At 33.8% G+C, this 115,343-nt stretch carries 122 protein-coding genes and 2 tRNA genes (2 of these 124 cut by a window edge); 38 read left to right on the forward strand and 86 right to left on the reverse strand.

Features of this window, described 5'->3' with window-relative positions:
* A protein-coding gene (locus ACMV0E_RS02155) for a phospholipase D-like domain-containing protein (protein WP_416084734.1) crosses the window boundary here: on the forward strand, positions 1-1,013 show its 3' portion. The gene continues 31 nt to the left of window position 1, outside the view; only the last 1,013 of its 1,044 coding nucleotides appear in the window; the start codon falls outside the window, past its left edge; its stop codon occupies positions 1,011-1,013.
* A gap of 6 nt (positions 1,014-1,019) precedes the next feature.
* On the opposite strand, the gene malQ is transcribed toward ACMV0E_RS02155, so the two are convergent.
* From malQ to ACMV0E_RS02280, 25 genes are all read right to left on the reverse strand, one after another.
* Positions 1,020-2,507, reverse strand: coding sequence for a 4-alpha-glucanotransferase (gene malQ / locus ACMV0E_RS02160; protein ID WP_416084735.1), 1,488 nt, complete (start codon positions 2,505-2,507; stop codon positions 1,020-1,022).
* A gap of 309 nt (positions 2,508-2,816) precedes the next feature.
* Complete coding sequence (locus tag ACMV0E_RS02165; protein ID WP_416084736.1) at positions 2,817-3,047, reverse strand: hypothetical protein; 231 nt, start codon at positions 3,045-3,047, stop codon at positions 2,817-2,819.
* Positions 3,048-3,279: 232 nt separating this feature from the next.
* Positions 3,280-3,894, reverse strand: a complete 615-nt coding sequence (locus ACMV0E_RS02170; RefSeq protein ID WP_416084737.1) for an SDR family NAD(P)-dependent oxidoreductase — start codon at positions 3,892-3,894, stop codon at positions 3,280-3,282.
* Positions 3,895-4,121: 227 nt separating this feature from the next.
* A tRNA-Asn gene (locus ACMV0E_RS02175) sits at positions 4,122-4,197 on the reverse strand.
* 41 nt (positions 4,198-4,238) lie between these two features.
* The gene (locus ACMV0E_RS02180) at positions 4,239-4,655 is read right to left on the reverse strand and encodes a hypothetical protein (protein ID WP_416084738.1); all 417 of its coding nucleotides are present in this window, start codon (positions 4,653-4,655) and stop codon (positions 4,239-4,241) included.
* Positions 4,627-6,042: a TIGR03960 family B12-binding radical SAM protein gene (locus ACMV0E_RS02185; RefSeq protein WP_416084739.1), complete on the reverse strand. Its 1,416-nt coding sequence runs from the start codon at positions 6,040-6,042 to the stop codon at positions 4,627-4,629. Before ACMV0E_RS02185 ends, ACMV0E_RS02180 begins: the two co-directional genes overlap by 29 nt.
* Positions 6,039-7,040, reverse strand: coding sequence for an FtsW/RodA/SpoVE family cell cycle protein (locus ACMV0E_RS02190; RefSeq protein WP_416084740.1), 1,002 nt, complete (start codon positions 7,038-7,040; stop codon positions 6,039-6,041). The genes ACMV0E_RS02185 and ACMV0E_RS02190 overlap by 4 nt, the downstream gene beginning before the upstream one ends.
* A 53-nt stretch (positions 7,041-7,093) precedes the next feature.
* Complete coding sequence (gene minE, locus ACMV0E_RS02195) at positions 7,094-7,342, reverse strand: cell division topological specificity factor MinE (protein ID WP_416084741.1); 249 nt, start codon at positions 7,340-7,342, stop codon at positions 7,094-7,096.
* The gene (gene minD, locus ACMV0E_RS02200) at positions 7,339-8,127 is read right to left on the reverse strand and encodes a septum site-determining protein MinD (RefSeq protein ID WP_416084742.1); all 789 of its coding nucleotides are present in this window, start codon (positions 8,125-8,127) and stop codon (positions 7,339-7,341) included. The genes minE and minD overlap by 4 nt, the downstream gene beginning before the upstream one ends.
* Positions 8,120-8,740, reverse strand: a complete 621-nt coding sequence (locus ACMV0E_RS02205) for a septum site-determining protein MinC (RefSeq protein WP_416084743.1) — start codon at positions 8,738-8,740, stop codon at positions 8,120-8,122. Before ACMV0E_RS02205 ends, minD begins: the two co-directional genes overlap by 8 nt.
* A 24-nt stretch (positions 8,741-8,764) precedes the next feature.
* Complete coding sequence (gene mrdA, locus ACMV0E_RS02210; RefSeq protein WP_416084744.1) at positions 8,765-10,498, reverse strand: penicillin-binding protein 2; 1,734 nt, start codon at positions 10,496-10,498, stop codon at positions 8,765-8,767.
* A 389-nt stretch (positions 10,499-10,887) separates the two neighbouring features.
* Positions 10,888-11,682 (reverse strand): rod shape-determining protein MreC, encoded by a 795-nt coding sequence (gene mreC / locus ACMV0E_RS02215; RefSeq protein WP_416084745.1) that lies wholly within the window; start codon positions 11,680-11,682, stop codon positions 10,888-10,890.
* Between the two features lie 10 nt (positions 11,683-11,692).
* On the reverse strand, positions 11,693-12,697 hold the full coding sequence (locus ACMV0E_RS02220; protein WP_416084746.1) for a rod shape-determining protein: 1,005 nt from the start codon (positions 12,695-12,697) through the stop codon (positions 11,693-11,695).
* 1 nt (position 12,698) lies between these two features.
* Positions 12,699-13,256 carry a Maf family protein gene (locus ACMV0E_RS02225; protein WP_416084747.1) on the reverse strand — a complete coding sequence of 186 codons (558 nt, stop codon included), beginning with the start codon at positions 13,254-13,256 and terminating at the stop codon, positions 12,699-12,701.
* The gene (locus ACMV0E_RS02230; RefSeq protein WP_416084748.1) at positions 13,253-13,495 is read right to left on the reverse strand and encodes a DUF4321 domain-containing protein; all 243 of its coding nucleotides are present in this window, start codon (positions 13,493-13,495) and stop codon (positions 13,253-13,255) included. Before ACMV0E_RS02230 ends, ACMV0E_RS02225 begins: the two co-directional genes overlap by 4 nt.
* Positions 13,492-14,013 carry a Gx transporter family protein gene (locus tag ACMV0E_RS02235; RefSeq protein ID WP_416084749.1) on the reverse strand — a complete coding sequence of 174 codons (522 nt, stop codon included), beginning with the start codon at positions 14,011-14,013 and terminating at the stop codon, positions 13,492-13,494. Before ACMV0E_RS02235 ends, ACMV0E_RS02230 begins: the two co-directional genes overlap by 4 nt.
* A complete protein-coding gene (locus ACMV0E_RS02240) occupies positions 13,991-14,362 on the reverse strand; it encodes a NusG domain II-containing protein (RefSeq protein ID WP_416084750.1) in 372 nt (123 codons plus the stop codon). Before ACMV0E_RS02240 ends, ACMV0E_RS02235 begins: the two co-directional genes overlap by 23 nt.
* Entirely contained in the window at positions 14,349-15,335 is a 987-nt protein-coding gene (locus ACMV0E_RS02245; RefSeq protein ID WP_416084751.1) for an FAD:protein FMN transferase, read from the reverse strand. The genes ACMV0E_RS02240 and ACMV0E_RS02245 overlap by 14 nt, the downstream gene beginning before the upstream one ends.
* The gene (amrS, locus tag ACMV0E_RS02250; RefSeq protein ID WP_416084752.1) at positions 15,328-16,350 is read right to left on the reverse strand and encodes an AmmeMemoRadiSam system radical SAM enzyme; all 1,023 of its coding nucleotides are present in this window, start codon (positions 16,348-16,350) and stop codon (positions 15,328-15,330) included. The genes ACMV0E_RS02245 and amrS overlap by 8 nt, the downstream gene beginning before the upstream one ends.
* A 1-nt stretch (position 16,351) precedes the next feature.
* Complete coding sequence (gltA, locus tag ACMV0E_RS02255; protein WP_416084753.1) at positions 16,352-17,752, reverse strand: NADPH-dependent glutamate synthase; 1,401 nt, start codon at positions 17,750-17,752, stop codon at positions 16,352-16,354.
* A complete protein-coding gene (locus ACMV0E_RS02260) occupies positions 17,749-18,579 on the reverse strand; it encodes a sulfide/dihydroorotate dehydrogenase-like FAD/NAD-binding protein (protein ID WP_416084754.1) in 831 nt (276 codons plus the stop codon). Before ACMV0E_RS02260 ends, gltA begins: the two co-directional genes overlap by 4 nt.
* Positions 18,564-19,355, reverse strand: a complete 792-nt coding sequence (locus tag ACMV0E_RS02265) for a TatD family hydrolase (protein ID WP_416084755.1) — start codon at positions 19,353-19,355, stop codon at positions 18,564-18,566. The genes ACMV0E_RS02260 and ACMV0E_RS02265 overlap by 16 nt, the downstream gene beginning before the upstream one ends.
* Positions 19,355-21,259, reverse strand: a complete 1,905-nt coding sequence (metG, locus tag ACMV0E_RS02270) for a methionine--tRNA ligase (protein ID WP_416084756.1) — start codon at positions 21,257-21,259, stop codon at positions 19,355-19,357. Before metG ends, ACMV0E_RS02265 begins: the two co-directional genes overlap by 1 nt.
* Before the next feature lie 11 nt (positions 21,260-21,270).
* On the reverse strand, positions 21,271-21,615 hold the full coding sequence (locus ACMV0E_RS02275) for a roadblock/LC7 domain-containing protein (RefSeq protein WP_416084757.1): 345 nt from the start codon (positions 21,613-21,615) through the stop codon (positions 21,271-21,273).
* On the reverse strand, positions 21,615-21,974 hold the full coding sequence (locus tag ACMV0E_RS02280) for a roadblock/LC7 domain-containing protein (RefSeq protein ID WP_416084758.1): 360 nt from the start codon (positions 21,972-21,974) through the stop codon (positions 21,615-21,617). The genes ACMV0E_RS02275 and ACMV0E_RS02280 overlap by 1 nt, the downstream gene beginning before the upstream one ends.
* Before the next feature lie 69 nt (positions 21,975-22,043).
* On the opposite strand from ACMV0E_RS02280, the gene rsfS reads away from it, so the two are divergent.
* From rsfS to pdo, 3 genes are read left to right on the forward strand one after another with little or no spacing between them, the layout of a single operon-like run.
* On the forward strand, positions 22,044-22,403 hold the full coding sequence (gene rsfS / locus ACMV0E_RS02285) for a ribosome silencing factor (RefSeq protein ID WP_416084759.1): 360 nt from the start codon (positions 22,044-22,046) through the stop codon (positions 22,401-22,403).
* Positions 22,404-22,462: 59 nt separating this feature from the next.
* Positions 22,463-23,431 (forward strand): thioredoxin-disulfide reductase, encoded by a 969-nt coding sequence (trxB, locus tag ACMV0E_RS02290; RefSeq protein WP_416084760.1) that lies wholly within the window; start codon positions 22,463-22,465, stop codon positions 23,429-23,431.
* Between the two features lie 15 nt (positions 23,432-23,446).
* A complete protein-coding gene (pdo, locus tag ACMV0E_RS02295; protein WP_416084761.1) occupies positions 23,447-24,127 on the forward strand; it encodes a protein disulfide oxidoreductase in 681 nt (226 codons plus the stop codon).
* Between the two features lie 65 nt (positions 24,128-24,192).
* Here the strand turns inward: pdo and argF are convergent, their stop codons facing one another.
* From argF to ACMV0E_RS02315, 4 genes are read right to left on the reverse strand one after another with little or no spacing between them, the layout of a single operon-like run.
* Entirely contained in the window at positions 24,193-25,125 is a 933-nt protein-coding gene (argF, locus tag ACMV0E_RS02300) for an ornithine carbamoyltransferase (protein WP_416084762.1), read from the reverse strand.
* Between the two features lies 1 nt (position 25,126).
* The gene (locus tag ACMV0E_RS02305; RefSeq protein ID WP_416084763.1) at positions 25,127-26,446 is read right to left on the reverse strand and encodes a cyclic 2,3-diphosphoglycerate synthase; all 1,320 of its coding nucleotides are present in this window, start codon (positions 26,444-26,446) and stop codon (positions 25,127-25,129) included.
* A gap of 34 nt (positions 26,447-26,480) precedes the next feature.
* Positions 26,481-26,903: a hypothetical protein gene (locus ACMV0E_RS02310; protein ID WP_416084764.1), complete on the reverse strand. Its 423-nt coding sequence runs from the start codon at positions 26,901-26,903 to the stop codon at positions 26,481-26,483.
* 8 nt (positions 26,904-26,911) lie between these two features.
* Positions 26,912-28,393, reverse strand: coding sequence for an SDH family Clp fold serine proteinase (locus ACMV0E_RS02315; RefSeq protein ID WP_416084765.1), 1,482 nt, complete (start codon positions 28,391-28,393; stop codon positions 26,912-26,914).
* A 137-nt stretch (positions 28,394-28,530) separates the two neighbouring features.
* Between ACMV0E_RS02315 and amrB the strand changes: the two genes are divergently transcribed.
* Both amrB and amrA read left to right on the forward strand, forming a co-directional pair.
* Positions 28,531-29,325 (forward strand): AmmeMemoRadiSam system protein B, encoded by a 795-nt coding sequence (amrB, locus tag ACMV0E_RS02320; protein ID WP_416084766.1) that lies wholly within the window; start codon positions 28,531-28,533, stop codon positions 29,323-29,325.
* Positions 29,322-29,900 carry an AmmeMemoRadiSam system protein A gene (gene amrA, locus ACMV0E_RS02325; protein ID WP_416084767.1) on the forward strand — a complete coding sequence of 193 codons (579 nt, stop codon included), beginning with the start codon at positions 29,322-29,324 and terminating at the stop codon, positions 29,898-29,900. The genes amrB and amrA overlap by 4 nt, the downstream gene beginning before the upstream one ends.
* 19 nt (positions 29,901-29,919) lie before the next feature.
* Here amrA and ACMV0E_RS02330 read toward each other — a convergent pair whose 3' ends face one another.
* From ACMV0E_RS02330 to ACMV0E_RS02355, 6 genes are all read right to left on the reverse strand, one after another.
* Positions 29,920-31,122 (reverse strand): MFS transporter, encoded by a 1,203-nt coding sequence (locus ACMV0E_RS02330; protein WP_416084768.1) that lies wholly within the window; start codon positions 31,120-31,122, stop codon positions 29,920-29,922.
* Positions 31,123-31,295: 173 nt separating this feature from the next.
* Positions 31,296-33,014 (reverse strand): ABC transporter ATP-binding protein, encoded by a 1,719-nt coding sequence (locus tag ACMV0E_RS02335; RefSeq protein ID WP_416084769.1) that lies wholly within the window; start codon positions 33,012-33,014, stop codon positions 31,296-31,298.
* On the reverse strand, positions 33,011-34,720 hold the full coding sequence (locus ACMV0E_RS02340; RefSeq protein WP_416084770.1) for an ABC transporter ATP-binding protein: 1,710 nt from the start codon (positions 34,718-34,720) through the stop codon (positions 33,011-33,013). The genes ACMV0E_RS02335 and ACMV0E_RS02340 overlap by 4 nt, the downstream gene beginning before the upstream one ends.
* Positions 34,707-35,258 carry a DUF6580 family putative transport protein gene (locus ACMV0E_RS02345; RefSeq protein WP_416084771.1) on the reverse strand — a complete coding sequence of 184 codons (552 nt, stop codon included), beginning with the start codon at positions 35,256-35,258 and terminating at the stop codon, positions 34,707-34,709. Before ACMV0E_RS02345 ends, ACMV0E_RS02340 begins: the two co-directional genes overlap by 14 nt.
* A gap of 8 nt (positions 35,259-35,266) precedes the next feature.
* On the reverse strand, positions 35,267-36,382 hold the full coding sequence (locus tag ACMV0E_RS02350) for an FAD-dependent monooxygenase (RefSeq protein WP_416084772.1): 1,116 nt from the start codon (positions 36,380-36,382) through the stop codon (positions 35,267-35,269).
* Positions 36,383-36,389: 7 nt separating this feature from the next.
* Positions 36,390-36,479: transfer RNA gene (locus ACMV0E_RS02355), tRNA-Ser, on the reverse strand.
* A 54-nt stretch (positions 36,480-36,533) separates the two neighbouring features.
* Between ACMV0E_RS02355 and ACMV0E_RS02360 the strand changes: the two genes are divergently transcribed.
* Both ACMV0E_RS02360 and ACMV0E_RS02365 read left to right on the forward strand, forming a co-directional pair.
* Positions 36,534-37,481, forward strand: coding sequence for a hypothetical protein (locus tag ACMV0E_RS02360; RefSeq protein ID WP_416084773.1), 948 nt, complete (start codon positions 36,534-36,536; stop codon positions 37,479-37,481).
* 1 nt (position 37,482) lies between these two features.
* Complete coding sequence (locus ACMV0E_RS02365) at positions 37,483-37,908, forward strand: hypothetical protein (protein ID WP_416084774.1); 426 nt, start codon at positions 37,483-37,485, stop codon at positions 37,906-37,908.
* On the opposite strand, the gene mtnA is transcribed toward ACMV0E_RS02365, so the two are convergent.
* Together mtnA and rpmB are read right to left on the reverse strand one after the other, a co-directional pair.
* Positions 37,894-38,931 carry an S-methyl-5-thioribose-1-phosphate isomerase gene (mtnA, locus tag ACMV0E_RS02370; protein ID WP_416084775.1) on the reverse strand — a complete coding sequence of 346 codons (1,038 nt, stop codon included), beginning with the start codon at positions 38,929-38,931 and terminating at the stop codon, positions 37,894-37,896. The two genes, ACMV0E_RS02365 and mtnA, sit on opposite strands and share 15 nt — an antisense overlap.
* Before the next feature lie 7 nt (positions 38,932-38,938).
* Positions 38,939-39,118: a 50S ribosomal protein L28 gene (gene rpmB, locus ACMV0E_RS02375; RefSeq protein WP_416084776.1), complete on the reverse strand. Its 180-nt coding sequence runs from the start codon at positions 39,116-39,118 to the stop codon at positions 38,939-38,941.
* A 148-nt stretch (positions 39,119-39,266) separates the two neighbouring features.
* Here rpmB and ACMV0E_RS02380 point away from each other — a divergent pair, with 148 nt between their 5' ends.
* The 10 genes from ACMV0E_RS02380 (at position 39,267) to trxA (ending at position 50,539) form a co-directional block, all read left to right on the forward strand.
* Positions 39,267-39,602 (forward strand): Asp23/Gls24 family envelope stress response protein, encoded by a 336-nt coding sequence (locus tag ACMV0E_RS02380; protein WP_416084777.1) that lies wholly within the window; start codon positions 39,267-39,269, stop codon positions 39,600-39,602.
* On the forward strand, positions 39,602-41,212 hold the full coding sequence (locus ACMV0E_RS02385; protein ID WP_416084778.1) for a DAK2 domain-containing protein: 1,611 nt from the start codon (positions 39,602-39,604) through the stop codon (positions 41,210-41,212). Before ACMV0E_RS02380 ends, ACMV0E_RS02385 begins: the two co-directional genes overlap by 1 nt.
* Before the next feature lie 10 nt (positions 41,213-41,222).
* Complete coding sequence (locus tag ACMV0E_RS02390) at positions 41,223-42,014, forward strand: purine-nucleoside phosphorylase (protein WP_416084779.1); 792 nt, start codon at positions 41,223-41,225, stop codon at positions 42,012-42,014.
* A gap of 4 nt (positions 42,015-42,018) precedes the next feature.
* Positions 42,019-43,347 carry a pyrimidine-nucleoside phosphorylase gene (locus tag ACMV0E_RS02395; protein WP_416084780.1) on the forward strand — a complete coding sequence of 443 codons (1,329 nt, stop codon included), beginning with the start codon at positions 42,019-42,021 and terminating at the stop codon, positions 43,345-43,347.
* The gene (locus ACMV0E_RS02400) at positions 43,347-45,950 is read left to right on the forward strand and encodes a CBS domain-containing protein (protein ID WP_416084781.1); all 2,604 of its coding nucleotides are present in this window, start codon (positions 43,347-43,349) and stop codon (positions 45,948-45,950) included. The genes ACMV0E_RS02395 and ACMV0E_RS02400 overlap by 1 nt, the downstream gene beginning before the upstream one ends.
* Positions 45,941-46,861 carry an AAA family ATPase gene (locus ACMV0E_RS02405; protein WP_416084782.1) on the forward strand — a complete coding sequence of 307 codons (921 nt, stop codon included), beginning with the start codon at positions 45,941-45,943 and terminating at the stop codon, positions 46,859-46,861. The genes ACMV0E_RS02400 and ACMV0E_RS02405 overlap by 10 nt, the downstream gene beginning before the upstream one ends.
* Complete coding sequence (locus ACMV0E_RS02410) at positions 46,815-47,774, forward strand: DUF58 domain-containing protein (protein WP_416084783.1); 960 nt, start codon at positions 46,815-46,817, stop codon at positions 47,772-47,774. Before ACMV0E_RS02405 ends, ACMV0E_RS02410 begins: the two co-directional genes overlap by 47 nt.
* A gap of 82 nt (positions 47,775-47,856) precedes the next feature.
* Entirely contained in the window at positions 47,857-49,614 is a 1,758-nt protein-coding gene (locus ACMV0E_RS02415) for a transglutaminase TgpA family protein (RefSeq protein WP_416084784.1), read from the forward strand.
* Positions 49,615-49,660: 46 nt separating this feature from the next.
* Positions 49,661-50,209 (forward strand): peroxiredoxin family protein, encoded by a 549-nt coding sequence (locus tag ACMV0E_RS02420; RefSeq protein WP_416084785.1) that lies wholly within the window; start codon positions 49,661-49,663, stop codon positions 50,207-50,209.
* A gap of 9 nt (positions 50,210-50,218) precedes the next feature.
* A complete protein-coding gene (trxA, locus tag ACMV0E_RS02425; protein ID WP_416084786.1) occupies positions 50,219-50,539 on the forward strand; it encodes a thioredoxin in 321 nt (106 codons plus the stop codon).
* A gap of 31 nt (positions 50,540-50,570) precedes the next feature.
* Here the strand turns inward: trxA and rpe are convergent, their stop codons facing one another.
* Both rpe and ACMV0E_RS02435 read right to left on the reverse strand, forming a co-directional pair.
* Positions 50,571-51,221: a ribulose-phosphate 3-epimerase gene (gene rpe / locus ACMV0E_RS02430; protein WP_416084787.1), complete on the reverse strand. Its 651-nt coding sequence runs from the start codon at positions 51,219-51,221 to the stop codon at positions 50,571-50,573.
* Complete coding sequence (locus tag ACMV0E_RS02435; protein WP_416084788.1) at positions 51,218-51,904, reverse strand: PASTA domain-containing protein; 687 nt, start codon at positions 51,902-51,904, stop codon at positions 51,218-51,220. The genes rpe and ACMV0E_RS02435 overlap by 4 nt, the downstream gene beginning before the upstream one ends.
* 63 nt (positions 51,905-51,967) lie before the next feature.
* Between ACMV0E_RS02435 and coaD the strand changes: the two genes are divergently transcribed.
* The 5 genes from coaD to holA all read left to right on the forward strand — a co-directional run bounded on the left by coaD (position 51,968) and on the right by holA (position 55,705).
* Positions 51,968-52,450 carry a pantetheine-phosphate adenylyltransferase gene (coaD, locus tag ACMV0E_RS02440; RefSeq protein WP_416084789.1) on the forward strand — a complete coding sequence of 161 codons (483 nt, stop codon included), beginning with the start codon at positions 51,968-51,970 and terminating at the stop codon, positions 52,448-52,450.
* 3 nt (positions 52,451-52,453) lie between these two features.
* Positions 52,454-52,915 carry an SPFH domain-containing protein gene (locus ACMV0E_RS02445; protein WP_416084790.1) on the forward strand — a complete coding sequence of 154 codons (462 nt, stop codon included), beginning with the start codon at positions 52,454-52,456 and terminating at the stop codon, positions 52,913-52,915.
* On the forward strand, positions 52,896-53,318 hold the full coding sequence (locus ACMV0E_RS02450) for a YceD family protein (protein ID WP_416084791.1): 423 nt from the start codon (positions 52,896-52,898) through the stop codon (positions 53,316-53,318). Before ACMV0E_RS02445 ends, ACMV0E_RS02450 begins: the two co-directional genes overlap by 20 nt.
* A 108-nt stretch (positions 53,319-53,426) precedes the next feature.
* Positions 53,427-54,710, forward strand: coding sequence for an asparagine--tRNA ligase (asnS, locus tag ACMV0E_RS02455; RefSeq protein ID WP_416084792.1), 1,284 nt, complete (start codon positions 53,427-53,429; stop codon positions 54,708-54,710).
* Entirely contained in the window at positions 54,707-55,705 is a 999-nt protein-coding gene (gene holA / locus ACMV0E_RS02460) for a DNA polymerase III subunit delta (RefSeq protein WP_416084793.1), read from the forward strand. The genes asnS and holA overlap by 4 nt, the downstream gene beginning before the upstream one ends.
* 1 nt (position 55,706) lies before the next feature.
* Here the strand turns inward: holA and rpsT are convergent, their stop codons facing one another.
* The 4 genes from rpsT to ACMV0E_RS02480 all read right to left on the reverse strand — a co-directional run bounded on the left by rpsT (position 55,707) and on the right by ACMV0E_RS02480 (position 59,675).
* The gene (gene rpsT, locus ACMV0E_RS02465; protein WP_416084794.1) at positions 55,707-55,970 is read right to left on the reverse strand and encodes a 30S ribosomal protein S20; all 264 of its coding nucleotides are present in this window, start codon (positions 55,968-55,970) and stop codon (positions 55,707-55,709) included.
* A 73-nt stretch (positions 55,971-56,043) separates the two neighbouring features.
* Positions 56,044-57,753 carry a M3 family oligoendopeptidase gene (locus ACMV0E_RS02470; protein WP_416084795.1) on the reverse strand — a complete coding sequence of 570 codons (1,710 nt, stop codon included), beginning with the start codon at positions 57,751-57,753 and terminating at the stop codon, positions 56,044-56,046.
* 2 nt (positions 57,754-57,755) lie between these two features.
* Entirely contained in the window at positions 57,756-58,727 is a 972-nt protein-coding gene (locus ACMV0E_RS02475) for a DEAD/DEAH box helicase family protein (protein ID WP_416084796.1), read from the reverse strand.
* 9 nt (positions 58,728-58,736) lie between these two features.
* The gene (locus tag ACMV0E_RS02480) at positions 58,737-59,675 is read right to left on the reverse strand and encodes an ROK family protein (RefSeq protein ID WP_416084797.1); all 939 of its coding nucleotides are present in this window, start codon (positions 59,673-59,675) and stop codon (positions 58,737-58,739) included.
* 95 nt (positions 59,676-59,770) lie between these two features.
* On the opposite strand from ACMV0E_RS02480, the gene xerA reads away from it, so the two are divergent.
* Positions 59,771-60,625 (forward strand): site-specific tyrosine recombinase/integron integrase, encoded by an 855-nt coding sequence (gene xerA / locus ACMV0E_RS02485; RefSeq protein WP_416084798.1) that lies wholly within the window; start codon positions 59,771-59,773, stop codon positions 60,623-60,625.
* A gap of 40 nt (positions 60,626-60,665) precedes the next feature.
* On the forward strand, positions 60,666-62,240 hold the full coding sequence (locus ACMV0E_RS02490; RefSeq protein WP_416084799.1) for a nucleoside kinase: 1,575 nt from the start codon (positions 60,666-60,668) through the stop codon (positions 62,238-62,240).
* On the opposite strand, the gene ACMV0E_RS02495 is transcribed toward ACMV0E_RS02490, so the two are convergent.
* The 18 genes from ACMV0E_RS02495 to ACMV0E_RS02580 all read right to left on the reverse strand — a co-directional run bounded on the left by ACMV0E_RS02495 (position 62,230) and on the right by ACMV0E_RS02580 (position 82,347).
* Entirely contained in the window at positions 62,230-64,266 is a 2,037-nt protein-coding gene (locus ACMV0E_RS02495) for a 3'-5' exonuclease (RefSeq protein WP_416084800.1), read from the reverse strand. The two genes, ACMV0E_RS02490 and ACMV0E_RS02495, sit on opposite strands and share 11 nt — an antisense overlap.
* The gene (locus ACMV0E_RS02500; protein WP_416084801.1) at positions 64,263-66,611 is read right to left on the reverse strand and encodes an endonuclease MutS2; all 2,349 of its coding nucleotides are present in this window, start codon (positions 66,609-66,611) and stop codon (positions 64,263-64,265) included. Before ACMV0E_RS02500 ends, ACMV0E_RS02495 begins: the two co-directional genes overlap by 4 nt.
* Positions 66,593-68,257, reverse strand: coding sequence for a PHP domain-containing protein (locus ACMV0E_RS02505; protein WP_416084802.1), 1,665 nt, complete (start codon positions 68,255-68,257; stop codon positions 66,593-66,595). Before ACMV0E_RS02505 ends, ACMV0E_RS02500 begins: the two co-directional genes overlap by 19 nt.
* The gene (pheT, locus tag ACMV0E_RS02510) at positions 68,250-70,646 is read right to left on the reverse strand and encodes a phenylalanine--tRNA ligase subunit beta (RefSeq protein WP_416084803.1); all 2,397 of its coding nucleotides are present in this window, start codon (positions 70,644-70,646) and stop codon (positions 68,250-68,252) included. The genes ACMV0E_RS02505 and pheT overlap by 8 nt, the downstream gene beginning before the upstream one ends.
* A gap of 9 nt (positions 70,647-70,655) precedes the next feature.
* Entirely contained in the window at positions 70,656-71,672 is a 1,017-nt protein-coding gene (gene pheS, locus ACMV0E_RS02515; RefSeq protein ID WP_416084804.1) for a phenylalanine--tRNA ligase subunit alpha, read from the reverse strand.
* A gap of 100 nt (positions 71,673-71,772) precedes the next feature.
* The gene (locus tag ACMV0E_RS02520) at positions 71,773-73,299 is read right to left on the reverse strand and encodes an SLC13 family permease (RefSeq protein WP_416084805.1); all 1,527 of its coding nucleotides are present in this window, start codon (positions 73,297-73,299) and stop codon (positions 71,773-71,775) included.
* Positions 73,283-73,834, reverse strand: a complete 552-nt coding sequence (locus ACMV0E_RS02525; RefSeq protein ID WP_416084806.1) for a 2-oxoacid:acceptor oxidoreductase family protein — start codon at positions 73,832-73,834, stop codon at positions 73,283-73,285. The genes ACMV0E_RS02520 and ACMV0E_RS02525 overlap by 17 nt, the downstream gene beginning before the upstream one ends.
* Positions 73,818-74,636, reverse strand: coding sequence for a thiamine pyrophosphate-dependent enzyme (locus ACMV0E_RS02530; protein WP_416084807.1), 819 nt, complete (start codon positions 74,634-74,636; stop codon positions 73,818-73,820). The genes ACMV0E_RS02525 and ACMV0E_RS02530 overlap by 17 nt, the downstream gene beginning before the upstream one ends.
* The gene (locus ACMV0E_RS02535) at positions 74,615-75,724 is read right to left on the reverse strand and encodes a 2-oxoacid:acceptor oxidoreductase subunit alpha (RefSeq protein WP_416084808.1); all 1,110 of its coding nucleotides are present in this window, start codon (positions 75,722-75,724) and stop codon (positions 74,615-74,617) included. The genes ACMV0E_RS02530 and ACMV0E_RS02535 overlap by 22 nt, the downstream gene beginning before the upstream one ends.
* On the reverse strand, positions 75,721-75,924 hold the full coding sequence (locus ACMV0E_RS02540) for a 4Fe-4S binding protein (protein ID WP_416084809.1): 204 nt from the start codon (positions 75,922-75,924) through the stop codon (positions 75,721-75,723). The genes ACMV0E_RS02535 and ACMV0E_RS02540 overlap by 4 nt, the downstream gene beginning before the upstream one ends.
* Positions 75,911-76,792: a succinate--CoA ligase subunit alpha gene (sucD, locus tag ACMV0E_RS02545; protein ID WP_416084810.1), complete on the reverse strand. Its 882-nt coding sequence runs from the start codon at positions 76,790-76,792 to the stop codon at positions 75,911-75,913. Before sucD ends, ACMV0E_RS02540 begins: the two co-directional genes overlap by 14 nt.
* Positions 76,793-76,795: 3 nt before the next feature.
* A complete protein-coding gene (sucC, locus tag ACMV0E_RS02550) occupies positions 76,796-77,932 on the reverse strand; it encodes an ADP-forming succinate--CoA ligase subunit beta (RefSeq protein ID WP_416084811.1) in 1,137 nt (378 codons plus the stop codon).
* A complete protein-coding gene (locus ACMV0E_RS02555; protein ID WP_416084812.1) occupies positions 77,932-78,576 on the reverse strand; it encodes a helix-turn-helix transcriptional regulator in 645 nt (214 codons plus the stop codon). The genes sucC and ACMV0E_RS02555 overlap by 1 nt, the downstream gene beginning before the upstream one ends.
* A gap of 77 nt (positions 78,577-78,653) precedes the next feature.
* Positions 78,654-79,787 (reverse strand): NAD(P)/FAD-dependent oxidoreductase, encoded by a 1,134-nt coding sequence (locus ACMV0E_RS02560; protein ID WP_416084813.1) that lies wholly within the window; start codon positions 79,785-79,787, stop codon positions 78,654-78,656.
* A complete protein-coding gene (locus ACMV0E_RS02565; RefSeq protein ID WP_416084814.1) occupies positions 79,774-80,049 on the reverse strand; it encodes a (2Fe-2S)-binding protein in 276 nt (91 codons plus the stop codon). The genes ACMV0E_RS02560 and ACMV0E_RS02565 overlap by 14 nt, the downstream gene beginning before the upstream one ends.
* A complete protein-coding gene (locus ACMV0E_RS02570; RefSeq protein WP_416084815.1) occupies positions 80,042-80,533 on the reverse strand; it encodes a 4Fe-4S binding protein in 492 nt (163 codons plus the stop codon). The genes ACMV0E_RS02565 and ACMV0E_RS02570 overlap by 8 nt, the downstream gene beginning before the upstream one ends.
* Entirely contained in the window at positions 80,526-81,926 is a 1,401-nt protein-coding gene (locus ACMV0E_RS02575) for an FAD-dependent oxidoreductase (protein WP_416084816.1), read from the reverse strand. Before ACMV0E_RS02575 ends, ACMV0E_RS02570 begins: the two co-directional genes overlap by 8 nt.
* Positions 81,927-81,972: 46 nt before the next feature.
* On the reverse strand, positions 81,973-82,347 hold the full coding sequence (locus ACMV0E_RS02580) for a metallopeptidase family protein (RefSeq protein ID WP_416084817.1): 375 nt from the start codon (positions 82,345-82,347) through the stop codon (positions 81,973-81,975).
* Positions 82,348-82,366: 19 nt separating this feature from the next.
* Here ACMV0E_RS02580 and ACMV0E_RS02585 point away from each other — a divergent pair, with 19 nt between their 5' ends.
* Complete coding sequence (locus tag ACMV0E_RS02585; RefSeq protein ID WP_416084818.1) at positions 82,367-82,903, forward strand: GNAT family N-acetyltransferase; 537 nt, start codon at positions 82,367-82,369, stop codon at positions 82,901-82,903.
* On the opposite strand, the gene ACMV0E_RS02590 is transcribed toward ACMV0E_RS02585, so the two are convergent.
* Complete coding sequence (locus ACMV0E_RS02590) at positions 82,878-83,135, reverse strand: YgaP family membrane protein (protein WP_416084819.1); 258 nt, start codon at positions 83,133-83,135, stop codon at positions 82,878-82,880. The two genes, ACMV0E_RS02585 and ACMV0E_RS02590, sit on opposite strands and share 26 nt — an antisense overlap.
* Positions 83,132-84,004, reverse strand: a complete 873-nt coding sequence (locus ACMV0E_RS02595) for an SDH family Clp fold serine proteinase (protein WP_416084820.1) — start codon at positions 84,002-84,004, stop codon at positions 83,132-83,134. Before ACMV0E_RS02595 ends, ACMV0E_RS02590 begins: the two co-directional genes overlap by 4 nt.
* Before the next feature lie 146 nt (positions 84,005-84,150).
* On the opposite strand from ACMV0E_RS02595, the gene dinB reads away from it, so the two are divergent.
* Positions 84,151-85,359: a DNA polymerase IV gene (dinB, locus tag ACMV0E_RS02600; RefSeq protein ID WP_416084821.1), complete on the forward strand. Its 1,209-nt coding sequence runs from the start codon at positions 84,151-84,153 to the stop codon at positions 85,357-85,359.
* Positions 85,360-85,376: 17 nt separating this feature from the next.
* Here dinB and ACMV0E_RS02605 read toward each other — a convergent pair whose 3' ends face one another.
* The 5 genes from ACMV0E_RS02605 to ACMV0E_RS02625 form a co-directional block, all read right to left on the reverse strand.
* A complete protein-coding gene (locus tag ACMV0E_RS02605) occupies positions 85,377-86,495 on the reverse strand; it encodes a sodium ion-translocating decarboxylase subunit beta (protein ID WP_416084822.1) in 1,119 nt (372 codons plus the stop codon).
* Positions 86,496-86,497: 2 nt separating this feature from the next.
* Positions 86,498-86,926, reverse strand: coding sequence for a biotin/lipoyl-containing protein (locus tag ACMV0E_RS02610; protein ID WP_416084823.1), 429 nt, complete (start codon positions 86,924-86,926; stop codon positions 86,498-86,500).
* Positions 86,919-87,245: an OadG family protein gene (locus ACMV0E_RS02615; protein ID WP_416084824.1), complete on the reverse strand. Its 327-nt coding sequence runs from the start codon at positions 87,243-87,245 to the stop codon at positions 86,919-86,921. Before ACMV0E_RS02615 ends, ACMV0E_RS02610 begins: the two co-directional genes overlap by 8 nt.
* Positions 87,246-87,253: 8 nt before the next feature.
* Positions 87,254-88,798 carry an acyl-CoA carboxylase subunit beta gene (locus ACMV0E_RS02620; protein WP_416084825.1) on the reverse strand — a complete coding sequence of 515 codons (1,545 nt, stop codon included), beginning with the start codon at positions 88,796-88,798 and terminating at the stop codon, positions 87,254-87,256.
* A gap of 102 nt (positions 88,799-88,900) precedes the next feature.
* Complete coding sequence (locus tag ACMV0E_RS02625) at positions 88,901-89,590, reverse strand: biotin--[acetyl-CoA-carboxylase] ligase (RefSeq protein WP_416084826.1); 690 nt, start codon at positions 89,588-89,590, stop codon at positions 88,901-88,903.
* 45 nt (positions 89,591-89,635) lie between these two features.
* Here ACMV0E_RS02625 and ACMV0E_RS02630 point away from each other — a divergent pair, with 45 nt between their 5' ends.
* Genes ACMV0E_RS02630 through ACMV0E_RS02640 form a run of 3 tightly spaced genes read left to right on the forward strand, consistent with a single transcriptional unit; the run spans position 89,636 to position 91,659 of the window.
* A complete protein-coding gene (locus tag ACMV0E_RS02630) occupies positions 89,636-90,145 on the forward strand; it encodes a MogA/MoaB family molybdenum cofactor biosynthesis protein (protein WP_416084827.1) in 510 nt (169 codons plus the stop codon).
* Positions 90,126-90,476: a roadblock/LC7 domain-containing protein gene (locus ACMV0E_RS02635; RefSeq protein WP_416084828.1), complete on the forward strand. Its 351-nt coding sequence runs from the start codon at positions 90,126-90,128 to the stop codon at positions 90,474-90,476. Before ACMV0E_RS02630 ends, ACMV0E_RS02635 begins: the two co-directional genes overlap by 20 nt.
* Before the next feature lie 58 nt (positions 90,477-90,534).
* A complete protein-coding gene (locus tag ACMV0E_RS02640) occupies positions 90,535-91,659 on the forward strand; it encodes a S1C family serine protease (RefSeq protein WP_416084829.1) in 1,125 nt (374 codons plus the stop codon).
* On the opposite strand, the gene ACMV0E_RS02645 is transcribed toward ACMV0E_RS02640, so the two are convergent.
* The 4 genes from ACMV0E_RS02645 to ACMV0E_RS02660 are packed head-to-tail and all read right to left on the reverse strand — an operon-like array spanning position 91,660 to position 96,460.
* Positions 91,660-93,909, reverse strand: a complete 2,250-nt coding sequence (locus ACMV0E_RS02645; protein ID WP_416084830.1) for a primosomal protein N' family DNA-binding protein — start codon at positions 93,907-93,909, stop codon at positions 91,660-91,662.
* On the reverse strand, positions 93,909-95,096 hold the full coding sequence (gene metK, locus ACMV0E_RS02650; protein ID WP_416084831.1) for a methionine adenosyltransferase: 1,188 nt from the start codon (positions 95,094-95,096) through the stop codon (positions 93,909-93,911). Before metK ends, ACMV0E_RS02645 begins: the two co-directional genes overlap by 1 nt.
* 13 nt (positions 95,097-95,109) lie before the next feature.
* Positions 95,110-96,288 (reverse strand): bifunctional phosphopantothenoylcysteine decarboxylase/phosphopantothenate--cysteine ligase CoaBC, encoded by a 1,179-nt coding sequence (gene coaBC / locus ACMV0E_RS02655; RefSeq protein ID WP_416084883.1) that lies wholly within the window; start codon positions 96,286-96,288, stop codon positions 95,110-95,112.
* Positions 96,263-96,460, reverse strand: coding sequence for a hypothetical protein (locus ACMV0E_RS02660; RefSeq protein ID WP_416084832.1), 198 nt, complete (start codon positions 96,458-96,460; stop codon positions 96,263-96,265). The genes coaBC and ACMV0E_RS02660 overlap by 26 nt, the downstream gene beginning before the upstream one ends.
* A gap of 119 nt (positions 96,461-96,579) precedes the next feature.
* On the opposite strand from ACMV0E_RS02660, the gene ACMV0E_RS02665 reads away from it, so the two are divergent.
* Complete coding sequence (locus ACMV0E_RS02665; protein ID WP_416084833.1) at positions 96,580-97,317, forward strand: glycosyltransferase family 2 protein; 738 nt, start codon at positions 96,580-96,582, stop codon at positions 97,315-97,317.
* On the opposite strand, the gene ACMV0E_RS02670 is transcribed toward ACMV0E_RS02665, so the two are convergent.
* Genes ACMV0E_RS02670 through alr form a run of 8 tightly spaced genes read right to left on the reverse strand, consistent with a single transcriptional unit; the run spans position 97,318 to position 106,077 of the window.
* Positions 97,318-98,493: a murein hydrolase activator EnvC family protein gene (locus ACMV0E_RS02670; protein ID WP_416084834.1), complete on the reverse strand. Its 1,176-nt coding sequence runs from the start codon at positions 98,491-98,493 to the stop codon at positions 97,318-97,320.
* The gene (locus tag ACMV0E_RS02675; RefSeq protein WP_416084835.1) at positions 98,483-99,319 is read right to left on the reverse strand and encodes a cell division protein FtsX; all 837 of its coding nucleotides are present in this window, start codon (positions 99,317-99,319) and stop codon (positions 98,483-98,485) included. Before ACMV0E_RS02675 ends, ACMV0E_RS02670 begins: the two co-directional genes overlap by 11 nt.
* 34 nt (positions 99,320-99,353) lie before the next feature.
* The gene (locus ACMV0E_RS02680; protein ID WP_416084836.1) at positions 99,354-100,010 is read right to left on the reverse strand and encodes a cell division ATP-binding protein FtsE; all 657 of its coding nucleotides are present in this window, start codon (positions 100,008-100,010) and stop codon (positions 99,354-99,356) included.
* A complete protein-coding gene (locus tag ACMV0E_RS02685) occupies positions 100,007-100,897 on the reverse strand; it encodes a YitT family protein (RefSeq protein ID WP_416084837.1) in 891 nt (296 codons plus the stop codon). Before ACMV0E_RS02685 ends, ACMV0E_RS02680 begins: the two co-directional genes overlap by 4 nt.
* Positions 100,860-101,951: a peptide chain release factor 2 gene (gene prfB / locus ACMV0E_RS02690; RefSeq protein WP_416084838.1), complete on the reverse strand. Its 1,092-nt coding sequence runs from the start codon at positions 101,949-101,951 to the stop codon at positions 100,860-100,862. The genes ACMV0E_RS02685 and prfB overlap by 38 nt, the downstream gene beginning before the upstream one ends.
* Positions 101,948-104,377, reverse strand: a complete 2,430-nt coding sequence (secA, locus tag ACMV0E_RS02695) for a preprotein translocase subunit SecA (RefSeq protein ID WP_416084839.1) — start codon at positions 104,375-104,377, stop codon at positions 101,948-101,950. Before secA ends, prfB begins: the two co-directional genes overlap by 4 nt.
* Before the next feature lie 5 nt (positions 104,378-104,382).
* A complete protein-coding gene (gene hpf, locus ACMV0E_RS02700; protein WP_416084840.1) occupies positions 104,383-104,904 on the reverse strand; it encodes a ribosome hibernation-promoting factor, HPF/YfiA family in 522 nt (173 codons plus the stop codon).
* Between the two features lie 51 nt (positions 104,905-104,955).
* Positions 104,956-106,077: an alanine racemase gene (alr, locus tag ACMV0E_RS02705; RefSeq protein ID WP_416084841.1), complete on the reverse strand. Its 1,122-nt coding sequence runs from the start codon at positions 106,075-106,077 to the stop codon at positions 104,956-104,958.
* 53 nt (positions 106,078-106,130) lie between these two features.
* On the opposite strand from alr, the gene surE reads away from it, so the two are divergent.
* The gene (gene surE, locus ACMV0E_RS02710) at positions 106,131-106,886 is read left to right on the forward strand and encodes a 5'/3'-nucleotidase SurE (RefSeq protein WP_416084842.1); all 756 of its coding nucleotides are present in this window, start codon (positions 106,131-106,133) and stop codon (positions 106,884-106,886) included.
* Here the strand turns inward: surE and ACMV0E_RS02715 are convergent.
* Genes ACMV0E_RS02715 through ACMV0E_RS02740 form a run of 6 tightly spaced genes read right to left on the reverse strand, consistent with a single transcriptional unit; the run spans position 106,883 to position 111,305 of the window.
* Positions 106,883-107,935, reverse strand: coding sequence for a M24 family metallopeptidase (locus ACMV0E_RS02715; RefSeq protein ID WP_416084843.1), 1,053 nt, complete (start codon positions 107,933-107,935; stop codon positions 106,883-106,885). The genes surE and ACMV0E_RS02715 overlap by 4 nt on opposite strands.
* 9 nt (positions 107,936-107,944) lie before the next feature.
* On the reverse strand, positions 107,945-108,214 hold the full coding sequence (locus ACMV0E_RS02720; RefSeq protein WP_416084844.1) for a hypothetical protein: 270 nt from the start codon (positions 108,212-108,214) through the stop codon (positions 107,945-107,947).
* 5 nt (positions 108,215-108,219) lie between these two features.
* On the reverse strand, positions 108,220-108,798 hold the full coding sequence (locus ACMV0E_RS02725; RefSeq protein ID WP_416084845.1) for a hypothetical protein: 579 nt from the start codon (positions 108,796-108,798) through the stop codon (positions 108,220-108,222).
* Entirely contained in the window at positions 108,795-109,376 is a 582-nt protein-coding gene (locus ACMV0E_RS02730) for a hypothetical protein (RefSeq protein WP_416084846.1), read from the reverse strand. Before ACMV0E_RS02730 ends, ACMV0E_RS02725 begins: the two co-directional genes overlap by 4 nt.
* A 9-nt stretch (positions 109,377-109,385) precedes the next feature.
* Positions 109,386-110,495, reverse strand: coding sequence for a type IV pilus assembly protein PilM (gene pilM, locus ACMV0E_RS02735; RefSeq protein WP_416084847.1), 1,110 nt, complete (start codon positions 110,493-110,495; stop codon positions 109,386-109,388).
* A gap of 21 nt (positions 110,496-110,516) precedes the next feature.
* Positions 110,517-111,305: a prepilin peptidase gene (locus ACMV0E_RS02740; RefSeq protein ID WP_416084848.1), complete on the reverse strand. Its 789-nt coding sequence runs from the start codon at positions 111,303-111,305 to the stop codon at positions 110,517-110,519.
* 69 nt (positions 111,306-111,374) lie between these two features.
* On the opposite strand from ACMV0E_RS02740, the gene ACMV0E_RS02745 reads away from it, so the two are divergent.
* The 6 genes in view from ACMV0E_RS02745 to ACMV0E_RS02770 are tightly spaced (at most 16 nt apart) and all read left to right on the forward strand, a layout consistent with a single transcriptional unit that may run on beyond the window.
* Entirely contained in the window at positions 111,375-112,085 is a 711-nt protein-coding gene (locus ACMV0E_RS02745) for a DUF1614 domain-containing protein (protein ID WP_416084849.1), read from the forward strand.
* A gap of 10 nt (positions 112,086-112,095) precedes the next feature.
* Positions 112,096-113,010, forward strand: coding sequence for a cytochrome c biogenesis CcdA family protein (locus ACMV0E_RS02750; protein WP_416084850.1), 915 nt, complete (start codon positions 112,096-112,098; stop codon positions 113,008-113,010).
* Positions 113,003-113,380 carry a 30S ribosome-binding factor RbfA gene (gene rbfA, locus ACMV0E_RS02755; protein WP_416084851.1) on the forward strand — a complete coding sequence of 126 codons (378 nt, stop codon included), beginning with the start codon at positions 113,003-113,005 and terminating at the stop codon, positions 113,378-113,380. The genes ACMV0E_RS02750 and rbfA overlap by 8 nt, the downstream gene beginning before the upstream one ends.
* Complete coding sequence (locus tag ACMV0E_RS02760; RefSeq protein ID WP_416084852.1) at positions 113,367-114,332, forward strand: DHH family phosphoesterase; 966 nt, start codon at positions 113,367-113,369, stop codon at positions 114,330-114,332. Before rbfA ends, ACMV0E_RS02760 begins: the two co-directional genes overlap by 14 nt.
* Entirely contained in the window at positions 114,310-115,188 is an 879-nt protein-coding gene (gene sppA, locus ACMV0E_RS02765) for a signal peptide peptidase SppA (RefSeq protein ID WP_416084853.1), read from the forward strand. Before ACMV0E_RS02760 ends, sppA begins: the two co-directional genes overlap by 23 nt.
* A gap of 16 nt (positions 115,189-115,204) precedes the next feature.
* Positions 115,205-115,343, forward strand: partial view of a YIP1 family protein gene (locus tag ACMV0E_RS02770; RefSeq protein WP_416084854.1) — the 5' portion only. Its footprint extends 434 nt past the window's final position; only the first 139 of its 573 coding nucleotides appear in the window; the start codon lies at positions 115,205-115,207; its stop codon lies beyond the right edge, outside the window.

A 115,343-nucleotide genomic window follows, 5' to 3' on the forward strand; every position in this document is an offset into this window, starting at 1 on the left:
AAGAAAAAGTACTTGGAAAAAAGGCTTATATCTACAATGTAATTATTTCTGCATTATTCATTGTTCTGCTTTTTATTTATTACCGATTAATACCACGACATTTTACATCTACGCCTGTTGTACAATCTTATAATGGCACAGTAAATTTATTCTATACTCCTGACATGGGCAAAGCACCTGTAATTGACGGAATAAAAAACGCTAAAAGCTCTATCAATATAGAAGTTTATACATTTTCCGATACAGATGTGCTTCAAGAACTTGTAAACGCAAAAAAAAGAGGAGTAAAAGTTCGAGTAATTCTTGAAGAAAATCCATATGGTGGATACAGCGCAAACAAACAGACAAAAGATAAGCTTTCTTATTATGGCATTGAAACAAAATGGGACAATAAAGCGTATAACTTTACGCACTCAAAGTTTATGGTTATAGATAACAGAACAGGCTACATAATGACTTTAAACCTCACAAAATCAGCTTTTAATAAAAATAGGGAGTTTGGCGTAATAGTTAATGACCAAAACATAGTGCAAGAACTTACTAAAATCTTTGAAGCAGATTGGAAAAGATCACCATATAATCCCAGTAAAGATACCGCACTTGTTGTAAGCCCAGAAAATTCAAGAGAGAAAATCGAAGCTCTTCTTAGAAGTGGAACAGGAGAAATTTTGATCTATGCAGAAGAAATTCAGGATCCTTCAATTATTGATATCTTAAAAAAGCGAAGAGCATATGGAGCAGATGTTAAAATCATTATTGCGGATCCAATGAATGTTCAAGGAAATGAAGTAGTAATTTCAGAGCTAAAAAGATACGGAGTAGACATTAAATACATAACAAGCCCGTTTATCCATGCAAAGGTTATTATTGTAGATAGAAAATATGCATTTGTTGGATCGGAGAACCTTTCTTCAAATTCTCTTGACAACAATAGAGAAGTTGGAATTATTTTATCAAATCCTGAAGTCGTTAATAAGTTAAGAGAAATTTTCTTCTGGGATTTTGCAAAATAATTTAATTCATCTTCCGTAAATTTCGGTAATCTCTTTTAGTTTAAAGAATTTCCCCTCATCTATATCACTAAATTTTAATTTGAATCGCCAATTTCCCGAAGAAGTTCCAGGTGTATTCATTCTAAAGCGTTCGTCAAGAGCGAGAATATCTTGAACAGGAAGAATAGAAAACTGTGCAATAGAAGAATGGGCAAGCCTTATTAAATCAAAATTAATTGTTTCAAGAGATGTCTTTTTCCCTAAATATTTTTCGAGATATGACTTACCATTATTTGTAAGCTCATATTTAAACCAGCCGACTATGGTATTATGGTCATGTGTACCTGTATAGACAACTGTTGGGTTTTTATAGTTGTGCGGAAGGTATCCATTTTCAGGTGATCCATCAAATGCAAATTCAAGAACTCTCATATTCGGAATATTATATCGCTCGATTACCTCAACGACATCCTCTGTAATCAAACCAAGGTCCTCTGCGATAAATGGCATGGTTGGAAAATTATTTTTGACTGTATCAAAAAATTCATAAACAGGTACTTTTATCCACTCGCCAATTTTTGCATTTTCTCTGCCTGCATCAACCGCATAATATGCAACAAATCCTCTAAAATGGTCAATTCTAATAATATCAACGAATTGTAAAAGATGCGCAATTCTTTTTATCCACCATTCAAAATTAGTTTTCAAATGCTTATCCCAGTTGTAAACAGGATTTCCCCAGAGTTGTCCATTTTCATTAAAGTAATCAGGAGGAACACCAGCAACTTTTACAGGATAGCCATTATCGTCCAAATTAAATAATTCCTTATTTGCCCATACGTCGGGACTATCAAGATCAACATATATGGGTAAATCACCAATTATCTCAACTCCATTTTCATTTGCGTAATCCTTCATTTCCAAAATTTGCTTGTATGCAATAAACTGCAAAAATTTAACAAATTTAATCTCATCTTTTAGTATATCCTTTGCAAGGTTAAGGGCACCAAGATTTCTATTCTTAAATTCATTAGGCCACTCTTGCCAAGCTCTATTTTCAAATCTTTTCTTCAGTGCTATAAAGATTGCATAATCTTCTAACCAAAAAGAATTTTCGGAACAAAATTTTTGAAAATCTTCGTTTTCCTTAAAATTTTTATAAGCAGAATTGAATGCCTTGAATTTATTCTCTATCACTTTCTCAAACTGAACTATGTTAGTCTCTTCTATTTCGTATTGCGAAAGATCCTGTGAAATTAAACCTTCTTCTTTAAGTTTCTCGAGACTTATAAGCAAAGGATTTATTGCAAAGGCAGAAACTGAGTGATACGGAGAATTATCAAAGTAAGGCTCAGTTGGACCAATTGGTAAAATTTGGAGTAATTTTTGACCTGAGTTTTTAAGCAAATCTATAAAATTTTTTGAAGAGTATCCAAAATCTCCTATTCCAAATTTGCTTGGTAAACTTGTAATGTGAGCTAAAACGCCACTTTTTCTTAAGTTTTTATTTTCCATTCTTGCGCTCCTACTTTTATTTTAAAATATTTTTAAATTTTTTAAAACCCCTTTAACTGCAAGTCTACAAGTCAATATACTCAGGAACTCCCGAAGTGCTATAAGACCACTGACCTGCCTTAAAAATATTAGGAATAGATTTTTCATAGAGTTTTTTACAAATAACATGCTTGAATAAATGGACAAAAGTTTTTCGAAAGACCAACCAACAATTATAGTTGTATTTTTTTGGATTGCTGCGCCAAGTTGAGTTGCTTTTTCCTCAATTAACTTTGCAAAATACCAATGCAACCCTTAGGGTAAATATAATCAGAATAAAGGTAAAAATAACTTAAGACAAAAAAAAGGAGTCCCCTTAAAGAAATGTCGACTTATAAGATATTCAAGAAGCTCCTTGTATTGTTCAAGACTTTCTTTAGAGTCGACAAAAATAAATTTATCTTCAATTCCTACTGACACAGGAATTTTTAAAAATTCAAGAGTAATTCCTAGATCGCAAAGCTTTAGTATAATAATGCCTGCGTTTTCAAGAGCGCGCACTCCTCCATAAAAAATAAAACCATCTTTTTCAAATGAATTAACAAACCCCCCACACTTTTCATTTTTTTTTAAGTAAAAGTACTTTCAAGCCTAATAGAGCTCAGTATGCGGTAACAGTAAGACCTAAAATTCCCCCCTCAACAACTATTACATCCCACATAATCTATAGTAACATCACCATTTTTAAAGTTATTTCCCAAAGTTTTTCTGCTTCGGATAAATCCTTTCCAGGTTACGTCATTTCTTCTTCTGTAGTCAAGTTAAAGAATTTTCCACTAACACCAACTAAATTCTTTGAAACTCCAAGATAGTAAAGTGCCTTAGCAGAAATTTCAGAATAATCAGGTAATCTATCAATTATGTTATGTTTAAACCAGAGATATAAAGGTCCATTATATCTTCCTGTGGCTTTTCTTACCATACCTGGATACATTGCATTAATGGTTACAGAACTTCCCTTAAAGTATTCATTAAACATCGTCATTGAAAGTATTTGCGCAAGTTTTGAAGATCCATATGCCTCTAACCCTGAGTATTTCTCTTTTTTGAAATTTAGATCATTTACATTTAATCCCCACACAGCAAATTGATAACCTTCAGAACTTACAAAAGTTATTCTTCCCTTATCCTTTCTCTTAAACTTATCCTTTAAGATATATGTGATCACAAACGGAGCAAGGTAGTTAACTGTAAAAGTTGTTTCGAGTCCGTCAGCTGTTACAGTTTTCTTTTTGAGACATACACCAGCATTATGCATCAAAACATCAATACTTTCTTCCATTTCTAAAAGTGCATAACCTGCTTTATGCATCTTTTCTACCAAACTCAAATCTGCAAATTGGTCCAAATCTTTTCTTCGTTATTTTCTTTTAATCCATCAATTGCCACGAAAACCTCACTGATATTTCTTAATTATATAATTCCCGAATGAAACTACAAATTTTGAAAAGGAATGAAAAAATTTTAATAAATAAAGTAAATTTCCAATTGCTAAGCTAAAAAGTACTCAAAAAACACAACTTTTTATGGATAAATAAGGAAAACCTTTAAGTTTTTTGGACCAAAAATAAAAAATGGCTCCCCGTGTAGGACTCGAACCTACAACCTAGTGGTTAACAGCCACCCGCTCTGCCGGTTGAGCTAACGGGGAACCCGTTCTCGATATATAGCATAATAAATTTTTTCTTTTTGTCAAGAGGCTAAACCTTTTTTCTCAAAAATCGGACAAAATAATGATATGTTTATGCCGCATCCTACGCATTTGCCTGATCTACAATCCTCGGTCATCACACCATTCATTGCATTTTTATATTCTCTTAATAAGAATTGTTTCGAGACTCCAGAGTCAATATGATCCCAAGGTAATTTTTCATCTGTTCCAATTTCTTTTAGATAAATACTCATATCAATACCTTCTTCTTCAAAAGCCTTTTTCCATATTTCAAAGTTGAAATATTCACTCCAAGCATCCATCTTTGCACCACTCTTAAATGCTCTCTCAATTACATTTGAAAGTTGTTTGTCACCTCTGTCGAGTACAACTTCAAGAGCACTCATCCTAAAGTCGGAAAAATCTGCCTTAACATTTCTTATTTTTAACTCTTTCAAAAGAATTTTCTTTTTTTTTCTCAAGTGTTTCTATGTCCTCAAATTTGGCCCATTGAAATGGAGTATTTGGTTGCGGCATAAATGGATTTATACTGAGGTGAATTTCAAAAGGCTTCTTGAAAGTCTTGTTTGCCTCACCAACTTTTAGCATCTCCTTTGTTAGTGTTACAATTTCAAAAACATCATCCATTGTCTCAGTTGGAAGACCTATAATATAGTAAAATTTAAGCGTATGGAATCCGAGTGAAACAGCAGTTTTAACGACATTAAAGATTTCTTCATTTGAAATCGTTTTATTGATAACTCTTCTAAGCCTTGGAGATGCAGCCTCAATTGCAAATGTTAGACTATGAACCTTCTGTTCAAGAATTGCTTCCCCAAGTTCCTTTGTAAATTTATCAATTCTAAGTGATGGTAACGATATAGAAACATTGAAATCCTTTGTAAGTTTCCTCATTAGGGAAATTAAACCATCCATATCTGAATAGTCATTTGTACTCAAAGATAGAAAAGTAATTTCTTCATACCCCGTATTTTTGAGAACTTCATAAGAATATTTTTCAATTGTTTCCATGCTTCGTTCTCTTACAGGTCTATAAACAATCCCAGCTTCGCAGAATCTACAACCACGAGTACAGCCCCTGAAAATTTCAACATAAGCCTTATCCATTATTATGCTTCCAAGTGGAACTATTGGTTTTGTTGGAAAATACGAATGCTCAAAATCTGATATTGCATCTTTTGTAACTTTTTTACCGTTTTTTTCAACGAAGAATTTTCCTCTCTTTTCAAATTCAAAAAATTTAGGAACATAAACACCTTTTATGTTAGAGACTTCTTTTAGAAAATTTTCCTTGTTCTTTACACTTTTTGCTATCTCAAGAATTTTTATAAAAGAGTCCTCTCCTTCTCCTAAGACAAAGAAATCCATAAATTTTGAGAGAGGCTCAGGATTATATGAAGATGTGCCACCCATAAAAATAATAGGACGGGTTCTTTCATCCGAGTGTAAGGGAATCATTGATAGATCAAGGATATTAAGAATATTGGTATAATCAAGTCCTGTTTGAACTGAAAACCCAATGAGATCAAACTCATTTAATGGCGTCCTTGATTCAAGAGAAAATAGCGGTATTGATTTTTTTCGCAAATAATCTTCAAGATCAGGCAAAGGAGCAAAAGCCCTTTCAACAGAAACGCCATCTAATTCATTTCCAAGATGATAAAGAATTTTAAAACCAAAAGAGGACATACCAACCTCATATGTATCGGGATATACAAGCGCAACTTTTAGCAACCCAATGCCTTCTTTGTGAATACTATTGAATTCGTTTCCAAAATAGTAGTAGGGTTTTTTAAATTTTATGAGTTCATAATCTTTAATCATAGATTTATCTCGTCCTTATAATTATACACGCTTACCACAAGCCCCAATGCGATAAAATTGACGAGTTCCGAACTTCCACCAAAACTCAAAAAAGGTAATGGCACGCCAGTAACAGGCATAATACCTATATTCATACCAGCATTAATAAGAATTTGGAAAAAAAACATTGCAAATACTCCAAATGCAATCGCTCTACCAAAAATATTTTTCGTGGAAAACGCTGCTTTTGCAATAAAGTATAAAATATAAGCGAAACTAAGGAGAACCACAACAATTCCAACAAACCCCCAAATTTCTCCAATTGCAGAAAAAATAAAATCAGCATACTGAACAGGGACAAAATTTAATTTAGTCATTGTGCTTCCTAAAATTCCTTTACCAATAAGTTTTCCAGAACCAAATGCTATTATTGATTGAAGAACATTATATCCACTTCCCAATGGGTCCCGATAAGGATTAAAGAATACTAAAATCCTTTCAATTTGATATGGTTTAAGAATCTTAGGAAGAAGCGGAATCAAAGATAGAGCAATTATAACTAAGGTTAAAGCATACTTATAGTGAAGAAATACCGCAATTAAGAAAAAATATATAAAGACAAATACAAGAGAGGTTCCCATATCAGGCTGTAGAAAAACAATAATTGCATAAGGAAGAAAAAGCAAAGTTGAATAAAGAAACTTCTCAAAATTATTCCAAGTTTTATGCTCATAAATCCAGGCAAAAATTATTATAAGAGAAATTTTAGCAAATTCTGAAGGCTGAACCGTAAAAAGCCCACCTATACTTATCCATCTTCTCGAACTATTAATTGCAACACCGATAATAAGGGCACCAATAAGAGAAAATAGCACTAACACATACAACAAAATTGAATAAAATTTGAATATTCTAAAATTAATCGACGAAACAATTATGAAAAGAAAAAAGGCTACAAGAAAATATGCTACTTCTTTTGGCACAAATTTTATAAAATTAATCACATAGAGAGCAGACACTGAAAAGAATTTTAAAATTATTACAGACAAAACTAAGGAATATGGAACCCTTTTCACTTTTCTTTCTTTACTTTGATTAGTGGAACTATTGCTTCAAATATGTTCTTTTCTCTTGTTCGTTCCAAATTTATTTTGATTTCATTTTCCTCAATATCAAAATATTTTGAAAGTACTTTTATTATATCTTCTTTTAACATTTCGAATTCCTTTGAAGAAAGCAATAAGCGGTCTTGAATAAGAATAAATTTTAATCTATCTTGTGCAATCTCACTTGCGCTTTTTTCACCTTTAAATAAGCTCATGAGCCTCTCCTAAATATATTACCAAAAAATCCTTTCTGCTCCTCAATTTTTATTGGAATTGATTCACCTTCAATTCTCCGCGCAATAAACCCAAATTCTTTTGCTGCAGGAGAACCTGGCAAGTAATTCACAAGTATTTCTCCTCTGTTTGTCGTTTCAATAATATTTTTATCTTCAGGAACAACACCAATTGCATCAATGCCTAAAAAATCAATAATGCTATCAAAATCAAGCATTTTTTTCTTGGAGACAAGAACAGGATCGTATCTATTTACTATAAGACTTATTGAAAATATCCCCTTACTTTCAATAATTCCAACAACTCTATCTGCATCTCTCACAGAAGAGACATCAGGAGTTGCAACTATTAAAGCTTCCTTTGCGGGAGCAAGTGAAGATTCAAAACCCTTTTCAATACCAGCAGGAGAATCTAACAGAATGTAATCAAAACTACCTTCAAGAGTTAAAACAATGTCAACTATTTTATCAACATTAATATCTTCTTTACTATGAATTTGAGAAGCAGGAAGCAAAAAAAGATTCTCAAGATGTTTATCTCGAACAAGCGCTTGGTTAATTTTACAACGTTCTTCAATTATATCCATAATATTGTAAACAACACGATTTTCGAGCCCCATTACTACATCAAGGTTTCTAAGCCCTATATCCATATCAATAACAACTACACTTTTCCCAAGTTTAGCTAGAGATGCTCCTAAATTTGCAGTTACTGTTGTCTTCCCAACACCACCTTTCCCTGCAGTAACAACTATAGATCTACCCATCTTTCCTTCTCCTTACTGGTTTTGCTTCTCTTGCATCAAGTTGAGAAAAATTAATTTTGTTATCTTCTCCAATCTCAAAAACCCAGGGTTTTCTACTTTTTTCTGGAGTTTTAAAATCAATTTCAAGACCGTTTATATTTAAATATTGTTGTTGAAAGCCAAGAGCAACGACTCGTCTCCGAGCAGTAACCTTACCTTTAATAACACCAAAAACATAAACATCAGATTCAGATTCAACAACTCCATCTGGATTTACGTTTCCTAAAATTACTATACTACCATTATATCGAAATACTTGACCAGATCGTACTGTATGATTTATAACAAAAACTGACTGTTTTGGAGTTTCTTTATTTTCTACAAATAGCTTTTTTTCTTCATTTATTCTGAAAGAGACATTTATTCCATTTAAAAGATCCTGTAATTTGCTTATCTCATCTTCACTTAACTCTTTTCCTTGAGTATCTATGGTTAGAAAACCTTTACTAAAAAAATTCCTTTCACTTTCTATGAGACTTCTAATACTATTAAGCACTTCTTCAAATGGTGCAGTGGGATCAATTTTTAATACTACATCTCCGTTTATTCCCTTAAGACTCACAAAATCTTTCATGGTTTCCTCCTTACATATTTTTACTCAAAAAAAATTTTTAAGCAAGTCTCTCATAAGAGGTGCAAGTGCATGTGATGAGGGGAATTTAGAATACTCAAAAAATAAAAGACCTAAAACCGAACTATTATCTTTTGGCGCAAATGAAACAAGCCAGTGATGTACGCTTCCTTCTTTATCACCAACCTCTGCAGTCCCTGTTTTAGAACAAACTGTTACACCATTTACCCTCATTATTCTCATATCAGGTTTATTTGAAAGTCCTTCAAGTCCATCCTTTACAACGGTTAGAGTGTCATCTTTGAACTTATAGTTAACTCTAACTTGTGGTTTATATTCAAGAATAACCTCTCCTTTTGATGAGACAATTTTATTCAAAAAATGTGGAGTTAATCCTATGCCATTATTAGCAATGATTTGATATAAAGATGCAACTTCAATAGGAGTAAGTGAAACAAATCCCTGACCTATTGACATATTTGCTGTATCACCTAAATACCACTGTTCTCCTACAGTTTCTTTCTTCCACTGGGGTGAAGGAATAATTCCGCTTATTTCAAAAGGAACATCAATTCCAGTTAAATCACCAACCTTTAAAAGATCGCTATAATATTTTATAGTATCTACTCCAGTCATAAGACCCAACTTATAAAAGAATACATCGCTTGAATTAGCAAGTGCAACTGAAGGCGTTTGTCTTCCAAATGCCGAGGGATAAATCCAATCCTTAAAATTCCTGCCGCCAATTGTTACATAAGGCCCACAATCAATAATAGTGCCCTTCGTAATAACTCCTTTTTCAAGTGCAGAAATAAGGGTTAAGCTTTTGAAAGTAGACCCCGGAGGAAATCTTGACTGAATTGCACGATTTATAAATGCATTCTTCTCTAAAAGCAAATTGTAATCTTTTTCGCCTATCCCGTTTACAAAAAGATTTGGATCAAAAGTAGGATGTGATACCATTGCAATGATACCACCGGTACGTGGATCCATAGCTATAGCAACACCATTTCTATCTCCCACAAGATTCTCAAGATCTTTCTGTACATTGATATCAATGTTTAGGTAGATATCATTACCGGGAACAGGCTTTTCCTCATATAAGATAGACTTTACACGCCCAAAAGCATCAACAAGAACCTCTTTTTTTCCTTTTATTCCTCTTAAATATTTCTCATATTGTAATTCAAGACCTTGTTTCCCTATCACATCGTTTATATCATAATAACTATCGGTCTTTATGTCATCAAGGGTAACAGGTCCTACATACCCAATGAAAGCAGCGCCTACTTCTTTAAAAGGATAGTATCGTTTGTAAGATGTGATAACATTAATTCCTGGTAATTTATCTTGTGATTCCTCAATTTGGATTCTTTCCTTTATCGAAATATCTTTCTTTAAAATTACATATTCATACGCCGGAAGATTTGCTTTCTTAATTTTGTCCTCTATGTCAGAAGTTCTCATACCAATTATAGATGAAAGAATGCTAAACTCATGTTTTGGATTTTTCACATCCTCCATAATTACCGCAACACTATAAGAAGGGATATCCTCTGCAAGAACAATACCATTCTTATCAAGAATACGCCCCCGCATAGGCTGAGTTTCAATAATTCTTACACTTCTGTACTGCGAAAGTTCGTTGTAGTAATCTCCTTTAACTACTTGAAGGTAATACGCACGCCCCATAAGAGTAAACACAAGAACAAAAATTAGTGCATAAATTATTTGACTAAACTCGGTTTCTTTCCTGTTCATAGGATACCTTAGAAGTTATAAAAACTAACACTACGGAAAGCAATAAACTTTCCGCAAAGAACTCTATTGAATAAAAAAGATTTTGCGTTAGTCCAAACAAAAAGGTGAATAAAAAAACATAAACTCCAAAAGCTTGAATAATTATTGGGACTTTAATTTTAGAGGAGATAAAATTAAAAAAGAGAACACCAACGAGAGTAGGAAACGTGAAAAATCCGATAAATTTCCCAAAAAAACAATCAATGACCAACAAATAAAAAATATTAAGAAGCGATCCATCTTTTAAAAAAATTAAGATTAAAAATGTAAGAGAGACTAAAAAATTTGTATCCTCATTTGTTGCAATATCAAACAATAAAAGTACAAGAAAAATGAGGAAATTTAAAAATTCATTCTTTTTCATACGATGTAATTACCAAAACATTTCTAATAGTATAAAAATCAACCAATGGCTTAAGCTCAATTTCGTTCTCAACTGTGCTTAACTTGTTTATTGAATAGACTTTTCCGACAACAATATCTTTAGGGAATAATCCACTCTCTTCAACTGTCACAAATATATCTGAGATCGAATCAGAAATGATTTGTGAAGGACGAACAACTGATAAGCCAATTCCGTTGCCAAAAGCAACATCAATTCCACCACGAGAAGCATTTTTAACTCCAACTCTAAAATCTGGACTTGTTTCAAGGGTTACCTTTGATACATTACTTGATACCTCTGTGATTTTACCTACAAGCAGGGCTGTAGTGCCATCAATAGAGTAAATAACCGGCATATCAACCATAAAATTAGCATCTTTTCCTCTATCAATTATTAAGAAATTCCCTGCTTTACTATAAAAGATAACATTACAACCAATTGAATTGTACTTAATCTTATATTTAATGCCAAGAAGATTCTTTAATTCAGCATTTTCGTAGTAATATCCTAAAAGAATCTTTAATCTACTCTCAAGTGTTGCAATATAGTAATTTAGTTTTTGATTCTCTTCAATTAAAGCCTTACCATCTCTGATCGAAATAAAATAATTTTTAAACGAAATATAGATTCTGTTAAGAAAACTTACTATTACATTAACAGGTCTTAATATCAATACTTCGTAAACACTTTTAAAGGTAATACCATAGCCAGCAAGACCTGCAACAAAAACTAAAAGTATAATTGCTAAAACTAAATACAATACAAGTCTTTCACGAGGAAACTGCATCTTTATAATAGTCGAAATTCTCTATCACTTTTCCTGCACCAAGCGCAACTGATGAAAGGGGATCTTCTGCAACTGTAAATAAGATACCAGTTCTATGAGTTAAAAACTTGTCGATATTTTTAAGTAATGCTCCTCCTCCAGAAAGCATTATTCCCCTGTCCATAATGTCTGCCGCAAGCTCTGGAGGTGTAATTTCAAGAGTGCTCCTTATCACATTAAGGATTTCTTCAAGAATTGGTTGAAGAGATTTTCTTATTTCTTCTGAAGTTATTGTAATCGATTTAGGAAGACCATCTATAAGATCTCTTCCACGTATCTCCATTTTCTCATCTCTATCGAGAGGAAATGCACTTCCAATTCGCATCTTTATTTGTTCAGCAGTTACATCTCCTATGAGGATGCTATACTGTCTCCTTACGTAATTTATTATCGCTTCATTCATCTCATCACCAGCAATTCTTGTGGATTTTCCAACAACAATTCCTTTCAATGAAATTACAGCAACTTCTGTTGTTCCACCACCGATATCAACAATCATTGATCCTCTTGCCTCCTCAATAGGAAGACCTGCTCCAATTGCTGCTGCAAGCGGCTCCGGAATAACATAAGCTTGTCTTGCTCCCACATGTACCGCAGCATCAATAACAGCCTTTTTCTCAACAGGAGTTACTCCACTTGGAACACCAATTAGAACTACGGGCCTAAAAATCCCTCTTTTGCCTCCTGCTCTCGAAATAAAATAGTCAAGTAAAGCTTCTGTTGTTTCAAAATCATTTATAACTCCATCCTTAATGGGCCTTATAACATCAATTTCAAATGGAGTTCTTCCCGCCATTGCTTTTGCTTCGTTGCCTACAGAAACAACTCTCTTATTATGATCGAGAGCAATAATTGTTGGCTCTCTTAAAACTACGCCTCTCCCTCTCACGTATACCACAGTATTTGCAGTCCCTAAATCGATAGCAAGTTCCTTAGAAAATAGTCCCATGTTACACCTCTTCCATCATATTTAAGATTTCATAAACCTTCAAAACTGGTATCCCTATTACATTGTCAACGGGTCCTAAGACCTCATCAATGAAAATTGAACCAAGTCCCTGTATTGCATATCCACCTGCCTTATCAAGGCCCTCAGAACTGTCAACGTATTTTTCTATAACTTCCATATCAACTTCTTTTCTAAAATGGACTACAGAAATTACGTAATCAATTATACTAAATTCCCCTTTTAAAGCAACAATTCCTGTAATTACGCGATGATTTTTCCCAAGAAGTTCCTTAATCATTTTAAAATTCTCCAGTTTGTCTTTTGGCTTTCCGAATATTTTTCCGTTTAACTCAACTATAGTATCCATGCCAATTACGATAAGATTATTGTTTTTACTTATTTCATATGCCTTCATGTATGCATTGTATATAACAGTTTTCACTGGATCTCCTTCAAAAACTTTTTCAGCAATTTCGACTGTTTTAATATCAAAATCAAAACCAAAGTTTTTTAGATATTCAATACGCCTTTTAGAAGTACTTGCAAGAATAAATTTCATGTTAAAGTGAAAAACAAAATAAAAATAATAACCCCAATAATCGATCCAACATTAAGTCGAACATTCACTCCAAAGGTTAATTTTATAAACAAAAGATCCAGATCCATTGCTTTAATTCCAAAATTCAATCCGTAGTCAAATACAGGAAATACTTTTCCAATAAATATACCAAGAGCCGTCCCAATAATAAGGCCCAAAATCAAAAAAATAAAGAACCTTCCATAAGAAAACTTCCTCATTGCAGTTTCAACCTATTATATACAGTATGAGATAAAATTCCAACAACAAAACCTACCACTCCACCAATAGGAATAAGGAAGAAAAGATAATAGATAAAAAAAGAATTTTTGGTAACAAGATAGACAAAAATTACCTGCGAAACATTATTTATAATTCCTCCAAGCGCAGAGATTCCTTCTATGCTCATTTTTTTCCTAAATAAATAATGGGCAACTGACATCACAATAGAAGCGCTTACCCCACCAAAAAAACTTGTTCCAAAAGATATCCAATTGAATGCTCCTCTAAACACTTGACTTACAATTGTTCTAATAATTGCAACAAGAATGCCGTATATACCATTAAAAAGTAATATTGCAAGAACTGTTGAAACATTTGCAAGTCCAAGTTTTGCACCTGGTAACAAAGGGAAAATCTGAACTGGTTCAATAAGATTGAGTACCACTCCTATTGAAATAAGAAGTGAAAGATATACAATTGTCCGAATTTTTGATTTAGTAGGAAACTGAATCAACACTAAAATTACCCCCTGTAATCGAAATACTTATTCTATTTGGAAGACAAACAATTGATTCACCAATATGACTAATCCATCCTTGTTTTATACATAATTTATCAGGACATGTTGAGTCGATTACTCTAACCTTATCTTGAACGATTTCTAAAAAAAGATACCCTTCATTACTTTTAATCATCATTGTGCTCTTTTTCAAGTCTTTAAAAAGAGGAATCTTTTGGTAAAGTTTGCCATCAACCATAATAACAACATACTTTGAAGAATTTCCATTATGAGTTAATCTTATGCCAATTCCTAAAACAATAGAAACAACTACTATTAATAAAATTATTTTGTCACCAATTTTCAAGAGTAATCAGCCCCTTCAAGTTATCCGTATAAAAGATATTCAAGTTTTTATCAATAACAACAGCTTCTGCATTAAATTCTTTTGCTAATTTAAAAGCACCATCCCTTCCTTCAACAAACATTGCGGTTGAAAGAATATCACCAATATATCCAACATCTGTAATAGAGGTTGTTGAAATAACTTTACTTGCAGGTCTGCCAATTTTGGGATCGAAAATATGGCAGTATCTTGCTCCATCGTATTCAAAGAAGCGCTCATAATCGCCTGAAGTTGCCACAAAAGAGCCACTTTTAACCTGAACTACCGCAATAACCCCATTACTTCTTGGATGCTTTATACCTATTTTAAAAATCTCATCTGGATTTTTACTATATACCAAAACATTTCCACCCATATTTATTATTGCTTTTTCTGCTCTATTTTTAGTTAAAATTCCCTTAATCTTATCAAGAGCGTAACCTTTTGCAATACCACCCAAATCGATTGCTTCGTCACTCCTTTTTAAAAAAATTTTACTATCAGAAATCTCAAGATCGTTTATATCAGTTAATTTAAGTGCAGATGATATTTCGTTATCACTGGGGATTCGGAAATCCCCTGACTTAAATCCCCATATTTTAATAACTGGTGCTATCATTATATTAAAACTCCCATCCGTCTTAAAGTACATTTCCTTTGCTTTTTTGATAACATCAAGTGTCTCTGGTGAGACATCAACAGGTTTAATACCTGCGTTATTATTTATTTTCGAAACTTCTGAGTTAGGGTTAAAATCATCAAACAAGAGATTGAGACGATTTATTTCATTTTCTATTTCGCTAACTACTTTGTATCTATTAATCCCCCAAACTTTTATATCAATAACAGTATTCATACTGTAAATTTCAACAGAATAAGAAAGCTTTGCAAAGTAAAAGACAAAAAATAACAATGCTAAAGCTAAAAAAATTATTGAAATTAATTTTCTATTCAATGATGCCTAAATCCTCCCCACAAAAATCACACTTTCCGCCATGAGTATGATTCTCAATAATTTCAAATCCAGACCTTCTTATGACTCTTCTCTTACATTTTGGACAATATGTATCCTCATATGGATGACCTGGAACATTACCAATATAAACAAAGTCTAATCCTTCACTTATACCCATCTCTCTAATTTTTTCAAGGGTTTCAATAGGTGTTGGGTAAAGATACGCAAGATCAAGGTAAGGAAAGAAACGTGTTATATGCAACGGAGTTTTCTTGCCAAGATTATCCCGAATAAACACCACAAGGTTTCTAAGTTCATCAATGTTATCATTGATTGTAGGAATTATGTTTGTAACAATTTCAATGTGCATATTCCAACGTTCTTTTGCATAGATTACGCTTTCAAGAATTTTATGGAAATCAAAGATTGGGGTAATTTTATTGTAAGTTTCTTGTGAAAATGCCTTTATATCAACTCTAAACACATCAAGATAAGGCCCAATCAGATCGAGTCCTTCTTTTGTAATTGAACCATTTGTAACATACACTGTATATAATCCGTTTTTCTTTGCAAGCTGGGCAGACTTATAAGTATACTCGAACCATATTGTGGGTTCATTATATGTCCATGCTATCCCTTTAGCATTATACCTAACTGCTAAGCGAACTGCCTCCTCTGGTGGAATTTCCTCCGAGATTAAAGAAAAATCAAAATTTGGGTCTTTTATACGAGAAATTTCATAATTTTGACAGCCACGGCAACGGAAATTACAACCCCATGTACCAAAAGAAAGCACAAGGCTTCCTGGATAATAATGAAAAACTGGTTTTTTCTCAATAGGATCAAGCGCCCAAGAAGACACATATGAATTGAGAAGTGTGTAGAGTTTTCCATTTTTATTTATTCTTACCTTGCAAATTCCCGATCTACCTTCAGGAATAACACATCTAAAATTACACAAATTACAACGTACTTTATTTCCCTCAAGAGGTTCCCAGAGGAGGGCCTCAAACATTTTAAATCTCTCCCTTTATGAATCTATCAATTGATTTTGCTGCAAGACGGCCTGCACCCATTGCAGTAATAACCGTTGCAGCACCTGTAACGATATCACCACCTGCAAAAACACCCCTAACAGATGTTTGTAAATTTTCATCAACAAGAATCTCACCATGTTTTCCAATTTTTAATCCTTCTGTTGTTTTTGCAATAATAGGATTAGGAGTTGTGCCAATTGCAACAATTGCTTCATCTATATCAATTGTAAATTCGGAACCTTCTATTGGAATTGGTCTTCGCCTCCCAGAGCTATCAGGGTCGCCAAGTTGCATCTTTATACATTCAACTTGCTTCACAAAACCCTTTTCATCACCAATATACCTAACTGGATTTGATAATAAAATGAATTCTATACCTTCTTCTTCAGCATGAACTATCTCTTCGGCTCTTGCAGGCATTTCTTCTCTTGATCTTCGGTATATTAAATATACATGTTCTGCACCAAGTCTTAGGGCCGTCCTTGCAGCATCCATTGCAACATTACCGCCGCCAATAACAGCAACCCTTCTTGCCTTCTTTATTGGAGTATCAAATTCTGGAAATTTATATGCCTTCATAAGATTAACCCTTGTAAGAAATTCATTTGCAGAATAAATCCCGCCTAAGTTTTCTCCTGGGATATGCATAAATTGTGGAAGTCCTGCACCTGTTCCCAGAAAAACCGCTTTGTATCCGTCATCAAAAAGACCTTGGATTGTCCTTGTACGTCCTACAAGAAAATCAAATACAAATTTTACTCCCATTTTTGATAACATTGATATCTCTTCTTCAACAATTGATTTTGGTAATCTGAATTCCGGAATGCCATAAACCAAAACTCCGCCTGCAACATGAAAGGCTTCAAAAATTGTTACATCGTAGCCCATTCTTGCAAGATCAGCCGCACAAGACAAACCTGCAGGACCAGAACCAACTATTGCAACTTTAATTCCTTTTTCCTTTTCTTTTTTGGGAATAGTAATTTCACCTTTTCTTCTTTTTTCCAAATCCCAATCAGCAACAAATCTCTCAAGACGCCCAATACCAACAGGATCGCCAACTTTCCCCATTACGCAAACAGCCTGACATTGTTCTTCTTGAGGACATACTCTCCCTGTTACTGCAGGCAAAAGATTTGAATCATGAATTATGTCAATTGCAAGATCAAATTTCCCCTCCTTAATTGCCTTTATAAAAGAAGGAATATTAATATGGACAGGGCATCCGTCTATACAGGGATGAGTAGGACACTGTAAACATCGCGAAGCTTCCAAAATAGCTTCTTCTTTGGTATATCCAAGAGGAACCTCAAGGAAATTATTCTTTCTCTCATGAGGTTCTTGTTCTTTCATTGGAGTAAGTTTTTTATTAAGATTCATTTTACTTCCTCCTTCCACTTTTCGAATGATAATTTTTCTTCTTCTTTGTAGATGTTAAGCCTTTTCATCAATTCATCAAAATCAACCGAATGTGCATCAAAATCTGGACCATCAGAGCATGTAAATTTTGTTTCTCCATCGACAGTTACCCTACATGCACCACACATACCCATTCCACAAACCATTAACGAGTTTAAACTTGCAATTGTTTTTATGTTATATGGTCGGGTCATGTCAGAAACTGCTTTCATCATTATCGCAGGACCGATAGTGAATACTCGCTTTATATCATTCTCCTCTTCAAGCACTCTCTTCAGAACATCTGTAACAAATCCCTTCTCACCATAACTTCCATCATTTGTAGAAATGAGAAGTTTATCAGATACAGAGCGCATTCTTTCTTCCCAAAATACATAATCTTTGGATCTGTATCCAATAATACTTATAACTTCATTTCCCCTGCTTTTGAGTTTTCTTGAAATTGGATAAATTGGAGCAATTCCAATTCCACCACCTACTACAACCACTTTTCCAAAACTTTCAATTTCTGTTGGATTGCCAAGCGGTCCAAAAACATCAGCAAGAGAATCTCCTTCTTTTTTTGTTCCTAAAAGATGGGTTGTTTTTCCAATTTTCTGAAAAACAATTGTAATAGTTCCTTTTACCCTATCAAAATCAGCAATTGTTAAAGGAATTCGCTCACCTTTTTCGTAAACTCTAACAACAACAAACTGCCCTGGTTCTGCAGTTTTTGAAACGTTCGGAGCATCAAGTTCCATAAGAACCATTTCAGGTCCTAAAATTTCTTTTCTTAAGATTTTAAACATGCTACCTCCTTCCCCATTGTTAAACTTGTCTTTTTAAATATTTCAAAGAAATTATTACAAACAATCTTATAGAGAGTATCCTTTCTGATACCTCTTAAATTTGCAAAATAGTCATAAATAATTTCAACATTATGAGGCATATTCTTTTTTCCTCTCAAAGGAACTGGAGTTAGATACGGAGAATCAGTTTCAAGAAGAAGCCTATCAAGAGGTACAATTTTTGCAGCTTCTCTTAATTCGTCTCTTTTGTTAAATGTAATCATACCAGAAAATGAGACATAAAACCCCATATCTAAAACCTTTTTTACCTCTAAAACACCATAATCAAAAGAATGAAAGACACCTTTAAAATACCCCTCGTCATATAAAATAGAGATTGTGTCGAAAAAAGCATCCCTCGAATGGATAACGATAGGTATATTCATCTCCTTTGCAAGCCTAATCTGTTTTCGAAAACCTTCAACCTGACTTTCTTTAGGGGTTAAATCTCTAAAATAATCAAGTCCAATTTCTCCAAGAGCAATGGTTTTAGGCTCTAAAAGTATTTTTTTTAAATTGTTAAGTGTATCTTTGTTTAATTTATCTATATCGTAAGGATGAAAACCACAAGTTGAAAAGGCATTATCGAAATTTTTTGCTAATTCAACACTTTCGATTGAACTGAGAAGATCGTATCCAACAATATTTACTATGATATCTTTTTTCTCAAAGATTTCTTTTATTTCGGCTTCATTATAATATTCCTTAAATACATGTGCATGTGAGTCAATTATCATCAACTTATTTTTGCTCCTTCTTCTATGTCCTTATCCACAGTGAGGAGTGAAAGGTTTTCTTTGTTAGAAGTAGAGGCCGCAAGAAGCATTCCTTGAGACGTAATTCCCATAAGTCTTCTCTCTTCAAGATTTGCAACAATTACGATTTTTTTCCCTATAAGTCCTTCTTCTGAATAAAACTTACCAATACCTGCAACAATTGTCCTTTCTTCCTTTCCTAAAGAAACCTTTAATTCAATCAATTTATCAGAATTTTTTACACGCTTTGCACTTAATATCTTTGCAACCCTAAGATCAAGTTTTGCGAAATCATCATATTTTACTTTAGAAATTTCAATTACATTGTCCTCATTTTCTTCGGTCTTTTTATCAAGGTCGATTTTTTCTTTTTCAAGCCGTGGAAAAATCGGTTCAAATAAATTCAAAACATTTTTCTTTAAAATTTGACCATCATATTCACTAATATTCCTATTTTCTACCCCAAACTCATCGAGAATAAAGGCAGTTATATTCGGCATAAATGGCTGCAAAAGCACAGATACATAAGCAATCCCCTCAAGGAGAGTATCTAAAACTACATTAAGCTTGCCAGTTTCTTTTGAAAGTTTCCACGGTTCCTTTACTTGGATATAGTTATTTAGATAAGAGATAATTTCAAAGACCCTATCCAAAGCAAATGACAAGGCATATTTTTCCATATATTCTTTGTATTGGTTAAATTTACTTTTAGCAAATGCTACAAATTCATCATCAACACTATATGGTGGCACTTCAAGATTTCTGTATTTTGAAAGCATATTCAAAGTTCTGTTAATTAGATTTCCGTAGTCGTTAGCAAGATCAGAATTGTATCTTCTGAAGAAAGATTCCATTCTAAAATCACCATCTAAACCAAAGATTGCTTCTCTTGAAAGATAGTATCTTAAAACATCGACGCTTTTTGCAAACGTAATATTTGAAAGTTTCGAAAAATTCTCCGCAAATTCAACAGGATCAACGACATTTCCGAGAGATTTTGACATTTTCATACCTTCAAGATTCCAAAAACCGTGTGCAAAAATCTTTTTGGGTAAAGGCAAACCCATACTCATTAACATCGCAGGCCACACAATACCATGGAATCGTGTAATATCTTTTCCTATTAGATGTAAATCTGCAGGCCAATACTTACTAAACATCTCTTTATTTGTTAGGTATCCTATAGCGGAAACATAATTAATAAGCGCATCATACCAAACATAAATAGTATGCTCTTCATCAAATGGTACATGTATACCAAACTTAAAAGATTTTCTTGTAACTGAAATATCTTGCAATCCACCTTTCAAAATATTCAAAAGTTCATTATACCTAGATTCAGGCTCTACAAATTGAGGATTCTCTAAATAAAATTTAAGCAAATCATCCCTATACTTACTTAACCTAAAGAAATAATTATCTTCGGACAATCTTTGTACTTCTCCTCCACAGTGAGGACATTTTCCTTCCACTAACTCCGAATCCTTCAAAAAAGTCTCATCTCTTACGCAATACCAACCTTCATAAGTACTTAGGTAGATGTCACCTTTCTCATACATCTTTACGAAGAAATCTTTTACAACTTCTGTATGATCAGGATCACTTGTGCGAATAAACCTTGAGTAGGATATGTTAAATCTATCAAATATAGTCTTCCAAAGACTTGCAGCTTCATCAACAAACTTTTGAGGATCAATCCCTAATTCTTTTGCCTTTGCCTCAATTTTTTGGGAGTGTTCATCAGTTCCAGTGGAAAAGAAAACATCAAAGTTAGACAACCTTTTATATCTTGCAATTACATCGGCAGCTATTGCCTCAGAAACGGATCCAATATGTGGCTTAGAATTAACATAATAGATTGCAGTAGTAATATAAAACTTTTCCATAAAATACTCCTTTATCTTATATTTTCAATTTGTTGAATAGCATTCGACATTTCAAACTTAATCATTCCCAAATTACTAACATTACTTGCAAATATAACTAATAAATCCCCATTTTTTAGACTGTTGAAAATTATTCTTCCAACACTTCCATTTATAAAACAATCAGCGAACTTGCCCATTTTTGTAGAATCAAGCAAATCATTGAGATATCCTTTTAAAGATGCAAGTGTATAAGATAGTTCAATCGGAGGATTGTCTAGACTCGAGTTAACATAGAGAAGATTTCCTTCACCATCGAGAAGATAAACGCCTAAAACTCCGGAAAGATTTTTTAACTTAGAGAGAATTTTTTCCATTATTTCATCATCTCCTCAATTTTTGGTAAATATTTTTTGAATTCGATTCTTATTTTCCCAAGATTTATTGGTTCTCTTGCAATAACAAATAAATAGCAATCGTAAATAAGAGGTGCCCCAAAAACACCATACCCTTCAGAAAGAACAAAAAATTCTTTTGCTTTTCCCAAAGATAGATTCTTTAACGATCTTTCAACAATACTGAATATTGATGAGATTTCTGCACTTGCAAGTGCTGACTCAACACTTTCCTTTGCATACATTGAAACAGGAAGTCCATCTTTACCTGTAATGCCAACGAAAATTGATTCGCTAATTTCTTCACCTAAAGATTTAATAATGTTTTCCAAATTGTCCATTTTTACCTCCGATACAATTAATTATACCAAAATTTCATTTAAATGTTATTATTCTGGTATAATATGAATATGAAAGGTAAAACTCTTGCAAATTTTATTGTAAAGGTAATTGAAGAAAAGAAAGGCGAAGATATCAAGGTCCTCGATGTCAAAAAACTCACTATTATTACTGATTATTTCGTAATTTGTACTGGGAATGTCTCAGAACATTGCGACGCAATTTCGTACGAATTGGAAGAAAAACTTAAAAAGAAAAAAATAATGCCCATCTCAGTAGATAAAGGCACTGACTCAAGTTGGATTGCAATGGATTACGGAAGCGTAATTGTGCACATTATGACTGAGGAAAAGAGAAGATTTTATGACCTTGAAAGAATTTGGGAAGAAGTAAGCCCAAAGATTACTTCTAGAAGAAAGTCAAAATCTTGACAAATTTATTTAAATTAATATAATACTTCGGAAGTAATATTTTTTAGGAGGCTTTATTTATGGATGAATTTTTCTCTATTCATGAGGTCAAAAAAGAAAAACTTGATATAGAGGAAATTTATGACCTTGCAATAGTAGGTGGTGGCCCTGCAGGTCTTACTGCTGCAATTTATGCTGCCCGTTTCAGATTAAAATTTGTTTTGTTTGAAAAAGTTGCAATAGGTGGACAAATTGCAGTAAGCGAATGGGTAGAAAATTATCCAGGTTTTCCGGAAGGTATATCGGGTGCTGACCTTGTAAATTTATTTAAGAAGCAAGCAGAAAGATTTGGCACAAATATTGTTCTTACTGACGTAAGAAAAATAGAAAAGGTAGATGACCTTTTTTACCTTGAAACTGAATACGGAAAAATCAGATCTTGGACAGTAATACTTGCAACAGGTGCAGAGCCTGTAAAACTTCCTGTTCCAGAAGAGGAAAAATTCAGAGGAAGAGGAATCTCTTACTGTGCAACATGTGATGCAGCATTTTTCAAAAATAAAACTGTTGCAGTTATCGGAGGCGGAGACACTGCAATACACGATGCACTAACTCTATCGAAATTTGCTGATAAAGTAATTGTAGTTCATAGAAGAAAGGAGCTTAGAGCAACCAAAATATTGCAGGAAGCAGCATTTTCAAATCCAAAGATATCTTTTGAACTAGAATACATTCCGGCTCATGTTCTTGGAGACAAAAAGGTAGAGGGTCTCGAGATTGAACATGTTATTACTAAAGAACATAAAACTCTTAAAGTTGATGGAGTGTTTGTAGCAATAGGTGAAAAACCAAATTCAGACTTAGTTAAAGGGCTTGTAAACCTTGACGATAGAGGATTCGTAATCACAAATATGAAAATGGAAACAAGTCTAACTGGTCTTTATGCTGTAGGAGATGTAAGAAATACACCACTGAGGCAAGTTATAACTGCTTGCGGTGATGCTGCAATAGCAGCAGCCGAAGTTGATAAATATATTAAAAATCTATAATCAAGAGGTGAGAAAATGGAAAGATTATTAAAAGAAAAAGATGTAGAGTACATTAAAGACTTATTCGAAAAGAACTTGAAGGACGAAGTAACACTAACATTGTTTCTTGAAACTAATGGACCAAAAGTAACTAAATTTAACGAACAATACCTTCCTTATACGGAAGAAATCGCAAAAGAAGTTGCCGAACTTTCTCCTAAAATAAAGTTAAATATCTACAAAGATAATGAAGAAAAAGAAAAGGAATATGGAGTAAAGGCAATATCAGCACTATTTATTGAGGGTCCAAAGACAAACAAGAATATAGTTTACTATGGAATACCTTCGGGACACGAATTCTCTTCTCTCTTAGAGGATATAATTGATGTCTCAAAAGGTGAAACAGAACTCCCTGTTGATATTAAAGAAAAGGTAAGAAAAATTTCGAGCTCCGTTGAAATTCTAGTATTCGTGACTCCAACTTGTCCATATTGCCCAAGAGCAGTAAGAACAGCTCATCAGTTTGCACTCGAAAATCCCAACATTATTGGTGCAATGGTTGAAGCAAATGAATTTCCAGATTGGTCAAACGAATTCAATGTCTATGCAGTTCCAAAGATAGTTATAAATGGTGGTAAGGCAGAATTTGAAGGAGCACTTCCAGAAGATGCATTCCTCCAGTCTGTTTACGAAGCCCTTGGAATAAAGCTAATATAAAAAGCAATTTATTTACTATCTAAAAAAGCCCCCTATTGGGGGCTTCAAAAATTTCAAAAGACTAATTAGATCAAAAGCGAAAGGATCGCCTTTTGAATATGGAGCCTATTTTCTGCTTGGTCAAAGACAACAGAATGAGGACCATCAATAACTTCGTCAGTTATCTCTTCACCACGATGAGCAGGTAAACAATGCATTACAATAACATCATCTTTTGCATGAGTTAGAATACTTTCATTTATCTGATATGGCTTCATAATTTGAACCCTTTTTTCATGTTCAGCTTCTTGTCCCATAGAGGCCCATACATCTGTATATACAACATCTGCATCTTTCACAGCAAAAGTTGGGTCATTTGTTATCTCGACTTTAGCTCCGGACTTCTTTGAAAAGTTAAGTGCAATATCAACAACCTCTTTAGCTGGTTCAAAACCCTTTGGGCTTGCAACTGAAACATTAACACCAAGAATGCTTCCACCTATCAAAAGCGAATTTGCAACATTGTTCCCATCACCTAGATAAGCAAGTTTTATTCCCTCTAATTTGCCTTTTTTCTCCTTTATTGTAAGAAAATCTCCAAGAGCTTGACATGGATGAGAAAAATCTGAGAGTGCATTTATAACTGGAACTTTAGAATATTCTGCTAATTCTTCAAGAGTTTTCTGAGCAAAAACTCTAGCCACTATCCCTTGTACCATCCTTCCCATAACTCTTGCTGTATCAGGGACTGTTTCGCCTCTTACAAGTTGTAAATTTGAGGTTTCAAGAATCAATGGAAAAGCTCCTAGTTCGTGAATTGCAACCGCAAAGGAAATTCTTGTACGTGTTGAAGGTTTTTCAAATAACACTGCGACTGTTTTTCCCTCAAGGAGTTTTTCTTTTTTCCCTGCGTAGTAATCAACCTTTAATTTTTCTCCTTGAAATATAAACTCCTCAAGCTCTTCTTTTGTAAAATCCTTTAAACAAAGCAAAGATCTTCCTTTAAGATTCTTTGACATATTAACCTCCAAACTTTTCAGTCAAAATATCTTTTAAGTCAGGCTTCCCAATCTCTTGCAATTCATATCTAACCCTTACTGCTGGTTTGTTTATTTTAATTACCCTTCTCAGATCAATTGGAGTGCCAATTACAACTACATCAGCAGGAATTGAGTTAATAGTCTGCTCAAGTTCTCTAATCTGAACATCACTATAACCCATAGCAGGTAATACATCTTTTGTTTGGCTGTATTTCTCATAAGTCGACTTTATTGAACCCACAGCATAAGGAACTGGCGAGATTATTTCGCTTGCACCAAGCTTTCTTGCAGCAATATAACCTGCCCCATAGCTCATTTCACCATGTGTTAATGTTGGGCCATCTTCAACCACAACAACCTTCTTCCCTCTCACAATTTCGCCATTATCAACAAATATAGGTGATGCTGCATCAATGATAACTGCATTAGGATTTACCTCCCTTGCATGGTTTCTTACAAGCTCAATCGATTCAAAATCTGCAGTATCTTCTTTGTTAATTACAATAACATCTGCAATTCTAAAGTTAGTTTCACCTGGATGATATGTGAGCTCGTGTCCCGCACGTAATGGATCTGCAACAACAATTCTAAGATCTGATCTATAGAATGGGAAATCATTATTTCCACCATCCCAAACAATTATATCTGCTTCTTTTTCTGCTTCTCGTAATATCTTTTCGTAGTCAACACCTGAATATATTACTGCACCTAAATCGATATGAGGCTCATATTCTTCACGCTCTTCAATAGTACATTTATATCGATCAAGATCCTCATATGTTGCAAAACGTTGAACTGCCTGTTCTACAAGATTTCCATAGGGCATCGGATGCCTAATCGAGACAACCTTTTTGCCCATCTCACGGAGGATTCTAACTACTTTTCTTGTTGTTTGGCTCTTTCCTGAACCAGTACGAACCGCACAAACAGAAACAACTGGCTTAGTTGACTTCACCATTGTTGCCTCAGGTCCCATTAGCCAGAAATCTGCTCCGTTCGCTAGTGCAATTGAAGCCTTATGCATAACATATTCGTGTGGCACATCGCTATAAGCAAATACTACTCTATGAACATTTAACTCCTTAATTAGCTTAGGAAGATCAGATTCAGGATAAATAGGAATACCATTTGGATAAAGTTCACCTGCAAGTTCCTTTGGGTAAACTCTCCCTTCGATGTTAGGAATCTGTGTTGCGGTAAATGCAACTACTTCATACTCAAGTCTGTTTCTAAAAAAAACATTGAAGTTGTGGAAGTCTCTACCTGCTGCACCCATGATAATTACTCTAACCTTTTCCATAAAACACCCCTTTCTTAAATTTCTCTTAAAAATTTCATTTTTGCTCCTTATTATACAAGATTTCTTCAATTTTTGCTTTAATTTCTTCTTGCCTATTGTTAAAATTTAGGAAAGCAAGTATCAGGGATATGAAAGGCCAAAATAAACTAAAAATGCCTTCTATATACATACTCTTTGAAATGTAATAATATCCAAAGAAGATAAATATGATCCAGCGGAACTTGTTTATTTGCCACAAGATATATGAAATTTTCAAATTAATAAATCTTAGACTTACAAAACCCCAAAGTACATTCAAAATATAAACTGTAGTAATTAGAATGTGCCATTTAACGAAATACATTAATGGAGGTATAAGTATTTCTGTTGCATAAATCGGAAGATTTGCCCATTCACCGCTTCTTCCATCTATGTAAGCTCTGTTTTCTCCTTTAGTATGCTTTTCGATGTTCCACATTTTATACCTCAGAACTTTATGTTGTAAACAAGCAAAAATGCAAGAATTTGCAAAATGTATTTACTTACAACTTCAGGTGGAGTTGTATCTATTTCAATTTCTATAGTCTGAGTAAGTTCTCTAACGGCTTCAACAATCCTTCCAGCTATAACCTCTGAAACAGGCTTTGAAAATGCCTTCTCTTTTCTTATTCTATTAAAGGCAACTGAGTAAATTGCATTCTCATCTTTAAAGTTTTTAAGGAATATATCCTCAAGTAATTCGAGAGAAACTTGTGCAATATCGTTTTTTTCCTGTTCAGGCATTGGCGGAAGACTTGCAAGAGATTGACTTAGGAACTGTCTTATTGCAAGTGAGATCTTTTGGACGTCAGTGACATTTTGTAAGGTTTGTCTCAACGGTTCAACAAGAGAATATGCCTTATAAACAATGAATGTTATGTAGCCAAGATAGCTATCAACATTCAGCAATCGTTTGATTTGTTCCATAGATACAACTCTTATAGCTCTTTCAATTCCACTTTGACCAAGTATTCTTAGCATTTCTTTAGTGATAACATACATCATTTCAAACAAATCATAGCTTTCACCAAATCCAATATAGAGGTTTAAAAGTTTTGCATCATCTCTTGAGATTACCTGACCATGGTTTTGGAAATTCCATACAAGTGCATGCGCCGTTTGAGAAGCGAGAATTACACGTTCTCTTTCGGGCTTATCTTTAAACATGTATCTAAATAAAAAATTGTAAGCATACTGTTCCCCAGTTGTAAGCGCCCTATAACACATATTTACAACGGTAGGATTGATTTGTTGCACAATCGGAACAAGATAACTCATTGCTGTATTCATAGCAATATCTACAGCATCTTCACGTTTAATAGGGACGGTCTGTGCAATATCTTGAGCCATTTTTAATGCAAGCGGAAAGAAGTCTGTTACGAATTTTCCATAAAGTTGCATAAATGGATAGTATCCCTCAAGCGCTGATATGTGAAGATTTTCAATCAAGGGATGTTCCATTTGCATATCGAGAGGACCAATTTCAGATTGAGGTCCCATGATAATTTCATCAGAAGCAAGAGTCATAAGTGTTGCAGCAGATTTAGCAAAAAGAGGGACAACAGCTTTTAACTTCTTGCATTTAGAGCGAACTATATTCATCATTTGATACGCAGGGTGAGGATATCCACCATTTGACAAAATCACCATGTCAATTCGAGTTTCTTCTGGAGGAGTTGTAATTTTATTAAGTTGATCAATAAGATCGAAAACATCATCTCTATCAATTGGCGCTCGCTCGTTATAGACAAGAAAAAGAATATATCTTGTTTCTTTTTGGGGTTTTTCTCCAGTGGGAGGAATAGGTGTATGAAGTGGCAAATTCTCTTTTGTTTCTTCTGTGGCTTTGGACTCTTCCTTTTCTTCACTTTTTTCGGGTGTTTCATTTGCCTCCTTTATCTCTTCTTTCCTTTTTTCTTCTTCGTCCATAAGGACCTCCCTAAATTTATTTAATTTCTAAATTATTATACATACATACTCAAGTTTATACAAATTTTTTTAATTTTTCTTAAAAAATCTTTGCTAAAGTGAATAAATCTGTGGTATAATTAACTAAGGAGGACCACATGAAAATAAGGGAGCAAGCAGTAGCGGGAGCCTTTTACCCGGAAGATAGAGAAGAGTTAAAAAGCATGATTAGAAGGTTCGTAGAAAGCTCTCCACTCGAAGATCTTGATAATATAAAGGCACTAATCGCACCACATGCAGGGTATATCTATTCAGGACCAATTGCAGGCTATAGCTACAAACAACTAATGAATTTGGATTATCTTAAGAATATCAAAGTTATAATAATTGCTCCTTCACACTATGCTTATTTCCATGGGGCTTCTGTAGGTCTTTTTGATGCATACAAAACTCCTTTGGGTTTTGTGAATGTTTCAAAAGATGCACAAAAATTACTTCAACTTGAAGAATTCCATTTTATACTTGACGCACATCTTGAAGAACACAGCATCGAAGTTCAACTTCCTTTCTTGCAATATACCTTGCCACGCTTTGAAATTATTCCTATTCTCTATAGCGAAATTTCAGTAGAGTCGCTTTTAAAAGGTATAATGACCATTTTTGATGAAAATACAATACTTGTTGTTAGTACCGATTTAAGCCATTATTATCCCTATGAAATCGCAATAAAAAAGGATTCACACTGCATTAAGGCAGTTCAAGAACTTAACAACAAATATTTAGCGAATTGTGAGGCATGCGGAAAGACAGGTATTGCAACTGTTATTCACTTCGCAAAGATAAACAATCTGAAAAGCAAAATACTTAAATATGCAACAAGTGGGGATACAGCAGGTCCAAAATCACAAGTAGTAGGTTATTTATCAGCAGTATTTTATGGAGGAATCTCATGAATACAAACGATAAAATCCTCCTTCTAAAACTATCAAGAAAAACAATCGAAACCTATTTGAAGGAGCATAAAAAACTAAAGATTACAAGAGAGGAATATCCAAATGAAGAATTTTGGAAAGATAGAGGTACTTTTGTTACCTTAACAGAAAATGGATCACTTAGAGGTTGCATTGGAACGATATACCCTATAAGGCCACTCATATTGGATGTCATCGAAAATTCAATAAATGCTGCTTTTAAAGATCCTCGCTTTTACCCACTTGACGAGACAGAACTTCCCTATGTCGATATCGAAATATCAATACTAACAGTTCCGGAAAAAATATATTTCAAAGATACAGAAGAGCTATTTGCTAAAGTAATTCCTTTTAAACATGGTGTTATTATAAGAAAAGGATTTTATCAGGCTACATTTTTGCCACAAGTTTGGGAAGAGCTGCCAAATCACAAAGACTTTTTTACCCATCTTTGCTTAAAAGCTGGATTAAACGGCGATTGCTTTAAAGATAAAAATTTAGAAGTTGAAGTTTATACTGTTGATGCTTTTAGCGAAAGAGGAATGGGCCTGAGGTAATCCAGGCCCATAAAAAATCCTAATCTCTTGCCAATTGATATGTATCAGGATCTTCAAAGATAAAACCTAATAAAATTATTATAGACATTGGAATCACACCAAAAGATATAACAGAACTTAAATAACTGTGAGCTAAGGAGCCAATCAATGGAAAAATAGTTCCACCTATATTTGCAAAAATAAGAATGATTCCACTCCCAATACCAGCATTTTCCGCTCCAACTTTACTAAAAGCGCTTGGCAAATGAAGTCCCAAAGGATATATAGGAAAGAGCGCTATACCAAGAATTGTTGAAATAAGTAATAGAGTTGAAAAACCATTTATATAAACACTTAAAATAAGCATTGAAATCACAACAGTAGGAAGCACAATGAAAAATATTTTAACTCTTTTTACCCTATGACTAAAATCGGGAATTGTCATAGCACCAATTAAACAACCAATAATGATAAATGCATTTATGAATGATGCTTTTGTTGGGTCAAGGGCCTTAAAAGCAACATTAAGTTTAGGATACCACCCAGCAAGCCACTTAAACACTCCAATATCAAAGAGAGAAATAAAAGATAGAACAATAAGCGATTTATTTGAAAATACAAGCTTAAAGCCCTCGCTTAAAGGTAACTTTTTGTTTAATTTGCCATTCATAAGTCTATCATCCCAATTTCTGATAACAACGATATATAAAGTAGCAATTAAAAAGGACACAATTGAAGAAACAAAAAGGAATTTATAGAAGCCAATCTTTTCAACAAGAGGATAGGAGATGAAAAAGGCTAAAATTTGCCCTAAAGTAAGAAAAGCTGTAAAATAAGCAGTAGTTTTCGAAGCTTTATCTTTTGAGAAAAGCCTATAAGATAAAGGAGACCAGGAAGTAAAAGCAAAGGTTGCGCTTAAGGCAAAACCAAAATGCGCAACAAGCATTAAAGTAAAATTGTACGAGAAGATTGACCTTAAAACTGTAAAAACACCTAAAAGAATTGACGCAACCGTGGTTGATCTTTTAGGACTTGAATCTCCAAAACTCCCTGCAAAATAAGAAAAAATTACAAGCGAAAAAGGAACAGCCGAAAGCAAAAGCTCAGAAAAAACTGGTTTAACATCCATAGTTTGTTCAATTACAGGCTTTAAAAGCGGAGCCCACATAAACCAGTTAAAGCCAATGAGCATAGTAATGAAACCAAAAAGCACAAAAATCAATACACTTTTCTTATTCTCCATTTTTCCTCCTTCAATTTTAAAATTTTCTTAACATACACTCTTACCTCTTGACAAACAATTCAAAAAATGTATACTATCATCCAAGTAAGTACAGATATTCGCCACCGAATACCTGATACCTACCTCCTTTCTTATTCATGCCAGGGAAGGTGCCCCCATCACCTTCCCATTTTTTATTTGTATTGCGATTTATAGAATTCATAGTAAAGACCCTTTTTCTCAAGTAGCTGCTCATGGGTTCCTTCTTCAACAATTCGTCCTTTGTTTAGTACATAAATTCTATTAACGTGCCTTATAGTCGAAAGTCTATGCGCAATAATTATAGAAGTCCTTCCCTCCATAAGAATCTTTGTACCCTTTTCAATGAGTTCTTCTGTATGTGAATCAATAGAAGATGTTGCCTCATCTAAAATTAAGATTCTTGGATTATGAATAAGAGCTCTTGCAAAAGAAATGAGTTGGCGCTCACCCATCGAAATATTCTTTCCTTCAGTAGATAATTCTGTATATAAGCCGTTGGGTAATCGTTGAATGTAATCATAAATTCCAAGCATATTGCAGACCTTCTCGACATCTTCCACCGAATAGTTATCACCAAGTGTTATATTATCAAGCACAGTTCCTCTGAAGATAAACACATTCTGTAACACCATACCAAGATATCTTCTAAAATTACTTTTACAAGCAAATTTAAGATCGTGATCATCAATCGCAACAGTACCATAAGTTGGATCATAAAAACCAAAAATTAAATTAGCTATGGTTGTTTTGCCTGCCCCTGTAAAACCAACTATTGCAACACTTTCCCCTTTTTCTACCTCAATATTCACACCTTTAAGAACATCGTTAGAATTATCATAAGAAAAGAAAATATTATCTAGAGTTACCTTTCCTTTTACCTCAAATCTTTCGCCACTTTCAAAATTTTCTTCAATTTCATTTCCTTTTATAAACTCATCAATTTTTACCATCGAGGAGATTGCATTTTGCAAAATCGAAAACTTATCAGAAAGATCACCTAATGGCCCGTAGAGATATGAAAGATAACTGGAAAACGAAATTATTGTGCCTATTGTCCCATGTCCTTTTATTGTAAAGATCCCTCCAACAAGCACAAGCAAGAAAATCGAAATATAAGAAGAAATATTAACTGATTGTCTTAATATAACATTTGTAACTTGAGATTTATAAAAGTTATCTCTAAAATCTTTTGCATATCCTCTGAACTTCTCAATTACACCTTTTTCCATATTAAAAATCTGCACTACATTGATCCCAGTTAATACTTCCTGCATATGGATATTCATCTTTGTTAAGGCATCACGCACCTTTTCATATATTCTTTCAACAATATTACCCAAATAAAGGGCAAAGATTACAGCAATCGGCAAGGGTGAAAGGACAATAAGACCGAGTCCTGGGTTTATAAACATAAGAAAACCAACGGCAAGTGTAATAAATAAAAGATCAGCAAACAACGAGACAAGCCCTGCATTTAGAAGATCATTCATATTTTCAACATCATTTGTAATGCGAGTTATTATTTTCCCGGAAGGTTCCTTTGAAAAAGAAGCAATTTTGAATCTTGCTACTGTATAAAACAAATCATGTCTTATATCTTGCATTATTCTTTGTCCTGCATAATTTCCCACATATATTTGTGTTAACTTAAAGATTATATTCGCAATAACAGCAATAAGAACAAAGGCAAGAAAGTTTGTAATGTTTCCGAAATCTTTTGTAGCAATAAGGGTGTCTATAACATTCTTAATAAGATATGGAATAATAGCAGAGGTAATCGAAGAAACAACCATTCCAATAAAGGTAATAAGAAGTAGAACTTTGTATTTTAAAAAATATGGAATAAATCTTTTTATAGATTCTCTTCTCATAAATTAGCCTCAAGAAGTTGTTTTCTGTAAAGATGATAGAAATACCCTTCTTTTGCGATTAGTTCGTTGAATGTACCTTCTTCAATAATTCTTCCATCAACAAGCACAAAAATGCGATCTGCGATAAGAAGGGAGCTCAGCCTCTCAGAAGTCATAATGACTGTAAGTCCATTTTTTATGAAATATTCTTCAAGATTTCTGATAATGTTATTTTCAGTCTTGAAGTCAACGCTTGCAAGGGCATCATCAAGGATAAGATACGGACGTTTAGTCAACAATGCACGTGCTATTGCAATCCTCTGTCTTTCTCCACCAGATAAAGTTATTCCTTGTTCTCCAACTATAGTGTCGAAACCATCTTTAAAAGTCATTATATCATCATAAATACATGCAACTTTTGCAACATTTTCAATTTCATCTCTTGTTGCATCAGGATTGCCAACTTTTATGTTATTGTGTATAGTATCAGAAAACAAGAATCCTTCCTGAGGAACATAAGCAAATATTTTCTTTATGCTCTCAAATGAAATATCGTTAATGTCTACGCCATCGTAATAAATTGAACCTCTTTTTGCGTCAACTATTTTAAGAAGTAAATTTATCAAGGTCGTCTTACCAGATCCGGGTGCACCAGTAATGCCTATTACCTCACCTTTATTTATGTTGAGGCTAATGCCTTTGAGAACTTCAATATTTCCATCAAAGGAGAAGCTCAAATCTTTTATATGTATTCTATCTATGTTGCTAATTAATTTCCCTAATTTCTCTTTTGGCTGATTTAGCACCTCTTCAATTCTTGAAAGGGATGCAGTTGCCCTTTGGTAAAGAGCGATAGAAAATCCTACTGCCATCATCGGCCATGTTAAAGTTTCTATATATTGAAAGAAAGCAGCTATAGTACCCATCCCTACAATGCCCTTAATATATAGAACCCCACCATAAAAGATGAGTATAAGATTTGCTGTATTTATCATGAAGCTTACGATTGGATCAAAAAAGCCGTCGAGTTTTACAAGTCGCATGTTTTCCTTCAAGTACTCCTGATTGACGTTATGAAAAATTCGCGTAAAATATTGCTCTTTAACAAATGCCTTGATAACTCTAATTCCATTAACAAGTTCTCTTACGCGTACGCTCATATCTGCAAATATCATATTGATCCTTTTATAAATTTTGTGAATCTTTGTCCCAAAATTCAAAGCAAGTGGAAAGAGAAATAGAAGAGGAAGACTTACAGCAATTGTAAGTTTAAGATTCATTCGAGCCATAAACACAAATGTAGTTATTCCCAAAACAAATACATCAATAATTGCAAGGAATCCCATAATTAAAAACATTCTAACAGCCTGAGTATCGTTTGTTACTCTCGACATCAAGTCTCCTATTTCGAATTTTTCAAGAACTTTGCGTTTAAAAAAAACAAAATTTTCGAAAATTTTGTTTTTGAGCTCGTAATCAAAACTCAAGACAGCCTTACGAAGTAAGCTTTGGTAAACAAACCTGAGACTAACTATTCCAAAAGCAAGGATAATAATATAGATGGAAAACTTAATAAGATTATTTATATTCTTTTGAGAGATACTGTCAATAGCAAATCTTGTAAATTGTGGAAGATAAACCTGTGCAAAATCAACAATTATTAAAAGAGAAACAATTGCAATGTATCTTAAAAATTCTTTTTTGAAATACTCTTTAAGCGTTTTCATTACTTAAAAATTCTTTTGAAACCTCTTTTCCAAAGCCTAATTCATTAACAGTTACAAATACTATAAAAGAAAATGCAAAGTTAAATAATGCTTGATTTCTAAGAAATGGTAAACCTGCAAGCATACAGCTAATATAACCCGCAATAGTTTTAGGATAAAAATTAAAAACAAAGAAAACAAGGCTGTTCGTAATGAAATAAAAGACAAGCGTACCGACAATCTCCATTATAACAACATTGAGGACTTTCTTACCTCGAAGCATGTATTGAGTTAGTATAACTAACAACCAGCCAAAAATTACGATTACTTCCCATCTAAAATCAAATGGAATATGTAATAAAACATTTAACAATACATCAGAAATAACCACAAGAAGTGGAATTATTGATAATGCAACCTTTTTATCGTAACTAAGTAAAGTAAAAGCAATCAAACTTGATAAAAACTCAACATTTGGAAGCTTAAATGGAATAAGTCTGTAGAACACGGAAACTAATGCAAAAAAAATAAACACTGCGAATTTTAAATTCCTTTTCATGATACCTCCTAAATTATTTTAAGTAATTTCAAAATTAACATTGCAATTTTTACCTCAATATGCTTCGATTTTGAGAATCTTTCAAACACAGATTTATAAGATAAATATCCTGTTTCATTTTGAGAATTTACAACAAATTCGAGAATATGCGGTTTAAAAATAATACTTTTTAATAGCGAAAGCATTGGATAGAATACGCTTGAAAGGATTAACGCATATTTAAATTCCTCAAAGATAGTTGCATTTAATTTTTCAACATAATTTGCGAAAGAAAAGCTTCCTTTATCGAAATTTTCCTTAATTGACTCTGCAAGTAGTTTTGAAGAATAAATGGAATGATAAATACCCGCTGCGTTGAATGGATCAACAATGGAACCAGCCTCGCCAACAAGGACAACTCTTCCTTTGAAGATATTTAAATCCTTATCCCACAGAGAAATGGGATATACTTTTATCTGCGCGGCTGTTTTATCTACAAGATTTGACAAGCCTCTTTTATAATACTTCTTTAAGGATCCTGCACCAACAGATGTAACATTATTTTTATCAAATCTCCATCCATAACCAAGGGAAACATCTCCTAAAAACACGTTTAAACTTTCCCCATAATCGATTTTCGGAATCTCCTTTTCTTCTGCAATTACTATTTTTGATTTTTTGTTAAGACCTGAAAGAACTGAAACAATACTTCCAATACCATCTGCACCTACAAGGAGTTTAGTTTCATAAATATTTTTGTCAGTTTTTACAATAATGTTATTCTTGCTTTCCTCAAACGAAATAAATCTTTCGTTGTAATGGATATTAATACCTCTACGCAGGCTTTCATCAAACTGGCTACGCATAACTCCGTACGCAAAAGGCTCATCAAATTTTGCTGATGCAACAAGTTTTCTTTTATAAAAGACATTGAATAAGTTATAAGAGGTATATGGGAAATTAGTTTTAACACCTTCTGGCAAAATGTCAAAAATTCCCTTTGGAAGTCCTCCTGCACAGGTTTTGTCCCTAAAATGTTCGCCTCTCTCAATAACAAGCGTTTCAATATTATAATTACCCAGAAAATGGGCAAGTGTTGCACCAGCAGGACCACCACCAATTATTATTACATCATGCTTTTCCATATTTCCCTGGCGGAGAGGGTGGGATTTGAACCCACGAGAAGGTTGCCCTTCTACCTGATTTCGAGTCAGGCGCTTTCAACCACTCAGCCACCTCTCCAGAAGATATTATATAAGAAGTGATCTTTTTATCAAATCTCTGGTATAATATTTTGTGATTTACGATATCCCTCAAGCAAAAGTTGAATTTAAAGAGGAAAATTACAAAACATTTAATAACTACAAAATTATAAGGATCATATCCAATAGTATTCTCGCCTCAAACTTTAAAGAAAACGATACAAACATTGCATATCTTTTTCTTCCCATGAGTAGCTTCTTCGACAGAGTTGTCATATTACTACATGGGATGGGGAAAAGAAATAAAAGACACCTTGAATACTTTGGACATAGATTTGCAAAAATTGGAATTCCACTTATTATGCCTATACTTCCATTCCATAATGAAAGGAAGATCACGGGATATAAAGATGGTGAGAAGTTCCTTGCTGATGATATAGAAGCTTCGATCAGAAACTACAGACAGGCAATTGTAGATATAAGGATAAATTTAAACTACCTTGACAGAAAAGGATTAGCGAAAAATGGTTATACCCTTGCTGGATTTAGTTTTGGAGGAATGATTGGCACAATTTTAATGGGAATTGAAAAAAGAATTAGAAATGGAATGCTTGTTGCAACGGGTGGCGATTTCGAATATATCACTTGGAAAAGTCTTGCAACTCAAATCATACGAAAAAAGTATGAAACAGAAACAGATTATGAAACATACGGTTGCACTTACGAAAAATGTAAAGAACTCCATAAGGATTATTGGGAAATTCTTAAGAAAATAAAAACTACTAATGATATTGATAAAATAGAGTTTAAAAAGGGATGCTTTTTATTTGATCCCCTAACCTTTGCGCCTCTAATTAATGGGAGAAAAGTTATAATTGTTCGTGCTATTTTTGATGAAATTTTTCCAAAGGAATCTACACTTGCGCTGAAAAGAGCAATTACAACTTCTGAACTCATAAACCTTTTGAGCGACCACTTTCTTATAATAGCGTATAGAAGATTTCTATTTAATAAGATATTAGAACTTGTAAAGGAGGCATAATATGGAAATATTGGGATTGCTTGACTTAAACAAGTTAAGAATTTCAAACAATGAAGAAGTAAATCAAGAGAACTACAGGGTTTTTTCTTATAGACTTTCAGAATTTGGCGCAAATGGGATATATGTTAAGGGTATAAAAAATGAATCTGATCTCAATTTTATAGAGGAATTAAAAAAAGAAATTGATATCCCAATTTTGAAAGATGGGGATTTAAAAGAAATTACTAATGTCAAAGATTTTCTTGATGGGAAAACAGGATCAACCCTTATTATAGAAGAAGAATACATTTTAGAGCATTTTGATGGAAGAAGAGAATTCATACCAATTTATACAGCCTTGATAGCATATAAAGCAAAAAATGAGGGTTTTAAAACCCTCATTGCAAGTGATATAGAAGCAGTAAAAGCTTCTTTAAGATTCGAATAACTTCTTGATAGTTTTCTTGAAAGGTGGGTATGCTACACCTTTATCTGTAATTATGCCTGTAATTAACTCATGAGGAGTGATATCAAAGGAAAAATTATACACTTCCACACCAAGAGGAGCAACTCTCTTTTCCATGCAGTGAGTTACTTCGTCAGGATTTCTCTCTTCAATTGGAATCTCTTTACCACTTTCTATATTGAGATCAATTGTTGAAAGAGGTGCCGCAACGTAGAAAGGAATTTTATGGAAGTGTGCCAAAACTGCGAGCATATATGTACCAACCTTATTTGCGGTATCACCATTTGATGCAATTCTGTCTGCACCTGTAATTATTCCTGTGACAAGCCCTTTTTGCATGATAAACGCTGCCATGTTGTCGGTTATAAGCTTAAATGGAATGCCTGCCTCTTTTAACTCAAATGCTGTAAGGCGAGCACCTTGCAAATATGGACGAGTTTCAAGAGCAATTACAGAAATATTTTTATACTTCTCAAAAGCTCTTTTAATTACGGAGAATGCAGTTCCATGTTTTACTGTAGCCAATTCACCTGTATTGCATATTGTCATTATGGTATCATTATCAGAGAATAGCTCAGAACCATATTCACCAATTTTAAAGTTCCTTTCTACATCTTCTTTTTCTATATTCTTTGCTTCCTCAAGGACAATTTCTTTCAGTTCCTCAACACTTTTTTCCTTGTTTAAAAGGATTCTATCAAGAATTCTTTTAGTAGCCCATGCAAGGTTCACCGCTGTAGGTCTTGCACTATCAAGATAACTTTTTAACTCTGTTACTTTCTTAATGAATTCTTCCTTAGTTCCTTCAAAATCCCTAAGACCGAGATACATCCCATATGCGGCAGCAACACCAATTGCAGGTGCACCTCTAATCTTCATCTTATTAATTGCTTCCCATACATCAGAAGCACTTCTGCACTCCACGTCAATAACTTCAAAAGGAAGATACCTCTGATCTAAAATGTGAAGAATACTTCCATCAAAATAAAGAGAACGGATCTCCATAGCTTAACTATATTTTGTATTTATTGAGACAATCCGAACAAACTCTTAAAACTTTTATCTCACCATTTATCATAACTTTTGCCTTATGAAGATTTGGAAGAAATCTTCTCTTAGTTTTTCTGTTAGAGTGGCTTACTCTATTACCCGTTATCGGACCCTTTCCACAAATTTCACATCTATTTGCCATATCTTACCTCCAAACTTTGTAAATATTTTTCAAAAATTACCTATATATTTTATAGATTTTGTTAATATTTGCAAGTAGATTAGAAAATAGACAAAAATTTTCAAAAATCCCCAATTATGTTATAATTTATAAAACTTTGGAGGTTAAAATGGCGAAGATAATAATAAGCGAAAATGCAATTAAAAAAATAGCAGCATATGCAACAATAGAATGCTATGGTGTTGTTGGCCTTGCACCTAAAACATTTTACGATAAACTACTCAGAACTCTTAAAATTGAAGAATATGAAGCAGGAGTAGATGTTGACATTAAAGACAATGATACCGTTAAGATCACATTATATGTAATACTCCAAGGCGGCGCAAATGTATTAGAAATCGCAAATACAATAATTTCACAAGTATCCTATAAAGTAAAGCAACTGACAAAAATTAAAAACGTAGATGTTGATGTAATAATAAGGGGAATTAAAGGAGAAGAATAATGAAATATATAATGCTTAATGACCTCGATAACTTTTTTAGGGGTTCTCTCCAATACCTTGGAGAGAAAAGAGAAGAAGTAAACAAACTAAATGTATTTCCTGTTCCAGATGGTGATACAGGCACTAACATGTACCTTACACTTAAAACTGCGTTAGAAAATGTTGATAAGAAAAATCCTAAAAATATCAGGGATTTTGGAAAAGCTCTATGCGAAGGTGCACTAATCGGTGGAAGAGGAAACTCAGGAGTAATTCTCTCACAGATACTCAAAGGATTTTTTGAACCAGTAGACAATGTGGAGTATATCGACGGATTCCTTTTTTCAAGGGCTCTACAAAACGCAACAAAAGTTGCTTATCAAGCAGTAATAAAACCCGTTGAAGGCACAATACTCACAATAATAAGAACAATGGCACAGGCCTCTATTGAATTCGCAAACAAAGACGATATACTCAATCTTCTCTCTTATATTATTGAAGAAGGTAAAAGAACACTTAAGAGAACCCCAGAGATGCTTCCTGTTCTTAAAGAGGCAGGTGTCATAGATGCAGGCGGCCAAGGACTAATTTATATATTTGAAGGCGGATATAAAGCGCTTAAGGGTGAGTTAACCAAATCAAAAGGAATTGAAGAAATGATAAGCGAAGCACACGTTGCTTCAGAATCGCTTGAATATAAGTTTGATACTGTGCTTCTCTGTTATCTTGGCAATTATCCAAGAGACTTAATAAGAAAAGACCTCGAACAATTTGGGGATAGCATAGTAGTCGCGGATGCAGAAGACCTTACTAAAATTCATATTCATTCAAATGAACCATACAAGGTAATTGCATATGTTCTTGACAAGGGTGACATAAAAGAGGCTCATATTGAAAATATGCAAATTCAAACTGACGCCTTCGCTCAAATAAAAGAAGAAAAAACAAAGAAAGTTGAAAGTAGATTTTCATTTTCCATCGTGTCAATCGCACAGGGCGAAGGATTTAAAAAACTATTTGAGAGCCTTGGTGTAGAAAAAGTTGTTGAAGGCGGACAAACAATGAATCCATCTATTCAGGACATTCTTAATGCAGTTAACGAATGCTCAAAAGATACGGTTTTTGTCCTTCCAAATAATCCCAACGTTATACTTGCTGCACAAGAAGCAAAAAAACTATCAACAAACAAAAAAGTTGAAGTAGTACCTACAAAAAATCCCGCACAGGGAGTTCCCATAATACTCTCTTTCAATTCGGAAGGTACAATTGAAGAGAACTTAAAGATAGCAAATGAAGTTTTAAACCATATACATGTTGTAGAAATCACTTATTCGGTAAGAGACACAAGCTTTAATGGACTTCAAATAAAGGAAAACGATATAATTGGATTTTTTGATGATAATCTCACAACAACAGGCAAAAATCCTGAAGAAACTTTTATTAAATTACTGAATGATGTGAAAGATAAAATTGAAGGCTCCGAGTTTATCTCAATTTATTATGGCAAGGATACCGACGAAAACAATGCAAAAGTTCTCCTTTCAAAGCTTCAGGAAACTTTTCCTGAGTTTGAGTTTGACCTTGTTTATGGTGGACAACCCTTTTATTATTATTTAGCTTCAATCGAATAGGAGGAAGAAGATGGAAGAACTTAACAAATTTTTTGAAAGATTTAAAGAAAAATACAACCCTGACTTTGCAATAATCACAGGGACAGGACTTGGAAGTATGCTTGAGAAGGCAGAAATCTATGAAAAAGTGCCCTACAAAGAAATACCAAACTTCCCAATCTCAACGGTAATAGGGCACGCATCTGAACTTGTATTTGCAAAATTAGGGAAACATAATGTCGTATTTTTCAACGGAAGATTCCATTACTACGAAGGCTATTCAATGAAGGAAGTCACAATGACAGTAAGAACTGCAAATGCACTATCAATTAAAAATCTTATTGTATCAAACGCCTCAGGCGCTGTAAACCCAACACTTAAAGCGGGAGATCTAATGCTTATAAGAGACCATGTTAACTTTATATTTGCTGATAATCCTCTAAGAGGAGAACCAGGCAATGAAAAATTTGTAAACATGACAAATGTGTATGACGAAGAATATAGAAGGATAATAAAAACAATTGCATACAAGCACAACATACCTATCAAGGAAGGCGTTTATTGTGCAGTTATGGGGCCAAGCTTTGAAACAATTGCAGAATTACTTTTGATGGAACGTCTTGGAATAGATGCTGTAGGAATGTCAACCGTACCAGAAGTAATAATGGCGCGCTTTTATGGAATGAAAGTTGTTGGACTTTCTTGCATTACCGATAATGCATTTGAAGAAGGGAAAGTACAGCACGAGAAAGTCATTCAGATAGCAAAAGAATGTGGTGAAAAAATCTCCCTAATTTTAAGTGAGTTTCTTGAGGAGGTTTAAAAAAATGAGTATTGTTGAAATCATTGAAAAAAAGAAATATGGAAAACACCTTGAAGATAACGAAATAAAAGAAATTGTAATGGGTTATGTTGATGGCACTGTACCGGATTATCAAATGGCTGCGTTTCTTATGGCCGTTTGGTTCAGAGGAATGGATGAGAAAGAACTTTCGAGTCTAACTGATGTAATGATTCACAGTGGAAAAACTATAGACCTATCAAAAATCAATGGTACCAAGGTTGATAAACACAGTTCCGGTGGTGTAGCAGATACAGTTACAATACCGCTTGTCCCAATTGTTGCATCATTGGGTGTTCCTGTTGCAAAAATGTCGGGAAGAGGTTTAGGTCATACAGGCGGAACGATAGATAAACTTGAATCTATCCCAGGATTTCGAGTAGAAGTTCCAATTGAAGAATTTATAAACATCGTAAACCGTGTAGGTGGTGCAATTATCTCTCAAAGTGGAGAATTGGTTCCTGCAGATAAAAAGATCTATGCACTAAGGGATGTCACAGGAACTGTTGATAGCATCCCCCTTATCGCATCAAGCATAATGAGTAAGAAAATTGCATCTGGAACAGATGCAATAGTACTTGATGTTAAAGTTGGTAATGGAGCATTCATGGAAGACCTCGATGACGCACTCAAACTTGCCGAAGCAATGGTTAGAATCGGAAATTCTTTGGGAAGAAGAACAGTTGCGTATATTACCGATATGAACGAACCGCTTGGAGATGCCATAGGAAACTCCATTGAAGTAGAAGAGGCAATAAGTATCCTTAAAGGAAAAGGAAGTAAAAGATTGTTTGAAGTAATAGAAACTCTTGGAAGCGAAATGCTTGTATTGGGTGGAAAAGTCTCTGAAATAACTTTAGGTAAAGAACTTATAAGAGAGACAATAACAAGTGGAAAAGCTCTTCAAAAACTATCAGAAATTATTGAGGCACAAGGAGGAAACAAGGAAGTTATAAACGACTTTAGCCTTCTCCCACAGGCAAAGTTCAAAAAGGACATAATTTCAGAAAAAACAGGTTATGTTTCAAAAATTGATACAAAAGGTTTAGGAAGGCTTGCACAATTTTTAGGTGCAGGAAGAGAAAAGAAAGAAGACGTAATAGACCTATCATGTGGTATATGGTTTCCTGTTAAATTGGGAGACTACATTGAAAAAGGACAAGTAATAGGAACGATTCTTTCAAATAATGAAGCAAAACTAGAAGAAGCATTAAGCAGATTTAATTCCCTTATCGAAGTAAAAGACACACCTATTAAACCACCTCCACTTATTTATTACAGAGTATCAGACGAAGGTATTGATAAACTATTTTAATGAGCAATAATACTGTAATTTTAACCCATGCAGGAGCAGATTTTGACGCAATCGCATCTGCATTTGCAGCCTCAAAGCTATATCCAGGATCAGTTGTAATTCATCCTGGTTCAACAGATATTAATGCTCAAAAAATAATCTCCCTATTTTCCGATATTCTCAATTTCAAGAAAATGAGAGACCTTCCAAAAGATTTTTTTGAAAACATATCAAGGATCATTGTTGTAGATACAAGATTGAAAAACAGAATCGGAAACGGTGTCGAACTCCTCAAAAAGGAGAATGTCCAAATTGTTGTTATTGATCATCATCCAGGCGAAACAGATATAGAAAACGCAATTGTAATCAATAAAAACGTTGGAGCAAATACGACTATTCTTGTGAATCTTCTCAGGTTAAAAAAAGTCCGCCTTACTCCAATAGAAGCAACAATACTCGCATTAGGGATTTACGAAGATACAGGCTCACTATCATTTCCATCCGTTACAAGCGATGACTTCAAGGCGCTCGAATCCCTCTTTTCTTTTGGAGTCGATATGAAACTCATCCACAGATTTACTTCACCATTTCTTCAAGAGGAACAGTTGAATCTTCTGAAAACTCTCCTTGAAAAACTCAAAGAATACAACTTAAATGGACACAAAATTGGGATAACTTATGCAGACTTAGAAAAATATATACCTGGAGTATCAATCCTTGCTCATAAAATTCTTGAAATGATTGACCTTGATGTTATCTTCGTTCTTGTTAAAATTTTAGACACTGTACATATAATTGGAAGAAGCGTAAATGAATCTTTCAACTTGACAGAGATCGCAGATACCTTTAATGGCGGAGGACATCCAACAGCAGTTTCGGGTATATTAAAGGGTGAGTCAATTGACAAGGTTACAGAAAAGATACTCGAAGCTGTTAACCTTGCAAATTTCTACTCATTAAAAGCAAGAGACATAATGAGTTCGCCAGTTAAGACAATCCGTTCAAATGCAACAATAAAAGACGCCCTTGAAATAATGGTAAAGATGGGTTATTCTGGTTTACCAGTCGAAGAAAATGGAGAAATAATAGGTATTATAGAGAAGAAAAATGTTGAAAAGGCATATCTTTTTGGAAAGAGAAATAGTTCCGTAAAACAATTTTTCTCCCCAAAGATAGTCTTGGTTAAAGCATTTGATAATCTTAGAGATATTGAAGATAAAATGGTAAACGAAGATGTCGGACGAGTACTTGTAGAACACAACGGACGAATTGTAGGAATAATCTCAAGAAGTGATCTTCTCAAAGCGTATAAATTTGAAGATATGATGAAAGAAATACCAAGAAGTATTAAAACTTCACAAGTTCCAGACAAAAAATATATCGCAAAAGTAATCGAAAACGCAACGAGCAAAGAAACACTAAAGCTCCTAAAAGAATTTGGGAAGATTGCAAGCAGTCTAAACATAGAAATTTACCTTGTTGGTGGCGCTGTAAGAGATGCACTTCTTGGTAAAAAAATGGTTGATTTTGATTTTGTCACAAGCGATGCAGTAAGTCTCGGAAAAAAGCTGAAGGAAAAATTTAATGGCACCATAGAGATATTTGAGGAAACTCAAACAGTTCACTTTATTTTCAACAACGTCAATTTTGATTTTGTTACAGCAAGGAGAGAATACTACATAGATAAATCTCTTGTGCCAGTTATTGAGAAGGCTACCTTAAAGGAGGATCTTGCAAGAAGGGACTTTACTATTAATGCAATGGCAGTTGACATCAGAGAGAAAAACTTTGGTATACTCTTTGATTATTTTAACGGATACGACGATCTTCTTAAAGGCATTATAAGAGTTTTAAAACCACTATCCTTCATTGAAGATCCTTCAAGAATTTTTAGAGCAATAAAATATATGATCGAACTTGGATTTAAGTTATCAAAAGAAACAGAAATTCTTCTTAAAAAAGCAGTTGAAATTGGGGCCCTATTCTCAAGCAAATCAGAGAGAGTTCAGGAAGAACTTAGAGAGCTGATCGTAAAGGACGAAATAGATAGAGTTATTCAACTATTTACAAACTATGGGATTATAAAAGAATTGTTCAGAATTAACAACATTACAAAATCAACAATCAACGCAATAAAATTATTCTACAAAATCGAAAAAAATGCTATAAAAAGGCTTTATGCTTTCATATTCCTCACATACCTTTCAAAGGGAAATATAAATGAGGAAGAAGTAAATAGAATATTCGGTATCAAAAAGAATGAGATTCTCAAAATGAAAGAAGCAATGGAGACTTTTAAAAATATTAGAAGAATCTTTAAGAAAGAGGATTTAGCTTCTGTTGTCCTTAAACTAAACAGGCTTGAATTAATTTATGTTCAAGCATACTACTATAAAGCAAAAGGGATAATTAAGAAATTTTTGAAAGATTATCTTGAAAAACTGAGATTCATAAAAAATGAACTCAAAGGCTCCGATTTGAAAGAACTCGGATTAAAAGAAGGACCGCAATATAGAAAAATCTTTGATTTACTAACCATATTAAGATTAAAAGGAGAAATAAAGAACAAAAATGACGAAATTAAGTACCTTTTAGACCACAAGGAGGAATTTGAATGGAAGTAGATCCAAGGATAAAAAAGATAGTTGAAAACGTTGAAAAAGTTATTTTGGGAAAAAGAGAAACAATTCTTCTGTCACTCGTGCCACTTATTGCAGAAGGCCATCTTATTTACATTGATATACCAGGGGTAGGTAAGACTACTCTTGGAGAATCAATTGCAAGGTCAATCGATGCTCAAACATCAAGAATACAATTTACAGCAGATCTTTTGCCAACAGATATTATAGGAATTACAATTTTTAATAAAGAGACTAATACATTTGAATTTAGAAAAGGCCCTATTTTTGCAAATATTGTTATTGGAGATGAAATAAACAGAGCACCACCAAAAACTCAATCTGCTTTACTTGAAGGTATGAGTGAAAGAACAGTTTCAGTAGAAAACAAAAGATACCTACTTCCGAATCCTTTTATGGTTATTGCAACGGAAAACCCAGTTGAGTTTGCCGGTACTTATCCATTACCCGAAAGCGAACTTGATAGATTCATGATTTCTCTTGAGGTAGGTTATCCTGAACCAGGAACCGAAATAAAAATTTTACAAAATGGAAACAAACTTGAAGCAAAAGATTTAGGCACAGTTTTACATCTAAATGAACTAACTCAAATAATTAATGAAGCAAAAGAAGTATTTATAGAAGGAAGTGTTTTAAATTACCTTTACGAAATTGTCAAAAAAACTCGCACATCTAAATTTATAAAACTTGGATTGAGTACAAGAGGTGCAATAGATTTTGTGAAAGCAGTTAAAGCTTATGCAAAAATTATGAATAGAAATTTTGTAATTCCTGAAGATGTTAAAAAACTTGCAAAACCTGTCCTTAAGCATAGACTTATATTTAATGAATATGAAGAGAAGTTTAAAGATGAAATTATTGAGAACATTGTTTTCGAAACACAAGTTCCCATATAGCAAAATAAAAATAACAAGGCAAGGGACATTTTACATATTGGTACTAATAATCCTTGGATTTGCAGCTTTTAATTCCGGTAATAACATGATTTATCTTATTTTTGCAATTGCACTGTCTTTAATGGGAGTTTCATCCTATCTTGCAGTAAAGAATCTCTTTAATATAGAAATTAAAGTTGAATTTCCTCAAGAAATTTATGCAAACAAAGAAACTTTTATTTCGGTTTTCCTCGTCAATCTCGAGAAAAGAAAAAAATTTGTAATTGAAGTTGAACTTTTGGGAAAAGTATTTCATTTTGACTTGTTAGAAAAACAGGCAAAGAAAAATGAGAATTTTACTTTTGTTAGACGAGGAAGATATGAAATAAAAAAGGTTTCAATAAGTTCTTCGTATCCTTTTGGTTTCTTTACAAGAGAAAAAGAAAGAATAATAAATGAAACATTCTATGTATTTCCAGAAATAAGGAATGTATTTATAACACAAAAAAATTCGTTCCAATCAAACACGCTAAAACAGGACAATGACGGAGATTTTTACTCAATTGATGATTATAAAGAAGGATTGGATGCAAGAAAGATTTCCTGGAAAATCTCTGCTAAGTTAGGTGAAGAAAAGGTAATCACACTTGCAAATTCAGAAGGAACAGATTTTGTTGTTATATTCAACAACTCCAAGAAAATGTTTGATGAAGACCATTTTGAAATTGCCGTGAAGAAAACCGCATCTTTAACATACAAACTATTTCACGATCGTATAAATTTTATGTTTATAAGCCACAAAATCAAACTAAAATGCGCAAGTTATGAAGATTACTTAAAAATAATGCGATATTTATCGGAAGTAAACCTTGAAGATAACGAACCAATTACAAAAACAAAAGGAATTACACATGAAAATATCGAATTTATCTAAATTTGATAGCCTGTGTATTTTTTTCTTATTATTTTCAATTTCTTCTATCGCTTTTGTTGTGCTTATATACAATGCTCTCATTTTGCTTATTGTATTTCCTATTCTTGCATGTGCTTTAAAGAAAACACAGATACCAAAAGACTTTAAAAAAGGATTCGAAATATTCCCTCTTCTTGTGTTCCTTACTCTTCTTTCTATTCGTAGTGATCTTTTTATAGTTGTGTCATCTCTACTTGTAACCTCAATGAGTGCTAAATTTGCAATCTCAAGCGATTCAAGAGACTATTTTGAAATCTTTGTAGTAGGACTAATGCTCTCACTTCTTTCATCAATCGGAACAATATCATTTGGGTTCGGCTTTATTTCTATTTTATTTCTTGTATCGTCTTTTCTCTTTCTTACACAAACACATTTTAAAAACTCATTGCCTTTAGGAAAATCTTTGCCAGAGTGGAATGATATAATTACTTTTATTGGTGTATCGATTTTATTTTCATTCCTTCTTTTCTTCATACTTCCGCGTTTTACACTTGGTGTAATTCATGGAAATCCGATTGGTGCAAGAGCAACTTCAAATTTCTCTGAAGAAGTTTCAATAGACTCAAACCCAATTACGCTTGACTACACAATTGTTATGAGAGTTGAAAAGGAGAAGCAGAACGCACCTCTTTACATATCAGGATTGAGATACGCAACATTCTTAAATGGCAAATGGTACAAAATTGAGCCAAAAGAAAAAGCTTATCCCGACCTTTTTGGCATTTTCCTTAAAAGGGCTGTGAACAAGGCTACAATTTACCTTGACCCAAATAATACAAATGTAGTTTTTCAAGTTGATTATCCAGCAGGAATATTTGGGAACTTCAATTTCCTGTATATGGATGACAATAAAAATCTATTCTTTGATGCACCATTTTTCAGAACAGTAAAGTATGACTCATTTTTTGAGAACTCACCACCAAAAGAGATACTGTCAAAAGATGATTTAAAAAGGTATCTCGATATAAGGGGTATAAATCCACAGATAATAGAACTCGCTAAATCGATAACTCAAAACACCCATAATCAAACCGAGAAAATTAATTTAATTATTAATTATCTACGGACGAATAATGAATATTCCTTGAATCCAACTGCAAAAAACATCGATGATTTTATTTTGAACCATTCAAGTGGTTATTGTGAACATTTTGCAACAGCATTCGTGATACTTGGAAGAGCCTCAAATATCCCAGTGCGTCTTGTCTCTGGCTTTGTTACAACGGAATGGAATGACGCTCTTAAATATTACATTGTAAGGGCAAAAGATGCACATACATGGGCTGAAGTTTATTTAAACAACTCTTGGATAAGAGTTGATCCAACCCCTCCTTCACAAATAGAAGCTAATAAACTAAGTTTATTTATAGATTCAATAAGAATGTTCTGGTATAAAAACTTTGTAACATATAGCGTTGATTCTCAATTGCAACTTTTTTCAAGTGTGCAGAGTACCTTTACGAACTTTGGAAAAACTACCATTAACTTAATCGAGATTTTAAGACAAAAAACTTATTATGTCTTAATATTTGGCCCCCTGCTACTTTTAATAACCTTCTTATTCCTAAGAACAAGAAGAGTTGAACAAATTGATACCATAACAAGGAAAATAATAAATTTGTTAGGAAACGACAGAACTAAAACAGAGACAATCTTAGAATTTGCAAAACGAAAAGGAAAAGATAAAGAATTTGGCAAACTACTTAATTTATACTACGAATACAGGTTTGGTAAGAAATACGATTTAAAAGATAAGATCAATAAAGAGATTAAAGAAATGAAAGTCAAAAAAGATCATTGACAGATTCACCTTTTTCAATTATAATTCCTACAAGGAAGGTGAAGAGATGAAGAAAATAATCGTTTTTATAGCAGTAATTTTACTTGTTGCAGGGCTTCTTACCGGCTGCTCTCAAACAAGTACAAACAACACAGCAAATGCTAATAATACAACGGCACAAACAGGAAATGATAGAGAAACTGCACCTGATTTTTCCTGGAAAGATAACAACGGCAATGTAGTAAAACTATCAGACCTCAAAGGGAAAGTTGTGCTTCTTGATTTCTGGGCAACATGGTGTGGTCCGTGCCGAATGACAATTCCACATGTTGAGGCGATCTATGAAAAGTATAAAGATAAAGGCGTTGTTGTTATTGGCATTAACCTTGATCAAGACGATTTAAGTAAAGTACAACAATTTATCAAAGAACAGGGAATGAAATACCTTGTTGTGGCGGATCCCAACAGCAAAGTTGCAGGACTCTATGGAGTTAATAGTATCCCAAGATTCTTTATTATTGATAAAAATGGAAAAATTGCTAAAATGATTATTGGATACGATCCCAACATGGAAGACGTTCTATCAAAAGAAATTGATTCACTACTTAAAGAGTGAGGTGAAAAGATGGAAGTAAACGAAACAAATTTTAGGGAAGAAGTTCTAAATTCTCCCATACCTGTACTTGTGGATTTTTGGGCTGAATGGTGTGTCCCATGCAAAATGATTGAGCCCATTATTTTAGAGCTGGAAAGAGAATATGCAGGAAAATTAAAAGTTGTTAGAGTAAACGTAGATGAAAACCAAAATCTTGCAGTTGAATATGGAATTATGAGCATTCCGACGCTTGGTATATTTGTAAACGGCTTGATGGTAGATCAGATAGTTGGCGCAGTTCCAAAGAGAGTCATAATAGAAAAACTAAAAAGATATTTATTACCCAATTAAATGTTTAGGCTCCCATTTGGGAGCCATTTTTTTATCCTCCGTATCTTTCAATAATACTTCTTACGAACTCAAAATCATTCTTAAAGAAAAAGTTTCCCATTACAAGGACATCTGCTCCTGCTTCAAGAACTAAAGGTATTGTTTCTTCGTTAATCCCACCATCAACTGAAATTAAGAGTTCTAAACTATTTTTATCCCTAAATTCTCGAACTTTTATAATTTTTGGAAGAGTTTCTCGTATAAACTTCTGCCCAGAAAAACCTGGTTCAACGCTCATAATGAGAACTAAATCAACATATGGCAAAACATCAAACACTTGTTCAATTGGTGTTGAAGGATTAAGTGAAATACCACATTTTCTGTTTAAATTTTTTATAGCATTAACAAGCCTAAAAGGAAACCTTGTTTCTTCAATATGAAAGGTGATATAATCTGAAAACATTGCAAATTTTTCTATAAACTCCTCTGGGTGGTTTATCATAAGGTGAGTATCAAACGGAAGATTGGTTATCTTCCGTAATTGTTCTCCTATAAACGGACCAAAGGTAATATTAGGAACAAAATTACCATCCATAATATCAAGATGAAGAAAACTATTTCCAAAATATTCAACCTTTTTTAATTCCTCCTTAATGCTTGTAAAGTCTGCTGAAATAATTGAAGGCGAGATTATAAATTTCATTTCGATACCCTCAATAGTACCTGAGTGCCTTTTTGCACTTTTGCATTGGGCATTGGATATTGGTAAAGAACCGTTTTTGGCGGTGCATTTGGAACCGGCTTATCAAATGAATCCACTTTATACAGCACAAGCCCTGCATTTTCTAAAATTGTCTTTGCTTCATCAACACTTTTTCCAATAACATTCGGAACAACAACAAAAGTGCCAATACTTACTGTTAAATCAACTTTAGTGCCTGGTTGTACGACCGTGTTTGGATCCGGTGATTGAGCAATAACTGTTCCAACAGGAGCATCAACTTCAACTTCTTTTATCTCACCCAAAGTTAGACCTGCATTGATTATAAGTTCCCTTGCGTCTTTAAAATCTTTATTTACAGCTTCTGGGACTGTAATTGTTGAAAACCCTGAGCTTAAAATAATTTTAACAATGCCACCTTTTTTAACTTCCGTTCCTGGGTTTGGATCTTGCGAGATTATTGTATCAATAGGATAAGTTTCGCTTGGTTGCGTAGCAACAACTTGGAGGATAATACCACTATTTTTTGCAAGATTTTGCGCCTCTGAGGCTTTCATCCCAACAAAATTTGGGACACTGACAACTTCTGCATTATATTGCCCACACCCTACAAATAATAAAACAACAATCAAAAGAACTAATACCTTAAAAGTTGCATTTTTCATATAATTATTTTACGATTTTTATAAAGAATTTGCAAGATTTTTTCTTTTATCTATACTTAAAGTATGAAGAAGGTTGTTGTATACCCAGGGACATTTGATCCCCTTACAAATGGGCATCTTGAAATAATTAAAAGAGCAAGTAAAATTTTTGATGAAGTCATTGTGCTTGTTGCAAAAAGAGACGAAAAAAATACACTATTTTCTTTAGAAGAAAGAGTCGACATTGTAAAAAGATGTGTTTCTGACATCACAAACGTAAAGGTAGACAAACTCGAAAAATTACTTGTGGATTACCTCAGGGAACATAAAATAAACTTAGTATTGCGAGGGCTTCGCTCAAACAAAGATTTTGAATATGAAAGAGAAATGTTTGAAGCAAATACAATAATGCTAAAAGGCATTGAAACAATTTTTATAATAGCAGCACCACATACGGCCTTTATAAGTTCAAGCCTTATCAAGGAAATTGCCTTCAATGGTGGCGATATATCACAGTTTGTCCCAAAAGAAGTACAAAAGAGATTAAGCGAAAAATTAAGGAGATGATCTATGGGTAAAAGTATAATTGATGAAATAGAAAACCTTAAAAAAATTGTAGAAAATGCAAAAAAAGTTCCCTTCTCTAAGTACATAACAATAGATAGAGACGAAATTTTAGGAATACTTATAAGAATTGAGGCGATGCTCCCAGATGAGGTAAAGCAAGCAGTTAATATCACCAAACAAAGAGATATGATTCTGCAGGATGCTTATGAAGAAAAAGAGCGTATCTTGAAAGAAGCGGAAGTCGAATTCAAAAAGAAAGTTAGTGAATCTAACATTATTGCAGAGGCAAAAAGAGAAAAAGAAGAGATAATCAATAACGCAAAGGCAGAGGCAGAACACATTAAAAAAGACGCCTTGCAATTTGCAAACGATGTACTTTCAAAAATAGAAGGGGTTCTTGAGAAGGCGCTTTCTACAATAAAAGAAAGCAAGGAGGAAATTTCAAATGAAATTACAAATAGATAGAATTATTGATGAAGGAAATCTAGAAATAATTGAGGAAATAGATTTTACTGACATTGAGATGCCAGTAAAAATAATTGGACCTGTAAAAGTGCATCTCAACTTCGAAAATCTTGGTCAAAGAGAAATTCGAGTTACAGGAGAGATTTTTGCAACACTTAGGTTAACTTGTGTAGTTTGTCTTGAAGAATTTGATGAGAAATTAAAAATTGAAGTCGATGAAACTTATATTCCAGAAACTCTTGTCGAGAATAAAAAAGAGGAACGTCCAATAGAAGAGTTAAGCGAATTTACTTACAAAGCTAGCTATCTTGATACCTTTGAGATTGTTAGAGATAATATCCTTGAGTTTATTCCACCTTATCCAAAATGTCCTAAGTGTTTATCAAAAACTGAAGAAATTTGAGTATAATAAAAACTAATAGCCCAAATTCCGCCCGCTGAGGATGGGCAAGATTAAAAGGCGGTAAAAAATACCTCAGCCCTGGGAAATTTTCCAGGAATAAAAAAATCTATGTATATTAATGAGGCTAAAGATAATGTAGGAAAATTTGTTGAGATAAAAGGTTGGGTTTACAACATGCGTACAAGTGGAAAAATTGTTTTTGTACTCGTGCGTGATGGTACTGGCATAATGCAATGTGTTGTTTCAAAAAATGATGTAACTGATGAGACCTTTGAAAAAGCAAAGAGACTTACACAAGAGTCCTCAATTATAGTAAGAGGTACGGTAAGGGAAGAGAAACGAGCACCTTTTGGTTATGAACTCGACCTAAAGGAACTCGAAATTGTACAACTTACCCAGGATTATCCCATAACACCTAAAGAACATGGCATTGGATTCCTAATGGAGCACAGACATCTATGGCTTCGCTCTAAAAGACAATGGGCAATTTTACGCATCAGGCATAGAATCGCAAAATCACTTAGAGATTTTTTTGACTCAAGAGGTTTTACGCTTATTGATGCACCCATCTTAACGCCAGCTGCATGTGAAGGTACAACGACGTTGTTTGAAACAGATTATTTCGGAGAAAAGGCATACCTTTCGCAAAGCGGTCAACTTTACATGGAAGCAGCAGCAATGGCATTTGGAAAGGTTTATTGCTTTGGTCCTGCATTTAGAGCAGAAAAATCAAAAACAAGAAGACATCTTATGGAATTTTGGATGCTTGAACCAGAAGTTGCGTATTTAACATTTGAAGAAAATCTCAAACTTCAAGAAGATATGCTCTCATATGTCGTGCAAGAAGTTTTGAAAAACTGCAAAACGGAATTAGAAATTATTGAAAGAGACACAAAACCTCTTGAAAAAGTAGTGCCGCCTTTTCCAAGGTTACATTACAGAGATGCAATTGAACTACTAAACAAAAAGGGGTTTAATGTTAAATTTGGGGATGACTTTGGCGGAGATGAAGAAACTGCACTATCAAACGAATTTGATAAACCTGTATTCATACACCATTTCCCAAAAGAGATAAAGGCATTCTATATGCAACCAGACCCAGATGATCCAGAAACAGTTCTTGCAGCAGATCTACTTGCACCTGAAGGATATGGTGAAATCATTGGCGGAAGTCAAAGAATTCACGATTACGATTTACTTTTACAGAGAATGCAAGAGAATAATCTTCCAATTGAAAACTATAAATGGTACCTTGACTTGAGAAAATACGGAACAGTCCCTCACAGTGGATTTGGTATAGGACTTGAAAGAACTCTTGCTTGGATTGCAAAACTCACACACGTAAGAGAGACAATACCATTCCCCCGAATGCTTGAGAAAATTTATCCATGAGGGAAATTTCTGCAATTGAACTTCTAAAAGAACTTGACAATGAACTTCCAAAGGAGTCTTTAATAATCCTTTTAGGAGAAGACCATTATCTTAAAGATCAAATTGTGAAAAAATACGTAGATAGAATTTTTGGAAATAATTCAAATAATCTTGACTTTGTAAAACTAACAGGGGGAAGTTTGACATACCAAGAATTTATAAATGTTATAACTTCACCCCCGTTTTTTTCTTTAAAATTTGTGCTTGTAAAAGATGGGGAACAAATCCCGAAACAGAACTTACAGAAACTCACAAGTGCATCAATTCCAGATTTTACAAAGGTGATACTCATTATAAATCAAAAAGACGTAAGCATACCCAAAGGAAATTTCATTATTGTAAAAGACTATACTGCTCCTCTTAATCAGATTGAAATTTGGATTGAAAAGAAAGCAAAAGAATATGGAAAAACAATTACAAAGGATGCAATAAAGGAATTGATAAGAAGGCTTGATACAAATTTCTATGCTTTATCAACAGAAATTAAAAAACTTGCTTTTTATGTTGGAGATAGAAAAGAAATACGAAAAGAGACCGTTTCGGAAATTGTAAAGGAATTAGGAGAAGAAGATATCTTTGAATTCGTTAACGCAATAATGTTCTCGAGGAGAAACGATGTATTAAGAATGCTCGATCACTTTCTAAAAGACCAAGGACAAGAAAATCTTATCCTTTCACAAGTATTGAAAACTCTGTCAATTTACCTTATTGTAAACGATCTTAAAAATAAAGAAGGACTAAATCTTAGGGCAATTAATGAATATATTGCTTCAATTTTTGGAACTTATCTTAGAACTAAGACTCTTGAGGAAATCATAAAAAACCTTGAAGTAGCAAACATTGAAAACATCTTAAAACAATACAGTGCCTTTGTTGAGTTTGACGTAAAATCAAAAAGAGGGGAAATTGACCTTCCCCTTTCTTTACGAAATTATATTCTATCAAGAGTGTCTTGAGTTATGCGGTTGCCTCTTGGTTCTTTGCCTGATTAAACTTTGCCATTAATCTTGACTTTTTTCTGGCTGCTGTATTAGCATGAAGTATTCCTTTTGCCTCAAGTTTGTCAATAATCTTAATTGCCTCTCTTACCTTTTCTTCGGCGTATCCACTCTTTTTTGCAAAGTCAAGTGCCCTTTTTAAAGCAACTCTATAGTATTCGTTTCTTTCTCTTCTTTTTTCATCTTTTCTAACTGACTTTTTTGACGCTTTTAATATAGGCATTTATTTACCTCCGTAAATTCTTAAATTCAATTCCTATATAGGATAATGATTTTTAAAAATAAGTCAAGAGGTTTTAATCAAGCAACTTTAACTCCTCTTTTACAAAATCAACAAGATCCTTTACATATTCCTCACTAAATTTGAATTCTATTCCTGCCGCTTTATAGAGTTCGGGAACTGGCCTTTTATAACCTAAACTCAAAAACTCCTTATAGTTTTTAATTGTCTTTTCTCTATTTTCTTTATAGTTTTTATACATCGCAAGTGCCCCAAGTTGTGCAAAACCATACTCAATATAGTAGAATGGCACTTCAAAAATGTGTAGCTGCTGCATCCACAAAATTTTTAACCTTTCTTCAAGGCCTGACCAATCAACACCTGCTGCAAGATCTCTCATTAAATTCACAAAATATTCTTCACGTTCTTTTTCGTCTGCATCATTAGTGTAAACGTAATGCTGGAAACCATCAACTGCAATGCACCATGGTAAAAATGCAAGAGCACCTTCAATTTGTTCTCTTTTAGCTTTCTTAAGATCCTCAGGTTTGTCGTAGTATTCAAATAAGTAATCAACAGTAAACATCTCCATACTCATTGAGGCAAGTTCTGCAACTTCCATTGGATACTCTTTGAATGGATGTATAAGAATATCTGCCGTATATTTACTATGAAGAGAATGCCCTGACTCGTGCAAAAGAGTCCTCACATCGGAATTAAGTCCTACTGCATTCATAAAAATAAAAGAAGATCCGTGCTCTGGAAGACCCATATTATAACCACCGGGTGCTTTACCAACTCTATTTTCAAGATCAAGGAAATTAGAAGCCTTCATTCTCAATAAATTTAATCCAAATTCATCATCCACATGACCCAACACTTTAATTGCCTTCTCAACAAATTCATCTATTGTTTGAAATGGCTTTAAAACCCTGTTATCAACATCAATCGATGTATCCCATGGACGTAATGAATCAAGACCGAGTTTTTGTCTTTTTATTTCATTACGTTCCTTAAGGAACGGTACAACAACTTTCTTTACAACTTCATGAAAATTGAGAACATCTTGAACAGTATATGAAAATCTTCCTTTTTCAACGTGCTTGTAATCTCTGTAATTATTAAAACCAGCATTCTTTGCTTGAAGCGCTCTTATCTCCTTAAGTTCATCAAAGAACTTTACGAGGTCAGCTGAAACCTTACTAAGCGCCTCGTATTTCTTTTGCCATGCCTCTTCTCTTGTTCCTCTGTCAGGGTCTTTCAAAAAAACATTCATCTGTGAAAAAGTTTTTTCTTCCCCTCTAAAATTAACAGTTAATTTAGCTATTGTCTCTCCGTACCTATTCGCAATTTCGTGTTCTTTAACGAATAAAGGTATATTTTCCTCTCTAAAAATTTCTATTGAATTCGAAATAATTGTATCAAGGTGTTTAAACTCAGGCTCTGTAAACTCTCTTCTTGCAGGAGAATCATAATACTTCTTTTTAAGCTTAAACTCGTATTGCATCGCAACGCTGACAACTTCAGAATAGAACTTATTAAAATCTTCTTGATATTCCTTTTTATTCATAAATCTTGTCATGTTTATATACTTCCATGCATAAGTTTCTTCCAAAATATCAGATAATTCTCCCCATTTTTCCAGGAAATAGAGTAATTCTTCTTTGTTTTGTACGGGTTCATTTAGTAAGTTTTTTAAAGCATTTTCAAAATTTTCTCTATTTTCGACTGAAAAATCTTCAGGATAATATCTCCTCGGTCTTTTTTTAATGATAAGATCCTCCATATTTATGCTCCTTTCTTTAAAGTATAAAGTTTATCAAAACAAGCTTTCAAATCATTGAATATGATGGATACCTTTTCATTATCCCATTTACTTTCATCATCTCGCAAAAATGTTGTTTTATCATTTCTATTATCAAAAAAAGAAACTGGAACAAACAAATTTTTCTTTTCCAAGAAAATATGGTCTTGCATAGTTGAGATACTTTTTAGATACTCCATGTCATCAACACCATACTCCTTAAGCATTACTTCAAGCGGAACTCCATGATGTAAAATTGAACCAGGTTCGTTTGGATTTACCCTTTCAAAATTCTTTCTCCTCGATTCCTCAGGTGTCACCCACACATAAAGAATAACTCCTAGTTTAAGAATCATCTCATCAAGAGCATTTAAAGTATGTTCATACCCATAAGGGTAAGGAAGTGGCGGAGTCAAGTTAAGAGCACCACCTCGAGCAAACTCAATTACAAAGGTCGAATTTTCTAAATCACTTTTTGCACTTTTATTTATATTTGAGATTATATCCCTTGCCTCTTTTGATAATTTCGAGGAAAGTGCATTAAAGACACTTTGGGAAAGTGTTGAAAGACGTTCTTGAATTCCAAATTTCTCTGAAGCTTCATCAATTCTTCTTGTAAGTGTTGCAAAAGCAAAATCTTCGTTGTGTTGTCTTTTTTCAACAATATCTTTAAATTCAAGATTTATAAGTTCCGTTAAAGTAAGCCAGTCTCTACCTTCGGTAAATGGGCTTTCGTTTGATGCATAAAATATTCTTCTTTCGCCAAGCTTCTCAAGTTCTTCATCAATTCTTCTCATAAAGAAGACATAGGGGAAATCATCAATGTGAATGTCATTTCCAAGATGAAACTCTCTTATACGAGTTTCTTCATCAAGACTTCGTATAAATTTTCTAATTTCAGACTTACCTGATGCAGGTAATCCCAAAAGTAGCACAACGTCTAAAGTATCTTTCATAAAGACCTCCTAAATATTAATTGAAGCAAGAATTCCGCTGCCCAAGGCAACACCTATATTGCCCAAGGATGAAAATTCAAACTGGACACTCTTGCCTGGAATTTTAAGGGTATTCTTATAAAAGCTATCCATAATATCCTCAAAAATAAGCTTCAGAGACTCGCCTAATCCACCGCCGATTATTATCTTTTCTGGATTTAAAAGATTTACAACAATTGAAAGGCCATGTCCAATATGCATTGCTGTTTCATAGAGAACTTCTTTTGCTACAGGATCTGTATTCTTGAATTGAAAAATTAGAGGAGTATCTACCAAATCAAAATCGTAATTAACGCTATCTAATAATGGCGTTTTTTTAATTTTACCAACACGTTCAAGATAAATTCTTCTTATTGAAGGCCCTGATGCAAATGCTTCAAAGCATCCATATTTTCCGCAACCACACAGTGGTCCTCTCGGATCAAGAGTAATATGTCCTATTTCGCCTGCAAGATTATCTTTACCTCGCACAATTAAACCATTAGTAACTATTGCAGAACCAATTCCAGTACCAAAAGCAATAAACAAAAAATCTTTTAAATTTTTACCACTTCCCACGTATAGTTCTGCAAGTGCACCAGTTTTTGCATCATTATCGACAAATGCATCCAAACCTGTTTCTTTCTTAATAATTCTTTTTAAATCTATTTCTTTTAGCGCAGGAATATTTGGAGAACCGTGAATAATACCATTTTTAAAATCAATGAAACCTGCAACACCAAAACCTACACTTTTTGTATTTTCTGTTCTTAGTTCATTAATGACGCTTATAAGGTTTTCAATTATCGCTTTAAGATTATTTACATCACCTGTCAAGACTCTCTTACTTGATAGTATTTCAAAATTATCGTTTATTCTTACGCCAAATATCTTTGTTCCGCCTAAATCAATACCAATAAATTCTTTCATAATACAATTATTTATATCACATTAATAATTTAAGTCAAGGAATTAAAAAGAGTTTTTAATAAGTTCCTAAAAAATTTTCTGGTATAATTTAAAATATGGAAATAGAATTTAATAAGGAGAAAATTGTTCATGAATTTTCAATGCACCTGATGTTAAAGGGTTATTCACCGTTAACGGTTAAAAACTACCGATATATAATAAATGATTTCTTGAATGAATTCAAAATACCTGACACAAAATCCATACAAAAATATTTCTTAAAGAAAAACATATCAAAAAACACAAGAGCAACTCAAACGCTAATTCTTAGAAGTTTTGCAAAATTCATCAAAAAGGAACTCCACATTGATTTTGAAACATTAGATCCACCAAAGACCTCGAAAACATTGCCAACATTTCTCACAAAAGATGAGGTTAAAAAATTCTTAGAGGTCGTAAAGAAGAATAAAAGAGATTTTACAATTGTAGCATTTCTAATTTATACTGGAGTAAGAGTTGGTGAACTTATAAATATAAAGATTGAGGATGTTAATCTCAATGAAAATTATGTAAGAATTAAAGGAAAGGGAGACAAAGAAAGATTTGTTCCTATATCACTTGAGCTTTCAAATATCCTTAGGCAACACCTAAACGAGAGGCATTATTCAGAATACCTTTTTGAAAGCAAACGGCAAAAGAAATTTTCTCCTTTAACAATTCAACTTATGGTAAAACGATATGCAAAGGAAGCAGGTATTCAAAAAAAGATAACGCCTCATAAGTTAAGACACACCTTTGCGACACTTGCCCTTGAATCAGGCATAAGCCCCATCACAATAGGAGAACTTTTAGGACACAGTTCACTTAATACAACAATGAAGTACACCCATGTTACCAATAAGTTAGCAACAGAAGCTGTCAAAAAAATTAGTGAATTTACAAATCTAAAAGATATTGTTGAGAATAAATAAAATTTGAATTTTTGGCAAATTTGAATATAATCTCTTTGCTATGGGAAAGAAAGTTATCGAAATAGAAAAAGCAGAGTACCCTTACACTTGCGCTATTGTTAATAACCAATTAATGGGATTTCTTGACGAAGTTGAAGAAGTGAGAAGTATAGAACTTCTTTCTGTTGTCGAAGGAGAGGGAAGAAGAACCTATGAAAGAAGTATTGCTTTTCTTGCAAATGTTGCTTTAAAAAAGATTTCAAAAGAACATAAATTAACAATAATGCACTCTATCGGAGAAGCACTCTATGGAGAAATTGAAAATAGTTCCGATGAGCTTGTAGAAAAACTCAGGAACCAATTTTTTGAATTGATAAAAGAAAACAAGCAAATAAGAAAATTTGACCTGACAAAGGAAACTGCAATAAGAAAACTTGAAAAGGAAGAAAGATTTGAAGATATTCAAACAATTGAATACCTTGCAAAAGATGTTATTTCGCTTTACGAACTCGATGGTATCTACTTATACTTTGCTGGACCTCTTGTTCCTTATACAGGAATCCTCAAAGTTATCGATATCGTAAGAGTAAATGGTGGTTTGTTTTTCCTTTTGCCCGACAAAAGCAATCCAAATGTTGTAAGTTCGCTTCCCAAATATGAAAGATTGCTTGAGGCCTTCAACGAAGGAAAAAAATGGGCGAATTTACTTGATGTAAGAACAGTTGGCGAACTTAATAAAAGCATTATAAATGGTAGAATATCAAACATAATAAAAATGCAAGAATCTCTTCACGAAAAGAAAATTTCTGAAATAGCGGCACAGATTTTGGAAAGAAAAGCAAAAGTAATTCTTATTGCAGGACCGAGCTCATCGGGAAAAACAACTTTTGCAAAAAAACTTGATATCCACCTGAGAGTGCTTGGATTAAAGCCATATGTAATCTCAACAGATAATTATTTTGTTGAAAGAGAAAAGACTCCTTTAAATGCAGATGGAAATCCTGATTATGATTCAATCGAAGCAACTGATTACAAACTCCTTCAGGAGCACATTAATAAACTTATACAAGGTGAAGAAGTTGATATTCCCAAATACAATTTCATAACAGGAAAACGAGAAAAGGGGAAGAGAGTAAAGATTGACGAAAATGGCATTATAATAGTTGAAGGAATTCATGCATTAAATCCAATTTTAACTAAGGATGTAAAAGAAAAATTCAAATATAAAATTTATGTTAGTGCATTATCTCAGGTAAATATTGATAATATCAACCGTATACCCACAAGAGATACAAGGCTTATAAGAAGAATCGTAAGAGATGTTCATTTTAGAGGAATCCCTGCTATAGAAAATCTAAGACGTTGGAAAGATGTAATCTCAGCAGAAGAAAAATATATCTTTCCTTATCAAGAAAATGCTGATGTAATGTTTAATTCTTCGCTTATATATGAACTTCCAATTCTTCGAAACTTTGCTGAAGTTCCGCTTAGGGCAATTGAATACAAAGAAAAAGAATACGCAGAAGCGTTAAGATTGTTGAACTTCCTCAACCATGTCTTGCCGCTTCAATCAGATGAAGTGCCACCTACATCTATTTTAAGAGAATTTATAGGGAAAAGCTCATTTAAGTATTGATGTGCTTTTTTACAAACTGAACAAGATTTTCTTTTCTTTCTAAAAGCATTGGCGTTGTGATAAAGGCTTCTTCAAATCTTGAAACAAAATTCCTGTCTTTGAGTCTTCCATCAAAATAAAGGACAGCACTCTTTTCATAAGCAATGCTATCTTTAATAAAATTTTTAAGATAATACATTGCATAATTTTCGTCAGATCCTAGAATATTCATTGGTAATTTAATTATAAAGATCAATCTATATCTATTTCGTATAGGAAATTCATATTGTACAAAATCAATCAAACCGTCTTCCTTTAGAAGTGACTCCTCAATCCAAGTATAGCGATTCTTTAATTCCATCTTTATACTGTTCATTTGAATCCTGTTTTCGAAAACAAATAGAACTGGTTTAATGTCGGAAAACTGAGCATATAAGTCAAGAAATTCATATGCAAACTCATCCGCATTTGGTGCATGTAAGAATAGGGGTATTACATTCATAACTTTATCTTCGCTATCTTTTGTAAAAGTATCACCCTTTAACCTTGTGAATTTTTCAATATAATTTTCTCCCTTAAAAATGAAATAGTTGCTTAATAAATTTATAGAATTCCCGATTAAAGAAATCTTCGAAAATATTTGTGTTGCATTAGAAAATCCAACCGATAAACTTTCAGAATCATTTCGAAAAATCCTGTTAAAAGAATATTCTTCATCAAAATTTGTAATATTTGAGATTATTTTGTTTTGTAAGTTTTTTGGTAAATTCTCAAAATTATTGAAGAGGGTTAAAACCTCATTTGATTTTTTTGAGGCATCAAAGTTTGAAATCATTTCAATGTCTTCCTTTGAAAAGTTCATCTTTAAACTCGATAGTACTTTCGGAATCCTGTAGGCTTCAAGAAGGAAAACGCTATCAAATTTAAAATTGGAAAGAAATTTCAGTCCAAAAAATAGGTTTGGATATTTTAATATTACAAAGTCACTTTTCTCAATCTCCCTAAATCTTTCCTTAAGAGGGCAAACCTCGAAATAATCACAATTTTCACTTTTGCAAAGAGATAAATTTCTTAGAATCTTGTTTTTAAGGATATGTTGGGGTGCATTTCTAAGGCCAAAATCCTTAGTTTTAAGCAAATATGACGCAAAAATTGCAAAATCAACTCGCAGGTCATTTGGTATTGCTTTTGTATTTTCAAGATAAAAGTTTAAGCGCTCTATACAGATAAAACTTTCAAAATCAGTTGCATCTAAGATTCTAAAGTTATTTAACCTATCTTTCAGATTTTCAACTAGTTTCTCTGAATAAACTACAATAAGGGACCTGCCTGATGACAACAATAATTTAACTATATCATCAAGCGAGGATTCTTCATAATAAAAAACACCCTTATTAAGTGATTTATTTACTTGATTGAAAGGAAGGGTCTGTATTTCGCCAATCTTTTGTATTTTTATGGAGGTTTTTTCAGCATCTACATGGTTAACGAAGATAAAACCAAAATTTCTCGAATCACCAATGATCTCCTTAAGGAGCTTCATATCTGCATCTTCAAACGTTTTGCTTTCCTCCAACAATTTTTTAAACAGTTCAAAAAGCATTAAAGCATCATTAAATGCTCTATGCGCCTTCTCCTTCTTGAGATTTAGTGCTTGAACAAGTTTCTCAAGACTATGAGAGCTCAATTCTGGATAGATAAGACGTGCAAGTTCAAGTGTGTCAATTATTTCATTTTGAAGTGGTTCTTCTAAAAATCTTTCGAGAAACTCCTTATCAAAAGACGCATTGTGTGCAACAAGAATTGAATCTTCTATAAATTGCTTAAAATCACTTTTTATTTTATCTCTATCCTGTGCCTTATTTAGGTCTTCCTGAGTGATACCTGTCAAATTGGTTATAAATCTTGAAATAGTTTTACGAGGTCTTACAAGAGTTTTAAAAGTGGAAACAACTTCCAAATCGACAACCTTTATTGCACCTATTTCGATAACTTCGTCATCTCTATTTAGTCCTGTTGTTTCGAGATCAAAAAAGACAAACTTCATTTGAAAAATACAATTGTGGTACCTATACCACCTTCAGATGGAGTTCCGATTTCAAAACGGGCAACTCTTTTATTGTTCCTCAAATATTGTGAAATAGCCTCTCTTAGAGTACCAGTGCCCTTGCCGTGGACTATATATACATAAGGCAGTCCATGTAAATAAGCCTTGTCAAGATATTTATCTAAAATATCAATTGCTTCATCAACTGTATAACCATGCAAGTCTATTTTCATTGGTAATTCTTCTTCGAAAAGATCTTTCAACTCACCCCTTTTTTCCTTCTTAATTTCAATCTTTTCTTCCAAAACTGGCTCAAGATCAGAAAATTTAAGCGTTGCTCTTATTGCACCCATCTGAACAATTGCTCTTTGTTCATCGTTTTTAACCTGAAGCACTATTCCCTGAGCCCTTAAAGTTCGCACATATACAAGCATCCCTTCTTTTATTTCATAAAAATCAATTTTCTTTTCTTCTTCGAAAGTTCTTTCCTGTTTCTCTTCTAATTGGGTTTCTTCGGTTTTAAGTATCTTTCTCATTTCTTGGATTTCTTTTTGTGTTTTTATATACGTATCAAGATTTTCAAGAATTTTATTCATCTTTTCTTTTGTTTCGTCTATTATTTTCTGTGCCTCTTCATAGGCTTTTTTAATTTCTGACCTCTTTCTCTCCTCTAACTCTTTCAACTTTTGTTCATATGTTTCCTTTAAGCGCATTGCTTCAGTTCTTGCTATTTCAGTTTCTGATTTCATCATTTCTATTGCCCTATTATCCTCATGCATCTTGCTCACAATTTGTGCTTTTTCAATAAAGTCCGAAGAAAGTTCACTTTTTGCACTATTTAGCACGTCCTCAGGCATTCCAAGTCTCTCAGCAATAATTAACGCATGGCTTTCGCCTGGGATCCCGACATAGAGCTTGTAAGTAGGGGTAAGCGTATTTATGTCAAAACCAACTGAAGCATTTTGGGCCTCTTTAAACTTATATGGAAATTCTTTTATTTTTCCGTGGTGCGTTGTTACAATGGAAGATGCACCAATTTCATGCAGTTTTTTAAGAATTGCAAATCCAAGAGAGGCGCCCTCTTCAGGATCAGTTCCTGCACCCAATTCGTCAATTAAGACAAGATCATCTTTTGTTGCATTTTTGATAATTTCAATAATTCTTACCATATGTGATGAAAATGTTGAAAGATTCTGCTCAATACTCTGCTCATCCCCAATATCTGCAAAGACGTTTCTAAAAAATCCAACTGTTGAATTGGAAATTGCCGGTATGTGCATTCCTGCCTTTGCCATGAGAGTTAGTAGACCTGTTGTCTTAAGTGTAACAGTCTTTCCTCCAGTATTCGGACCTGTTATTATAAGCATTTTAAAATTTTTTCCTACTTCAATATCAATCGGAACAACATTTTCTTCTTTAATAAATGGATTTCTTGCTTCATATAATTCAAGATATGGTTTGTCAACGAGAATTGGTTCAGAAGCTTTTAATTGAATGGATAATCTTGCTTTAGCAAAAATAAAGTCAAGTCTATAAATGGTATTCAAAGACTCCAAAACTGCATCAAATTTATTTCTTATACGCTCTTCTAACTCCAAAATAATACGCTCTTCTTCCCTTCTTTCTTTTGAAAACAGATCCACGAGCTTATTATTTAACTCAACTACAGCCATAGGCTCAACAAAAAGTGTAAGCCTACTGCCAGATTCACCCTGTACAACGTAATTAAAAGCTGGTTTTGAATTTAGTCTTATGGGAATGACATACCTGTCGTTTCTTTTTGTGATAATTTTATCTTGGATCGCATCTTCATTCTCTCTTGAGTAAAGAATTTCTTGCAAAATCGATTGAATTCGTAAGTAAGTTGTTTTAATTTCTCTTCGAATTATGCTAAGAAGAGGTGATGCATCGTCTACAATTTTCCCATCATTACCGACAACTTTCCTTATTGCCTTAACTATATCTTCGAAGTTGTAAAGTCTTATTGTATATTTGAAAACTTCAGGGTGGGCATCCCTGTATGATTCACCAATTTCCTTTATTTCAGAAATTGTAGAGAGAACATCTGAAACTCTTAAAATTTCCTCAGGAGTCAAAAGTGAGAGTACTTTTATCTTATCAAAAAGAGGCTCGACATCAACAAATTCGACAAAGGGTAAGTCACCTTCCTCCTCTAAAAACTTTTTTGCATCAGTTGTTTCCTTCAAAGCAGAATTTGATTCTTCAAAGGAATCATAAGGTAAAAGGTTTCTTGAAAGTTCTTTACCTCCCTTTGTGAAAGCAAGTGATTCAAGTCTATTTATAATTTTATCGTATTCAAGAGACTTTAATGTGTCTTCACGCATAATAGATCTCTAATTTCCTCCAAACGGTATGTATTTAAAACTTCTTCTCTTTTTACCCATGCCCTTCTTAAAATTTTAATGCCATATTTCATAAAATACAAATGTCCTCTGTTATGTGCATCAGTTCCAATTGAAAAAAACTTAACATGTGCACGTCTCGCCTCTTTAATAAGTCCCGTACTTAAATCCATTCTATTAGGAAACACATTAACTTCTAAACTTACTCCAAATTGTGATGCGGTATTAAATATTTCCTCTATGTTAACATCGATGCTTTTCCTTACAAAAATTATTCTATTTGTAGGATGTGCCATGATATTAATTATACCACTTTTTATAGCTTTCTTAACTCTTTCTGTATTTTCTAAACGGGTGTTAGAAAATTGGTGAAGACCGCCTAAAGCCAAATCAAGCTTATTAAGAATAATTTCATCTACATCAACTGATCCATCAAAGTTAATCTCTGCTTCAATCCCCTTCAAAAGATATGGGCTATATTTTTCATTATTTATTCGATCTATGAGTTCACTTTCCTTTAGATAGAGTTTTTGGGATACTCCATTTGCAATTTTCAATCCTTTTGAGTGATCCGTAATAGCAAGGTACTCATAGTCTAAAAGTCCTGCCTCTTCGTGCAGTTCTGAAATTGTAGATAAACCATCAGAAAACGAAGAATGAACGTGCAAATCTCCCTTAATGTCGGATAAGGTTATTAGTTTTGGAAGAGAATGTGTTATTGAAAGTTCAATCTCCTCTTCTCCTTCTCTTAATTCAGGTGGTACATATTGAAGAGATAACTTTTCATAAAAGTCTTCCTCAGAATTTGCCTTTATAAGAATATATCCACTCTTTGAAATATCAAAACCTTTTGTCTTTGCTATTTCTTGAATTTCTTTGTTATGCTGCTTAGAGCCCGTATAGTACTGAAGTCCAGCATAAAAATAGTCTTTTGGAATTTTAAAAAATTTAAGAATTACTCCATCAACATCTTTAAACTTAATAAGATTACCCCTTTTTTCAAAATTTAGAATGTCAAAATTCAAATTAATTGTTTCAATGAGCGTTTCTTCGTCGAAATCGTACACAAAATCAATATTATTTACTACTTCTTTTCCGCGTCTAACACTTCCTACAATTCCTATATTTCCTAAACCATCACAGGCTAAAACAATTGAATTCGCATATGAAGATGCGTAGAAAAGACTCAACTCTTTTGTGCTACTTTCATAGTAAAAAATAGCTCTTCTTAAATGTTCTTCAAATTTATCAGAAAAGATTTTTTTAACTTTCCCGTTTTTTATTGCCTTTTCAAGGTCAGAAAGCGAATCTATATTAAGGAAATTATATATTTTAAGGACATCATTTACACGAATACCAGGAATACTTGCAATCTGTTTTAAAACTTTCGGCGTCTTAGCCTCAAGAGTTTCTTTTAGCGGAGAATAACCAAGGCTTTCTAAATTAAGAACCTCCTCTTTTACGCTTTCAGGAAGAAAATTTAAATTTGCATATTTTGTTAAAGAGCTTTCAAGGGCAAGAATTGATAAGGCAGAATGTTCAAATGCATACGCACCTTTCGTATTTCCTGAAATTTCAAGCAAGGTTTTTATCTCAAGGAGTTCCTTTGCAATTTTATAATTATTCATTCTTTCTCACTACACCGCCAACTTCATTTATTATTCTTTCCTCTATACTCTTCATAAATTCATCCACTTCTGAACCTTGAAGAGTTCGTTCATCTGATACAAATTCCAGAGAATAAGCAAGATTTTTCTTTCCTTCGGGAAGTGGTTTTCCTTCATAAATATCAAACAAAGTAATTGATTTCAGCTCTTTAATATTTGAGTTTTTTATCGCCCTTCGAACTAAACTTTCCTGAACATCTTTATCTACGATTATTGCAATATCTCTTTTTACCGGTGGATAAATTGAAAATTGGCTAAACTTTTTATCTAAAATTGATGCTTTTAAAAGTTCGTTAATCTTTAATTCTGCAAAGTAGGCATCATCCAGTATGTCTGGATTGATCTTTCCAAGATAACCAAAGAAAACATCATTTACGATTATCTTACTCGTCTGATAGGGATGCATATAAGGTAACTCAAATTTTTCAAACTGAACATCAATTCCGAATTCATTAAATATACTTTCAATAAGGCCTTTTAAATAGAAATAATCGTATGGGAGCGATCTTCCGTATGGGTTTTTAAAGATCCTATTTCCCCTAAGGAAAATTGATGCCCTATACTCTTCAGTAAATTCAGCGTCATTCTTTAAGAATACCTTGCCAATTTCAAAAAGTGCAAGATTTTCAATATTAACATTCAAATTTCTTTCTGCAACTTCGTAACTTCCAACAAATAGAGTTGGTCTTAGAACTGACATATCTTCTGTAAGCGGATTTAAAAGTTCTATAATATAATCCCTCTCATACAAACCAAATTTTGATAGCGCTTCCTTGTTTGTAAGAGTAGAAGTTAAAATTTCATTCAGCCCAAGGCGTAAAAGAATTTCTCTTAATTCAGAATTAAATTTGAGTATTGGCTCAAATGTGCCGCTTCTAAGTGGTGCTATAATTGGCTTCTCCGCAAATTCGTTATATCCTCTCATTCGGACAATTTCCTCAATAAGATCTTCCTCGATAGAGATATCCTGTCTAAATGATGGAGGAATTACTGAAAACACTCCCTCACTTTCTGAATATTTAAATCCTTCCATATCGAAGTACTTTCTAATTTCAAGAGGTGTTATTTCTTCACCTAAAAGATTGGAAGCTTTATTAACACGCAATCTAACGCTTTCTTTAGGCTTTCTAAAATCAGCAACTCTATCTTTAAAAGCACTTCCACCACCTTCGTCAAGAATCATTTTTGTAGCAACAAGAGATGCAGTTGGTGTAAACTGAGGATCAACACCTTTTTCAAAAATAGAAGAAGCATCGGTTATTAAGCCAAGGCTCCTTGAACTTCTCGAAATTGTAGATGGAGTAAAGTATGCGCTTTCAAGAAAAATATTTTTTGTACTCTCACTCACAGCGGTATCAAGACCACCCATTACTCCTGCAATTGCAATAGGACCTGTTTCATCGGTTATAAGAAGATTTTTAGAAGTAAGATTCCTCTCAACTTCATCGAGAGTTTTGATTTTTTCACCATCTCTTGCAAGACGTACAACAATTTTCCCTTTTAATTTATCAAAATCAAAAGCATGCAGTGGTTGCCCGTACATTTTTGCTACATAGTTTGTAATATCAACAATGTTATTAATAGGACGAATTCTTAAACTGAATAATTTTTTTCTTAATTTATAACTTGATTTTTTAATAGTAACATTCTTAATTAACCTTCCTGAATAAAAGCTACAGTGCTCTTTATGAAGAATTTCGACCGGAAAGGGTGTTTGAGGTAAATTTTCGTCATTAAATACTTCGAATGTGAACTTATCAAAATCTGCTCTACGGCCTTCGTCTCTTGCAAGAAGAATTTCAATCCATCGCGCAACTCCTAAGACATAAAATGCATCTGCTCTATCGGGAAGTAATGAAAGTTCAAGGTATGTATCCTCAATGGGAAAAAGTTTCTCAAAATTAACTCCAATCGGCGTATCATATGGCAAAATAAAAATTCCATTCTTTTCTTCATTGCTTAATGAATCTGAGTCAATTCCAAGCTCGCTATATGAAAGAAGCATTCCTTGAGAAATGTGTCCTTCAAATTCCCTTTCTTTAATTACTCTTCCGTCACTTATTTTTGAGTTTACTTTTGCATATGGTACTATGTCGTTCGTTTTTACATTAGTTGCGGCGGTTATAACATCAAAAATGGAATCTCCAATATCTACTTTTGCTTTGAAAAGTCTTGTTCCCTCAATAGGATAGATTTCCAAAACCTTTGCCGAAACAACATTTTCGAATCTTTTTTCTACAGTTTCGATTTTCTCAACTTCAATTCCAATATGTGTCAGCTTTTCTGAAAGTTCCCTGGGTGTATATGGGAAGTCAACAAGTTCCTTTAAAAGTTTATAAGAGACGATCATGTTCCCTCCTTAAAACTGTTTCAAAAATCTCATATCGTTTTGCAAAAAATACCTAATATCGGGTATTCCATATTTCACCATTGCAATTCTTTCAATACCCCAACCAAATGCAAACCCTTGGTATTCCTCTGGATCTATACCAACATTTTTTAGTACATTTGGATGGACCATCCCTGAGCCACCCATTTCAAGATATCCAGTGTATTTGCAAACGGGACATCCCTTTCCACCACAGATAACGCAAGTAATTGAAGTTTCTGCTCCTGGTTCAACAAAAGGAAAGTATGAAGGAGTAAATCTAACTTTTGTTGACTCACCAAACATTCTTTTTGAAAACTCAGACAAAGTTGCTTTAAGATTTGCAAAAGAGATATTTTTGTCAACAACAAGCCCTTCGATCTGGTGAAACTGTGGGGAATGCGAACTATCAAGTGCATCTCTTCTGTAACATCTTCCAATAGCTATCATTCTTATAGGTGGTTTTTGCTTTTCCATTGTTCTAACTTGCATGGGCGAAGTTTGAGTTCTTAAAAGTATTTTTTCTGCAAGGTAAAATGTATCCTGCATATCCCTTGCAGGATGATGCTCAGGAATATTAAGTGCTTCAAAGTTGTAGTAATCAGTTTCAATATCTGGTCCTGAAAAAACATCAAAGCCCATAGAAATAAAAATAGATTTTACTTCCTCAATTACTTTATTCAGAATATGCTCATGACCTCTTTCAAGAATTAAACCTGGTGCTGTTATGTCAATTGCTTCTTTCTTTAATTTTTCTTCTCTTTGGATATTTAAAATAAACTGTTCTTTCTCCTCAATATTTTTTTCGATATACTCCTTTAGCCTATTTACGTTCTCGCCAAATTCTTTTCTATCAGATTCAGGAATATTTTTGATTTGTTTAAAAAGTTCCTGAACTTTTCCTTTTTTACCAAGAAAAAAAACTTCTATCTCTTTGAGCTCATTAATATTTTTTACCTCTTCAATTCTTTTTTCAAACTCTCTTTTAATATCATCAAACATTCCCATAAATGCCTCCTATCCTCAAATTTTATCAATAAAAAAATAAAAGTCAATAAAAATAAAAAAGGCCTTGATTTAATCAAGGCCCTGAAATAGCAAATTCTAACTAATAAGGCATGTTTGCGATATTTAAAAGTGGGATACCTACAAAATACATGTAAAAAACAAGAATTATCAGGCCAAGGAAACCAATTATAAAACCTGCCTTTAACATATCTTTAACCTTAACATAATCACCTGTCATTACAACTACATTGGGAGGAGTTGAAGCAGGCAATGAAAAAGCAAGAGATATTGCAAAAGTTGTTGGAAGCATTACAAGATAAGGATGTATCTTTGCAGCCACTGCTACCGCACCTGCAATTGGCATAAAGATAGATGTTGCAGAGGTGTGAGAGGTGAATTGTGCGATAAGGAATCCTGTGCCACCGATAAGAGCAATTACCCATAAGAGGTTAACTCCACTGAGAAAGGTAAGCTTTGAGCCTACATAATCTGCTACTTTTGTTGAAACCATTGCATCTGCTATAGCAAGACCACCACCAAATATAAGAATTATGTCCCAAGGAAGTTTTTTGACCGATTCAGCATTTAAAACAGTTTCACCTTTTTTAAAATCTACAGGTATAATATACAAAAGCAAAGCTGCAAGGATTGCAACTGTAGAATCATGGACATATTTTGAGATGCCAAGAATATTTGACCAACCTTTAATTGTAAAGTTTCCAAAGTCAATATCAGTCCTAAATATCCAAAGGAATACTGTAATTAAAAAGACTGTTAAAACAACCTTTTCTTTAATCAACATTTTTCCGAGTTTCTTTAGTTCATTTGCAAATATTTCCCTACTTTCTTTTAGTCCAGCAAAACCTGGCTTAAAGAAAACTGAAGTTAGCATAAACCAAGTAAAAGGTAAGAAAAATATGATAAACAAAATACCAAACTTGCTAAACTCAAGAAAACTCAAAGTTGGTGCATTAGGAAACATTTGTTTTGCCATACTCAAAAATATGATATTTGGCGGAGTACCAATCGGGGTTCCCATTCCACCAATGCTTGCAGCAAAGGCAACTCCAAGCATAAGCGCTGTTGCAAACTTAAATTCGCCTGGAGTGGTGTCTACATTTAAACCTTCTTTCTTTATCAATTCCTTATAAAATTCTATTATTGATAATGCTATTGGCAAAGCCATAACTGTTGCTGTTGTATTTGAAATCCACATAGAAATAAAGCCAACAGCAATCATAAAAGCAAGAATAATTCTCTTAGGAGAAGTTCCAATTTTGTTAATAAGGAAAAGAGAAAGTCTCTCGTGTAAGCCTGATTCTTCAAGTGCTTCGGAAATAAAAAAGCCACCAACAAAAAGCATGATTTCCTGAGACATGTAGCTTTTTGCAATATCTTTTGCGCTTATCACTTTAAACAAAGGAAATATCAAAAGTGGAAGAAGTGATGTAATAGGAAGTGGGACTGCTTCAGTTGCCCACCAAATTGCCATCCACAAAAGAAGTCCAATTGTAATTTTTGCTCCAACTTCCATACCAGTTGGAGTTTTCATCAATAAAACAAGTACAAAAACTAAAATACCGACAAAAAAACCAATTCTTTGAGAAAGCTTAGATTGTTTTGCCATGCATAGCCTCCTTTATCCCCAATTCATATCCTTCCTCTAGAGCCTTTAAATTTAGATCGCTTTTTTCTTTAAATCTTCCAATAATAGCTTTTTTCAAAGCTTCCAAACTTACAATACCAGTTAATCCTGAAAGTATGCCTAGTGAGACAATATTAGCAGAAATTCTTTTTTTAGTTACTTCAATAGATACCTTCGTTATAGGAAAAGGAAAATTTTTTATTCCTCTATTCAAATAACGAACATAAAATTCATCAGATATCACTAAAGAATCTTCTTTCAAAGACTTAGCGAATTCATCATATGCATCTTGGGTTAGAGCTATTAAAACATCGGGTGATCTTACTTCAGGATAGTATATTTCTTCATCTGATACAATTACATCTGCTTTTGACATCTCGCCACGAGCTGCGGCTCCATAAACTTGTGATTGAACAACATTTTTGCCATCATAAATACCACTTGCTTCCGCAAGGATAATACTTGCAGAGATTATCCCCTGTCCTCCAGAACCTGCAATTCTAATCTCTTTTCTCATGACTCACCTTTTGAATTAATTTATAATATTTATCTGTAAACTCTTCTCCTTCTAAATTCACAAATTCACCAACAACTATGCCGCCTTTCACGGATATTCTATTGGTTTTACTATATGAAATAGATTTTTCTCTTAACCATTTAATATAACTTGCAGGATCTTCAAGATTATTTCTTCTTCCAAATTCAGTCACACAAGAAGATACTGCTTCAATAAGAGAAAAACCCTTATGAAGAAGTCCATTTAAAATGTATTTTTCAAGAATAAAAGGGCTTGCAATTGTCTCCCGAGCCACATACGTTGCACCAGACGCTACAGCAAGATAAGAAATATCCATTGGTTCTTCAATCTCTCCAAAAGGGGTGGTAGTTGTATATGCATTATCAGGAGTTGTTGGTGAAACTTGCCCCCCTGTCATTCCGTAAGTAAAATTATTAAATACAATAACAGTCATATCAATATTTCTTTTGGCTGCATGAATAAAATGGTTCCCACCAATTGCTGCAAGATCTCCGTCTCCTGTTGCAACTATTACATGAAGATCTGGGTTTGCAAGTTTTATACCGGTTGCAAATGCAAGAGGTCTGCCATGTAGGGTATGTAGAGTATTGAAATTTACATATCCAGAAGAACGGCCTGCGCATCCGATACCTGAAACAAATACGATTTTATCCTTATCAATTTTCGAGCGTTCTATTGCGCGCAATATGGCTCCAAGCACAATACCATTACCACAGCCTGCACACCAAATATGAGGCAATTTATTTTCACGTAAATTTGTTAAAGAGATTTCTGTATACATGATTCCATCTCCTCTGGAGTAATTAATTCGCCATTTTCTTTCCCAAAGAAAACCACCTCTCTTTTTAAGATTCTCTCAACTTCCATTACATACTGTCCGAGATTCATCTCAAAAACAAAAACTTTCTTCCCTTCGGCAATTTCCTTAAGAGGTTTTTCTGGCGAAGGCCATAGTGTTATCGGCCTAAATAAACCTACTTTAATACCCTTTTTACGAAGTTCAACAATTGCCTCTTTTGCAGATCTTGCAGTTGCTCCATAAGCCACAATTAGATACTCCGAATCATCTACATAAAAGGTTTCAAATTTTAATATATCACTAATATTTTTGTAAATTTTTCGATGTAATCTTTCAATTAAAGCCTCAGCTTTTCGCGGATCAGAAGTTGGAAAACCTGTTTCATCATGAGTCAAACCAGTAATGTGAAAATGAAAACCTTCACCAAAATTTGCAAAAGGAGGAACATCATACTTTGAGTCAAACGGTAAATAGTCTTCTTTGGGAACTGTCGGCTTTATTCTTTCAAAAACTGGCAAGTTTTCTTCTAACGCAACTTTTTCTCTCATATGCCCTATCACTTCATCAGAAAGGAAAACAACAGGAGTTCTATATTTTTCAGACAAGTTAAATGCTTCAACTGTCAAAAAATAAGACTCCTCAACAGAGCTTGGATACAGCGCTATAATTGGATGAGAGCCATGGGTACCCCATTTTGCCTGCATTACATCTCCTTGCGATGGATAGGTAGGTATCCCTGTTGAAGGTCCAACTCTCTCAATGTCTGCAACTACAATGGGTATCTCCGAATAAATCGCAAAACCAAGTCCTTCTTGCATAAGCGAAAAACCTGGACCTGAGGTTGCAGTCATAGATTTCTTGCCCGTTAACGACGCACCAATTATTGCACTTATACTTCCAAGTTCATCTTCCATTTGTATAAAAACGCCACCATTTAGAGGAAGCAAATATGACATTCTTTCTGCAAGGTCCGTTGACGGTGTAATTGGATAGCCTGCAAAAAAGCGACAGCCCGCATAAATTGCACCATAAGCAATTGCTTCGTTTCCTGAAATAACAAGTTCTTTCACGCTTTCACTTCCTTTTTTATTACAATTGCAAAATCAGGACAAAAGACTTCACACATTCCACATCCCATACACCTTTCTTCATTGACAACCTCTACTTTAAAATCTTCACCAATTCGAAGAATTTTTGCAGGGCAAACTGAGACGCAAATACCACAACCTTTACAGAAATCTTTATTGATAATTACTCTATTTTTTGCCATTTTCAAGCATCTCCTTTAAAATTGCGGCAACTTCAACTGGTGTTTTTCCGACCCTTATACCCTTACTTTCAAGGTATGCCACTTTCTCTTCTGCAGTTCTTGTGTTAGGAGTCACTATTGCTCCTGCATGACCCATCCTCTTTCCTTTTGGTGAAGCTCTGCCAGCAATAAATGAAACGACAGGTTTATTAAATTCTTTTTCAATGTAGTCCGCTGCATCTTCTTCGTCAGTCCCGCCAATTTCACCAACAAGGACAACCGCCTCAGTTTCAGGATCACTTTGAAATTCTTTCAAAATATCTATAAATTTCATTCCAATAATTGGGTCTCCACCAATACCAACCGCCGTTGTCTCGCCTAAACCAATATCCGAAATATGCTTTACAATTTCATATGTAAGCGTACCTGACCTTGAAACAACCCCAACCTTCCCTTTCTTAAAAATATTTCCAGGCATTATACCAAGTTTTGCCTTACCCACAGAAATTACTCCAGGACAATTAGGGCCGATGAGTTTTGCATCTTTTGATTTAATAAACTCGACAGCCTTTACCATGCTTTGAACAGGGATTCCCTCTGTAATTGTAACTATCAGTTTAATTCCCGCATTTGCCGCTTCGTATATTGCATCCTCTGCAAATTTTGCTGGCACAAAAATAACAGTTGCATCCGCATTTGTCTCTCTAACTGCTTCTTCAACTGTATTGAAAACAGGAATGCCATAAACATCAGTTCCACCTTTAAAGGGTGTTACACCAGCAACAACCTTAGTACCATAATCAAGCATTGCCTTTGCATGAAACGAACCGTCACGTCCAGTAATACCTTGTACTATTACCCTTGTATGTTCGTCAACCAATATACTCATACTTCACCTCGCATTTGCAAGTTCGACGACTTTTGTGACACCATCAACCATTGAATCGGTATAAATAAGAGGTGTATCTTTAAGAATTTCTCTTGCCTTATCTTCATTAGTACCTGTAAGTCTTACAACTATTGGAACATCAACTTTTGTCATTTCAAGTGCTTTAAGAAGACCATTTGCAACATCATCACAGCGAGTAATACCACCAAAAATATTTATAAGGATTGCTTTAACATTTTTGTCTCTTGTAATCATTTCAATTGCACTTGCAACCTTTTCCGGAGATGAAGAACCCCCTATATCAAGGAAATTCGCAGGATCTCCCCCAAAAAGTTTTATAAGATCCATTGTAGCCATAGCCAAACCCGCTCCATTAACAAGGCAACCAATATTTCCGTTTAGCTTTATATATGTAAAGCCTTTTGATTTAGCTTCAAGTTCAAGTTTTTCTTCTTCAGTTGTTTCTCTTAAAGCCTCAAGTTCAGGATGTCTAAAGAGCGCATTATCATCAATTACAATTTTTGAATCGAGAGCTAAAACATTATTTCCTTCAACTACCGCAAGTGGGTTAATTTCGGCTAAGTTTCCATCAAGAGAAATATAAACCTTATACAATTTCTCAATAATATCTGCTATTTTCGGCGCAATATTCATATCCTCAGTAAGTCTCTGAGATGCCTTCTTTGCCTCGTAAGAAAAAAGTCCCATAATGGGATCAATATAGATTTTAAAGATTTTCTCAGGTGTATTTTTTGCGACTTCTTCAATATCTACACCACCAGCATTTGAGACAATCAAAACGTTTCTCTTACTTACTCTGTCCACCGTGAATCCAACATAAAACTCTCTCAATATATTTACTGCCTTTGCAACAAGCAATTTCTTTACCTTTAGACCTTTTATTTCCATTGTGAGAATTTCATCTGCAAGTTTTAAAACTTCTTCTTCAGTCTTTGCAACTTTTACACCACCTGCTTTACCGCGACCTCCAACAAGAACTTGTGCCTTTAAAACAATAGGCAAACCAATTTTCTTTGCAATTTCCAGCGCCTCTTCTCGATTGCTTGCAACTGCACCTTCAACAACGGGGATACCAAATTCCTTAAAAAACTCTCTTGATTGATACTCTTGAAGATTCATTACACACCCCTCTCCTTCTCTAATTTCCTAATATATGCATAAACGGTGTAGATTGAGATATTTAATTTTTTTGCAACAAAATTCACAGAATTCTTTAATTTAAAAAAACTTCTATTGTATAATTCAGATACAATCGAAAAATTATCAACCCTTTTTGAAGAGACCTTTGAGGAAAGTATTGAATAAACCTCATCAAATGTCTTTTCAATTGCTTCATCATACTCAAAAGATGTAATTTTGTTAAGAACCTCTTTAGGGGAATCCGCAAAAGTTAAAAAATATGATATAAACTTATGCATTGTTTCAAGATTGGAAAGATCCATATTAAGACAAAGAAGCCCTATAAGATCTCCCTTTTTATTTCTAATACCAATTGTAATAGATCGTAATTTTTTTCTTGTGTAAGATAGACTTTCGTAGGGACCATAGTAATCAATCCCGTTTTTCAGTTTTTCTATCACATATTTACCAGCCTCTGTGAGAGAATCTCCAACCTTTCTTCCAGTTATTTCACCATTTTCAATTGCAATAATCTTGGGTTTATTATCTATTAGAGAATGTAATACTATTTCAACATTCTTTCCAAAAAATTCTTTAAGAGCTCTAACAACAATTTTATAACTTTCTAATATTTCTTCATCCATTGTTCAAATATTTTGGTATCAAATTATACAAAAAATTTGAATTTATACAAGATTTTTGAAATAATCTTTAAAAAATTTTATCCTATAACAGCTTTTTCAACAATAAGTTTACCTTCTTTAAATCTAGAAAGGGTAAGATTGTTAGCTTCTTCAAGAAAAAACATACCATGAGTTATGTAGTGTGCAAGCAATTTGCCAACAATAGGACCAAGCATAAAGCCATGTCCTGAATAACCTGTTCCTATATAAAGATTTGGTATAGGAGTTGGTCCAATAATCGGATGTTTATCAGGAGATACAACATAGTAACCAGCCCACTGCCTCATAAGTCTTACCGAAGCAAGCTTTGGCATTAATCTTAATAGTTCATTTGAAAATTTCTCAAGAAATTCATATGTAGCTTCAAGATTATTCTGTGGTGGCTCATTAGTATCAGTTCCTCCTATAATACGACCTCTATAAGTTTGTGTAAAATAAAGAGAACTATCTACAACCATAGGCGAAAGAAATATTTTTAAAGGTTCGGAAACAACAATTTGATGTTTATAATTTTCAATAGGAATTTCGAATCCTAACTTACTTGCCAATCTTTTAGTTTCATTTCCGGTTGCAAATAAAACTGCAGAAACTCCGTATTTATCTTTGCTTGTAATAACAGTCTTTATTTTTCCACCTTGAAGCTCAAAGTCTTTAACTTCTTCATAATCAAAAACTTCCACACTATTGCCCTTTAAAAATAATCTTAAAGAATCAAGAACATCCTGTGGATATGCGGAGCCATCAGTAGGACACCAAGAGGCGCCGACAATACCTTCAAGACTTAAATCTGGTACAATTTCTTTAATTTCTTCTTTTGAAATAATTTTACTTGGCACTCCAAAAAGATTTTGAAGTTTTACATGACTTTTATATTCATTAAGTGCTTCTTCACTTCTAAGAAGCCAAAGGTATCCTCCTTGTCTAAAATGAATTGGTAATGGCAAACTTTCTTCCCAATATTGCCAAATTTTTACTGCTTCGCGCATCAAAACAATATGCTCTCTTGTTGTAAATTGTTGCCTAATACCTGTGCCGCATCGACCTGTTGAGCCGGAACCAACATAACTTTTTTCAACAATTGCAATATTCTTAACGCCATTTCTCACAAGATAATAGGCCGTAGAAAGGCCCGTTATTCCACCGCCAACTATTAAAACATCATAGTTTTTCATTTTTGCTCTCCTTTGAAAAAATTCCAAATGGGATTGGTGTTTCAGGCGGACGAATCGATATATTTTCTGGAAATTCCTTATTCAGTTCAAAAAGAATTCGTTGGAGAAGAGGAATGCATGTCTTTCCCTGGCACGGACCAGTCCCAATTTTTAGATGCCTTCTTAGAGATTCTATATCTTTAAAACCTTCATTGTATGCTTCAAGAATATCTTCATAGGTCACATCTTCACATCTACAAATGATTATATCTTTCTTATTCATGGATAACCTCTATATTCCTTACTTCATAAATTAGTTTCTCTTCGTAGAAAGAGACAGTAATAACAGAAGATTGAGTTTCTTTTTCGGCCTTTAATACCTTAGTCACCTTACCGGTTCCCACTTTTTCTCCAAGCCTATTTAACAAATAAACTTCATCGCCTACTTTAGGAATTGGAAGCATTTCATAGGGTATTGAAACCTCATACAAAGTATCAGTTTTTCTAACAAGAAAAAGAGCAAGTCCTGGACACACCATCACGCATTTTCCACACCCAATACAAAGATCATAATTTATCTTTGGTGGATCTTTAATATCATTCATAGAAATTGCTCCTGTAGGGCAAGAGGAAACGCACGGATTACAAGGTATTTCCTGTACGCATTCGCTTATTGCAACTGCATGCTTTGATATCTTATCAACTGTTGGAAAATTATCGATTATATCTTCCTTAGTAAGAAAACCTGTTTTAAGATAATCACTCACTCGTTACCTCCTTAATGCCCTCAATAACCTTTAAAGAAAAAGGACTACTCCTGAGACGATTAAGACCCTTTTGTGTCTCACTTAATTCCTCTTCCACACTAAAACCCAATTTTTTAAGAATTGAAAGCGATGCAACTTTTCCCTCAAGCATTGCAGTTGAGGCTTCTTCGATGCCTGCAACATCTCCTGCAATATACACATTTTGTCTTGATGTTTCCATTTCGCTATTTCTTATTGGGACATACCCTCCAAGAGAGGAGATGTATTTCAGCTCACAACCTGCTTGTGCCAAAAGTTGGTATGAAGGTTGAAGACCTACCGCAAGAAGAACGGCATCAACGTCCATTTCAAATTCTTCTCCTGTTTCTTCAAATCTATCGTTCAATTTCGCAAGGACAACTTTCTCAACTCTTCCATTCCCAATTGCTTTCTTTATGGTTGTTTGCGTATAAATTGGCACACCAAATCTTCTTACCTTTGCCGCATGTACAAAGTACCCTCCAATTTTAGAAGTTGCTTCAATTATTGCTTTCACTTTCATTCCTGCTTGTAATAACTGATATGAAACAATCAAGCCCACATTACCAGCACCCACAACAAGTATATTTTCACCAATCTTAATCCCATAAACGTTCATAAGTGTCTGTGCTGCCCCTGCGCCCATTACATTTGGGAGATCGTTTCCCTCAAATGGAATCATCTTTTCGGAAGCACCTGTTGCGAAAATTACAAATCTTGGATATATCTTTAAAAGCTGATTTTCCTTAAAGGCAAGCAATAGGTTTTCTTCTTTGTAATGTGCAAAAACTGTCGAATTAGTGTAATATCTTACTTCCAGATTCTTTAATTCTGAAATGAGTTCTTCAGCAATTTTTATTCCTCGAACTCCTGCACCTTCTTTCTCGGACCCAAAGAATTTATGAGTCTGTTTTATAAGTTGTCCACCTAAATTAGGATTTTGCTCTAAAAGAAGAACATCAATGCCCCTTTTTTTAAGTGTAATCGCAGCATTAAGTCCTGCAGGACCCGAGCCTACAATGAGGACAGTCGGATAAAGCGTTTCAGCATTCTTAAAATGACTATTATCTTTTGGTAATTCTCCAAAACCATTTTGCCTTCTTACAAACATGCCATCTTGTGCAAGTGTTATACATGTTCGTACATTAGGGATACCATTTACTTCCATAAGACATGAAGAACATTTTCCAATAGCACAAAACATACCCCGAGGACGGTGTAACTTTGGGCTCTCTGAAAAAACATAGATACCGTTTCGATAAAGAGCCATTGCAATTGTTTCATCTTGATAAGCTTCTATTGTATTTCCTTCAAATGAAAATTTAACGCTTCCTATCCTTTTAAATTTAAGGATAGGATGATCTCTTATTTCCATCACCCACCACCTTTCAATTCATGCCAAACAAATTATAAAAGAATATTTAATAAATACCAAGATTTCTTAGATCATCCTCGCCCATTCCAAAATAATGACCAATTTCATGGAGTACAACCTTTCTTATCTTTTCTTCAAGTGGAATTTTCTCTAAATTTGCAAAATAAATTATAGGTTGCATAAATATATAAATCCTATCAGGCAAAACCAAACTGTAATTTGCGCCTCTTTTATTTAAGGGAACGCCTACATAAAGCCCAAGAAGTGTTTGAGTAGTAAATTTATGCTCTTCAAGAAAAGTTTGCGTGGGATAATCCAAAATAATAAACTCTAAGTTTTGTATATTTTCTTTAAGTTCTTTCGGTAAATCCGCTAATGTCTTATCAATTACATCTCTAAAAAACTCTAAAATTTCATCCACTTTTACATTATAATGAATTGTGCTTGAGATTAAAAAGATTTACCATTACACCTTAAATATAAATGAGGTAAGACCTTTTGAAACGAAAGTAAAATTTAAACACACAATTTTCACAGATTTTGAAGACGCAAAGGACACCATATTAAATAAACTTTCTTTACATTTCGGAGAAGATAAAATCATTTCAGTAAAATTAAGGTTTGCATTGCAACATAAGATGGTTGCAACATTTATAGATGATGAATTTGTATCTTTTTGCTTTTTCGCTGACAGACCTTTTAGGTTTTCGCTTTTTAAGTTGAAGGAGAAAGAACTTTACTTTTACGATTGTTTCACTTTTGAAAAATTTAGGGGACTCTCTTCTATATATGCCGAAGTAAAATATGTTATTGAAAAATATAGGGAACTCGGATACAATACTGCACACGTAGAAATTGAAGAGAAAAATATTTCTTCACAAAAAGCATTTGCAAAATTAGGCTTTAAAAAGTCTCATATATATTGCTCAATTTCAATTTTTGGGATAAGAATTATCTTTTCAAAAACAATTTCTTGAAAGGGCAAAATCCCGTAATCCCTGTAAGGAAAAGAACAAACCCAACAAAGAAAAGTAGTACCTGCAAAGGATTATGAAACTTAAATACAAAGCCATAAAAATTTGAGTGGGGAAAACCCCCACTCTCATATTTTCCTACAAAATCCGTTATTTCATACCCAACAAAGAATATAAACACCCCAAGCGCAACTCTTATAATACTCTCAATAGTATTTATATTTCTGTCTCTCATTTTTGAGGTTTTTGAGGAACTGATCTTTCAGGTGCTTTATACGGAAGCGGAACATACTGAACCGATGGTCTCATAGAAGGATTTTGTGGATATAGATCCATTAATTCGTAAATTTCGCGAGGCATTTCAGAGGATACATTTAATCCAATATCCTTTGCTTCTTCAAATGTTATTGGGTAATCATGAGTCCAACGTCCCTCTGTAAGCATTGTTGAAATTCTCTCTGCGTCATCCTCCGATCTTCCATTTGCAAGTAATAATTTTTTCACAAATTCTTTTACTTGAACCATAGCCTTTTTTGAAACATCAGCAAGAATAAGAGTTTCATCATCAATTCTGTCTTTATTTTTCTCTTCTAACACTTTTATAATTGATGCTGCAGGATAGTTACCGATCTGTGGATCAACTGGTCCAAGTACTGCATTTTCGTCCATTACAATCTCATCCGAAGCAAGAGCAAGCATGGTACCACCACTCATAGCATAGTGAGGGATAAAAACAGTTACCTTTCCTTTGTGCCTGACAAGAGCTTGAGCAATCTGTTCCGTAGCAAGCACAAGCCCACCAGGTGTATGAAGAATGATATCAATAGGCATTTCTGGTGGTGTAAGCCTTATTGCTCTCAAAATTGCTTCAGAATCCTCAATACTTATATATCTGCTTATAGGTATTCCAAGTAGGCTCATTGTTTCTTGTCTGTGGATAAGAAGAATGACTCTCGATTTTCTCTTCTGCTCAAATCTCCTTATTAGATCCAGTCTTTGCAATTCGAGGTTTTTCTGTTGAAACGCAGGAGAAAGAATAGAGATAATGATAAAAATCCAGAAAAGCCAACTCAAAATTGCACTTGCAGTATCTAATCCGCTCATTGTTTCCTCCTTATGTAAAAAAATTTTTCTTATTTAATTATAACACACACTCCTTTAAAATAAAATAATTTTCATAAAAACTTGTTTCATTTGGCAACGAACGATACAAAATTGACATACGAAAATTTTTTCGTATAATTTAATGTATGGAGAAAATTATTGCACACATAGACATGGATGCATTTTTCGCATCAATTGAGCAAGCAAGAAGACCATGGCTTAAAGGGAAACCAATAGGAATAACAAATCACCCTGATGGAAGATCGGTTATTGCAACAGCTTCATATGAAGCACGTACCTATGGCATTAAATCGGGAATGCCCGTTAAAGAAGCACTAAAATTATTTCCTAATCTTATTTTAGTAAAAGGAGATATGAACTTATATGAAAAAATTTCCGATGAAATTTACGAAATCCTTATAAGATATGCACCAACTGTTGAAAGATTCTCAATTGACGAAGCGTTCTTAGATCTTACATATAAGGTAAAAGATTATGAGGAAGCAAGAGCTATTGGATTAGAGATCAAAAAGGAAATTTTCGATAAATTTTCGCTTCCATCAACCATAGGCATAAGTTATAACAAGCTCATTGCAAAAATTGCATCAAAAGAAGCAAAACCAAATGGCCTACTTGTTATTACAAAAGAGGAGGCTGATACTTTTCTTAGAAAACTTCAAGTATCAAAAATACCTGGGGTAGGTAAAAAGATAGAAGAAGTTTTAAAGAAGAAATTCAATGTGGAAACCATAGAACAGCTCCAGAAAATCGGAATCAACGAACTTATTAAAGTTTTCCACACTTATGGTGTTTTTATCTATAATGCAGCACATGGCGTAGATAATTCTGAAGTTGTAGCAGAGTTCGAAAAAGAGGAAGAAAAATCTATAGGTAATTCAACAACTCTAGATTTTGACACAGACGACATCGAAGTTATAAAAGGAGTTTTAAGAAGATTGTCTTCCAACATTTGCTATAGGCTAAGACTAAAAAGTTTACTTGCCAAGAGAATCACTCTTACAATAAGATATGAGGATTTTTCAACATTTTCTCATAGTAAAAACATCGAAAAAACAAACCTTGATTCTCAAATTTATCAGGAAGTATTAAAATTGTTTTTCGAAATTTACAGTGGACAAAAGGTTCGTCTTCTTGGAGTTTCAGCAACACATTTGAGTCATATACCTTACACACTTTTTAACCACAATGAAGAAAAAAATGAAAAGTTATTAACTGCCATTGATAAAGTAAGAAATAAAATAGGCAACGAAAGTATAAGCTATGCAAACAGCGTGAATTTAAAGTTTAGACTTGCAAATAAAAAAATCAGCGGAGGTAATTCCTCCGCTTTATAAATCTACAATTCAAGTCTTTAGTGCGTAAGAAGAGTTATGAGAATTCCCGCAACTACTGCAGTGCCAATAACACCTGATACATTGGGCCCCATTGCATGCATAAGTAAAAAGTTTCCAGGGTTTTCCTCTTGGCCAACTTTTTGAGAAACCCTTGCAGACATAGGCACAGCAGACACACCAGCAGAACCAATAAGAGGATTGACCTTTCCGCCTGTAAAAATGTAAAATAATTTTCCTATAAGGAGTCCTCCAACTGTCCCTTCACCAAATGCTACTACTCCGAGAACTATAATTTCAACTGTTTTTAAGGTTAGGAATGTATCTCCTTTCATTGTAGAACCAACTGTGGTTGCAAGAAAAATAGTTGCAATATTAATCAATTCATTCGCAGCTGTATGCGTAAGCCTTTCAACAACACCAGATTCCCTAAAAATGTTTCCAAGCATCAACGCACCGATAAGAGGAACAATTGGTGGAAACAAAAGACCTACAAGAATTGTTACAACTATGGGGAAAATTATTTTTTCCAATCTTGAAACAGGACGAAGTTGTTCCATTACGACACTTCTCTCTTTCTTAGTAGTAAGAAGTCTCATTATCGGTGGTTGAATGATCGGAACCATAGACATATATGTATAAGCAGCTACAGCAATTGGACCTAACAAATGGGGTGCAAGTTTTACTGTAGTATAAATTGCAGTAGGTCCATCAGCACCACCTATAATACCAATTGATGCAGCTTCTTTTATATTAAACCCAAGAAGAAGCGAAAAAAGTAATGCAATAAAAATACCAAATTGTGCACCTGCCCCCATAAGCATTGTCCACGGATTTGCAATAAGCGGACCAAAATCTGTCATTGCACCAATGCCCATAAAAATAATTATTGGAAGAAGTTCAGTCTCAACAAGTGATTTATAGATAATATAGAAGAAACCATTTGGAGGATCAGCAATGCCCGAAAGCGGCAGATTAGCAAGAAGTACTCCAAAGCCAATCGGAAGCATTAAAAGCGGCTCTGCGTCCTTAAAAATTGCAAGGTAGATTAGTATAATTGCAATAACAATCATTATTATTTCTTTTATTGTTAATGCAGCAAAACCCGAAAGAGATAATATGTTTAAAAGTCCACCCATATCTACCTCACTATCTTTAAAAGTCTCTTATTTGTGTTTACACTATCCCCAGGTTTTACATAAACTCCCGCTACTCTCCCATCAAAACCTGCAAAAATTTCATTCTCCATCTTCATTGCTTCGATTGTAAGAAGTACATCGCCTTTTTTAATGGTATCTCCTTGCTTAACCATCACTTTTAAGATTTTTCCTGGAAGTGGTGCTAAAACATACTCTGCATTATTTTCCACTACCTCATGATTCGTTTCTTCTTTTATATCTTCAGGCTCTTTTGAATTTGCTTCCTTAATGGCTTCCTTTGGATGTGTCTTATCCACTCCTTTATATTCCTTATAAACCTTTTGTACATTCTCTTTAATAACTTCTTCTATTTCAACTTCATAAACTTCAGAGTCTATTCTTATCTTGTAAACCTTATAAACCTTACCCATTTTTCCACCTCTTCTCCTTTATTGATTTAATATAATTAGGCGTTGTCCTTAAAACTCTTACTTCAGATGCTTCTCCTTTTTCGTTAAAATATTTTGCAAGAGCAATACTCAAAGCAACCATCTTTTTAGATGTTAACTCCCTGTAGGTTTCTCCGAAAACACCTTTTACTTCCTCCTGAGAACTTTTAATATCTTCTTTTGCACTTAATTTCAGAAACTTAAAAAGATATATAACTAAAGCCAATAAAAATAAAATAAACATCGTAATAGTCATTCCATATAATCCAATCATGAATCCTTCTATTATTTGTGAATTCATAAGCCCTCCTACAGAGGAATGTTTCCATGCTTCTTAGGAACTGAGTCTTCGTGTTTACTCCTCAAGAAGTCAAGCATATAGGAAATGATTTTTCTCGTATCTTTTGGATTGATTACATCATCTATATAACCACGTTCTGCTGCAAGATATGGATTTGAAAATTGCTCTCTATATTCCTCAATTTTCTTCTTTCTGATCTCTTCTTTATTTTCTGCTGTTTCAATTTCCTTTGCAAAAATAATATTTGCGGCTCCTTCTGCACCCATTACTGCAATTTCTGCTTGAGGAAATGCAAATACAGCATCTGCCCCAAGATGTCTTGAGCACATTGCAATATATGCACCACCATAAGCCTTTCTCATGACGATCGTTATCTTTGGAACTGTTGCTTCCGAATACGCATACAGAATTTTTGCACCATGTCTTATAACCCCACCGTGTTCTTGTGCTGTCCCTGGCATATAACCAGGGGTATCGACAAATGTAACAAGTGGGATATTAAAAGCATCACAAAATCGAACAAATCGTGCAATTTTATCGGATGAATTTATATCAAGAACTCCCGCAAGATATGCTGGTTGATTTGCAACAATTCCCACAGTTCTTCCATTAATTCTTGCGAATCCAACGACTGCATTCCGGGCAAAATCTTCGTGAACTTCAAAAAAAGTATTTTCATCAACAACCTCGTTTATTACTTCTTTTACATCAAATGATAAATTTGGTTCATCTGGCACAATTTCAAGAAGCAATGGAGTTTCACGGTTTGGTAAATCAGGTGTTGCAATCTTAGGTGGATCTTGGAGATAATTATCAGGGAGATATGAAAGAAGAGTTTTAGCAATATTTATTGCATCCTCATCATTTTTTGCAAGAAAATGAGCAACACCACTCTTCTCATTATGAACAACGCCACCACCCAACTGTTCATGAGTTACTTTTTCGCCAGTTACTGCCTCAACTACGTTAGGACCTGTTATGTACATCGTTGCTTGCTCGGTCATTATGATAAAATCCATCAAGGCAGGAGAATATACTGCACCACCTGCAGTTGGTCCTAACTGCAAAGAGATTTGGGGTATTACACCGGATGCCCTAACATTTCTTAAAAAGATCTCACCATAACCTCTTAAAGAATCGACACCTTCTTGTATTCTTGCTCCACCAGAGTCGTTCATTGCAACAAAAGGAATACCAAGTTTCATCGCAAGTTCTTGCATTTTAACGATCTTAAGCGCATGCATCTCCCCAAGAGATCCACCAAGAGAGGTGAAATCCTGAGAATAAAGTGCAACTCTTCTCCCATTTATCAATCCAATTCCTGTTACAACACCATCTGCAGGAATAATTTTTTTGTTTAGGCCGAAATAGGTTGAACGAGTTTTTACAAATGGGTCAAATTCCTCAAAAGTGCCAGGATCGATAAGCAAATTAATTCGCTCACGTGCAGTCAGCTTACCTTTTTGATGTTGCTTTTCAGCAGCTTGAGGATCCAAATTTTTAGTTTTACTCTTCTTTTCCTCAAGTTGTTTTAATTTGTCTTCAATAGACATATCTACCTCCCATAGATTTTTGAAAAAATACATCAAAATTGTAACAAATTTTAAATCAAAAATCAATAAGAAATGTTAAATTTCTAACAAATTTTTTAAAAATTACTTATAGAAGTTAAGAACGGTTCCACTAAATATTCTCTCAACCTTGTTCCTTGTTTTTAAAATTAGTTCGCCATAAATCCCCACACCTTCAACAATTCCTCTATAAATATTATTAGACTCTAATTCAATCTCATCATTTAAAAAGATAAGATTTTCGTTATATTCGTTAACAAAATTTTTAAAGCCGTTTCTTAAAAATTCATTAATCAAATTTTCTTCTTCATCCAAAATTTCATAAAACAAGTGTAATTCGTTAACTTCACTAAAGTCTGACAAACGTGCAGAAATCTTTTTAAATTCTTCCGAAACTTTATTAGAAACATTTATTCCAATCCCTGCGTAAACATAATCACTTTTCTCAATGAGAATCCCGCCAAGTTTCTTTCTTCCTACAACTATATCATTTGGCCACTTTACCTTAACACTATTTACATATCGCTTAAGAACTCTTATTATAGGAATTGAAAGGAACGTAGAAAAACCAAGAATCTGTTCCAAAGACAATACCTCGGTAAAATACAAACCACCAAAATTAGAATTCCAACTTCTTCCGTATTGTCCTCGTCCAAAACGTTGTATATTTGATTGCAAAACAAAAGGTGGATTAAAGAAATTTTTTAATTTCTTAGCAAGATCCATGGTTGAGTCGCATTCAAAAACTGTTATTATTTCGTTGAAGTATTTCATATAAAATTATATTTGATTATTGGAATTTTTTGATATCATTAATATATGGAGAACGTTAAACTAAAAGTTGCAGTAATCATTGCAAGTGATACAAGAAGCTCCGGCGTAAACAAAGATGAAACAATTCCGATTTTGAAGAAATTCATTGAAGAGTCTAACTGGGTTTTGATAGATGCATCTATTGTCCCAGATGAAAGAGAACTTCTAAAAGAAAAAATGATCTTCTACGCAGATATTCTAAAAGTTGATTTAATTCTTACAAGTGGAGGAACAGGCCCATCAAAAAGAGATGTCACACCAGAGGCAACAAGAGATGTTATACAAAAAGAATTGCCAGGTTTTTCTGAAGCAATTAGAATGGAAAGCTTTAAGACAGTAAAAACTGCTATTCTTTCAAGAGGTATCTCAGGGATTAGAAATGATACATTAATTATTAATCTCCCGGGAAATCCAAAAGGTGCAATAGATTCGCTAACAGTAATAAAAGAAGCGATACCTCATTGCATAGAGATAATGCAGGGAAAAGGAGGGTCGAATGGACACGATTCTAAGTGAACTTTCAAAGGTTGAAGGAGTAAGAGGCGTTGCAGTTGTAAGTACTGATGGATTAATAGTGGAAGCAAACCTACCACAAGATCTTGATCCAGATGCAGTTGCTGGTATGTGTGCAACAAGTTTTAGAAACAGTGTAACCACAGCAAAGGTCCTTGGTTCAGGAAAAGTAAAACATGTACTTATTGAAACAGATACAGACTTTATCATTTTTTCATCGCTTGGAAATGGATTCCTTGCAGTTGTTTCAAGTAGAAAAGTAAATCTCGGATATTTAAGGATAAAAATTGACAAGGCAGTGAAAGAAATCAAAGAGAAAATGTTAGAGGAGTAAAAAACCTTCATACTTTTTTCACAATTTATGCTTAAAATTAATTTGTTGGAGGTGAATTATGGAAGAATTTGAGCATCACGAAAGAAAAGGTTGGATAGTCTATCTTGTTGTAGGTATTATTATCGGAAGTATTTTGGGTGGCATCTTTGGAACTTTTATCGTGTTTAAAAACCCAACCATTTTCCCTTGGATCCTGAGCCAAACACCACAAACTCAAATTGGTACAAATCAAACACAAGTTCAAGTACCCACCAATCTCATTGATATACAAAACCAAGTAGAAGAAGTTGCTAACAAAGTTTCACCTGCCGTTGTGAGGATTGTCTCTACAACCCAAGTCATATCTCCATTTTTCCTCCAGGTTATTCCACAAGAAGGATTGGGCTCTGGTGTAATAATAAGAGAAGATGGTTTAATATTAACAAATAATCATGTTATTGCAGATGCTACAAAAATCGAAGTAACATTAAGTAATGGCAAAACTTATAAAGGTGAAGTTTTAGGAGCAGATCCAATTTCAGATCTTGCCCTTGTAAAAATTAATGCAACAAACCTTCCGACAGCTCCGTTAGGTGATTCATCAAAAGTTAAAGTTGGTGAATTTGTAGTAGCAATAGGGAATCCTTATGGTCTTGACCATACTGTAACTTTTGGAGTTATTTCTGCTGTAGAAAGAAACATAGATACGGGCAACAACACAATGTATGGAGTAATCCAAACTGACGCTGCCATTAATCCAGGTAATAGCGGTGGACCCTTAGTGAACCTCAAAGGAGAAGTTATAGGAATCAATACGATGATCTATCAGAATGCACAAGGTCTTGGATTTGCAGTATCTTCAAATACAGCAAAGAAAGTTATAGATAGTATATTAAAGACGGGGAAAGTAAGATGGCCGTATCTTGGCATACAAGTTACAACAATGACACAAGAAATTGCAAACTCATATAATATCGCTTATACTGAGGGAGCGTTTGTTGTCGATGTAGTAGTTGGCAGTCCTGCATATATGGGAGGAATTAGAAAATATGATGTAATTACGGCAGTAAACGGAAAAGCAATTAAAACAGCAGATGACCTAATTTCAACAATAAGAAATTATTCGCCAAACGACAGGGTAACAATAACAGTTTCGAGAAATGGTAAAATGATGGACCTTCAGGTTGTGCTTGGCTCAAAGTAGTTAATCTTTAGGGTTTACATTTACAATACTTGGGGCAGGAAAAACTCTTGCCCCAATAATTTTTTTACGAAAGGCATCTGTAAAAAGCTTGTAAAGATCTTGGGGATAAGTTTGCGTCCTTATACTTAGTTCATATACTTTAGAACCCTCACTAAATTTTTCAACCGGACCATAAATTTTTGCATCACTCAAGTCATTCATAAATATCGGTTGAATATTTTTTGTACTCAATTTAAATTCGTAAAGAAAAACAAAAGGAGGATAACCTAACTCTTTTCTAAACGATAACTCAACCATCAGAAAGTTGAATTCGTTATCATTTTTAAAGTTTTCAATTATATAATTCTCCTTCTCATAGGTCTGAACGAAAATGTCATTGGGATAGGTTTCAAATGCTCCTTGCCTTAGGTACTTGAATGCCTCAAAAGTAGTATAAATTTCGCTTCCATTAAGAAATGTATCCGCACTTACAAAAGCTAAAAGACCTACATTTTTAAAGTTCAAATGAGAAAAGATCGCCTCAGTTCCAAGAAAAATGGTCTTTTCAAAATTCTTTGAATCATAAATTATTTCACTTCCACCTTCAATAATAACAAGATTTGTATTTCTGAAAACATTTTTAAGAGAGTTAGATAATTTCTGGATGCCATAACCTAAATAAAGAATCGACAAACTTCCACAGCGAGGACATTTTTCTATTGGCTGTTCTGTATGCCCACAAATAGGACAAATAAGCAAATTCACTTCTTTATCAAAATATAAAGTACTCCTGCAAACAGGACATCTATGAACATACCCACACTCACCACATACAATAAAAGTTGAATACGGTTTTCTGTTTAGAACAATTGCGACATTTTTATTTGAATCTAATGCCTTCCTAATTTTGCTTTCAAGGTAAGAAGAGATTGGAGATAGAGCGTCGGATTTTGGCTCTCTTCTCATATCAATGATCCTTTTATTTTGGTTTTTTAAATCTTTTATATTAGAAAGTTCAAAACCCTTTTCTTTTTGAAAATAATAAATTACATCGTCCAACGAATAAGTGGAAAAAATAAGTGATACATTTTCATATTCACTTTTCTTGTATGCAACAATTCTTGTATCAAAAGGAAGGTATTCATGCGGTAAATGATATTTAGAGGATGCATCTTCTACAATAATAAATTGCAGATTCGGAATGTCCACAAACAGTGAAAATGGAGTAGATATAATTATGCGTTTGCCTAATTTTAACTGCCTTCTAATTTCGCTTTTTTCCTTACCTATGTTCCCAAATACAATTCCTGGGAAAAAGCTTTCATAAAGTTCACTTAGTGTTTTAATAAGCGCAATTTCGTTAGCAACCACAAGTACAGTTCCTTTTTCTTTCAATGCACTTTTAAAAATATTTGATATGTATAATACCCTCTCCTTTAAACTCCCTCCGTTTACAATTAACCTTTTATTTTCATCTTTTACTGCTAATTCCGGTATTTCTTCCTCAATTTCTTTAATAACGCCTTCTTTTAAAAGCATTTCTATAATTTCTAATCCGTTTCTTATTTTGTATATTGCGTCTCTATATGGCAAGGCTCTATTTTTCTTTATTCTAATAAGAACTTCCTTAATAGATTTAGCTATTCCTTTTTTGTGTATCATTTCTTCAAAAAGTTTCTCATTATTGATTGAAAGCAACTTATTAGACGGATACGGCGGCTTATATTGAATGTTGATCAGTTTTTTAATCTCAATTTCCCTCAAAAATTGCTTTAAATATTTAATTTTTGTTTTAGATTTATTCCTTAAACTATATAAAGAAATAGGAAAATTCTCAAATATTATATTTGCGATATTCTTTTTATCTTCTGATTTTAAGGAATTTTTAAAATCGGCAAATGATTCTGTATCAACTACACTAACAATTGGAATCAATTCGCCTTCTGCATATGTCCCGTAAACTTTGTTTATGAGTGAATGTATTGAGATAAGAAAAGACTCAGAAACAAAATACAAAAGTTTTGCAATTTCCTTTGAAAAAAGATTTTTTTCTACAACAGAAATTACACTTTTTATTTGATCCTTAGACAAATTTTCAGGAATTTTATCGACAATTTTTAAAACATAAGCAAGTTTAGGCCTATTATTCTCTCCAAGAGGAACAAGAACTCGAGATCCTACTTCAATATCTAAAAAATCGGGGGCTTCATAGAAGAGCACATCAAATGGAAAGTACGCATCTTCTATTGCAACCCCCGCAAACTTACTCATTATATCTTCAATTCAGTTTTTATTGCATCTACTAAATCTGTTCTCTCCCAGGTAAATTCTGGCTCTTCACGACCAAAATGCCCGTAGGAAGCAGTTTTCTGGTATATGGGACGTCTGAGATCAAGATGTTGTATAATTCCGAGAGGAGAAAGATCCACAAGTTTTAGGAGGACTCTTTCAAGCTCAGAATCTGGAACAATACCTGTGCCAAAGGTGTCAACCATAAATGATACAGGTTGTGTTTCTCCAATGACATATGCCACTTGAATGAGACACTCTTTTGCAATACCTGCCTTAACTATATTCTTTGCAAGATAACGCATCATATATGTTGCAGACCTATCGACTTTTGTTGGATCTTTACCTGAGAATGCACCACCACCATGAGGAGCAAGGCCACCATAGGTATCCACCTCAAGTTTTCTTCCAGTCATACCTGTATCAGATTGAGGGCCACCTACAACGAATTTCCCAGTAGGATTAATGTGAAACCTTGTATTAGGTGTAAGAAGATGCGAAGGGATTACTTGCTTTGCAATATTCTCGATAATGAGTTGTCTTGCTTCATCGCTCATTTCATCTGTTCTAGGATCAAGTAGTTCCTCTGTATGCTGAGTTGAAATCACAACATCTGTAACTTCAATTGCTTTTCCTTCCTCATATCTGAGAGTAACCTGCGCTTTTCCATCAGGTCCAAGGAATGGTGCAAGGTTTTTCGGTTCACCAGATTTCCTAACTGAAGCAAGTTTTTGGGTTAACCCATGAGCAAGAACTATTGGGAGAGGCATAAGTTGAGGTGTTTCGTCAATAGCATAACCATACATAATTCCCTGATCACCTGCACCACCTTTATCCACTCCCCTTGCAATATCAGGAGATTGCCTTCCCACTGCATTTAATACTGCACAAGTTCTATAATCAAAACCATACTTTGGAGAAGTATAACCAACTTCTTTTACAGTCTGTCGAGTAATCTCAGAAATATCAACCCATGCACTTGTTGTAATTTCTCCACCTACAATTATAAGACCATGCGTTACATAGGTCTCACAAGCAACACGACCACTTGGATCTTGTTTTATAATCTCATCTAAAATTTTATCAGAAATTTGATCTGCCAGTTTGTCTGGATGACCTTCAGCAACTGACTCTGTTGTCACAAATCTCTTTTTCTCGTTTCTAACCATCTTAACCTCCTAATTAAAATTTGAATATTTTAGAAAAAACAAACTCTGCTATGCTTTCCTTATCGCCTTCAAACTCACTTATTGAGCCTGCTCTATCTATCAAAATGATTTTTCCTGTATCGCTTCCAATATTTTCAGGCAAATTTGCAACTATATAATCAAGATTTTTTTCTTCTAACTTCTTTTTAGCATTCTCAATAAGATTATCTGTTTGAAGTGCAAATCCTACAAATATTTTGTTATCTTTATATTTTGAGGCTTCCTTGAGGACATCAACAGTTGCAATAAGTTCTAATGTAAGATTGTTGAATTTCGGAAGTTTATTAGGCTTCGACTCTTTTGGTTTGTAATCAGATGGTGCTGCCGCCATTACAAACAAATCGCAATTTCTTACTTCGTTACCAACCGCATTGTAGAGATCTTCTGTTGTATCGACTCTTACAATTTTCATTCCGAAAGGCAATTTCTGAGAAGTATGTGCAACAATTAGCGTGACATCTGCACCTAATCTTCTTGCCACTTTTGCAAAGGCGATACCCATTTTTCCAGACGAACCATTAGTTATAAATCTAACTGGATCAATATATTCTCTCGTTGAGCCACTTGTTACGAGCACCTTTAATCCCTGTAATTTCTTAGGCGATAGTTCAACAAGAATCTCTTCAAAAATTTCGTCTGGTTCTTTAAGGCGACCTTTACCTTTTTCAAGATCTGCTAAAAAACCTTCATCTGGCTCTAAAATTTTATAACCAAATGTTTTAAGTATCTCAATGTTCTTCTGAGTTGCAGGATGTAGAAGCATGTTTTCGTTCATAGAAGGAGCAATAAGAGTAGGTTTTCTTGAGGCAAGAAGCGTTGTCAAAAGTAAACTATCTGAAATTCCTGAGGCAACTTTTGAAATAAAATCAGCAGTTGCAGGAACAACAACAATTAGATCCGCCCACCTTGATAGCACAAGATGTATTGATGATCCATTAATAACAGAAAATTGATCGTTATCTGTATATACTTCTTCTGCGCCGAGCGAAAGAAAAGAAAAAGGAGTAACAAATTTCTCTCCGCCCCTTGTAATAACTACCTTAACCTTTATACCTTTCTTTACAAGGAGCCTTAAAACCTCAAGAGATTTGTATGCTGCAACCCCACCAGTTACAGCAAGAAGTACTTTATTCTCTATTTTCCTTCTCCTTATTCAAAAGATATTCTTGGACCTTGTAAATAAAGTCAGCCGCATAAAACGGATTGTAAACGGTTAGATTTAACTTATATAACTTTTGCCCTTCTTCAATAAGCACTTGTATTAGCCTGTATTTGTTATCAATAACTTCCTTCAAAAGCTTCATATAAATTTCTGAATCTTGCATGCCTCACCTCTCTAAACTAAATATCTACCTAAATTTATTTTATGGCATAAAATTATTTTATCAAAAATAAAAATATAGTCAATTTTCTTTAAAACAAAATTTACTTATAATCTAAGGAAATGAAAAATGAGATGGAAATAAAAAGATTAGGAAATGATTTATATTTTTCAATTATCATTCCCGCTCATAACGAAGAGGATTACATATACGAAACCTTAAGCAAATTAGAAAATCTGAACTATCCAAAAGATAAGTTTGAAGTAATTGTAGTTGAAAATGGTTCGAAAGATAAAACAAATGAAATAATTGATGATTTTAAAAAAACGACCAAACTTGATATGCAGGTTGCAAAACTCGAAAAGAATGGAGTCTCAGCTGCAAAAAATTTTGGTGCACGCTTGATAAATTCAAATGCTCAATGGCTGATCTTTCTTGATGCTGATACACATCTTGAAAAAGATTTTCTAAAAGAATTGAACGAATTGATTACAAAAATGAGAGATGTTGTAATAATAGCAACCTCTCTTAGACCATTAAATGATTCATTTAAAGCAAGAGCATGGTTTAATTTCTATAACTTTGGACGATGGGTAAGCCAAAGTTCAATGTCTATACAAATAGTGAGAAAAGATATATTCAAAAAAATAAAATTCGACGAGTCATTGACGTTTAACGAAGATTTAACTCTCATAAAGAAGGCAAAAAAGTTTGGTAAGTTTTACTATTTTTGGACTGATAAGGTATACACATCTACACGTAGATTTGATGAGGTAGGCTATATGAAACAATTTATAATTTGGGTTTGGTGGAACATTATTCCAGAAAGAAGGAAAATAAAATACCCCGTAATAAGATAATTACGGCAAATAATCTAAAGGATTTACAGGTGTTGACTTTCCAGTTATTGGATCAATCTTGTAAATTGAAAAATGCAGGTGTGGACCCGTTGACCAACCTGTGTTATCAGAATAAGCAATAATTTGCCCTTGTTTAACTTCTTCACCTTCTTTTACAACGAAACTCTTCAAATGTGCATAAAGGGTCGAGAAGTTCTGTCCATGAGATATTATTACAACGTTTCCGTATCCTTCAAGCCACTTCGTTGCTATAACAGTTCCCGATGCTGCGGCTTTAATTGGCGTACCTGTGGGAATCCCTATGTCAATACCGTCGTGCAATCTCCATATATGAAGAATTGGATGAAACCTCATTCCAAACTCTGATGTTATTGGACCTTTTGCAGGCCAAATAAAAGTACCAGAATAAATACCTTTCTTCCTCTGCTCTTCTATTAGTTTCTGAATTAGTTCTTCTTCCTTTTTGATTTCTTCTTCAAGTTCGCTCTGTTTATACAAAAGATATGTCTTCTTTTCCTTGAGTGTTGTAAGAAGCCTATTTTTCATATCAATTTCTTGAAGTAGTATGTTCTCTTGTTCCTGCTTCTCCTTTAACACTGCTTCATATTCTTTTTCTGCTTTTGACAGATCACTTTTAAATTTCTCAAGTTGAAGCTTGTCTTTTTCTGCTTGTTCCATCAACTTTCTGGTATAATCAGAAATATAACTTATGTATGTGATTCTTTTGTAAACAGATTCAGGATCACTTCCTTCATACAAAAGTTCAACAGGAGAAATTGCAGTAAGTTTATATGAAAGATTTATTGCCTCTTCGAGATCCTTTTGCCTTTTTGAAATTTCCGCTTCTTTATCTTTTATTTCCTGTTCTTTTACTTTAATTTGTGTGTTAAGATCATCGATTTTTATCTGAGTTTTCTTTATTTCTTCTTCAAGATATGAAACCTCACTTGAAAGATTATTGACCAATGCATTAATCTCTCTTGTAGATTGATCAATACTTACGATATTCTTCTTAATCTGTTCAAGTTGAGCCTTATACTGAGCAAGTTTTTTTTGCTCCTCTTCGAGGCCAGATTTAACGACAGTAACATTAAAAAGCAAAGTTAATATAGAAACTAAAACTAACAACTTAGCACCAATTTTTTTAAAATGAAATATCCTCGCTTCATTTAACATTTCTAAACCTTAAAATAGATATAATGCTTCCTATAAGCGAAGAAACTATTGAAAAGATAAGTAATACAAAAAGCAACATATTAAAGTTAATATTTCCCGAAATAGTTGCGTAAGGTATTATCCCCTGAACAATCCCTGAGCTTAATTCATTAACTTTCTCTATCAAATAATACGATATACCCCAAGCAACCAAATTAAGGAAGACAACGATTAGCAAGAAAGGAAGAAAAGTAAATACCGCATCTGCTCCTATAAGCTTTAGCACTCTTATATCATTTCTTCTATAATCAAGTAAAAGTGTTGTTGTATTCTGAACCGTAAATATAAATTCAACAAGGACTGCAAGCATCACAGATGTAAAAATGAGATAAATTACATTAATAAGATTGTTTATTTTATTTGCGGTATCTTGAGAAAACACAACAACATCAACAGTTTGCAAATCTTTAATAATATCTGTAATTCTTTTTCCGAGACTTATATCATTTAATTCAACTGTTGCAGAATAAGGAAGAGGATTTTTACCTAAACTTGTCAAAATACCCTGATACTGAGGAAAAATTTTTATAAACTCTTCTTTTGCTTGATCTGGTGTTGTTAGAGTGACACTTTTTACACCATCAATTGCGTTTATCGTTGAAATAGTTGACTCAACATCAGCTCCATTTAAATTCTGTTTAAAGAATACAACAATTCTCACCTTTTCCTTCAATGTGAGAGAGCTCTGAAAGAGTTTTTTACCAATTATATAAGTTGATCCAAGCGCAACCATACCAACTAAAAGTGAGATAATCGTTACAATAGCAATTTTTTTAGTTTCCTTCAAAACCAATAATGTATGTCTCAATATATAAAATAGCCTATACATATTCCTTTCCGACTATCCTTCCTTTTTTAATTTTAATAATTCCTTTTGGCTTATTGCCAAATTCAATTAAATGGTGTGTCGACATTATAACGGTCGTTCCTCTCTCATTTAAAACTTCAACAAAATTTAGAACTGCCTTTGCCGTGTCTACATCAAGATTGCCTGTGGGTTCATCCAGTAATAAAACATTCGGCTCAACAATTAAAGCTCTTGCGATAGAAACTCTCTGTTTTTCTCCATAAGACAATTCCTTCACTAGTTTATACATCTTTTCTCTGAGTTTAACTTCACTTAAAACAGTTTCAACTTTGTTATGAATGTCTTTGAAACTTATCCCTCTAAACTGCATTGGCAAGGATACATTGTCAAAAACAGTTCTATCATCAATTAAAGTTAAATCTTGAAAGGCAAAGCTAATTTTTCTTCTCAAGTCTGTTTTGTTATATTTTCTAATATCAATACTTTCAAAAGTTACAAGCCCTTCGGTTGGCTCTTCATCGCCTCTTATTATCTTTAAAAGTGTAGTCTTACCTGCCCCCGACTCTCCCATAAGGATAACAAAATCACCTTTATTAAACTTTAAATTTACTTTATCAAGTGCAACTGCTCCATTTGGGTAAATCTTAGAGACATTCTTTAACTCTATCATAACCTCTCCTTGGGAGACTTAAAGCCCTGCCCAATGATTTCAGATGCGTCTCCAACAATCGTAAATGACTCTGGATCTGTTTCGACAACAATCCTCTTTACTTTCATAACTTCTGTATGTAGCACTGCAACTAAGAGAAGATCTCTTAGTTGTTTAGTATAACCGCCTTTCACTTCAAACTCGGTAACACCTCTTCCAATTTCCTCAAATATTCTCTTTTTAATATCCTCGCCTTTTCTTGTGATTATAAACAAAACTTTATAAGATAAAAATCCTTCTTGTGCAAGATCAATTGCATAGTTAGAAATAAGTTCAGCAATTATAGAATAAAGCGGAACATTAATGTCCTTAAAAACAAAACCCGACGCTACAATTATAACAACATCAACAACCATCAAGGCCTGACCAAAAGGAAGACCAGTAAAATCATAAATAAGTTGTGCAAGAAGGTCAGTACCACCGGTAGAGGCATAGAATCTAAAAACAATACCAATGCCTGCACCCATAATAAAACCACCGTAAAGAGCAGCAAGCATTGGGTCAGTTGTAAATGAGGGCAAGTATGGTGCAAGAATATCAATTAAGATAGAAGAAAGGATTGTTCCAAGAATAGTCCCAAAGAAGAATTTTAAACCAATCCTTCGAAGACCTAAAATTAAAAGGGGAATATTCATTAAAACAACAGTTATACCAACCTTTAAAAATGGTAAATAGTGGTTTAAGATGATTGCAATACCTATGAAACCACCAGGAGCAATGTGATTCGGTTGAATAAAAACGTCAATTGCAATGGCATATATAAGCGAACCTACAAAAATTCCAGTAGCTTCTTTTAGAATTTGAAGAATTTTATTTCTTGGACTTAAGGTAAGCCCAGATAAACTCATCAAGTTCTCCTTCTAACACTTCATCCACATTTCCTATTTCAACCCCAGTTCTGTGATCCTTTACAAGTTTATAAGGTTGAAGAACATATGAGCGGATTTCGTTTCCCCATTCAATCGAGCGAAAGGTCCCCTTTAAACCCTTTAAAGTTTCTTCTTGTTTCTTCTTTTCAAGAACCATCAATCTTGACTTAAGAATTTTCATTGCCATTGCCTTATTCTGAGACTGAGATCTTTCATCCTGACATGTTGCAGTGATTCCGGTGGGGATATGTGTAATTCTTACCGCTGTTTCAACCTTTTGGACGTTTTGCCCTCCATGACCGCTTGCTCTAAAAATTTCTATCTTCAAATCCTTTTCATCTATTTCTATGTCCTCAACTTCCCCAAGATCAGGCACAACCTCAACAAGCGCAAATGAAGTATGTCGTCTCCTATTGGCATCAAACGGAGAAATCCTCACAAGTCTGTGCACACCAGATTCACCTTTAAGAAGACCATATGCAAACTCGCCTTTAACATAAACAGTAGCGCTTTTAATACCTGCTTCTTCTCCTACAGTTTGATCAATTATTTTTGCCTCAAAACCTTTTTTTTCAAAGAATCTCAAGTACATTTTTAGGAGCATTGAAGTCCAATCCTGCGCATCAACTCCGCCTGCACCAGATGAAAATGAAACAAAAGCATTCAAATCATCATATGGCTCACTAAGGAACCTCTCTATTTCAAATTCTCTTACAAGCTTGTTTGCATTTTCAAGAACTTCCAGAGCTTCCTTATCAAGATTTTCTTCTGATTCTTCATACAGTTCAAGTAAAGTTTGCAAGTCGTTTTTTAGAGTTTGAAGTTCTCTGAATTTTGATATTTCTTTTTTTGTCATAGACAAAAGTTTCAACGTTTCTTTAGAGTCTGGACTTTTCCAAAAATCTTTATCTAAGGTCCTATTTTCTAATGTTTTTACGGTCTCTTCATGCTCTTTAAGCCACTCAGGATCGAGGAGAGTTTCAATTTTTTCAATTGTCTCCAGTATTTGTCTTTTTGTTTCGTCAGTTATCATCTCTTCTTCTTTTTATCAACTTTATCGTTTTTGGTTTTATTCTCTTCCTTTGGAGCAAGTTCAACTCGGTAAAGCATAAAGACAGTATCGTATTTTATTCTATCAAGCATTGCGTCAAAAAGTGCCCTACTTTCAATTTGGTATTCAAGAAGAGGATCCTTTTGGCCGTATGCTCTAAGGCCGATACCTTCCTTTAGTTCATCCATTGCATAGAGGTGATCCTTCCAGTTGGAATCAATATTCCTTAGAAGAAGATATTTTTCAACATTTCTCATTATTTCAGGAGTAAAACGTGTCTCTTTTTCTTCATACAATTTAACTGCAAGATCCTGAATTTGCTCAATTAACTCATCCTTTTTTATATTAGAAACTTCGCCAAGTCTCACACTCCTCCCAAGAATGTTTGTTAATGCTTTTTCAAGTTCAACTTTTCTTTCATCGTCAAGCTCCTCAGTAACATAGTGTGCATTAACTGTAGTTGCAACTACCTCTTTTATCATTTCAATTATTTCATCTCTTATTGAAGGTTCTTTCAAAATTTTTTCTCTCTCTTTATAGATTACTTCTCTTTGTTTTTCCAGGACATTATCATAGTCAAGAAGATTTTTTCTAATGCTAAAGTTATAAGCTTCTACTTTCTTTTGAGCGTTTTCGATAATCCTCGAAAGCAGAGGATGTTCAATAGGCTCATCTTCATCTACTCTGAGCGTTGTCAAAATTGATTTTACTTGATCTCCTCCAAACAATCTCATTAATTCATCTTCCAAAGAAAGATAAAACTGAGACTCACCAGGGTCGCCCTGTCTTCCTGATCGTCCCCTTAACTGGTTATCAATTCTTCTTGCCTCGTGTCGCTCTGTGCCAAGTACAAAAAGTCCACCTAACTCTGCAACTCCTTCACCAAGCTTTATATCAACACCACGTCCAGCCATATTAGTTGCGATTGTCACAGCCTTATACTGTCCTGCATCCTTTATAATCTCCGCTTCTTTCTCGTGATATTTTGCATTTAACACATTGTGAGGAATGTTAAGTCGTTTAAGCATCTTTGAAAGACGTTCAGACTTCTCTATAGAGCGAGTTCCTACAAGTACAGGTTGTCCTTTCTTATAAAGCTCCTCAATTTTTTTGACAATTGCTCTAAACTTTGCATCTTCGGTTTTATATACAACATCGGGATGATCAATTCTTATAACAGGCTTATTTGTAGGAATAACATATACATCAAGGTTATAAATTTCTTTAAATTCTCTTGCCTCAGTTAGTGCGGTACCGGTCATACCTGCAAGTTTCTTATACATTCTGAAATAATTTTGGAATGTTATCGTTGCAAGAGTTTGATTTTCACTTTGAACTCTCAAACCTTCTTTTGCTTCTATTGCTTGGTGCAAACCATCACTATAACGCCTACCAAACATTAGTCGTCCTGTAAATTCATCAACAATTATTACTTCACCATCTTTTACGATGTAATCAACGTCCCTATGGAAAAATTCTTTAGCCCTTAATGCTTGATTGATATGCTTTACAAGATCAACGAAGCGTTCGTCATATAAGTTATCTATGTGGAGTAGTTTTTCTATTTTTTTAACTCCATCCTGTGTAAGTGATGCGGTTTTCAATTTCTCATCTGTTTCATAGTCAATATCTTTTACGAGGTTATCTGCAACTTTTTTAGCAACATAGTACATCTCAGTAGATTCCTCTGCTGGACCAGAAATAATTAAAGGTGTTCGCGCTTCATCTATGAGAATACTATCAACCTCATCGACAATCGCATAGTATAGCTCTCTCTGAACCATTTCATCTTCTGAAACAACGAGATGATCTCTTAGGTAATCGAAACCGAATTCATTGTTTGTGCCATATGTAATATCTGCTAAATATGCTTGTCTTCTTGAACATGGAACAAGTTTTACCGTAAACTTTTCTTCGTCTTCCCAATCAACAAGGAAAGCTTCTTCGTGCTGAATAACACCAACTGTAAGCCCTAAAAACTTATAAATAGGACCCATCCAAAGAGCGTCTCTTTTAGCAAGATAATCATTAACAGTCACAAGATGACCGCCATGGCCTTCAAGAGCATTAAGATACAATGGCAAGGTTGCAACAAGGGTTTTACCTTCACCTGTTTTCATTTCCGCAATACCGCCATGGAATAGCACAAGTCCTCCAAGGATCTGAACATCAAAATGTCTCATTCCTAAGGTACGCTTTGCAACCTCTCTAACGACAGCGAAGGCTTCAACAAGAAGATCTGAAGTCGTTTCTCCCCTTGCAAGTCTTTCTTTAAACTCATAAGTCTTGTTAGCTAAATCTTCATTTTGTAGGGAAGAAATATCCTCTTCAATCTCATTAATCTTTTTTACTATATCCCAGTACCTTTTGAGGTTTCTCTTTACTGGATCTAAAAAGTCTAAAAGCATATCTATTATTGCGGTTTAATTAAACCGTAGTTACCATCCTTTCTTCTATATAAAACATTAATTTCGTTTGTTTCTTCGTCCCTAAAGATGAAGAAGTCATGTCCTAATAACTCTATTTGAAGCATTGCTTCCTCTAAACTCATTGGCTTTACCGGAAAAGTCTTTACTTTAGTGATTCTTGGAAATTCACTTTCCTCTTCCTCTACACTTCCAAAGATCTCTTCTTTTGAAATTCTTTTCTCGCCTTTTAGTCTGTCACTTAACTTCTTTACCTGAATCTCAAGTTTTTCCAAAACATTATCAAGAGCCTCGTCAATTAAGGAACCTTTTCCAACACCTCTTATTATCTTTTGAGAGGCAAATATTGTTACTTCCATTTCGTAGATGCCTCTTACTTTATTAATTACTACATTTGCCTGCTGAATGTTATCAAAATACTTTTCTAACTTTCCAATTTTTTTCTTGATTTCTTCTTCAGTAAAATCTGGTAATTTTTCAACACCTTTTGCTGTAATTGTTATTTCCATAGTTAAACCTCCTTAAATAAGTATATAAGATTAAGCATTTTTTTCAAATCGTCATTTATAGATACGTTTAATTCGCTTGTTGAGACGTGTTAAAATTTCATAAGGTATCGTTTTTGATAGACTTGCAAATTCTTCCAATGTTATCCTGTTTTGCCCTTGACTTCCAACAATAACTACCTCATTTCCCGGATGTATATATGGGAAACCAGTCACATCAATCATCATCATATCCATTGTAATATTACCCACAATTGGTGCCTTTAGTCCCTTCACAAGTACATAACCTCTATTTGAAAGATTTCTCGGAACACAATCCGCATACCCAATTGGAATCGTTGCAATGAGGGATTCCTTTTCTGTTTTGTAAGTACCCCCATAACTTATTCTTTCCCCCTTACCATACTGAGTAACTTTCACAATCCTTGTTTTTATTGCTAAAGCTTCTCTAAAATCTGTCCCTAACTGAAGTGTTTGTGGATTGGGAGAAATTCCGTATAGAAGAATTCCTGGCCTTACAGCAGAATAGTGAGCCTCTTCAAAGTTAAGCAATGCCGCACTATTTGCTGCATGAACTATTTTCGGAAGCATATTCCTATCCTTTAAATACTTAATCGCTTCATTGAATTGATTTATCTGGAATCTTGTGTATTCGGGATCTGAATCAGCAGATGCAAAATGAGTGTAAATACCCTCAACAATTACATTCTTAATTTTATTTAATTCTTCAAATACAGAAGGTAATTCGGTTAATGAAATTCCAAGCCTGTGCATTCCTGTATCAATTTTTACATGTATTTTTAATGGCGTTTCGTTCTTATAATCATTAATACGCTTCAAAAAGTCCTTATCAAAAAGAGTTATACGAATTTCATTGAGAGATGCAAGATGGAGGTTTCTTGTATCTACATAACCAAGAACAAGAATAGGTTTTTTAATTTGAGAGTCTCTAAGGGATAAAGCTTCTTCCATTGATGCAACCGCAAAGGCACTCGCACCTACCTCTTCTAAGGTGCTTGCAATTTTAGATGCTCCTAATCCATAAGCATCCGCTTTCACAACACAAATTACACTTTTTGATGAGACTTTTTCTTGTATTCTCAAAAAGTTATTCTTAATAGCTTCTAAATCTACTTCAACCCATGTGGGTCTATTCATCTCAATCTCGTTTTCCACTTTAAACTCCTTGCAAAATTGCTATTAAAAGTATATCATTATAGTGTGAAAAAATGATGAACATTTTAATTACGAATGACGATAGCATTGAATCAGAAGGTTTAAAAACACTTGCAAGAAATCTTCTGGACCTTGGCAATATCTATATTGTTGCACCTCAAAAACCACAGAGCGCTCTAAGTCATGCAACAACCCTTCACAAACCACTTCGTGCAGAAAAATTTCCGCTCGGAATTGGTGAGAAGCTTTCACTTAGGGTATCAGGGACTCCTGCTGATTGTGTGCTTCTTGCTATTGATGTCTTTATAAAAGAAAAGATTGATATTGTAGTTTCAGGGATAAATAAAGGACCAAATCTCGGAGATGACATTATATATTCAGGTACAGTTGCAGGAGCAAGAGAAGGGGCAATTAACAATATTTTGTCTTTTGCAATTTCCGTAAATGACTTTGAAAATCCAAATTTTGAATTAGCAGCAAGTACCTCTGTAAAAATTATCGATAAACTTTCAAAAATAATAAAAACCAAAAACACTTATTTCAACATCAATTTCCCGAATATAAGCAGTATTAAAGGTGTAAAATTTGCAAAATTATCAAGGAGAAGATATAAAAATAGAGTCTTTATCGGTAAAGATCCGTTCGGAAGAGAATTTTACTGGATTGGTGGTGTTCTTGAGGATCCATACGAAGAAGGAACTGATTCAAAATATGTAAAAGAGGGGTATGCCGCAATCACACCCCTGCTTATTGATCAAACTGATTATGCTGTGTTAAAAGAACTTTCAAAAATTAATTTAGATATTTAAACAATAATTATTTCGTGCGGTAGATTTATAAGATTTTCTGTTGAGTCTTCTTTTACAATCACAGTATCTTCAAGTCTTAGTCCAAACTTATTTGGAAAATACAATCCTGGTTCAATTGTTATGACCATATTCTTTGAAAGCGTATACTTTGAACGTGCATTAACGTAAGGAAGTTCATGAATCTCAAGCCCAACACCATGTCCGAGACCATGTGTAAAATAAGATCCCAAACCTTTGTTTGAAAGGTAATCTCTAACAGTTTTGTCAACATTCGAAGCTAAGACACCTTCTCTTGCGGTGTTTTTTCCAAGTTCCTGGGATTCCATAAGAACTGTATAAACATCCTTAACCTCTTTTGAGACTTCACCAACAGAAACGACACGCGTTGTATCTGATGCAAAACCCTCGAAGAAAACGCCAAAGTCGAAAACAATTGGCTCATGCGCCTTTATAATCTTTTTGGAGGCAACACCATGAGGCAAGGCACCTCTTTCTCCTGATGCAATGATTGTGTCAAAGGATGGCTTTTCACCACCGAACTTTTTGAAACGATACTCAAGTTCGGCTGCTATATCAAGTTCTGAAATGCCTTCTTTAATGAATTTTAGTGTTTCAAGAAACGATTTTGAAGAAATATCACATGCAGTTCGAATTTTCTCAAGCTCCCAATTCTCTTTAACCATTCTAATTTCTTCAACAAAGTCATATGTCCCAACGAGAACAAGAAATCCCAATTGAGAAAGCAACTTGTATGTAGAAAATTTTAAACTTCCTTCCTCAATTGCAAGGAAATGCACTTTATTCTTTGCTAAAATCGAACTAATTGCCTCTTTTAAATCGGACCATTCGATAACCTCTACATCTTCTTTTGCCTCAATATGAGCCTGTTCTGTAAAACGAGAATCAACAAGTAAATAAATTTTTGGAGGAATTACAATTGCAAAACCCTCTTCTCCTGTAAAATGGGTTACATATCGGACATTTTGAATTTTGCTTATGAATAATGCATCAACATTTGCATTTTCTATTTTTTCGAACAATTTGTGCATATCTTTCTCCTATTCAAATGGGTTTTGTTTTCCAAGTTGATTGCCCGACGGGATAAGAGTTGGTACTTGAAGAGTCCTATTTTCAATTTGCTTATTTATAAATTCAACATCACCTCTTTTTATCTGAGGCAAACTCACATTTTTAACCTCTTCAACTTTGAATAAATGTGGCAGAACAAGATTCCACCCAGCAAAAATAACAAGTATAATAATTACTAAAATAATGGTTTCTTTTGAGATTTTGAAAGATCTTTTTGTTTTAGTTTCCTTCGTTGCCATAGCCATCACTTCCTTTGCGAAAGATTTATTACGCCTTTAACATTTGCGATATATTTTATAGAACCTGATTGGTCAACAAGTTTGGATATTGAAAGTTGAACAATATTTATAATCTGAGGGTAATTATCCTTCAAAAGTTTATTAAAAGATAGAATGTTATCGTATTTTGGACCTTCATAAGAAAGTGTAAAGGTAGGCAAAGCATTCTGCTGTTGCTGATTGCTTTTTTCGAAATTTAAACTTGTGATTTTTCCACCACTTTTATTTGCAATTGCAACAAATTCTTCTGCAAAAAGAAATTCATCGCTTTGGGGAGGGAGAATTTGCTTTAAAACTACAAGTCTATCGTTATAAAGATTTATCTCTCTTTCTATTGAACTCAATTTTTCTTGTGCAAGCAGTAAGAGGTTCAGACGCTCTTCAGCCTTTGAAATTTGGTCATTTAAAGCATTAATCTCGTTTATCTTGGGAGTAACAACATACATATAGAATAACACCAATATTACTAAAAAAAGTATAATTGCAACAACCAACTTTGTGCTAACATTAAGACTCAGAGGCTTATTGAAGGTTTCCTCTCTCATTTTCCCATCCCCTTCCATTGAAATGAAATTGTAAACGTTGTATAGTTAGGCGAATTTGGGATTTTTACATAGGGCACATTGTATTGGTCCACAGTAAGATTAAAAATATTTGGATTTTGAGAAAGACCATTTGCAGTCCATGCAAGATGTTGTAGGTCTGTTGTGTGTCCTGTAATTTGAATAAGCTTTTTGTCTGTATCAACATTCAAATTTTCTATAACAGTTTCTTTTGGTATAGATGTTGCTATATCAATAAGTAGATTGTTAAAATCTATTTGAGAGTTAACAAGTTTCTCGATTGTGGTTTCGTAATAGAATATATCGTCTCCAAGTTTGTTCCTCAAATTTAAAGTATCTTCAACCTTTTTAAGAGAAGCAATACGAGTATTAAGGTCATTAAGATACTGATTCTTTGTGTAGATTTGGTAATAGAGCCCTGCATAAATAATTGCAAGGATTATCAGAAATGCAATACCTACATTAATAATAGTTCTTGTTTCCTTATCAATAGCACGTTTAATCTTTTTCCTTCGTGGAAGAAGATTTATGTCAATCTCATAAAAATCTGTAACCTCCATAAACCCACCTCACTTTTTCTTCGCTTTCTCTTTTTTCTTTGTTATCTGATGTTCCTTTAATGCAAGCCCTGTTGCAACAGCAAACATTGGAGCCATTTCATACAGATACTCTTTAGTAAATAGATTGGGGTCATATTTTGCAATATCTGCAAAAAGCCTGTTTACAACAGAAGGAAAACCGGTAGTTTCCTCTAAATACTGATCTATATTCTTAGTGTTAGCAGTCCCACCTTCTAAAATTATCGTAACCTCAGAGACCTTTCCTTCGTTGTACTTTGCAAAGTAGTAACTTATGGATCTTCTTATCTCAAGTGATAGCTCGTTTAAATCTTCTTCAACCGCCTTAAATATTTGAGAATCCTTGTTTGATAAATCTAATTCTTCATGTTTTTTGTTCTCTGCAAGGTTTGAATCGATTCCAAAATAATATGCTATCTTATCCGTCAATCTCTTTCCACCCCAGGGAATTATTCTTGAAAACCTCACAAGCCCTTTATCCACCATGTTAATTGAAGTATAACTATGTCCAATGTTAATTGCAGCAATTACTCTTTCTGGGTCTCCCGCAAACTCACCAAGGAATCTTAAAAGCCTTAAAACAGAAAAAGCTTCAACTTCTATTGAAACAAGATCAAGATTGAGGCTCTTAAAAAGCTGTGCTGTCGTTTCGACAACTTCAATTGGAGCTGCTGCAAAAAGTATGTATAGCTTCTCTGCATTTCCTTCCTTTACTTTACTCAAAACCTGGTAATCAAAAGCCATTTTATCGATTGGTGCTGGAAGAATTTTTTCAACTTCCCATTTTATTGCTTCATTTAGCTCCTGTGGAGGAAGATCATCCATTATAAGTTCTTTGACAGTTACAAGTTTTCCGGAAACGTTAGTTGCAACTCTGTTTCCAATGAAAGAATAAATAGACAAGAGTTGTTTTATAACCTCTCTTATTTCTTCAGGTTTTTCAATTCTGCCTTCGACAATAGCCCCCTCTGGAGTATCAAGAACTCCAAAATTAACGAGTTTAAGATCGTTTCCTTTTCTCTCAAACTGTGCTATTTTAATATAACCCGATCCCAGGTCCACACCAATAATAGGCGTTTTACTTTTTGCAAAAAGACCCATATTTACCTCCTTAAAAACATTCTAAAACAAATTTAAATAAAAAGCAACAATATAATTACCAAAAAATATTGTCAAAAGAGATGCAATAGCCATATAGGGGACAAATGGAATTTCAGTTTTTCCACCCTTCTTGCTAATAAGCATTATAAAAATCCCAGCAACTGCACCAATTACAAAAGAAAGAATAAAGGCAATTATGCCAAATTTAAATCCAAGAAACGCTCCTATCATAATTCCTGATGTTAAATCTCCTTCGCCCATTCCTCCTTCTTTGTAAAATAATTTCGATATTACAATTATAAGAAAGAATAAAACTGCATAAAAAACAATACCAAAAATCGTGTCTTTAAAATTTGTAAATATGCCAAATACTAAACCAATAATAGTGGCAGGTATCACCACTGAGTCAAAAACCACACCCTCAAATAAGTCAATAAAAGATACAATTATAAGAAAAGAAATAAAAATTATGTATTTTAAGGTAAGCAACGAAAAACCAAATTTCAAATAAGTTAAAACAAATAAAATCCCCGTTAAAGATTCTACAATTGGATAAATAGGAGAAATCTTTGCACCACAGTATCTACACTTACCCTTTAAAGCAATATAACTAACAATAGGAACTAAATCGAGAGTTGATAATTTGTGTCCACATTTAGGACAGTGTGATTGAGGAAAAATAAGAGATTCATGGCGAGGAAGTCTATATATTACAACATTTAGAAACGATCCGATAACTGCACCGAAAATAAAAAATACAAAAGCAAAGAACACTTTTAAGCGATCAAACAAAAGCAACACATTTTCCATAGTTCAATTATACAAAAAAACAAATTTTAAAAAATGCTATAATATAATAGAATTAAATAGGAGGTAAAAATGAACAATAAAGACTATATTTATTTTCCTTTTGAACTTACAATGTTAATTATTTTGTTTTTCCTGTTCTTGCTAATTTATCCAATTTTATTTTTTCTTTTTGCTGGTGGAATTGTTGATGCCTTTTCAAGGCTTGGGTTCAGTCCAATAACAGGAACGCTTGTTTTTCTTTTATCACTTTTTGGAAGTGCAATAAATATCCCAATAAGTAAAATAACAACACAAAACCCAATTGTCCAAGAAAAGGTAGTCTACTTTTATGGTGTTCCGTATAGAATTCCATTTGTAACAGAGCAAACAACAATTGTAGCAATAAATTTGGGTGGAGCGATTATTCCTATAGCTATCTCAATATACGAATTCTTTAGAATCCTTTCTGTTGGAAAAATAGACGTTGCACTTATTACAATTGTTGGTATTGTGATTGTTTCACTCGTTGTGCATTCATTTGCAAAGCCTGTTAGAGGTATTGGAATTGCTGTTCCATTCTTTATTCCTCCCATCATAACAGCAATTGTTGCGTTAATTCTTTCAAGACATTACGCGCCGATTGTTGCCTATATTAGTGGGACACTTGGGACTCTTATAGGCGCAGACATTCTTAATTTGAACAAAGTATTCGAATTGGGTGCACCAGTTGTAAGCATAGGAGGTGCAGGGACATTTGATGGTATATTCTTAACAGGAATCCTATCTACTCTTCTTGTATAGGAGGTAAATTATGACATTATCTCTTGCTGAAATACTACAAGCAATAATTGCAGGCTTTGTTTCATTTGTTTCACCATGCGTGCTTCCTCTAATACCTGCGTATATATCTTACATAACTGGAGAGACTTTAATTGAACTAAAAGGAGGAACAACAAATACAAAGAAACTTTTATTCAATTCAATTGCTTTTGTATTGGGTTTCTCCTTTGTCTTTATTTTACTTGGTGCAACTGCAACATTTGTAGGAAAATTCCTATCAAGAAATAAGAGACTATTTGAAATTATTGCAGGAATAATTGTAATCATTTTTGGGCTTCATACTGCACAAATTGTTAGGTTTAATTTTCTTAGCTATGAAAAAAAGATGAACATAAAGGCCTCAACTCCATCGTTACTTAAGGCATTTCTAATGGGATTTGCCTTCAGCTTCGGATGGACTCCATGCGTTGGACCAATTCTAGGAACGATTCTTATTATGGCTGGAACACATTCGCAAGTAATTCAAGGCATAATTCTCCTCACATTCTACTCTTTGGGATTAGGAATTCCGTTTGTTCTAACTGCTCTTGCAATCAATAAATTCTTTGAAGCGTTTAAGTCAATTAAGAAGTACTTCGGACAAATTGAGATGTTTGCAGGATTACTTATTATTGGAATCGGACTTGCACTAATATTTGGACTTGGCCTTCATTCTGACTACATAACCGCAGTCATTATTGTTTCAATTGGTTTTGCAATCATGTCAATCAAAAAGATAAGTTTAAGTGATGTAATTGGAATAATTATTATTTTAGTTGCAACTTATGTTGCACTTCAAGTAAAGTTTATAGATGGAGGCAATTTAAATTTGCATTTAATTCCTTTTGCCGTATTATTACTTGTCAGTATAATTTCAATGTATAAGGTAGGTAGGCAAAATGAGTGAATTAAGAAAGCACAAAATTGAATCGGCTATTTTAAGAGAGGTTTCTACTTACATGCACTCTCTTGATGACCCATTACTTAAAAGCGTTACAATAACACATGTAGAAATGTCTGAGGATTTAAGATACGCTAAAGTTTTCTACACTATCATTGGACATGAAAACGAAGAGGAGGAAATAAAACAAAAACTTATTAAAGCAACAAGAAGAATCCAAAGGGACGTTGCACACAGACTCAAAAACATGAAATTTGTACCACTCCTAAATTTCCATTTTGACTTATCAATACAGAAGGGAAATAAAGTTCTTGAAATTTTAGACGAAGTAGAAAAGGAATTGAAAGAAAAAGGAGAAGATGTTGGAGGAACTTAAAGAAATAGGAGACATAATTTCGAAGAGTAAATCTTTCTTCCTTACGACTCATATAAATGCAGATGGCGATGGTATTGGTTCAATTCTTGGATTAGGAATGTCTCTTGAAAAATTGGGCAAGAAAGTTTTCTACTTCGTGCCAGGAGAAATACCAAACCATTTTGCCTTCTTAAAGAATTTTGAAAAGATCAACGAAAAAATTGATGAAAGAATACAAACAGATGTTTTCCTTTTACTTGATGCGCCTAATATTGACAGGGTCGAAGGAATTACTTTCAATTTAAGTAATTTCAAGAAAATAATAAGGATTGACCACCATATAAGCAATGAAAATTTCTCTCATGTTAAATATGTGAAAGTCGGTTATCCATCTACTTCTTGCCTTGTTTTTGAATTAATAAAAGAAGAAAATCTTCCAATAGATAGAGACATAGCAGAGGCTCTTTATACGGGTCTTCTTGCAGATACAGGATCTTTTCGCTTTAATAATACAACAGAAGCTGCCTTTAATATAGCAAGAGAACTTGTTATAATGGGGGCAAGACCGTATTACATTTCAAGGATGGTATATGAGATGGAAACTTTGCCTCATCTAAAACTTCTTGGTCTTGCACTTCTACGCCTTGAAATTATCGATAAAATTGGTTTTTCATACATTACACAAGAAGATTTCAAAAATTACAACGCAACAGAAAGCGACACTGAGGGTATTGTAGATTACCTTAGAAAGCAAAAAGACATCGAAATTATCCTTTTTATAAGAGAACTCCAAGATGGTGGGTTTAAAGGAAGCTTGAGAAGCAAAAATAACATTGATGTTAGAAAAATTGCCGAAATATTTGGCGGGGGAGGACACAAAGAAGCGGCAGGTTTTAAAACAAATTTGAAAATGCATCAAATTCTTGAAATCATCCAAAAGGCAGTAAAAGATGAAGAAAAAAATTACACTTGATATTTTAATATTTTTATTCATAGTCTTGTTTATTTACCTTGTTTCTTTCAAAAATAATATCACTGTTAAATCTGGTAATTTTATTGCTGTAGTGTATCTTGAAGGAACTATTGGCGAAGTTGGCCAAAATTCATTTAATTCGAGTGATGTTAAAAAAATATTTGGCGAACTCCGCAAAAATAAACCAAAGGGAATTATTCTAAGAATTTCAAGTCCTGGTGGCACTGTATATGAAACTGACCAAATTTATAATCTAATAAAGCAATTTAAAATAAAGAATAATATCAAAATTTATGTTTCAATGGGAGAGGTGTGCGCTTCGGGTGGATACTACATAGCCATGTCTTCGGATAAAATATTTGCAGAACCTTTAACAGAGACAGGAAGTATTGGAGTAATAATGAACCTTCTAAATTACGAAGAACTTTTAAAGAAAGTTGGAATCAACATTATTACTATCAAGAGTGGAAAATTCAAAGATATTGGATCGCCTTATAGAGAACTAACTTATGATGAGAAAAAGATGTTTGAAGAAATAGTAAATGAGATGTATGAAAAGTTTTTGAATGTTGTAAAAGAAAACAGAGTCAACCTAGACGAAGTTAATCTGAGAAACCTGGCACAAGGACAAATATATCTTGGAAGTAAAGCTTATAAACTTGGACTTGTCGACAAAATTGGAACTTTGGATGATACAATCAGTGAACTTAAAAAAGATTTAAATCTAGAGACAATTGATGTAAAAGAATACAGAATCCAAAAATCATTTTTACAAAGTTTGTTTGGTGAAACTTTAGACTTCTTGCAACACATGAAAGACCCCTCTCAAATAATTTTTGAATATAAGATAAACTAATCAATAGGAGAAAAGAATGCTTATTGAAAGAATAATAAAAGTCATAAAATCACCGCAGAAAGCATTTGAGGAAGAAATAGAGACAATTACTTTTTTACTCTTTTTATTATTAAACGGTACTATTTTATATTTGTATTCGGTTGTTCTTGTAAAAT

Origin of the sequence: Caldisericum insulae (genome assembly GCF_047785965.1) — a bacterium.
In the GTDB taxonomy this organism is placed as follows: Bacteria; Caldisericota; Caldisericia; order Caldisericales; family Caldisericaceae; genus Caldisericum; species Caldisericum exile_A.

What these genes read in the sequence shown, in the direction of transcription:
- ACMV0E_RS02395 (WP_416084780.1), top strand. Translation starts at nt 42,019, where the DNA reads ATGAGTATTGTTGAAATCATTGAAAAAAAGAAATATGGAAAACACCTT.
- ACMV0E_RS02590 (WP_416084819.1), bottom strand. Translation starts at nt 83,135, where the DNA reads ATGAGAGACAGAAATATAAATACTATTGAGAGTATTATAAGAGTTGCG.
- ACMV0E_RS02315 (WP_416084765.1), bottom strand. Translation starts at nt 28,393, where the DNA reads ATGGACGAAGAAGAAAAAAGGAAAGAAGAGATAAAGGAGGCAAATGAA.
- ACMV0E_RS02750 (WP_416084850.1), top strand. Translation starts at nt 112,096, where the DNA reads ATGACATTATCTCTTGCTGAAATACTACAAGCAATAATTGCAGGCTTT.
- ACMV0E_RS02450 (WP_416084791.1), top strand. Translation starts at nt 52,896, where the DNA reads ATGAAATTACAAATAGATAGAATTATTGATGAAGGAAATCTAGAAATA.
- rsfS (WP_416084759.1), top strand. Translation starts at nt 22,044, where the DNA reads ATGAAAGGTAAAACTCTTGCAAATTTTATTGTAAAGGTAATTGAAGAA.
- ACMV0E_RS02745 (WP_416084849.1), top strand. Translation starts at nt 111,375, where the DNA reads ATGAACAATAAAGACTATATTTATTTTCCTTTTGAACTTACAATGTTA.
- ACMV0E_RS02405 (WP_416084782.1), top strand. Translation starts at nt 45,941, where the DNA reads ATGGAAGTAGATCCAAGGATAAAAAAGATAGTTGAAAACGTTGAAAAA.
- ACMV0E_RS02280 (WP_416084758.1), bottom strand. Translation starts at nt 21,974, where the DNA reads ATGGACAATTTGGAAAACATTATTAAATCTTTAGGTGAAGAAATTAGC.
- coaD (WP_416084789.1), top strand. Translation starts at nt 51,968, where the DNA reads ATGAAGAAGGTTGTTGTATACCCAGGGACATTTGATCCCCTTACAAAT.
- ACMV0E_RS02435 (WP_416084788.1), bottom strand. Translation starts at nt 51,904, where the DNA reads ATGAAAAATGCAACTTTTAAGGTATTAGTTCTTTTGATTGTTGTTTTA.
- minD (WP_416084742.1), bottom strand. Translation starts at nt 8,127, where the DNA reads ATGGGTAGATCTATAGTTGTTACTGCAGGGAAAGGTGGTGTTGGGAAG.
- ACMV0E_RS02475 (WP_416084796.1), bottom strand. Translation starts at nt 58,727, where the DNA reads ATGAAAGATACTTTAGACGTTGTGCTACTTTTGGGATTACCTGCATCA.
- ACMV0E_RS02220 (WP_416084746.1), bottom strand. Translation starts at nt 12,697, where the DNA reads ATGGGACTATTTTCTAAGGAACTTGCTATCGATTTAGGGACTGCAAAT.
- ACMV0E_RS02665 (WP_416084833.1), top strand. Translation starts at nt 96,580, where the DNA reads ATGAAAAATGAGATGGAAATAAAAAGATTAGGAAATGATTTATATTTT.
- malQ (WP_416084735.1), bottom strand. Translation starts at nt 2,507, where the DNA reads ATGGAAAATAAAAACTTAAGAAAAAGTGGCGTTTTAGCTCACATTACA.
- ACMV0E_RS02610 (WP_416084823.1), bottom strand. Translation starts at nt 86,926, where the DNA reads ATGGGTAAGGTTTATAAGGTTTACAAGATAAGAATAGACTCTGAAGTT.
- ACMV0E_RS02670 (WP_416084834.1), bottom strand. Translation starts at nt 98,493, where the DNA reads ATGTTAAATGAAGCGAGGATATTTCATTTTAAAAAAATTGGTGCTAAG.
- ACMV0E_RS02385 (WP_416084778.1), top strand. Translation starts at nt 39,602, where the DNA reads ATGAAATATATAATGCTTAATGACCTCGATAACTTTTTTAGGGGTTCT.
- ACMV0E_RS02420 (WP_416084785.1), top strand. Translation starts at nt 49,661, where the DNA reads ATGAAGAAAATAATCGTTTTTATAGCAGTAATTTTACTTGTTGCAGGG.
- ACMV0E_RS02520 (WP_416084805.1), bottom strand. Translation starts at nt 73,299, where the DNA reads ATGGCAAAACAATCTAAGCTTTCTCAAAGAATTGGTTTTTTTGTCGGT.
- asnS (WP_416084792.1), top strand. Translation starts at nt 53,427, where the DNA reads ATGTATATTAATGAGGCTAAAGATAATGTAGGAAAATTTGTTGAGATA.
- ACMV0E_RS02185 (WP_416084739.1), bottom strand. Translation starts at nt 6,042, where the DNA reads ATGATTAAAGATTATGAACTCATAAAATTTAAAAAACCCTACTACTAT.
- gltA (WP_416084753.1), bottom strand. Translation starts at nt 17,752, where the DNA reads ATGAATCTTAATAAAAAACTTACTCCAATGAAAGAACAAGAACCTCAT.
- ACMV0E_RS02625 (WP_416084826.1), bottom strand. Translation starts at nt 89,590, where the DNA reads ATGAAATACTTCAACGAAATAATAACAGTTTTTGAATGCGACTCAACC.
- amrS (WP_416084752.1), bottom strand. Translation starts at nt 16,350, where the DNA reads ATGTTTGAGGCCCTCCTCTGGGAACCTCTTGAGGGAAATAAAGTACGT.
- sucC (WP_416084811.1), bottom strand. Translation starts at nt 77,932, where the DNA reads ATGAATCTTCAAGAGTATCAATCAAGAGAGTTTTTTAAGGAATTTGGT.
- pheS (WP_416084804.1), bottom strand. Translation starts at nt 71,672, where the DNA reads ATGGGAATGTTTGATGATATTAAAAGAGAGTTTGAAAAAAGAATTGAA.
- ACMV0E_RS02720 (WP_416084844.1), bottom strand. Translation starts at nt 108,214, where the DNA reads ATGGCAACGAAGGAAACTAAAACAAAAAGATCTTTCAAAATCTCAAAA.
- ACMV0E_RS02380 (WP_416084777.1), top strand. Translation starts at nt 39,267, where the DNA reads ATGGCGAAGATAATAATAAGCGAAAATGCAATTAAAAAAATAGCAGCA.
- argF (WP_416084762.1), bottom strand. Translation starts at nt 25,125, where the DNA reads ATGTCAAAGAATCTTAAAGGAAGATCTTTGCTTTGTTTAAAGGATTTT.
- pdo (WP_416084761.1), top strand. Translation starts at nt 23,447, where the DNA reads ATGGAAAGATTATTAAAAGAAAAAGATGTAGAGTACATTAAAGACTTA.
- ACMV0E_RS02390 (WP_416084779.1), top strand. Translation starts at nt 41,223, where the DNA reads ATGGAAGAACTTAACAAATTTTTTGAAAGATTTAAAGAAAAATACAAC.
- ACMV0E_RS02340 (WP_416084770.1), bottom strand. Translation starts at nt 34,720, where the DNA reads ATGAAAACGCTTAAAGAGTATTTCAAAAAAGAATTTTTAAGATACATT.
- rpsT (WP_416084794.1), bottom strand. Translation starts at nt 55,970, where the DNA reads ATGCCTATATTAAAAGCGTCAAAAAAGTCAGTTAGAAAAGATGAAAAA.
- ACMV0E_RS02540 (WP_416084809.1), bottom strand. Translation starts at nt 75,924, where the DNA reads ATGGCAAAAAATAGAGTAATTATCAATAAAGATTTCTGTAAAGGTTGT.
- ACMV0E_RS02490 (WP_416084799.1), top strand. Translation starts at nt 60,666, where the DNA reads ATGGGAAAGAAAGTTATCGAAATAGAAAAAGCAGAGTACCCTTACACT.
- ACMV0E_RS02410 (WP_416084783.1), top strand. Translation starts at nt 46,815, where the DNA reads ATGAAATTATTGAGAACATTGTTTTCGAAACACAAGTTCCCATATAGC.
- holA (WP_416084793.1), top strand. Translation starts at nt 54,707, where the DNA reads ATGAGGGAAATTTCTGCAATTGAACTTCTAAAAGAACTTGACAATGAA.
- ACMV0E_RS02660 (WP_416084832.1), bottom strand. Translation starts at nt 96,460, where the DNA reads ATGCAAGATTCAGAAATTTATATGAAGCTTTTGAAGGAAGTTATTGAT.
- ACMV0E_RS02555 (WP_416084812.1), bottom strand. Translation starts at nt 78,576, where the DNA reads ATGGATGAAGAAATATTAGAAAGTTATAAAATTGTTGTTAGAGCTCTT.
- xerA (WP_416084798.1), top strand. Translation starts at nt 59,771, where the DNA reads ATGGAAATAGAATTTAATAAGGAGAAAATTGTTCATGAATTTTCAATG.
- ACMV0E_RS02400 (WP_416084781.1), top strand. Translation starts at nt 43,347, where the DNA reads ATGAGCAATAATACTGTAATTTTAACCCATGCAGGAGCAGATTTTGAC.
- pilM (WP_416084847.1), bottom strand. Translation starts at nt 110,495, where the DNA reads ATGGGTCTTTTTGCAAAAAGTAAAACGCCTATTATTGGTGTGGACCTG.
- minE (WP_416084741.1), bottom strand. Translation starts at nt 7,342, where the DNA reads ATGAGCTTATTTAAAGGTGAAAAAAGCGCAAGTGAGATTGCACAAGAT.
- mrdA (WP_416084744.1), bottom strand. Translation starts at nt 10,498, where the DNA reads ATGAACAGGAAAGAAACCGAGTTTAGTCAAATAATTTATGCACTAATT.
- ACMV0E_RS02350 (WP_416084772.1), bottom strand. Translation starts at nt 36,382, where the DNA reads ATGGAAAAGCATGATGTAATAATAATTGGTGGTGGTCCTGCTGGTGCA.
- ACMV0E_RS02685 (WP_416084837.1), bottom strand. Translation starts at nt 100,897, where the DNA reads ATGAGTTTATCTGGGCTTACCTTAAGTCCAAGAAATAAAATTCTTCAA.
- ACMV0E_RS02740 (WP_416084848.1), bottom strand. Translation starts at nt 111,305, where the DNA reads ATGGAAAATGTGTTGCTTTTGTTTGATCGCTTAAAAGTGTTCTTTGCT.
- ACMV0E_RS02330 (WP_416084768.1), bottom strand. Translation starts at nt 31,122, where the DNA reads ATGGAGAATAAGAAAAGTGTATTGATTTTTGTGCTTTTTGGTTTCATT.
- ACMV0E_RS02725 (WP_416084845.1), bottom strand. Translation starts at nt 108,798, where the DNA reads ATGAGAGAGGAAACCTTCAATAAGCCTCTGAGTCTTAATGTTAGCACA.
- ACMV0E_RS02715 (WP_416084843.1), bottom strand. Translation starts at nt 107,935, where the DNA reads ATGCACAAATTGTTCGAAAAAATAGAAAATGCAAATGTTGATGCATTA.
- surE (WP_416084842.1), top strand. Translation starts at nt 106,131, where the DNA reads ATGATGAACATTTTAATTACGAATGACGATAGCATTGAATCAGAAGGT.
- hpf (WP_416084840.1), bottom strand. Translation starts at nt 104,904, where the DNA reads ATGGAAATAACAATTACAGCAAAAGGTGTTGAAAAATTACCAGATTTT.
- ACMV0E_RS02620 (WP_416084825.1), bottom strand. Translation starts at nt 88,798, where the DNA reads ATGTCTATTGAAGACAAATTAAAACAACTTGAGGAAAAGAAGAGTAAA.
- trxA (WP_416084786.1), top strand. Translation starts at nt 50,219, where the DNA reads ATGGAAGTAAACGAAACAAATTTTAGGGAAGAAGTTCTAAATTCTCCC.
- dinB (WP_416084821.1), top strand. Translation starts at nt 84,151, where the DNA reads ATGGAGAAAATTATTGCACACATAGACATGGATGCATTTTTCGCATCA.
- ACMV0E_RS02565 (WP_416084814.1), bottom strand. Translation starts at nt 80,049, where the DNA reads ATGAATAAGAAAGATATAATCATTTGTAGATGTGAAGATGTGACCTAT.
- ACMV0E_RS02595 (WP_416084820.1), bottom strand. Translation starts at nt 84,004, where the DNA reads ATGAGCGGATTAGATACTGCAAGTGCAATTTTGAGTTGGCTTTTCTGG.
- ACMV0E_RS02335 (WP_416084769.1), bottom strand. Translation starts at nt 33,014, where the DNA reads ATGAGAAGAGAATCTATAAAAAGATTTATTCCATATTTTTTAAAATAC.
- ACMV0E_RS02310 (WP_416084764.1), bottom strand. Translation starts at nt 26,903, where the DNA reads ATGTGGAACATCGAAAAGCATACTAAAGGAGAAAACAGAGCTTACATA.
- amrB (WP_416084766.1), top strand. Translation starts at nt 28,531, where the DNA reads ATGAAAATAAGGGAGCAAGCAGTAGCGGGAGCCTTTTACCCGGAAGAT.
- prfB (WP_416084838.1), bottom strand. Translation starts at nt 101,951, where the DNA reads ATGATAACTGACGAAACAAAAAGACAAATACTGGAGACAATTGAAAAA.
- ACMV0E_RS02345 (WP_416084771.1), bottom strand. Translation starts at nt 35,258, where the DNA reads ATGAAAAGGAATTTAAAATTCGCAGTGTTTATTTTTTTTGCATTAGTT.
- ACMV0E_RS02500 (WP_416084801.1), bottom strand. Translation starts at nt 66,611, where the DNA reads ATGCGTGAAGACACATTAAAGTCTCTTGAATACGATAAAATTATAAAT.
- trxB (WP_416084760.1), top strand. Translation starts at nt 22,463, where the DNA reads ATGGATGAATTTTTCTCTATTCATGAGGTCAAAAAAGAAAAACTTGAT.
- mtnA (WP_416084775.1), bottom strand. Translation starts at nt 38,931, where the DNA reads ATGGAGATCCGTTCTCTTTATTTTGATGGAAGTATTCTTCACATTTTA.
- rbfA (WP_416084851.1), top strand. Translation starts at nt 113,003, where the DNA reads ATGAGTGAATTAAGAAAGCACAAAATTGAATCGGCTATTTTAAGAGAG.
- metK (WP_416084831.1), bottom strand. Translation starts at nt 95,096, where the DNA reads ATGGTTAGAAACGAGAAAAAGAGATTTGTGACAACAGAGTCAGTTGCT.
- pheT (WP_416084803.1), bottom strand. Translation starts at nt 70,646, where the DNA reads ATGATCGTCTCTTATAAACTTTTAAAGGAACTTGTTGACTTCCCATAT.
- ACMV0E_RS02480 (WP_416084797.1), bottom strand. Translation starts at nt 59,675, where the DNA reads ATGAAAGAATTTATTGGTATTGATTTAGGCGGAACAAAGATATTTGGC.
- ACMV0E_RS02445 (WP_416084790.1), top strand. Translation starts at nt 52,454, where the DNA reads ATGGGTAAAAGTATAATTGATGAAATAGAAAACCTTAAAAAAATTGTA.
- sppA (WP_416084853.1), top strand. Translation starts at nt 114,310, where the DNA reads ATGAAGAAAAAAATTACACTTGATATTTTAATATTTTTATTCATAGTC.
- ACMV0E_RS02530 (WP_416084807.1), bottom strand. Translation starts at nt 74,636, where the DNA reads ATGTATACAGAAATCTCTTTAACAAATTTACGTGAAAATAAATTGCCT.
- ACMV0E_RS02230 (WP_416084748.1), bottom strand. Translation starts at nt 13,495, where the DNA reads ATGAGGAAGTTTTCTTATGGAAGGTTCTTTATTTTTTTGATTTTGGGC.
- ACMV0E_RS02680 (WP_416084836.1), bottom strand. Translation starts at nt 100,010, where the DNA reads ATGATAGAGTTAAAGAATGTCTCTAAGATTTACCCAAATGGAGCAGTT.
- ACMV0E_RS02730 (WP_416084846.1), bottom strand. Translation starts at nt 109,376, where the DNA reads ATGGAGGTTACAGATTTTTATGAGATTGACATAAATCTTCTTCCACGA.
- sucD (WP_416084810.1), bottom strand. Translation starts at nt 76,792, where the DNA reads ATGAGTATATTGGTTGACGAACATACAAGGGTAATAGTACAAGGTATT.
- ACMV0E_RS02615 (WP_416084824.1), bottom strand. Translation starts at nt 87,245, where the DNA reads ATGAATTCACAAATAATAGAAGGATTCATGATTGGATTATATGGAATG.
- ACMV0E_RS02575 (WP_416084816.1), bottom strand. Translation starts at nt 81,926, where the DNA reads ATGGAAATAAGAGATCATCCTATCCTTAAATTTAAAAGGATAGGAAGC.
- ACMV0E_RS02470 (WP_416084795.1), bottom strand. Translation starts at nt 57,753, where the DNA reads ATGGAGGATCTTATCATTAAAAAAAGACCGAGGAGATATTATCCTGAA.
- ACMV0E_RS02635 (WP_416084828.1), top strand. Translation starts at nt 90,126, where the DNA reads ATGGACACGATTCTAAGTGAACTTTCAAAGGTTGAAGGAGTAAGAGGC.
- ACMV0E_RS02225 (WP_416084747.1), bottom strand. Translation starts at nt 13,256, where the DNA reads ATGAAATTTATTCTTGCAAGTACTTCTAAAAGGCGTATTGAATATCTA.
- rpmB (WP_416084776.1), bottom strand. Translation starts at nt 39,118, where the DNA reads ATGGCAAATAGATGTGAAATTTGTGGAAAGGGTCCGATAACGGGTAAT.
- ACMV0E_RS02630 (WP_416084827.1), top strand. Translation starts at nt 89,636, where the DNA reads ATGGAGAACGTTAAACTAAAAGTTGCAGTAATCATTGCAAGTGATACA.
- metG (WP_416084756.1), bottom strand. Translation starts at nt 21,259, where the DNA reads ATGGAAAAGTTTTATATTACTACTGCAATCTATTATGTTAATTCTAAG.
- ACMV0E_RS02260 (WP_416084754.1), bottom strand. Translation starts at nt 18,579, where the DNA reads ATGTTTAAAATCTTAAGAAAAGAAATTTTAGGACCTGAAATGGTTCTT.
- ACMV0E_RS02505 (WP_416084802.1), bottom strand. Translation starts at nt 68,257, where the DNA reads ATGAATAATTATAAAATTGCAAAGGAACTCCTTGAGATAAAAACCTTG.
- ACMV0E_RS02265 (WP_416084755.1), bottom strand. Translation starts at nt 19,355, where the DNA reads ATGATAATTGACTCACATGCACATGTATTTAAGGAATATTATAATGAA.
- ACMV0E_RS02605 (WP_416084822.1), bottom strand. Translation starts at nt 86,495, where the DNA reads ATGGGTGGACTTTTAAACATATTATCTCTTTCGGGTTTTGCTGCATTA.
- ACMV0E_RS02275 (WP_416084757.1), bottom strand. Translation starts at nt 21,615, where the DNA reads ATGGAAAAAATTCTCTCTAAGTTAAAAAATCTTTCCGGAGTTTTAGGC.
- ACMV0E_RS02495 (WP_416084800.1), bottom strand. Translation starts at nt 64,266, where the DNA reads ATGAAGTTTGTCTTTTTTGATCTCGAAACAACAGGACTAAATAGAGAT.
- ACMV0E_RS02305 (WP_416084763.1), bottom strand. Translation starts at nt 26,446, where the DNA reads ATGGAAAAGGTTAGAGTAATTATCATGGGTGCAGCAGGTAGAGACTTC.
- ACMV0E_RS02365 (WP_416084774.1), top strand. Translation starts at nt 37,483, where the DNA reads ATGGAAATATTGGGATTGCTTGACTTAAACAAGTTAAGAATTTCAAAC.
- secA (WP_416084839.1), bottom strand. Translation starts at nt 104,377, where the DNA reads ATGCTTTTAGACTTTTTAGATCCAGTAAAGAGAAACCTCAAAAGGTAC.
- ACMV0E_RS02525 (WP_416084806.1), bottom strand. Translation starts at nt 73,834, where the DNA reads ATGAGAAAAGAGATTAGAATTGCAGGTTCTGGAGGACAGGGGATAATC.
- ACMV0E_RS02205 (WP_416084743.1), bottom strand. Translation starts at nt 8,740, where the DNA reads ATGAAAGATTTTGTGAGTCTTAAGGGAATAAACGGAGATGTAGTATTA.
- ACMV0E_RS02560 (WP_416084813.1), bottom strand. Translation starts at nt 79,787, where the DNA reads ATGAAAAACTATGATGTTTTAATAGTTGGCGGTGGAATAACGGGCCTT.
- amrA (WP_416084767.1), top strand. Translation starts at nt 29,322, where the DNA reads ATGAATACAAACGATAAAATCCTCCTTCTAAAACTATCAAGAAAAACA.
- ACMV0E_RS02645 (WP_416084830.1), bottom strand. Translation starts at nt 93,909, where the DNA reads ATGAGTAAGTTTGCGGGGGTTGCAATAGAAGATGCGTACTTTCCATTT.
- ACMV0E_RS02640 (WP_416084829.1), top strand. Translation starts at nt 90,535, where the DNA reads ATGGAAGAATTTGAGCATCACGAAAGAAAAGGTTGGATAGTCTATCTT.
- rpe (WP_416084787.1), bottom strand. Translation starts at nt 51,221, where the DNA reads ATGAAATTTATAATCTCGCCTTCAATTATTTCAGCAGACTTTACAAGC.